The sequence below is a fragment of the Hasllibacter halocynthiae genome (assembly GCF_003003095.1).
GTDB lineage: Bacteria > Pseudomonadota > Alphaproteobacteria > Rhodobacterales > Rhodobacteraceae > Hasllibacter > Hasllibacter halocynthiae.
In genome coordinates this window covers 882,373-990,532 of the sequence record NZ_PVTT01000002.1, presented here as the reverse complement: position 1 = coordinate 990,532, position 108,160 = coordinate 882,373, and the positions used below count along the sequence as shown (strand labels likewise).

The 108,160-nt window shown below is 71.1% G+C and carries 123 protein-coding genes and 2 tRNA genes (2 of these 125 running past the window's edge); 39 read left to right on the top strand and 86 right to left on the bottom strand.

Features of this window, described 5'->3' with window-relative positions; all coding sequences use genetic code 11:
• From rplS to BCF33_RS11830, 3 genes are all read left to right on the top strand, one after another.
• Positions 1–306 carry the 3' portion of a 50S ribosomal protein L19 gene (rplS, locus tag BCF33_RS11840; protein WP_106161121.1) on the top strand. Its footprint begins 90 nt before the window's first position, so 306 of the gene's 396 nt are visible here — the last part of the coding sequence; the start codon falls outside the window, past its left edge; the stop codon is at positions 304–306.
• A 13-nt stretch (positions 307–319) separates the two neighbouring features.
• Positions 320–541, top strand: coding sequence for a 50S ribosomal protein L31 (rpmE, locus tag BCF33_RS11835; protein WP_106161120.1), 222 nt, complete (start codon positions 320–322; stop codon positions 539–541).
• Positions 542–781: 240 nt separating this feature from the next.
• The gene (locus BCF33_RS11830) at positions 782–1,570 is read left to right on the top strand and encodes a division plane positioning ATPase MipZ (RefSeq protein ID WP_106161119.1); all 789 of its coding nucleotides are present in this window, start codon (positions 782–784) and stop codon (positions 1,568–1,570) included.
• Here the strand turns inward: BCF33_RS11830 and BCF33_RS11825 are convergent.
• The 5 genes from BCF33_RS11825 to BCF33_RS11805 all read right to left on the bottom strand — a co-directional run bounded on the left by BCF33_RS11825 (position 1,567) and on the right by BCF33_RS11805 (position 5,751).
• The gene (locus BCF33_RS11825; RefSeq protein ID WP_106161118.1) at positions 1,567–1,761 is read right to left on the bottom strand and encodes a hypothetical protein; all 195 of its coding nucleotides are present in this window, start codon (positions 1,759–1,761) and stop codon (positions 1,567–1,569) included. The two genes, BCF33_RS11830 and BCF33_RS11825, sit on opposite strands and share 4 nt — an antisense overlap.
• 194 nt (positions 1,762–1,955) lie before the next feature.
• Positions 1,956–2,032, bottom strand: a tRNA-Arg gene (locus BCF33_RS11820).
• Between the two features lie 98 nt (positions 2,033–2,130).
• Positions 2,131–3,537, bottom strand: a complete 1,407-nt coding sequence (locus BCF33_RS11815; protein ID WP_106161117.1) for a sensor histidine kinase — start codon at positions 3,535–3,537, stop codon at positions 2,131–2,133.
• Between the two features lie 24 nt (positions 3,538–3,561).
• Positions 3,562–5,019: a dihydrolipoyl dehydrogenase family protein gene (locus tag BCF33_RS11810; protein ID WP_106161116.1), complete on the bottom strand. Its 1,458-nt coding sequence runs from the start codon at positions 5,017–5,019 to the stop codon at positions 3,562–3,564.
• A gap of 3 nt (positions 5,020–5,022) precedes the next feature.
• Entirely contained in the window at positions 5,023–5,751 is a 729-nt protein-coding gene (locus tag BCF33_RS11805) for a TVP38/TMEM64 family protein (RefSeq protein WP_106161115.1), read from the bottom strand.
• 277 nt (positions 5,752–6,028) lie between these two features.
• Between BCF33_RS11805 and rpmH the strand changes: the two genes are divergently transcribed.
• The 7 genes from rpmH to yihA all read left to right on the top strand — a co-directional run bounded on the left by rpmH (position 6,029) and on the right by yihA (position 11,725).
• A complete protein-coding gene (rpmH, locus tag BCF33_RS11800) occupies positions 6,029–6,163 on the top strand; it encodes a 50S ribosomal protein L34 (RefSeq protein WP_106161114.1) in 135 nt (44 codons plus the stop codon).
• An 83-nt stretch (positions 6,164–6,246) separates the two neighbouring features.
• A complete protein-coding gene (rnpA, locus tag BCF33_RS11795; RefSeq protein WP_211292387.1) occupies positions 6,247–6,594 on the top strand; it encodes a ribonuclease P protein component in 348 nt (115 codons plus the stop codon).
• Positions 6,591–6,824, top strand: coding sequence for a membrane protein insertion efficiency factor YidD (gene yidD, locus BCF33_RS11790; protein ID WP_106161113.1), 234 nt, complete (start codon positions 6,591–6,593; stop codon positions 6,822–6,824). The genes rnpA and yidD overlap by 4 nt, the downstream gene beginning before the upstream one ends.
• Before the next feature lie 50 nt (positions 6,825–6,874).
• Positions 6,875–8,353: a GGDEF domain-containing phosphodiesterase gene (locus tag BCF33_RS11785; protein ID WP_106161112.1), complete on the top strand. Its 1,479-nt coding sequence runs from the start codon at positions 6,875–6,877 to the stop codon at positions 8,351–8,353.
• 95 nt (positions 8,354–8,448) lie between these two features.
• Complete coding sequence (gene yidC, locus BCF33_RS11780) at positions 8,449–10,344, top strand: membrane protein insertase YidC (RefSeq protein ID WP_106161111.1); 1,896 nt, start codon at positions 8,449–8,451, stop codon at positions 10,342–10,344.
• On the top strand, positions 10,341–11,078 hold the full coding sequence (locus BCF33_RS11775; RefSeq protein WP_106161110.1) for an MOSC domain-containing protein: 738 nt from the start codon (positions 10,341–10,343) through the stop codon (positions 11,076–11,078). The genes yidC and BCF33_RS11775 overlap by 4 nt, the downstream gene beginning before the upstream one ends.
• Positions 11,075–11,725, top strand: a complete 651-nt coding sequence (gene yihA, locus BCF33_RS11770) for a ribosome biogenesis GTP-binding protein YihA/YsxC (RefSeq protein WP_106161109.1) — start codon at positions 11,075–11,077, stop codon at positions 11,723–11,725. The genes BCF33_RS11775 and yihA overlap by 4 nt, the downstream gene beginning before the upstream one ends.
• Here yihA and BCF33_RS11765 read toward each other — a convergent pair.
• Positions 11,722–13,482, bottom strand: a complete 1,761-nt coding sequence (locus tag BCF33_RS11765; protein ID WP_106161108.1) for an ABC transporter ATP-binding protein — start codon at positions 13,480–13,482, stop codon at positions 11,722–11,724. The genes yihA and BCF33_RS11765 overlap by 4 nt on opposite strands.
• Before the next feature lie 233 nt (positions 13,483–13,715).
• Entirely contained in the window at positions 13,716–14,441 is a 726-nt protein-coding gene (locus tag BCF33_RS11760) for an SDR family NAD(P)-dependent oxidoreductase (protein WP_106161107.1), read from the bottom strand.
• Positions 14,442–14,491: 50 nt separating this feature from the next.
• On the opposite strand from BCF33_RS11760, the gene argB reads away from it, so the two are divergent.
• The 3 genes from argB to BCF33_RS11745 are packed head-to-tail and all read left to right on the top strand — an operon-like array spanning position 14,492 to position 16,492.
• Positions 14,492–15,352 (top strand): acetylglutamate kinase, encoded by an 861-nt coding sequence (argB, locus tag BCF33_RS11755; protein WP_106161106.1) that lies wholly within the window; start codon positions 14,492–14,494, stop codon positions 15,350–15,352.
• Complete coding sequence (locus BCF33_RS11750) at positions 15,345–15,956, top strand: ferredoxin (protein WP_106161105.1); 612 nt, start codon at positions 15,345–15,347, stop codon at positions 15,954–15,956. The genes argB and BCF33_RS11750 overlap by 8 nt, the downstream gene beginning before the upstream one ends.
• Positions 15,953–16,492 (top strand): SixA phosphatase family protein, encoded by a 540-nt coding sequence (locus tag BCF33_RS11745; protein WP_106161104.1) that lies wholly within the window; start codon positions 15,953–15,955, stop codon positions 16,490–16,492. Before BCF33_RS11750 ends, BCF33_RS11745 begins: the two co-directional genes overlap by 4 nt.
• Here BCF33_RS11745 and BCF33_RS11740 read toward each other — a convergent pair.
• From BCF33_RS11740 to rplO, 16 genes are all read right to left on the bottom strand, one after another.
• Positions 16,486–17,286, bottom strand: a complete 801-nt coding sequence (locus BCF33_RS11740; RefSeq protein ID WP_425432773.1) for an amino acid ABC transporter ATP-binding protein — start codon at positions 17,284–17,286, stop codon at positions 16,486–16,488. The two genes, BCF33_RS11745 and BCF33_RS11740, sit on opposite strands and share 7 nt — an antisense overlap.
• 11 nt (positions 17,287–17,297) lie before the next feature.
• Positions 17,298–18,623, bottom strand: a complete 1,326-nt coding sequence (locus BCF33_RS11735; RefSeq protein WP_106161103.1) for an amino acid ABC transporter permease — start codon at positions 18,621–18,623, stop codon at positions 17,298–17,300.
• Positions 18,624–18,627: 4 nt separating this feature from the next.
• A complete protein-coding gene (locus tag BCF33_RS11730) occupies positions 18,628–19,869 on the bottom strand; it encodes an amino acid ABC transporter permease (protein WP_106161102.1) in 1,242 nt (413 codons plus the stop codon).
• A 124-nt stretch (positions 19,870–19,993) separates the two neighbouring features.
• On the bottom strand, positions 19,994–21,016 hold the full coding sequence (locus BCF33_RS11725; RefSeq protein ID WP_106161101.1) for an amino acid ABC transporter substrate-binding protein: 1,023 nt from the start codon (positions 21,014–21,016) through the stop codon (positions 19,994–19,996).
• A 159-nt stretch (positions 21,017–21,175) separates the two neighbouring features.
• Entirely contained in the window at positions 21,176–21,886 is a 711-nt protein-coding gene (locus BCF33_RS11720; RefSeq protein WP_106161100.1) for an ATP12 family chaperone protein, read from the bottom strand.
• Positions 21,883–22,524: an HAD hydrolase-like protein gene (locus BCF33_RS11715; protein WP_106161099.1), complete on the bottom strand. Its 642-nt coding sequence runs from the start codon at positions 22,522–22,524 to the stop codon at positions 21,883–21,885. The genes BCF33_RS11720 and BCF33_RS11715 overlap by 4 nt, the downstream gene beginning before the upstream one ends.
• Entirely contained in the window at positions 22,521–23,549 is a 1,029-nt protein-coding gene (locus tag BCF33_RS11710) for an RluA family pseudouridine synthase (RefSeq protein ID WP_106161098.1), read from the bottom strand. Before BCF33_RS11710 ends, BCF33_RS11715 begins: the two co-directional genes overlap by 4 nt.
• Complete coding sequence (crcB, locus tag BCF33_RS11705; RefSeq protein WP_106161618.1) at positions 23,546–23,920, bottom strand: fluoride efflux transporter CrcB; 375 nt, start codon at positions 23,918–23,920, stop codon at positions 23,546–23,548. The genes BCF33_RS11710 and crcB overlap by 4 nt, the downstream gene beginning before the upstream one ends.
• A 97-nt stretch (positions 23,921–24,017) precedes the next feature.
• Positions 24,018–25,331 (bottom strand): replication-associated recombination protein A, encoded by a 1,314-nt coding sequence (locus tag BCF33_RS11700; protein WP_106161097.1) that lies wholly within the window; start codon positions 25,329–25,331, stop codon positions 24,018–24,020.
• Positions 25,332–25,422: 91 nt separating this feature from the next.
• Positions 25,423–25,845, bottom strand: a complete 423-nt coding sequence (gene rplQ, locus BCF33_RS11695; RefSeq protein WP_106161096.1) for a 50S ribosomal protein L17 — start codon at positions 25,843–25,845, stop codon at positions 25,423–25,425.
• A gap of 113 nt (positions 25,846–25,958) precedes the next feature.
• Entirely contained in the window at positions 25,959–26,975 is a 1,017-nt protein-coding gene (locus BCF33_RS11690) for a DNA-directed RNA polymerase subunit alpha (protein ID WP_106161095.1), read from the bottom strand.
• Positions 26,976–27,092: 117 nt separating this feature from the next.
• Positions 27,093–27,485, bottom strand: a complete 393-nt coding sequence (gene rpsK, locus BCF33_RS11685) for a 30S ribosomal protein S11 (RefSeq protein ID WP_106161094.1) — start codon at positions 27,483–27,485, stop codon at positions 27,093–27,095.
• Positions 27,486–27,500: 15 nt separating this feature from the next.
• On the bottom strand, positions 27,501–27,869 hold the full coding sequence (gene rpsM, locus BCF33_RS11680) for a 30S ribosomal protein S13 (RefSeq protein WP_106161093.1): 369 nt from the start codon (positions 27,867–27,869) through the stop codon (positions 27,501–27,503).
• 211 nt (positions 27,870–28,080) lie between these two features.
• Positions 28,081–28,743 carry an adenylate kinase gene (locus tag BCF33_RS11675; protein WP_106161092.1) on the bottom strand — a complete coding sequence of 221 codons (663 nt, stop codon included), beginning with the start codon at positions 28,741–28,743 and terminating at the stop codon, positions 28,081–28,083.
• The gene (secY, locus tag BCF33_RS11670; protein ID WP_106161091.1) at positions 28,740–30,131 is read right to left on the bottom strand and encodes a preprotein translocase subunit SecY; all 1,392 of its coding nucleotides are present in this window, start codon (positions 30,129–30,131) and stop codon (positions 28,740–28,742) included. The genes BCF33_RS11675 and secY overlap by 4 nt, the downstream gene beginning before the upstream one ends.
• A 110-nt stretch (positions 30,132–30,241) precedes the next feature.
• Positions 30,242–30,730 carry a 50S ribosomal protein L15 gene (gene rplO / locus BCF33_RS11665; protein WP_106161090.1) on the bottom strand — a complete coding sequence of 163 codons (489 nt, stop codon included), beginning with the start codon at positions 30,728–30,730 and terminating at the stop codon, positions 30,242–30,244.
• 146 nt (positions 30,731–30,876) lie between these two features.
• On the opposite strand from rplO, the gene BCF33_RS11660 reads away from it, so the two are divergent.
• Positions 30,877–31,821: a 1-phosphofructokinase family hexose kinase gene (locus BCF33_RS11660; protein ID WP_158259416.1), complete on the top strand. Its 945-nt coding sequence runs from the start codon at positions 30,877–30,879 to the stop codon at positions 31,819–31,821.
• A gap of 42 nt (positions 31,822–31,863) precedes the next feature.
• Here the strand turns inward: BCF33_RS11660 and BCF33_RS11655 are convergent, their stop codons facing one another.
• The 33 genes from BCF33_RS11655 to rpoB form a co-directional block, all read right to left on the bottom strand.
• Positions 31,864–32,103: a hypothetical protein gene (locus BCF33_RS11655; RefSeq protein WP_106161088.1), complete on the bottom strand. Its 240-nt coding sequence runs from the start codon at positions 32,101–32,103 to the stop codon at positions 31,864–31,866.
• Positions 32,104–32,117: 14 nt separating this feature from the next.
• Entirely contained in the window at positions 32,118–32,306 is a 189-nt protein-coding gene (gene rpmD / locus BCF33_RS11650) for a 50S ribosomal protein L30 (RefSeq protein ID WP_106161087.1), read from the bottom strand.
• Positions 32,303–32,899, bottom strand: a complete 597-nt coding sequence (gene rpsE, locus BCF33_RS11645) for a 30S ribosomal protein S5 (RefSeq protein ID WP_106161086.1) — start codon at positions 32,897–32,899, stop codon at positions 32,303–32,305. Before rpsE ends, rpmD begins: the two co-directional genes overlap by 4 nt.
• A 160-nt stretch (positions 32,900–33,059) precedes the next feature.
• Positions 33,060–33,419 carry a 50S ribosomal protein L18 gene (rplR, locus tag BCF33_RS11640; protein ID WP_106161085.1) on the bottom strand — a complete coding sequence of 120 codons (360 nt, stop codon included), beginning with the start codon at positions 33,417–33,419 and terminating at the stop codon, positions 33,060–33,062.
• A 10-nt stretch (positions 33,420–33,429) separates the two neighbouring features.
• Positions 33,430–33,963: a 50S ribosomal protein L6 gene (gene rplF, locus BCF33_RS11635; RefSeq protein WP_106161084.1), complete on the bottom strand. Its 534-nt coding sequence runs from the start codon at positions 33,961–33,963 to the stop codon at positions 33,430–33,432.
• A gap of 11 nt (positions 33,964–33,974) precedes the next feature.
• Complete coding sequence (rpsH, locus tag BCF33_RS11630; protein ID WP_106161083.1) at positions 33,975–34,367, bottom strand: 30S ribosomal protein S8; 393 nt, start codon at positions 34,365–34,367, stop codon at positions 33,975–33,977.
• 13 nt (positions 34,368–34,380) lie between these two features.
• On the bottom strand, positions 34,381–34,686 hold the full coding sequence (gene rpsN, locus BCF33_RS11625) for a 30S ribosomal protein S14 (protein ID WP_106161082.1): 306 nt from the start codon (positions 34,684–34,686) through the stop codon (positions 34,381–34,383).
• Positions 34,686–35,264, bottom strand: a complete 579-nt coding sequence (rplE, locus tag BCF33_RS11620) for a 50S ribosomal protein L5 (protein WP_106161081.1) — start codon at positions 35,262–35,264, stop codon at positions 34,686–34,688. Before rplE ends, rpsN begins: the two co-directional genes overlap by 1 nt.
• On the bottom strand, positions 35,264–35,569 hold the full coding sequence (gene rplX / locus BCF33_RS11615) for a 50S ribosomal protein L24 (protein ID WP_106161080.1): 306 nt from the start codon (positions 35,567–35,569) through the stop codon (positions 35,264–35,266). Before rplX ends, rplE begins: the two co-directional genes overlap by 1 nt.
• Positions 35,569–35,937, bottom strand: a complete 369-nt coding sequence (gene rplN, locus BCF33_RS11610) for a 50S ribosomal protein L14 (RefSeq protein ID WP_106161079.1) — start codon at positions 35,935–35,937, stop codon at positions 35,569–35,571. Before rplN ends, rplX begins: the two co-directional genes overlap by 1 nt.
• A gap of 70 nt (positions 35,938–36,007) precedes the next feature.
• Positions 36,008–36,244 (bottom strand): 30S ribosomal protein S17, encoded by a 237-nt coding sequence (gene rpsQ, locus BCF33_RS11605; RefSeq protein WP_106161078.1) that lies wholly within the window; start codon positions 36,242–36,244, stop codon positions 36,008–36,010.
• 4 nt (positions 36,245–36,248) lie between these two features.
• Positions 36,249–36,458 carry a 50S ribosomal protein L29 gene (rpmC, locus tag BCF33_RS11600; protein ID WP_106161077.1) on the bottom strand — a complete coding sequence of 70 codons (210 nt, stop codon included), beginning with the start codon at positions 36,456–36,458 and terminating at the stop codon, positions 36,249–36,251.
• Between the two features lie 131 nt (positions 36,459–36,589).
• Positions 36,590–36,826 (bottom strand): type II toxin-antitoxin system death-on-curing family toxin, encoded by a 237-nt coding sequence (locus BCF33_RS11595; RefSeq protein ID WP_342747437.1) that lies wholly within the window; start codon positions 36,824–36,826, stop codon positions 36,590–36,592.
• A gap of 136 nt (positions 36,827–36,962) precedes the next feature.
• Positions 36,963–37,148 (bottom strand): hypothetical protein, encoded by a 186-nt coding sequence (locus tag BCF33_RS11590; RefSeq protein WP_106161075.1) that lies wholly within the window; start codon positions 37,146–37,148, stop codon positions 36,963–36,965.
• Positions 37,149–37,223: 75 nt separating this feature from the next.
• Complete coding sequence (locus tag BCF33_RS11585; RefSeq protein ID WP_106161074.1) at positions 37,224–37,835, bottom strand: TIGR02466 family protein; 612 nt, start codon at positions 37,833–37,835, stop codon at positions 37,224–37,226.
• Positions 37,836–37,857: 22 nt separating this feature from the next.
• On the bottom strand, positions 37,858–38,106 hold the full coding sequence (locus BCF33_RS11580; RefSeq protein ID WP_106161073.1) for a hypothetical protein: 249 nt from the start codon (positions 38,104–38,106) through the stop codon (positions 37,858–37,860).
• A 70-nt stretch (positions 38,107–38,176) separates the two neighbouring features.
• Positions 38,177–38,602, bottom strand: a complete 426-nt coding sequence (rplP, locus tag BCF33_RS11575; protein ID WP_106161072.1) for a 50S ribosomal protein L16 — start codon at positions 38,600–38,602, stop codon at positions 38,177–38,179.
• 3 nt (positions 38,603–38,605) lie between these two features.
• Positions 38,606–39,310: a 30S ribosomal protein S3 gene (gene rpsC / locus BCF33_RS11570; RefSeq protein ID WP_106161071.1), complete on the bottom strand. Its 705-nt coding sequence runs from the start codon at positions 39,308–39,310 to the stop codon at positions 38,606–38,608.
• A complete protein-coding gene (gene rplV, locus BCF33_RS11565; RefSeq protein ID WP_106161070.1) occupies positions 39,310–39,690 on the bottom strand; it encodes a 50S ribosomal protein L22 in 381 nt (126 codons plus the stop codon). Before rplV ends, rpsC begins: the two co-directional genes overlap by 1 nt.
• The gene (rpsS, locus tag BCF33_RS11560; protein ID WP_106161069.1) at positions 39,687–39,965 is read right to left on the bottom strand and encodes a 30S ribosomal protein S19; all 279 of its coding nucleotides are present in this window, start codon (positions 39,963–39,965) and stop codon (positions 39,687–39,689) included. Before rpsS ends, rplV begins: the two co-directional genes overlap by 4 nt.
• 1 nt (position 39,966) lies before the next feature.
• On the bottom strand, positions 39,967–40,809 hold the full coding sequence (rplB, locus tag BCF33_RS11555) for a 50S ribosomal protein L2 (protein WP_106161068.1): 843 nt from the start codon (positions 40,807–40,809) through the stop codon (positions 39,967–39,969).
• 80 nt (positions 40,810–40,889) lie between these two features.
• On the bottom strand, positions 40,890–41,186 hold the full coding sequence (locus tag BCF33_RS11550; RefSeq protein ID WP_106161067.1) for a 50S ribosomal protein L23: 297 nt from the start codon (positions 41,184–41,186) through the stop codon (positions 40,890–40,892).
• Positions 41,183–41,803, bottom strand: coding sequence for a 50S ribosomal protein L4 (gene rplD / locus BCF33_RS11545; RefSeq protein ID WP_106161066.1), 621 nt, complete (start codon positions 41,801–41,803; stop codon positions 41,183–41,185). The genes BCF33_RS11550 and rplD overlap by 4 nt, the downstream gene beginning before the upstream one ends.
• Positions 41,793–42,677: a 50S ribosomal protein L3 gene (rplC, locus tag BCF33_RS11540; protein ID WP_106161065.1), complete on the bottom strand. Its 885-nt coding sequence runs from the start codon at positions 42,675–42,677 to the stop codon at positions 41,793–41,795. The genes rplD and rplC overlap by 11 nt, the downstream gene beginning before the upstream one ends.
• Before the next feature lie 14 nt (positions 42,678–42,691).
• Positions 42,692–43,006 carry a 30S ribosomal protein S10 gene (rpsJ, locus tag BCF33_RS11535; RefSeq protein WP_106161064.1) on the bottom strand — a complete coding sequence of 105 codons (315 nt, stop codon included), beginning with the start codon at positions 43,004–43,006 and terminating at the stop codon, positions 42,692–42,694.
• Between the two features lie 104 nt (positions 43,007–43,110).
• Positions 43,111–44,286 (bottom strand): elongation factor Tu, encoded by a 1,176-nt coding sequence (tuf, locus tag BCF33_RS11530; RefSeq protein WP_106161045.1) that lies wholly within the window; start codon positions 44,284–44,286, stop codon positions 43,111–43,113.
• 79 nt (positions 44,287–44,365) lie between these two features.
• Complete coding sequence (gene fusA / locus BCF33_RS11525; RefSeq protein WP_106161063.1) at positions 44,366–46,489, bottom strand: elongation factor G; 2,124 nt, start codon at positions 46,487–46,489, stop codon at positions 44,366–44,368.
• A 21-nt stretch (positions 46,490–46,510) separates the two neighbouring features.
• Positions 46,511–46,981 carry a 30S ribosomal protein S7 gene (gene rpsG / locus BCF33_RS11520; protein WP_106161062.1) on the bottom strand — a complete coding sequence of 157 codons (471 nt, stop codon included), beginning with the start codon at positions 46,979–46,981 and terminating at the stop codon, positions 46,511–46,513.
• A gap of 12 nt (positions 46,982–46,993) precedes the next feature.
• Complete coding sequence (gene rpsL / locus BCF33_RS11515; RefSeq protein WP_085855220.1) at positions 46,994–47,365, bottom strand: 30S ribosomal protein S12; 372 nt, start codon at positions 47,363–47,365, stop codon at positions 46,994–46,996.
• A 267-nt stretch (positions 47,366–47,632) separates the two neighbouring features.
• Positions 47,633–48,550, bottom strand: a complete 918-nt coding sequence (locus BCF33_RS11510) for a DMT family transporter (protein ID WP_106161061.1) — start codon at positions 48,548–48,550, stop codon at positions 47,633–47,635.
• A 34-nt stretch (positions 48,551–48,584) separates the two neighbouring features.
• Entirely contained in the window at positions 48,585–49,367 is a 783-nt protein-coding gene (locus BCF33_RS11505; protein WP_158259414.1) for a glycosyltransferase, read from the bottom strand.
• 199 nt (positions 49,368–49,566) lie between these two features.
• Positions 49,567–53,787, bottom strand: coding sequence for a DNA-directed RNA polymerase subunit beta' (gene rpoC, locus BCF33_RS11500; protein WP_106161059.1), 4,221 nt, complete (start codon positions 53,785–53,787; stop codon positions 49,567–49,569).
• Positions 53,788–53,862: 75 nt separating this feature from the next.
• A complete protein-coding gene (gene rpoB / locus BCF33_RS11495) occupies positions 53,863–58,020 on the bottom strand; it encodes a DNA-directed RNA polymerase subunit beta (RefSeq protein ID WP_106161058.1) in 4,158 nt (1,385 codons plus the stop codon).
• 912 nt (positions 58,021–58,932) lie between these two features.
• On the opposite strand from rpoB, the gene BCF33_RS11490 reads away from it, so the two are divergent.
• Together BCF33_RS11490 and BCF33_RS11485 are read left to right on the top strand one after the other, a co-directional pair.
• Positions 58,933–60,111 carry a zinc-dependent alcohol dehydrogenase gene (locus tag BCF33_RS11490; protein ID WP_106161057.1) on the top strand — a complete coding sequence of 393 codons (1,179 nt, stop codon included), beginning with the start codon at positions 58,933–58,935 and terminating at the stop codon, positions 60,109–60,111.
• Between the two features lie 115 nt (positions 60,112–60,226).
• Positions 60,227–61,255 (top strand): SDR family oxidoreductase, encoded by a 1,029-nt coding sequence (locus tag BCF33_RS11485; protein ID WP_106161056.1) that lies wholly within the window; start codon positions 60,227–60,229, stop codon positions 61,253–61,255.
• Between the two features lie 159 nt (positions 61,256–61,414).
• Here the strand turns inward: BCF33_RS11485 and rplL are convergent, their stop codons facing one another.
• From rplL to BCF33_RS11445, 8 genes are all read right to left on the bottom strand, one after another.
• Entirely contained in the window at positions 61,415–61,795 is a 381-nt protein-coding gene (rplL, locus tag BCF33_RS11480; protein WP_106161055.1) for a 50S ribosomal protein L7/L12, read from the bottom strand.
• Positions 61,796–61,852: 57 nt separating this feature from the next.
• Positions 61,853–62,371, bottom strand: coding sequence for a 50S ribosomal protein L10 (gene rplJ / locus BCF33_RS11475; RefSeq protein ID WP_106161054.1), 519 nt, complete (start codon positions 62,369–62,371; stop codon positions 61,853–61,855).
• Between the two features lie 43 nt (positions 62,372–62,414).
• Entirely contained in the window at positions 62,415–63,536 is a 1,122-nt protein-coding gene (locus BCF33_RS11470; RefSeq protein WP_106161053.1) for a glycosyltransferase family 2 protein, read from the bottom strand.
• A gap of 148 nt (positions 63,537–63,684) precedes the next feature.
• Positions 63,685–64,386, bottom strand: coding sequence for a 50S ribosomal protein L1 (rplA, locus tag BCF33_RS11465; protein WP_106161052.1), 702 nt, complete (start codon positions 64,384–64,386; stop codon positions 63,685–63,687).
• Positions 64,386–64,838, bottom strand: coding sequence for a 50S ribosomal protein L11 (gene rplK / locus BCF33_RS11460; RefSeq protein WP_106161051.1), 453 nt, complete (start codon positions 64,836–64,838; stop codon positions 64,386–64,388). The genes rplA and rplK overlap by 1 nt, the downstream gene beginning before the upstream one ends.
• Before the next feature lie 125 nt (positions 64,839–64,963).
• Positions 64,964–65,497: a transcription termination/antitermination protein NusG gene (nusG, locus tag BCF33_RS11455; protein ID WP_106161050.1), complete on the bottom strand. Its 534-nt coding sequence runs from the start codon at positions 65,495–65,497 to the stop codon at positions 64,964–64,966.
• 102 nt (positions 65,498–65,599) lie between these two features.
• Complete coding sequence (gene secE / locus BCF33_RS11450) at positions 65,600–65,794, bottom strand: preprotein translocase subunit SecE (RefSeq protein ID WP_106161049.1); 195 nt, start codon at positions 65,792–65,794, stop codon at positions 65,600–65,602.
• A gap of 267 nt (positions 65,795–66,061) precedes the next feature.
• Positions 66,062–66,137 (bottom strand) — tRNA-Trp (locus tag BCF33_RS11445).
• A gap of 84 nt (positions 66,138–66,221) precedes the next feature.
• Here BCF33_RS11445 and BCF33_RS11440 point away from each other — a divergent pair.
• A complete protein-coding gene (locus tag BCF33_RS11440) occupies positions 66,222–66,923 on the top strand; it encodes a lysophospholipid acyltransferase family protein (RefSeq protein ID WP_106161048.1) in 702 nt (233 codons plus the stop codon).
• 99 nt (positions 66,924–67,022) lie between these two features.
• A complete protein-coding gene (locus BCF33_RS11435) occupies positions 67,023–67,595 on the top strand; it encodes an outer membrane protein (protein WP_106161047.1) in 573 nt (190 codons plus the stop codon).
• A gap of 46 nt (positions 67,596–67,641) precedes the next feature.
• On the opposite strand, the gene BCF33_RS11430 is transcribed toward BCF33_RS11435, so the two are convergent.
• The 4 genes from BCF33_RS11430 to parC all read right to left on the bottom strand — a co-directional run bounded on the left by BCF33_RS11430 (position 67,642) and on the right by parC (position 72,335).
• On the bottom strand, positions 67,642–67,902 hold the full coding sequence (locus BCF33_RS11430; protein WP_106161046.1) for a hypothetical protein: 261 nt from the start codon (positions 67,900–67,902) through the stop codon (positions 67,642–67,644).
• A gap of 139 nt (positions 67,903–68,041) precedes the next feature.
• Positions 68,042–69,217, bottom strand: a complete 1,176-nt coding sequence (gene tuf / locus BCF33_RS11425; protein ID WP_106161045.1) for an elongation factor Tu — start codon at positions 69,215–69,217, stop codon at positions 68,042–68,044.
• Between the two features lie 93 nt (positions 69,218–69,310).
• The gene (locus BCF33_RS11420) at positions 69,311–69,973 is read right to left on the bottom strand and encodes a hypothetical protein (RefSeq protein ID WP_211292386.1); all 663 of its coding nucleotides are present in this window, start codon (positions 69,971–69,973) and stop codon (positions 69,311–69,313) included.
• Between the two features lie 61 nt (positions 69,974–70,034).
• Positions 70,035–72,335, bottom strand: coding sequence for a DNA topoisomerase IV subunit A (parC, locus tag BCF33_RS11415; RefSeq protein ID WP_106161616.1), 2,301 nt, complete (start codon positions 72,333–72,335; stop codon positions 70,035–70,037).
• A 153-nt stretch (positions 72,336–72,488) separates the two neighbouring features.
• Here parC and BCF33_RS11410 point away from each other — a divergent pair, with 153 nt between their 5' ends.
• The 7 genes from BCF33_RS11410 (at position 72,489) to BCF33_RS11380 (ending at position 78,054) form a co-directional block, all read left to right on the top strand.
• Positions 72,489–73,013 carry an SH3 domain-containing protein gene (locus tag BCF33_RS11410; RefSeq protein ID WP_106161044.1) on the top strand — a complete coding sequence of 175 codons (525 nt, stop codon included), beginning with the start codon at positions 72,489–72,491 and terminating at the stop codon, positions 73,011–73,013.
• 39 nt (positions 73,014–73,052) lie between these two features.
• A complete protein-coding gene (locus tag BCF33_RS11405) occupies positions 73,053–73,883 on the top strand; it encodes an SDR family NAD(P)-dependent oxidoreductase (RefSeq protein WP_106161043.1) in 831 nt (276 codons plus the stop codon).
• A gap of 59 nt (positions 73,884–73,942) precedes the next feature.
• On the top strand, positions 73,943–74,143 hold the full coding sequence (locus BCF33_RS11400) for a twin transmembrane helix small protein (protein ID WP_106161042.1): 201 nt from the start codon (positions 73,943–73,945) through the stop codon (positions 74,141–74,143).
• Positions 74,143–74,712 (top strand): cob(I)yrinic acid a,c-diamide adenosyltransferase, encoded by a 570-nt coding sequence (locus BCF33_RS11395; RefSeq protein WP_106161041.1) that lies wholly within the window; start codon positions 74,143–74,145, stop codon positions 74,710–74,712. Before BCF33_RS11400 ends, BCF33_RS11395 begins: the two co-directional genes overlap by 1 nt.
• 672 nt (positions 74,713–75,384) lie before the next feature.
• Complete coding sequence (locus BCF33_RS11390) at positions 75,385–76,146, top strand: electron transfer flavoprotein subunit beta/FixA family protein (RefSeq protein ID WP_106161040.1); 762 nt, start codon at positions 75,385–75,387, stop codon at positions 76,144–76,146.
• A complete protein-coding gene (locus tag BCF33_RS11385) occupies positions 76,147–77,082 on the top strand; it encodes an electron transfer flavoprotein subunit alpha/FixB family protein (RefSeq protein ID WP_106161039.1) in 936 nt (311 codons plus the stop codon).
• A gap of 93 nt (positions 77,083–77,175) precedes the next feature.
• On the top strand, positions 77,176–78,054 hold the full coding sequence (locus tag BCF33_RS11380; RefSeq protein WP_106161038.1) for a 3-hydroxybutyryl-CoA dehydrogenase: 879 nt from the start codon (positions 77,176–77,178) through the stop codon (positions 78,052–78,054).
• 347 nt (positions 78,055–78,401) lie between these two features.
• Here BCF33_RS11380 and BCF33_RS11375 read toward each other — a convergent pair whose 3' ends face one another.
• From BCF33_RS11375 to BCF33_RS11350, 6 genes are all read right to left on the bottom strand, one after another.
• Complete coding sequence (locus tag BCF33_RS11375; protein WP_245883816.1) at positions 78,402–79,157, bottom strand: 1-acyl-sn-glycerol-3-phosphate acyltransferase; 756 nt, start codon at positions 79,155–79,157, stop codon at positions 78,402–78,404.
• Positions 79,158–79,276: 119 nt separating this feature from the next.
• On the bottom strand, positions 79,277–79,534 hold the full coding sequence (locus BCF33_RS11370) for an HPr family phosphocarrier protein (protein ID WP_106161614.1): 258 nt from the start codon (positions 79,532–79,534) through the stop codon (positions 79,277–79,279).
• A gap of 15 nt (positions 79,535–79,549) precedes the next feature.
• Positions 79,550–79,972 carry a PTS sugar transporter subunit IIA gene (locus BCF33_RS11365; protein ID WP_106161036.1) on the bottom strand — a complete coding sequence of 141 codons (423 nt, stop codon included), beginning with the start codon at positions 79,970–79,972 and terminating at the stop codon, positions 79,550–79,552.
• Between the two features lie 133 nt (positions 79,973–80,105).
• Positions 80,106–80,531: an HPr kinase/phosphorylase gene (locus BCF33_RS14400; protein WP_245883815.1), complete on the bottom strand. Its 426-nt coding sequence runs from the start codon at positions 80,529–80,531 to the stop codon at positions 80,106–80,108.
• A gap of 199 nt (positions 80,532–80,730) precedes the next feature.
• Complete coding sequence (locus tag BCF33_RS11355; RefSeq protein WP_245883845.1) at positions 80,731–82,395, bottom strand: sensor histidine kinase; 1,665 nt, start codon at positions 82,393–82,395, stop codon at positions 80,731–80,733.
• Between the two features lie 14 nt (positions 82,396–82,409).
• Positions 82,410–83,111 (bottom strand): response regulator transcription factor, encoded by a 702-nt coding sequence (locus tag BCF33_RS11350; protein WP_106161034.1) that lies wholly within the window; start codon positions 83,109–83,111, stop codon positions 82,410–82,412.
• A 288-nt stretch (positions 83,112–83,399) separates the two neighbouring features.
• On the opposite strand from BCF33_RS11350, the gene BCF33_RS11345 reads away from it, so the two are divergent.
• The 3 genes from BCF33_RS11345 (at position 83,400) to BCF33_RS11335 (ending at position 86,170) form a co-directional block, all read left to right on the top strand.
• Positions 83,400–85,007, top strand: coding sequence for a phosphoenolpyruvate carboxykinase (locus BCF33_RS11345; RefSeq protein WP_106161033.1), 1,608 nt, complete (start codon positions 83,400–83,402; stop codon positions 85,005–85,007).
• Between the two features lie 108 nt (positions 85,008–85,115).
• Entirely contained in the window at positions 85,116–85,646 is a 531-nt protein-coding gene (locus BCF33_RS11340; protein WP_158259413.1) for a DUF3859 domain-containing protein, read from the top strand.
• Positions 85,643–86,170 carry a DUF3859 domain-containing protein gene (locus BCF33_RS11335; RefSeq protein ID WP_158259412.1) on the top strand — a complete coding sequence of 176 codons (528 nt, stop codon included), beginning with the start codon at positions 85,643–85,645 and terminating at the stop codon, positions 86,168–86,170. Before BCF33_RS11340 ends, BCF33_RS11335 begins: the two co-directional genes overlap by 4 nt.
• 19 nt (positions 86,171–86,189) lie before the next feature.
• Here the strand turns inward: BCF33_RS11335 and BCF33_RS11330 are convergent, their stop codons facing one another.
• Entirely contained in the window at positions 86,190–86,948 is a 759-nt protein-coding gene (locus BCF33_RS11330) for a sulfite exporter TauE/SafE family protein (protein WP_106161030.1), read from the bottom strand.
• A 355-nt stretch (positions 86,949–87,303) separates the two neighbouring features.
• Between BCF33_RS11330 and BCF33_RS11325 the strand changes: the two genes are divergently transcribed.
• On the top strand, positions 87,304–88,347 hold the full coding sequence (locus BCF33_RS11325) for an NAD-dependent epimerase/dehydratase family protein (RefSeq protein WP_106161029.1): 1,044 nt from the start codon (positions 87,304–87,306) through the stop codon (positions 88,345–88,347).
• Positions 88,347–88,724 (top strand): META domain-containing protein, encoded by a 378-nt coding sequence (locus BCF33_RS11320; RefSeq protein ID WP_106161028.1) that lies wholly within the window; start codon positions 88,347–88,349, stop codon positions 88,722–88,724. The genes BCF33_RS11325 and BCF33_RS11320 overlap by 1 nt, the downstream gene beginning before the upstream one ends.
• Here the strand turns inward: BCF33_RS11320 and recO are convergent.
• The 3 genes from recO to era all read right to left on the bottom strand — a co-directional run bounded on the left by recO (position 88,721) and on the right by era (position 90,768).
• A complete protein-coding gene (gene recO / locus BCF33_RS11315) occupies positions 88,721–89,443 on the bottom strand; it encodes a DNA repair protein RecO (RefSeq protein WP_211292384.1) in 723 nt (240 codons plus the stop codon). The two genes, BCF33_RS11320 and recO, sit on opposite strands and share 4 nt — an antisense overlap.
• A gap of 73 nt (positions 89,444–89,516) precedes the next feature.
• Positions 89,517–89,849 (bottom strand): DUF1491 family protein, encoded by a 333-nt coding sequence (locus BCF33_RS11310; protein WP_106161027.1) that lies wholly within the window; start codon positions 89,847–89,849, stop codon positions 89,517–89,519.
• A 4-nt stretch (positions 89,850–89,853) separates the two neighbouring features.
• Positions 89,854–90,768: a GTPase Era gene (era, locus tag BCF33_RS11305; RefSeq protein ID WP_106161026.1), complete on the bottom strand. Its 915-nt coding sequence runs from the start codon at positions 90,766–90,768 to the stop codon at positions 89,854–89,856.
• A 103-nt stretch (positions 90,769–90,871) separates the two neighbouring features.
• Between era and BCF33_RS11300 the strand changes: the two genes are divergently transcribed.
• Complete coding sequence (locus BCF33_RS11300) at positions 90,872–91,468, top strand: thermonuclease family protein (protein ID WP_106161025.1); 597 nt, start codon at positions 90,872–90,874, stop codon at positions 91,466–91,468.
• Here the strand turns inward: BCF33_RS11300 and rnc are convergent.
• The 8 genes from rnc to folK all read right to left on the bottom strand — a co-directional run bounded on the left by rnc (position 91,465) and on the right by folK (position 98,182).
• Complete coding sequence (gene rnc / locus BCF33_RS11295; protein WP_106161024.1) at positions 91,465–92,139, bottom strand: ribonuclease III; 675 nt, start codon at positions 92,137–92,139, stop codon at positions 91,465–91,467. The two genes, BCF33_RS11300 and rnc, sit on opposite strands and share 4 nt — an antisense overlap.
• A complete protein-coding gene (gene lepB, locus BCF33_RS11290) occupies positions 92,136–92,933 on the bottom strand; it encodes a signal peptidase I (protein ID WP_106161023.1) in 798 nt (265 codons plus the stop codon). Before lepB ends, rnc begins: the two co-directional genes overlap by 4 nt.
• A gap of 56 nt (positions 92,934–92,989) precedes the next feature.
• Complete coding sequence (acpS, locus tag BCF33_RS11285) at positions 92,990–93,442, bottom strand: holo-ACP synthase (RefSeq protein ID WP_106161022.1); 453 nt, start codon at positions 93,440–93,442, stop codon at positions 92,990–92,992.
• Positions 93,443–93,497: 55 nt separating this feature from the next.
• Positions 93,498–94,253, bottom strand: a complete 756-nt coding sequence (locus tag BCF33_RS11280; RefSeq protein ID WP_106161021.1) for a pyridoxine 5'-phosphate synthase — start codon at positions 94,251–94,253, stop codon at positions 93,498–93,500.
• Complete coding sequence (locus BCF33_RS11275) at positions 94,250–94,879, bottom strand: DUF2062 domain-containing protein (protein WP_106161020.1); 630 nt, start codon at positions 94,877–94,879, stop codon at positions 94,250–94,252. Before BCF33_RS11275 ends, BCF33_RS11280 begins: the two co-directional genes overlap by 4 nt.
• Positions 94,863–97,061 carry a RelA/SpoT family protein gene (locus tag BCF33_RS11270; protein WP_106161607.1) on the bottom strand — a complete coding sequence of 733 codons (2,199 nt, stop codon included), beginning with the start codon at positions 97,059–97,061 and terminating at the stop codon, positions 94,863–94,865. Before BCF33_RS11270 ends, BCF33_RS11275 begins: the two co-directional genes overlap by 17 nt.
• A 151-nt stretch (positions 97,062–97,212) precedes the next feature.
• A complete protein-coding gene (rpoZ, locus tag BCF33_RS11265; protein WP_106161019.1) occupies positions 97,213–97,566 on the bottom strand; it encodes a DNA-directed RNA polymerase subunit omega in 354 nt (117 codons plus the stop codon).
• Between the two features lie 67 nt (positions 97,567–97,633).
• Positions 97,634–98,182 (bottom strand): 2-amino-4-hydroxy-6-hydroxymethyldihydropteridine diphosphokinase, encoded by a 549-nt coding sequence (gene folK / locus BCF33_RS11260; RefSeq protein WP_245883814.1) that lies wholly within the window; start codon positions 98,180–98,182, stop codon positions 97,634–97,636.
• 128 nt (positions 98,183–98,310) lie between these two features.
• On the opposite strand from folK, the gene BCF33_RS11255 reads away from it, so the two are divergent.
• The 8 genes from BCF33_RS11255 to BCF33_RS11220 all read left to right on the top strand — a co-directional run.
• Positions 98,311–98,898 carry a LabA-like NYN domain-containing protein gene (locus BCF33_RS11255; RefSeq protein ID WP_106161017.1) on the top strand — a complete coding sequence of 196 codons (588 nt, stop codon included), beginning with the start codon at positions 98,311–98,313 and terminating at the stop codon, positions 98,896–98,898.
• A 102-nt stretch (positions 98,899–99,000) separates the two neighbouring features.
• Positions 99,001–99,693 (top strand): helix-turn-helix transcriptional regulator, encoded by a 693-nt coding sequence (locus BCF33_RS11250; protein WP_106161016.1) that lies wholly within the window; start codon positions 99,001–99,003, stop codon positions 99,691–99,693.
• A gap of 211 nt (positions 99,694–99,904) precedes the next feature.
• Complete coding sequence (ispH, locus tag BCF33_RS11245) at positions 99,905–100,861, top strand: 4-hydroxy-3-methylbut-2-enyl diphosphate reductase (RefSeq protein WP_106161015.1); 957 nt, start codon at positions 99,905–99,907, stop codon at positions 100,859–100,861.
• A 130-nt stretch (positions 100,862–100,991) separates the two neighbouring features.
• Complete coding sequence (locus BCF33_RS11240; protein WP_106161014.1) at positions 100,992–101,600, top strand: LysE family translocator; 609 nt, start codon at positions 100,992–100,994, stop codon at positions 101,598–101,600.
• 32 nt (positions 101,601–101,632) lie between these two features.
• Entirely contained in the window at positions 101,633–102,088 is a 456-nt protein-coding gene (locus tag BCF33_RS11235) for a DUF3429 domain-containing protein (protein WP_106161013.1), read from the top strand.
• On the top strand, positions 102,085–102,672 hold the full coding sequence (locus tag BCF33_RS11230; protein ID WP_106161012.1) for a class I SAM-dependent methyltransferase: 588 nt from the start codon (positions 102,085–102,087) through the stop codon (positions 102,670–102,672). The genes BCF33_RS11235 and BCF33_RS11230 overlap by 4 nt, the downstream gene beginning before the upstream one ends.
• Positions 102,665–103,120: a ribonuclease HI gene (gene rnhA, locus BCF33_RS11225; RefSeq protein ID WP_106161011.1), complete on the top strand. Its 456-nt coding sequence runs from the start codon at positions 102,665–102,667 to the stop codon at positions 103,118–103,120. The genes BCF33_RS11230 and rnhA overlap by 8 nt, the downstream gene beginning before the upstream one ends.
• A gap of 239 nt (positions 103,121–103,359) precedes the next feature.
• On the top strand, positions 103,360–108,160 hold the beginning of the coding sequence (locus BCF33_RS11220; RefSeq protein WP_106161010.1) for a VCBS domain-containing protein. The gene runs 5,465 nt beyond the window's last position; the window shows 4,801 of its 10,266 coding nt (coding positions 1–4,801); the start codon lies at positions 103,360–103,362; its stop codon lies beyond the right edge, outside the window.

Below are 108,160 nucleotides of genomic sequence, written 5' to 3'. Positions count from 1 at the left end.
GGCTACAAGGTCACGGAAGGCACCCGCACGCGGGTGCAGAACTACGAGGGCGTGTGCATCGCCCGCAAGAACGGCGAGGGGATCGCCGGCAGCTTCACGGTGCGCAAGATATCCTTCGGCGAGGGCGTCGAGCGGGTGTTCCCCCTCTACTCCACCAACATCGACTCGATCGAGGTCGTCCGCCGGGGCCGCGTGCGCCGGGCCAAGCTCTACTACCTGCGCGAGCGTCGCGGGAAATCAGCGCGGATCGCCGAGAAGACCAACTACCGGCCCCGCCGGTCGAAGCCCGCAGAAGCGGCCGAGTGAGAGGGTTCAGATCATGAAAGCCGATACACATCCCGACTACCACTTCATCGACGTCAAGATGACGAACGGCGACGTGGTGACCATGCGCTCGACCTACGGCTCGGAAGGCGATCAACTGACGCTGGAGATCGATCCTTCGGTCCACCCAGCCTGGACCGGCGGCGGCACCCGCCTGATGGACGCGGGCGGGCGCGTGTCGAAGTTCAAGAAGAAGTACGAGGGCCTCGGATTCTGATCCGCAGGCAAACGCCGTGCTTCCATGGACGCCGCCCCCTCGGGGCGGCGTTCCTCGTTCCGGGGGGGCGGTCGCCCAGCCCTCCCGCACGATGCTCCGTCCGTCCGGCCCGGGTCTCGTTCATCGCCCAATCGCTGCGCCGCGGCACGACAGAGGCACGGCTCGGCCGCCGCGCCCGCTTCCGGGTTGCGGCGGCGTGTTCTAGAGCACGCCGCACAGACAGGGGATCGAGAAGAGAGAATGACGCACATCATCGTCGTCGGGAACGAGAAGGGCGGGTCCGGCAAGTCCACGACCGCCATGCACATCGCGACGGCGCTCGCGCGGATGGGGCAGGCGGTCGCTGCCCTCGATCTCGACCTGCGGCAGAAGAGCATGGCCCGCTACCTTGCGAACCGGGCCGAGGCGCAGAGCGCGGAGGGCGTCCCCCTCCCGTGCCCGACCTACGTCCCCCTTCCGGAGCCGCGCGAAGACGAGCCGGCCGACGACCGCCTCTCCCGCGCGTTGGAGGGGATTGCGCCGGGCACGGATTTCGTGGTGATCGACTGCCCGGGAAGCCATACCAGCCTGTCCCAGGTCGCGCACACGATGGCCGATACACTGGTCACGCCGCTGAACGATAGCTTCGTGGATTTCGACCTTCTGGCGAAGGTCGACAGGGACGGGAAGGTGCGGGGACCCTCCATCTACTCTGAGATGGTCTGGAACGCCCGTCAGGCCCGGTCGCGCGCCGGGCTGCCTCCGATCGACTGGATCGTCGTGCGCAATCGCCTCGGGGCCCAGAAGATGCTCAACAAGGCGAAGATGGAGCAGGCGGTCGGTGAGCTGGGGCGCCGCATCGGGTTCCGGGCGGCCAGCGGTTTCTCCGAAAGGGTGGTGTTCCGCGAACTGTTCCCGCGAGGCTTGACGCTGCTCGACTTGCGCGACGTGGGCGCGGCGCGGCTGAACGTCTCCAACATCTCCGCCCGTAACGAGCTGCGCGACCTGATGCGGACGCTGCAGCTGCCAGGCGTCGAGATCCGCGTCTAGGCAGGACCCACCGCCGCCTCCAGCTCGGCCTGCGCCTCGGCGCGGGCGGCGAGGAGCGCGGCGCGGCGGACGGCGCGGATCCGGTCGCGCTCGGCCTGCGCGTCAGCGGAGGCGCGCGCGGCGGCGAGGCGTTCGAACGGATCGTGCCGCGAGACGCGGGGGGCGAGGAACGCTTCGATCAGACGGTTCATGGAACGGCTCCGTTCTCGTTTGACGAGCCTCTCCTCACCCCCGTTCCGGGCACGGCTTGGAAGCCCGTGGGACATTCGAGAGGCGAAGCGGTGCGCGAATGGGGCGGTGGTTCACGCCGGGCGAACGACGCCGCTGGGACGCAGCGGAATTGAACCGAAAGCAGAAACGCAAACGCCGCCCCGGGAGGACGGCGTGGCGCACTGGGGAGGATTCGAACCCCCGACCCTCTGATTCGTAGTCAGATACTCTATCCAGCTGAGCTACCAGTGCGTAGAGGGCGACCTAGCCGCCCGTGCGGGCAGGCGCAAGGGGGCGTCGTGCCGTCCGGCGGCCGGAGGAGGCTTTCGGGCCCCCGGCGGGGCAGGGCGTCACGCGGCGACGATGGCGGCGCCCGCGGCCAGCCCCTTGGGCAGCCTGATGGTGAAGGTCGTGCCTTCCCCGCCCGTCCCAGTCAGCTCGAGCGTGCCGCCATGGCCGCGCACCAACTCGGCCGCGATCGCGAGGCCGAGGCCGGTGCCGCCCTTGCTGGCCTTGCCCTTGAAGGCGGAGAAGAGGTTCTCGCGCGCGCGGGCCGGAAGGCCGGGGCCGTCGTCGCGGACGGCGATCCACCAGGCCTCCTCGTCCTCGCCGGCGGCGATGGCGATCTCGCCCCGCTCCCCCGTCGCCTCCAGCGCCTGACGGGCATTGCGCACGAGGTTGGCGAGGACGCGGATCAGCTGCTCGCCATCCGCGCGCAGCGTCAGTCCGGCGGGGATGTCCTCTCGGAACGTGACCGGGGCATCCCCGGCGGCCAGCCGCTCGCCGTCGACCACCTCGCCCACGAGCGGGGCGAGGAGGACCGGCGCGAGCCGGGGGGCGGGCTCCTCCGCGCGGCCGAAGGCGAGGGTGCCCTCGCAGAGGTTGATCGCCCGCTCCAGCGCGCCGACGATGCGGGGCGCGGCGCGGCGGACCATCGGATCCTCGGAAGATTCGACGCGGTCGAGGAAGAGCTGCGCGGTCGTCAGGATGTTGCGAAGGTCGTGGCTGACCTTCGCCACCGCCCCGCCGAGCTGCGCCAACCGGTCCTTCTGGCGCAGGGCTTGGGTCACCTCCTCCTGCATGGCGCGCAGCGCCTCCTCGGCCTCGCGCAGCTCGCGCGTGGTGGAGGTCGGCTCCATCAGCGAGCGGGCGTCCTCCGGCGCGGCGGCGTAGCGGGCCATGGCCCCGGTGACGCGGCGGATGGGCTGCACCAGCACGCGGCGCACCGCGAGGAAGAGGAGCCCCGCCGACACGAGCGAGATGACGAGCGAAAGCAGGAGTATTCGGATCCCGTAGTCGATCATCGCCTCGCGCAACGGCCCCGAATCGAGGGTGACGTCGATCGCGATCCCGGCCTCCCCCAGGGGCGCGCCGACCACCCGGATCAATTCGTCCTCCGGGTCGAGGAGGCGGGCGAAGGCATCGCGGATCAGCGTAAGGGGCGTCGCCGTCCGTAGGTCGTACGACGCGGCGACCTGCCCCCTCAGGTCCGAGGACAGGATCAGCTGGCGCACCGCGTCGCGCTGCAGGACCACGTTGTAGACCCCCGCCGTCTCCAGCAGCTCGGCCTCGAGGGTGGCGGCGATCATGTCGTCGCCGGCGATCACCGAAAGGGCGGCGATCTGCGCGGCCTCGAGCCGGGCGGACAGCCACTCCTCCCGGTAGCGGGCGATGGAGGGCACGAAGATCAGCACCTCGGCCAGCATCACGAAGAGCGCCGAGAGGACCAGGAACCGGCCTGAGAGGGTCCGCAGCATGGGCGCCACCCTAGTGCGGCCCCGTCAGGGGCGGAACCTCTGCACCAGCCGCACCGCCCGCTTGACGGCGGCGTTCTCGAAGAGGCGGGGCGAGAAGTAGGCCCCCGCGGCCCGCTTGGACGCCTCGCCCAGCGTGGGATACGGCGCGACCATGCCAGCGACCTGGCTCATCTTCAGCCCGGCTGAGATGGCCAGCGCCCAGACCCCGATCAGGTTGCCCGCGTCGCGCCCGACGATGGACGCGCCGACCGGACGGCCCTTCACCACCATCACCTTCACGAGCCCGGCGGTCGCCCCTTCGGCGACGGCGCGGTCGTTCTCGTCGAAGGGGAAGCGGGCGACTTCGACGCGGCCTGGATGCTTCTGCCGGGCCTCGGCCTCCGTCAACCCGACCTGGGCCAGCTCGGGATCGGTGTAGGTGGCCCAGGGGATGTGGCCCTGCCGGGCCTTGGACGGCAGGCCGAATAGGATTGAGCGGATCACCACGCCCGAATGGTAGCCGGCGACATGCGTGAACTGCAGGCGCCCGGCGACGTCGCCTACCGCGTAGACGCGCCGGTTGGAGACGGAGCGCAGGTCGTCGCCGACCTCGATACCCCGGGGCGAGTATTCGACCCGCCCCTCCTCCAGCCCGAGGTCCTGCACGTTGGCGCTGCGGCCCACGGCGATCAGGAGGTGGGTGCCTTCGAAGGCGCGCCCGTCCTCGGCGGTCACGGTGATCGCACCCTCGGGGCCCGAGACCTCGGCGACCTTCGCCTCCTCCTCGATCCCCACCCCCTCGGCGCGCAGGCGCTCCAATACGACCGCGGCGAGTTCGGGGTCGTCCTTGCCCAGCGCCTTGCCACCTTCGATCACCGTGACCTCGGATCCCAGGCGCCGATGGGCCTGCGCCATCTCCATCCCGATGGGCCCGCCGCCGACGATCAGCAAGCGGCCGGGACGCTCGCGCAGCTTCCACAGCGTCTCGTTGGTGAGGAAGGGCACCGTGTCGAGGCCCGGGATCGGCGGCACGAGCGGCGACGATCCGGTCGCGATCACGATGCGGCGCGCGGTGATCGTGTGCGGGCCGGCCTGGACCGTGTCCGGGGCGGTGAAGCGACCCCGCTCGCGGATGACGGTGACGCCGAGGCCCCTGAACCGCTCCTCCGAGTCGACGGGGGCGATGGTGCGGATCGTCTCCTCGACATGGCCCATCGCACGGGCATAGTCGACCTCCGGCTCGACGGGTTCGACGCCGAAGGGCGCGCCCGCCGTCATGGCATGGGCGTGCTTCGCCGACGCGAGGAGGGCCTTGGACGGCACGCAGCCGTAGTTGAGGCAGTCGCCGCCCATGAGGCCGTCCTCGAGGAGGACGACGTCGGCCCCCATCTGAACGGCCCCCGCGGCGGTCGAGAGGCCGCCCGAGCCCGCGCCGATGACGAGGACGTCCGTGGCGATCCTCTGCGGGATGGCCGTTCGAGGCGTCGCGGCTTGCTGGTTCATGGCTCAGAGCCCTTTCCGGCCGCGCACGGCCTTGAGGAGGATGGGAAGCGCCGCGAGGAGGCAGAGCCCCAGGATCGGCAGGAGGACGTGCGGCTGGAAGACGATCCCGAGGTCGGGGGTCTCGCCCTTGGCGAAGACCTCGCCCAGCCCCGCGCCGACGGAGGTGAGGACCACCGTGCCCGGCACGATCCCGAGGAACGTCGTGACGACGTAGCGCCAGAGCGGCACCCCGAAGAGGGCCGGCAGGACGTTGGCGACGAAGAAGGGCACCGCCGGGACGAGGCGGACGAGGAAGAGCGTCTCCCACTGGTTCGCGTCGATCCCAGCCTTGATCCGCCCCGCGATCCCTTCGGAGGCGTTCATCCGCGCCGCTAGCCGGTCGCCGAGGCCGAGCCGCGCGGCGAGGAAGATGCCCGTGGCGCCGGTCGTGGCGGCGAGGACGTTGAAGAGGGCGCCCGGGAGAATCCCGAAGAGGAACCCCCCCGCAAGCGTCATCACCGTCGCCCCGGGCAGCGAGAAAGCCACGACGGCGACGTAGAGGCCGAGGAAGGCGAGCGCGGCGAAGGCGTAGTTCGCATCCCGGAAGGCCAGGAGGCGCTCGCGGTTCTCGGCGAGGGCGTCGAAGGAGAGATGGCCGCGCAGGAAGAACGCGCCCAGAACCGCCGCGAGGATCACCGCGAGGAGGGGAAGGCGCCGGGCCAGGCTGCCCTTCGCATCGGTTCGGGTCGTCATGATCGCCTCGCCTTCCTTGCGCCGCGCTAGCAGTTCCCGGTGAGATGCCCATCGCGCACGGCCTCCGATACCCCTTTCACGCCGCGTTGATGCCGCCAGGGAAGTGTTACGGCCGCGCCCGCACGGATCGGGCGGCGCGACACCGGCTTCGGCGCGCCCTGCCGGCGCTCGCGGCCGTTGACACGATGGCATGCGGGCTCTAGTGAGCGACTTTCGAAATGACGGGCGGGCGTGATCCCACGGGATATCCGCCGGCCCCCGGCCCCGGAGAGAGATCATGAAGCGCACATTCCAGCCGTCGAACCTCGTCCGCAAGCGCCGCCACGGCTTTCGCGCGCGCATGGCGACCAAGGCCGGCCGCAAGATCCTCAATGCCCGCCGGGCGCAGGGCCGCAAGCGCCTGAGCGCCTGAGCGCCCGCCCCGCCCGGGGCGCCGAACGACCCGAGGGCACCCCGGCAGAGGCCGCGGGCGCCCCCGGCACGTCGGAGGACGACTTGCCGGACCAGAAGACCCCCCTTCCCTCCATCTCGAAGCGCCGGGACTTCCTTCTCGCCGCGCGGGCCCGGCGGGCCGGGACGCCTTCCTTCACCCTCCAGGCCCGTGATCGCGGCGACGGCAACGGCGCGCGCGTCGGCTTCACCTGCTCGAGGAAGGTCGGGAATGCAGTCGCTCGCAACCGCGCCAAGCGACGCCTCCGCGAGGCGGCGAGGCTGGCGCTGAGGCCCCTCGCGCGCGAGGGTTTCGACTACGTGCTGATCGGCCGCCTCGGGGCTACGGCGGCGCGGCCGTTCGACGCGCTTCTGGCGGATGTCCGCGACGCCCTGGCGAAGGTGCACGGATGACCTGGGGCGCGCGTATCCTCGCCGCGCCGGTACATCTCTACCGCGCGACCTTCTCCCCGCTCGTGGGCTTCTCGTGCCGCTATCAGCCGACCTGCTCGGCCTATGCGCTGGAGGCGCTGGAGATGCACGGCGCGCTAAGGGGCGGGTGGCTGACCTTCCGGCGGCTGCTGCGCTGCCATCCGCTCGGGGGGCACGGCTGGGATCCGGTGCCGGAAAGACGGCCCCGTTAACGGAACCTCCACAGGTTCCGCGCTAGGGCCTCGCCGGAGGGAGGCCCGCCATGACAGTTCCAAGCCTGACGCCGCAGCGGATCCCGCCGCGGCGCCTACTGCTGGTCGCGCTTGCGCCGATCGCTGCGCTCGCGGCGCAGCATTTCGGCGGCGCAGCGGCCCTGGGCGGGGCGAGCCTGGCGGGTGCCGCGCTCCTGGCACGGCCTCGCCGGCCACACGTCCCGCCGCTGGAAGGACGCGCCCTGATCGAGGTCCGGCTTGAGGAGGCGCTCCGCGCCGGGGGCGAGGGACGGACCGCCTGCTTCGTCGTCGTGGTGGACGACCTGCCCCGCGCGTCGCATCGCGTCGGCCGGCGCGACGCTGGCGAGATCGCGCCCATGGTGGGCGAGCGGCTGCGCGCCACGTGCCGCTCGGACGACGTCGTCGCCCGGCTGGAGGACGGAAGTCACGCCGTCGCGCTGGCGTCTGCCCGCCATACGGACACGGAGGCCTTGCTGCGCCTCGCCGGCCGGATGCAATCGGCCGTCGCGCGCGGGCTGCCGATCGGGGGGCGGACCCTCCAGCTCAGCGCTTCCGTGGGGCTGTGCGGCGAGGATGCCGGCGCCCGCACGGGCGCGGCCATGATCGAGGCGGCCGAGATCGCCGCCGACGAGGCCGTGCTGGCCGGACCGGGCGCGACCCGCTCGTTCACCCCCCGGATGGGTTGCGAGCGTCGCGGCCGGGACGCACGAGCCGGCGCTGCCGCGCGCGCGCTCGAGCGGGGCGAGATCGTCCCGTGGTTCCAGCCGCAGATCGATACCGGCACGGGGATGCCCTCCGGCTTCGAGACGCTCGCGCGATGGCGGCACCCCGTCCGCGGCCCCCTCCCCCCATCCGAATTCCTCCCCGAGCTCGAGCGGGCGGGCCTTCTTCCCAGGCTCGGCGACAAGATGCTCGACCAAGCGCTCGAGGCGCTGGCGGGATGGGACCGCGCCGGGGTGCGCGTGCCGCAGGTCGGGATCAACGTCTCCGGGCCAGAGCTGGCCGACCCCACCCTGCCGGCACGGATCGCGCACGCGCTGGACGGGTGGGGCCTGACGCCCGGCCGCCTCGCGGTCGAGGTTCTCGAGACGGTGGTTGCGGGGACGGAGGACGACGTGATCTGCCGCAATCTCGCCGAGATCGCCGCGATGGGCTGCGGCGTCGACCTCGACGACTTCGGCACCGGGCAAGCGTCGATCGGGGTCATCCGCCGCTTCTCGATACGCCGCCTGAAGATCGACCGCAGCTTCGTCGCCCGGCTCGACAGCGACGACGGCCAGCGGCGGATGGTCGCCGCCATCGTCGAGATGGCAGCACGGCTCGACCTCGCCACCGTGGCCGAGGGCGCCGAGACGCCGGAAGAGCTGGCCGTCCTGTCGCAGCTCGGCTGTGACGCGGTGCAGGGCTTCGGCGTCGCCCGCCCCATGCCCGCGGACGCCGTTCCGGGCTGGATCGCCGCCCGCGCCGCCGCCCTGGCCAACCTGCCCCGCGTCGGCCATGCTACATAGGCGGGGCGGCGACCTCCGCGGCGGCCGTACCCTTGACCTTCCGGTCCCCGGTCGGTTGAAGGCGGCGATTCCCTGAAAGCACCGGCGTCCTCCCCATGGAAGAGAACAACAACCGCAACCTGATCGTGGCGACCGTGCTCTCGACGCTGGTCCTGCTGGTGTGGTTCGTCTTCTTCCCCCCCGCCACCCCCGAGGAGGAGCTTCCCCCCGAGGCGCCCGTCCCGGCTGCTCAGGTCGGCGTGGACGGGGTCGCCCCGACCCCCGGCCCGGTCGAGGGGCCGGGGGCTCCGGCTCAGGCGGGCGCAGGCGCGCCGCCCGCGCCCGGGGCGCCCCGCGTGCCCATCGCGACGCCCGAGCTGACCGGCTCGATCAACCTCGCGGGGGGGCGGATCGATGACCTCGAACTTACCCAGTACCGCGAGACGCTGGACGAGGACTCGCCGCTCGTGCGCCTCCTGTCGCCGGTGGAGGACGTCGGCAGCTACTACGCCCTCTTCGGCTGGGCCCCCACGGCCGCGCTCGGCACGGAGGCCGTTCCCGGGCCCGCGACGCCCTGGCGCCTCGTCTCGGGCGAAGCGCTGACGCCGGAGGCCCCCGTGGTCCTGGAATGGGACAACGGCGCCGGCCTGATCTTCCGGCGGACGATCGCGGTGGACGAGGACTTCATGTTCACCGTCCGGCAGGAGGTCGCCAACGCCACGGACGCCCCCGTCGCGCTCGCGCCCTACGGGCTCATCGCGCGCGAGGGGTTGCCCGCCGACCTGCGGGGCTTCTTCATCCTCCACGAGGGCGTCGTCCGCATGAGCGACGGCGAGCTCGAGGAGATCGACTACGACGACATGGAGGATTTCCCCTCCGACCCCCGCGAAGGCGGCGGCACCGAGCCCATCGAAGTCGGCGAGGCCGGCTGGATCGGCTTCACCGACCAGTACTGGATGACCACCCTCATCCCCGAGGACGGCCCCTTCCTCAGCGTCGCGAAATACGTCCCCAACGCCGACATCCGCACCGCCGAGGCCCGGCTGCCGACCCTCAGCGTGGCCCCGGGCGAGACGGGCGCGACGACGATGCGCCTCTTCGCCGGCGCGAAGGAATGGGAGACCATCCGGGAGTACGAGGCCGGCCGCGACCTCGAAGGCTTCGGCGAGAGCCTGCGCTACGGCCTCTTCGGGACGGAGGCGGGCATCTACGGCTTCCTCGACAGCATCGACTGGGGCTGGTTCTTCTTCCTCACCAAGCCGATCTTCTTCGTCCTGCACGAGTTGAACCTCGCCATCGGCAACATGGGCGTGGCGATCATCGTGCTGACCTTGATCATCAAGGCGATCCTGCTGCCGCTCGCCTACAAGTCCTATGTCTCCATGGCGAAGATGAAGGAGCTCCAGCCCGAGATGGAGAAGGTCAAGGAGCGGGCCGGTGACGACCGCCAGAAGCTCCAGCAGGAGATGATGAAGATGTACCGCGAGAAGAAGGTGAACCCCGCCGCGGGCTGCCTTCCCCTGTTGGTGCAGATCCCGATCTTCTTCTCGCTCTACAAGGTGATCTTCGTCACGCTCGAGTTGCGGCACGCGCCCTTCTTCGGGCCGTTCCAGGATCTCAGCGCGCCCGACCCGACCTCGATCTTCAACCTCTTCGGCCTGCTGCCCTACGGCGCGCCCGAGCCGGGGACGATCCTCGCCCTCGTCTTCATCGGCATCCTGCCGCTTCTGCTGGGCATCTCGATGTGGCTGCAGCAGAAGCTGAACCCGGCACCGACGGACCCCACGCAGGCGATGGTCTTCGCGTGGCTGCCTTGGGTGTTCATGTTCATGCTGGGCGGCTTCGCGTCGGGGCTGGTCGTGTACTGGATCGCGAACAACACGATCACCTTCACGCAGCAGTACCTCATCATGCGCAGCCAGGGGATGAGGCCGGACGTGTTCGGCAACATCCGCGAGGGGTTTCGCAAGCGGAAGGTCGCGAACGAGGCCGGGCCGCCTTCGGGAAAATGAGGGTCGCGGCACTCTGGCGGCACCCGATCAAGGGGCACGGGGCCGAGGCGCTGAACCGCGTCCGCCTGGAGGGCGGCCGAACCATGCCCTGGGATCGCCACTGGGCCGTGGCGGACGAGGGCGCCCGGATCAAGGGCGCGGGCTGGGCCGCCTGCCGCAACTTCGGGCGCGGGGCCAAGTCGCCGGCGCTGATGGCCATCGGCGCCGAATGGGACGAGGAGGCGCGCCGCATGACCCTTCGCCACCCGGACCGGCCGGACTTGCGGTTCGACCCGGACGCCGAAGGCGAGCGCCTGATCGAATGGGCGCGACCCCTCTATGCCGAGGGACGGCCCGGCCCGGCCGCGCTGATTCGGGCGGAGGGACAGGGCATGACGGACGCGTCCATGCCGACGGTGTCGGTCCACTCGACCGCCTCGCTGGCTGCGCTGTCCGAGGCCGCGGGCCGCGCGCTGGATCCGCGCCGGTTCCGCGGGAACCTGTGGGTGGACGGGGCGGCGGCGTTCGGCGAGGACGCTTGGATCGGCCGCCGATTCCGCGTGGGCGGGGCGGTGCTGGAAGGGGTCGAGCCGATCCTTCGCTGCCGCGCCACCGAGGCCGATCCGGCGACGGGACGTCGCGATGCCGATACGATGGGCGCGATGCGGCGCCTGCGGGGCGAGGCGGCGTTCGGCATCCACGCGCGGGTGATCCATGGGGGCGAGGTCGCCATGAACGACCCGGTGGCGGCGTGAGGCTGCCCTTCCCCCTTGCCGGGGAGCCCGCGCCCGCCCAGGCGGAGGAGGCGCGCGTCCTCCTCTCCAAGGCCGAGTTCCTGAAGGGCGTCGTCGCGATGGACGGCCTGCCGCCCCCGGACCGGGCGGAGGTATGCATGGCCGGCCGCTCGAACGTGGGGAAGTCGACGTTGATCAACGCGCTGACCGGCCGACGCGCACTGGCGCGGGCGTCGAACACGCCGGGCCGCACGCAAGAGATCAACTTCTTCACCGTCGCCGCCAGCCATTATCTGGTGGACCTGCCGGGCTATGGCTTCGCCGAGGCCCCCGTGGCGGTGAAGGAGAAGTGGCAGCGCCTCTTGAAGGCATACCTGACCGGGCGGCCCAACCTGAAAAGGGCCTTCGTGCTGATCGACGGGCGCCACGGGGCCAAGCCGGTCGACGAGGGGATCATGGGCCTGCTCGACAAGGCCGCCGTACCTTTCCAGGCGGTCGTGACCAAGGCGGACAAGGGTAAGGCCCGCGACCGGGACGCCGCACTGGAGCGGACGCGGGATGCCCTGAACCGGCACCCCGCGGCCTTTCCGGAGATCATCCTGACCTCGTCCGAGACCGGCGAGGGGGTGCCGGCCCTGCGCGCGGCGATCATGGGCCTCGCGGACTAGGCCGCGAGGGTCTGTCGGTCCCGCAGCGCGCGGTAGAGACCTCCGTCGCGCGCCATCAACTCGGCCGGGGGGCCGTCCTCGACGATGCGGCCCCGATCGAAGACCAGGATCCGGTCCATCCGCTCGACCGTGGCGAGGCGGTGGGCGATCACCAGGGTCGTGCGCCCCTCCATCAGACGCTCGGCGGCCTCGGCGACGCGGGCCTCGGCCTCCGAGTCGAGCGAGGAGGTCGCCTCGTCCATGACGAGGACCGGCGCGTCCGACAGGAAGGCGCGGGCGATGGCGACGCGCTGGCGCTCGCCCCCGGAGAGCTTCACGCCCCGCTCGCCGACCTCCGTGCCGTAGCCCTTGGGCAGCCGTTCGATGAACCCGTGCGCCCCGGCGCGGCGGGCGGCCTCGCGCACCGCGTCCATGCCGGCGTCCGGGCGGGCGTAGCCGATGTTTTCGGCGAGGCTCCGATGGAACAGGATCGGCTCCTGCGGGACGAGGGCGACGTGGCGGCGCAGGTCGTCGAGCCGGACCGAGGCGATGTCGACACCGCCCAGGGTGATCCGCCCTTCCGTCACCTCGTGGATGCGCTGGATCAGCTTGACGAAGGTCGTCTTGCCCGAGCCCGAGCGTCCGACGAGCCCGACCTTCTGCCCTGCCGGCACCCCGACGTGAAGGTTCGAGAAGAGAGGCGATGGCGCACCGTCGTAGCCGTAGCCGACATGCTCGAAGGCGAGGGCGGCGGCGCAGCGCGGCAGGGCGCGCGCGGGGGTGCGGGCGACCGGGGCCTCGGGGGCGACGTCCATGATATCGACCATCTCCTCGGCGTCGTTGACCGCCTTCTGCAGCATCCGCACCTGGCTGCCGATCTGGCGCAGGTAGCCGTGCAACATCCCTAGGGCGGAGACGGCGAAGGCCACCTCGCCCGGGCCGGCGAGGCCGCGCGACCAAGCCAGCAGCGCCGCGCCCAGCACCGCTGCGCGGAGCGCCCAGAGGACCGTGTCCTGCGCCAGTCCCGTGGCCGTGCCCCGTCGCCAGGTCCGCCGGCTGCGCGCGGACCACTTGTCCGTGATGCGCGCGAGGCGGACGTCCTCGCGCCCTTCGGATGCATGCGCCTTGACCACCGCGTTCGAGGTGACCGCATCCGCGATCGCGCCCGAGATGCGGCTGTCCTGCGCGTTCGCCAGCCGCGCGGCGGGCGCGACCCAGGCCAGCGTCATGGAAAGCGAGACGGCGATGAAGAGGGACGCGCCCAGAAGGGCCAGGAGCCCGGCCTCCGGCCGAAAGGCCGCCAGGGTGGCGACCGTGCCGATCAGAACGACCACCGCCGGACCCAGCTCCAGGAAGAGAAGGTCGGCGAGGTCGTCCAGCGCCCAGGCCCCCCGCGTGATCCGGCGCACCGTCGCGCCCGCGAAGGCGTTCGCGTGCCAGCCAGTGGGCAGGCGCTGCACCCGGGCGAAGACCTCGGCGATGGTCTCGCGCATGGTGGCGAGCGTGAAGTCGATGATGACGAAGTAGCTGCCGATGCGCGCCCCGATGGACAGCGCGCCCAGCGCCAGCAGCAGGGCGAGCGCCCTCCAGGGCGAGCCGGCCGGTTCGGCCACAGCCCCGACCAGCCAGCCCGTCGCGACGGGGATCGCGACGTCCGCCGCCGTGGCGAGGAGGACGAGGGCGACGGTCGCCGCCAGCCGGCCGGGCTGACGACGCCAGCGCGAGAACGCGAAGGAGAGGACGCGCGCGAACGCGTCGCGCTTGGTATGGATGGCCATTGCGGAGATCGCCTGCCCGGGCGGGCGGCGCCTTCGTGGAACGTTAGGATGCGGCCCTGAAGGGGGCCGGACGACGTCTAGCGGAAGCGGGTCCGCACGCCGGCGAAGGGGGCGGTGTCGAGGGTCATGGCGTCCATCGTCGTCCTCCTTCGCGTTCCGTGATGCGCGACCTCTAGCGTGTCCTGCGACATAGCGTCAAGCCGCGCCGGCGGCGGGCCGCCGAGTGGGCAGGGCTAAACGTGCTGGCCGCCGTTCACCTCGATCTCCGTGCCCGACACGTAGGAGGAGGCGTCCGAGCAGAGGAAGTGGATCACCTCCGCGACCTCGCGGGGCTGGCCGAGGCGGCGCAGGGGCAGGTCTTGGACGATGTCCTCCGTGCCGGGCGAGAGGATCGAGGTCTCGACCTCGCCGGGGGCGATGGCGTTCACGCGCACCCCGAGGGGGCCGAAATCGTGCGCCATCTCGCGCGTCAGCGCCTTCAGCGCCGCCTTGGATGTGGCGTAGGCCGCGCCCGCGAACGGGTGGACCTCGTTGCCGGCGATCGACGTGACGTTGACGATCGCCCCGCCCGCCCCGACCAGCTCGTCCTTCAGCCCGCGGGCGAGGACGACGGGGGCGAAGAAGTTGACGTGGAACACCTGCCCCCATGTCGAGAGGTCGGTGGTCAGGGTCGACAGCCGCTTGCCCCCCTCGCCCTTGGGCGAGATGCCGGCGTTGTTCACCAAGGCGTCGAGGCGGCCGCCGAGCTTCCCGCGGATCACGTCCAGGGCCGCGATGGTCTTCCCGGGGTCGGCGAGGTCGATCTCGACGTGGTTCTCGGCACCGCCGGGCCAGGGGCAGCGCGGATCGAAGGGCTGGCGCGAGCAGGTCAGCACCCGCCATCCCTGCGCCGAGAAGGTCTTGACCGTCGCGTGGCCGATCCCGCGGCTCGCGCCCGTCAGGAGGAGGGTCTTCTGCATCGCGGGCACCTGTTGGCAGGGGGGCGGCGCGCCTGTAGGGGCACCGGGCCATGAGGACACAGAGCATGAACCGCGATTGGATCGCCACCGCTGCCACCCTCAGCTCGGCCCTGCCCTATCTGCAACGCTATGACGGGGCGGTCGTGGTCATCAAGCTGGGCGGGCACGCCATGGGCTCGGACGAGGCGATGGAGGGATTCGCGCGCGACGTCGTGCTGATGCGGCAAGTGGGCGTCAACCCGGTCATCGTCCATGGCGGCGGGCCGATGATCAACGAGATGCTCGGCCGCCTGGGGGTCGGGACGACGTTCGCGAACGGCAAGCGCGTCACCGACGGGACCACCGCCGAGGTGGTCGAGATGGTGCTGGGGGGCCGGGTCAACGCCCGGATCGTGCAGGCCATCCAGGGCCAGGGCGGCCGCGCAGTGGGGCTGTCGGGCAAGGATGCCGGCCTCGTGAGCTGTAGGCCGGTCGCGGCGGACCTCGGCTATGTCGGCGCGCCGTCCGAGGTGGACGTCTCCGTTCTGCGGACCCTCTTCGCGGCGGACATGATCCCCGTGATCGCGCCCATCGGCGGCGGCGCGGGTGGCGAGACGTTCAACGTCAACGGCGACACCTTCGCCGGGGCGGTGGCGCAGGCCCTGGGCGCGGACCGGCTGCTCCTCCTGACGGACGTGGCGGGCGTGAAGGACCGGGCCGGCGACGTGGTGACCGAGCTGACGGCCGAGAAGGTACGCGCCATGACGGCGGACGGCACCATCCTCGGAGGCATGATCCCGAAGACCGAGACCGCGCTGGAGGCCCTGGAAGGCGGGGTGCGGGCCGTCGTGATCCTCGACGGGCGGGTGCCGAACGCCGTGCTGCTGGAGCTCTTCACCGATCACGGCGCGGGCAGCCTGATACGTGGCTGACGCGCCGGAGGGGCTCCGCGTCCTCGGCGGCTTCCGCAAGGGCGGACGGACGATCCTGATCCTCGCCCCTGCCGAGCCGCGCTTCTGGGCGGTGTTCACGGCCTCGCCGGAATACGCGGACGGCCGGCCCGATCCGATGAACCGCTGGAGCGAGCGCGTGATCGGCGCCTTCGCCGCGCGAGAGGGGGGCGAGGCGTCGTTCCCCTTCGGCGGCCCGCCCTGGCATCCGTTCCTGCGCTGGGCCGCGGCCACCGGCCGGGCCTTCGAGAGCCCCGTGGGCCTGCTGGTGGACGGCGAGGCGGGGCTCTGGACCTCCATGCGCGGGGCGGTGGCGCTACCCGGCGAGAGGCCGGTGCCCGAGGGCGTCGGATCGCCCTGCCCGCCCTGTCCCAAGCCTTGCCTGACTGCCTGCCCGGTGGATGCGCTGAACGCGGGCGGCTACGACGTGCCGCGCTGCCTGGACTACGTCCGCTCGCCCGAGGGGTCGGACTGCCGGACGCGCGGATGCGCCGTGCGTCACGCCTGCCCCGTCTCGCAGCAGTGGCACAGACCGGACGCGCAGGCCGCCTTCCACATGCGGGCCTTCGCCGGAGAGGCGTCGTGAGCCGCACGCTGATCCTGATCCGCCACGCCAAGTCCGACCGCGCCGCTACCGGGCCCGACCACAACCGCCCCCTGGCCCAACGCGGCCGGCGGCAGGCGCCCCTGATGGGGGCGTGGCTCGCCGGGAACGGCTGGGTGCCGGGGCGGGCGCTGGTCAGCACGGCCGCGCGCGCGGCCGAGACCTGGGGCCGCATCGCCCCGGCACTGGGAAAGCCGCCGCGCACGGACCTCGAGGCGCTCTATCACGCGCCGCCGCAGGCCATCCTGGACGCCCTGGCGGGATCCCCCGAGGAAGCGGTCGCCGTGGTGGCGCACAATCCCGGCCTGGCCGAACTGGCGGCCCGGCTAGTCCGCGCGGCGCCGGATCACCCGCGGTTCCAGGACTTCCCGACGGCTGCGACGCTGGCGGTCCGCTTCGACGCTCCGGCTTGGTCCGGCGCCCTCCGCGGCACGGGCGAGGTCTTGGGCTTCGCGGTGCCGGCCGACCTTGAACAGGGGATCGGGCCGGCGGGCGAAGCCCGCCGCGGCGATCAGTGACCCAGGATCTGGCTGAGGAACAGCTTCGTCCTGTCGTTCTGCGGATCGGTGAAGAACGCCTCGGGCTCGTTCTGCTCGACGATCTGGCCCTGGTCCATGAAGATGACCCGGTTGGCGACCTGACGGGCGAAGCCCATTTCGTGCGTGACGCAGATCATCGTCATGCCGTCCTGGGCAAGTTCGATCATCGTGTCGAGCACCTCCTTGATCATCTCGGGATCGAGGGCCGATGTCGGCTCGTCGAAGAGCATGATGCGCGGACGCATGCACAAGGACCGCGCGATGGCGACGCGCTGCTGCTGCCCGCCGGAGAGTTGGCCGGGATACTTGTCGGCCTGCTCGGGGATCTTGACCTTCTCGAGGAAGTGCATCGCCGTCTCCTCGGCCTCGCGGCGGGGGGTCTTGCGGACCCAGATCGGCGCGAGCGTGCAGTTCTCGAGGATGGTGAGGTGCGGGAAGAGGTTGAAGTGCTGGAAGCACATCCCGACCTCGGACCGGATCTTGTCGATGTTCTTGAGGTCCGAGGACAGGACCGTCCCGTCCACCTCGATCCGGCCCTGCTGGTGCTCCTCCAGGGCGTTGATGCAGCGGATCAGGGTGGACTTGCCCGAGCCGGAGGGCCCGCAGACGACGATCCGCTCGCCGCGCATGACCTTCAGGTCGATGTCGCGCAGGACGTGGAACTCGCCGTACCACTTGTTGAGGTTCTCGATCGAGATCGCGACCTCGTCCGAGACGCGCATGTTCGAGCGGTCGATCTCGGCGGCGGGCGCGGCGGTGTCGGTCATGGCCATGACGGGGTTCCTCAGCGGTGCTCGCGCGCCAGCTTGCGCTCGAGGTACATGGAGTAGCGGGACATCGCGAAGCAGCAGACGAAGAAGAGGAGCCCGATGAAGATGAAGAGCTCCCAGTAGATGCCGTTCCACGCGGTCGTGGCGCGGATCGCGTTCGACAGGCCGATCGGGTCGAGAAGCCCGATGAACACCACCAGCGTCGTGTCCTTGAAGAGGCCGATGAACGTGTTGACGATGCCCGGGATCGAGATCTTCAGCGCCTGCGGCAGGATCACGAGGCGCATCGACTGCCAGTAGTCCAGCCCGAGGGAGTCGGCCCCCTCGTACTGGCCCTTGGGCAGCGCTGCGAGGCCGCCGCGCACGACCTCGGCGATATAGGCCGAGGCGAAGAGCGTCACCATGATGATGACGCGCAGCATCAGGTCGAAGTTGGTCCCCGGCGGCATGAAGTAGTTCAGCAGCAGCGAGGCGGTGAAGAGCCAAACGATCAGCGGCACGCCGCGGATGGTCTCGATGAACGCGACCGAGACCTTCGAGATGATGAAGAGGTCCGACCGCCGCCCCAGCGCCAGGAGGATGCCGAGGGGCAGCGACAGGATGATCGCCGAGAAGCCGATGATCACCGCGAGGAGGAAGCCGCCGATATCGTCGGACGGCACGAACTCGATGGCGAGGGGGATCGCCGATTGCAGCGCGCCGATCAGCGGCCCAGCGGCGAAGAGCCAGAACAGCACGGGGACCACGATCGCGGCGAGGGTCGCCGCGATCTGGTTGACGTTCGACAGCGCCACGTAGGCCAGCGCCCCCAGGGCGAAGCCCCCGGCCACCACGACAGGCGCCCAGATCGTGCCGCCCCAGATCAGCCAGAAGGCGACGAAGGGCGCGGCCGCGCTGAACCAGAGCGTCCAGCGAGGCAGGCGCGAGAACAGGATCGGCATCAGGGCGGCGACGAAGAAGGCCACGCCCGCGACCGGCCGCCAATAGAGATCCTGCGGGTAGAAGCCGAACATCAGCTGGTTCCACCGCTCCGTCAGGACCGCCCAGCAGGCGGCGCCGACCCCCTCGCCGTAGCGCTCGTTCCGGATCTCGCGGCATTCGGACAGGGAATCGGCGACCCAGATGCCGCGCAGCATCCACGGGAAGACGTGCGAGGCGATCCACCAGATCGCCAGCAGTCCCAACACCGTCAGGATCACGTTCAGCCACGAGGAGAAGAGGTTCTCGCGCAGCCACTTGACCACCCCCCTGTCCCGCGCGGGCGGGGGCGAGGCCGCGACCATCTCCTCGCGGACAAAGGAGGCTTGGAAGGCGGCCGTCTGTGCGTGCGTGTCGGACATGGCCTCAGCGCTCCTTCAGCTTAACGCTGCCGTTGTAGACGTTCAGCAGGGCCGAGATCGTGAGCGAGGTCACGAGGTAGAAGAGTCCGAGGAGGAGCATTCCCTCGAGCTCGCGGCCCGTCTGGTTGATCGTGATCCCCCCGAGGGTCGAGCGCACGTCCATGTACCCGACCGCGAGCGCGAGGGATGAGTTCTTCGTCAGGTTCAGGTACTGCGAGATCAGCGGCGGGATGATGACCCGCAGCGCCTGCGGCAGGATGATGAGGCTCATCGTGCGGCCCGGCCTGAGCCCCAGCGCGAAGGCCGCCTCGGATTGGCCCTTCGAGACTGACAGGATGCCGGCGCGCACGTTCTCGGCGATGAAGGCGCCGGTGTAGAGGGTCAGCGCGAACCACAGCGCGATGAGCGAGTTCCGCATGTGGATCCCGCCCTGGAAGTTGAAGCCGGCCAGCTCCGGCTTGTTCAGCCCCGCCCCGAAGACGAAGAGCAGCGCGATCGCCGGCCCGAGGATCAGCGCCAGCCGCAGCGGCCATGTCACGGGGCGCTCGCCCGTCGCCTCCTGCCGGGCATCGGCGCGCTTCTTCACCACCCGCGCGGCGAGGACGCCGGCCAGGACCGCCCCGAGGATCAGGGCCCATGTCCACCCGGTCGAGCCCGCGAGGGGGGCCGCGAACTCGACCCCCGGGATGTAGATGCCCCGGTTGGTGATCGCGACGCTGTCGCCCAGCAGCATGGACGCGGCCGGATCGTCGCCCCGGAACGCGCGAGGCTGCGGCATCCCCTCCGACATGACCGCGAAGATCACGATGATCCACAGCAGCAGGGGCACGTTGCGGAACCCCTCCACGTAGACGGCCATCAGGCCGGAGATCAGCCAGTTCCTCGACAGGCGCGCGACCCCTGCGAGGACGCCGACGATCGTGGCGGCAATGCAGCCGAGGAAGGCGACGAGCAGCGTGTTCAGGATGCCGACCGCGGCGGCGCGCAGATGCGTGTCCTGGCTGGAATAGGGGATGAGCGTCTGGTTGATGTCGTAGCCGGCGACCGTGCCGAGGAAGCCGAAGTCGATGTCCTTGCCCTGTCGGGAAAGGTTCGTGACCGTGTTGTCCACCAGCCAGACGACGAGCAGCACGAGCAGGATCATGGCCACGGCCTGGATCGTCAGGCTGCGGTAGCGCCGGTCGTACAGAAGCTGCGAGAGGCGGAAGCCCCCCTCGCCCCGGCCGGCGTGGTCGATCGTCGTCATAAGGACCTGTCCCTTGCCGCCCCCTGGTCTTCGGCGCCGCCCGTGCGCGGGCGATCAGCTGGGGGTCGTCCTAGGTGGGGTGGAGAAGGGGGCGCGACGTGGCGCCCCCTCCCCCCCTGTCGCATCAGCGGAAGGGCGGCGCGTACTGCAGCCCGCCTTCGGTATAGAGGGCGTTCAGCCCCCGCGCGAGGCCGATCGGGGTCGATTCGCCGATGTTGCGCTCGAAGATCTCGCCGTAGTTGCCGACCGCCGCGATCGCGTTCGCGAAGGCGTCCGACTCGAGGCCAAGCATCTCGGGCAGCTCGCCCTCGGTGCCGAGCAGGCGGTTGACCTCCGGGTTGTCGCCGGCCTCGGCGGCGAGGTCCATCACGTTGGCGCTGGTGATGCCGAGCTCCTCGGCGGTGACGAGGGCGTTCAGCGTCCACCGGACGATGTCGCCCCAGACCGGATCGCCGTGGCGCACGGCGGGGCCGAGCGGCTCCTTGGAGATGATCTCCGGCAGGATGACGTGCTCGTCCGCGTTCTCGAAGGTCGCGCGCGTGGCGGCCAGGCCCGAGGCGTCGGTTGTGTACACGTCGCAGGCGCCCGCGAGGTACTGCTGCTGGGCTTCGGCGTTCGTCTCGATCGGCACCGGCTCGTAGGAGATGTTGTTCGCGCGGAAGAAGTCCGCAAGGTTCAGCTCGGTCGTGGTGCCGGTCTGGATGCAGACCGTCGCGCCGTCGAGGTCGAGCGCGGAGGTCACGCCCAGCTCGGCGGGGACCATGAAGCCCTGGCCGTCATAGTAGTTCACGCCGGCGAACTCGAAGTCGAGGTCGTTGTCGCGCGAGTAGGTCCAGGTCGTGTTCCGCGTCAGCACGTCGATCTCGCCCGAGGCGAGCGCCGAGAAGCGCGTCTGGCCGGTGGTGGTCACGAAGTCGGCCGCGTTGGGATCGCCCAGCGTCGCCGCGGCGATGGCGCGGCAGAGATCGACGTCGAAGCCCTGCCATTCGCCGTTGGCGTCGGGGGCCGAGAAACCGGTCAAGCCCGTGGTCACGCCGCAGATCAGGTTGCCGCGGTCGCGCACCTGCTCGAGCGTGCTCGAGTTCTGGGCGAGCGCGCCACCGGCGGCGAGACCGGCCACGGTGCCGAGAAGCACTGTTTTCTTCATCGAAGGAACCTCTTCCTGGTATATCGCCCCCTTGTGCCGGGGGCCTTAGGTATCGCGCCCCGCCGGTGGTCGGCGGGATACGGCCGGTCGATGGCCGTAATGCGCGAGAATAGGGCAGATGCCGCACCCGCGGTCAAGGCGGACGCCGGGTGACGCCGTTCATGACCGCGAGAGTGCATGGAAGCGCGCCGCCGCGGCGAAGGCCCTCCCCCTGCGCGCAGCGTCGGCCTCGGCTTCGTCGTCGGCGCCCCAGAGCTCGGCCTGCCAGCGCTCGTCCAGGCGCGAGACCTGCCAGAGCCCTTCCACGTCCGCGTCCCCCTCGGCCGCGCGCAGCCCGATCACGAGGCTGCCCGACAGTGCCACGAGATCGGACAGGGCCGTCAGCCCGAACGCGTCCGACGCCTCAAGCGGCGCGCGCAGCGCGGCCAGCGCCTCCGGGCGCTGGGGGGCGAACATCACCCCCGTGACCGGCCGGAGCCGCGCGCCGAACCGCGCCTCGGCCCAGTCGAGCAGCGGGTCCCATTCCGCCGCCTGCCGCGCGACCAGCCCCTCGGGATGCGCCGCCCGGTAGGAAAGAAGGTCGGTCTCGCCGAAGCCGGCCAGCTCGTCGATCAGCGCCTCGCGCTGGGGCGCGGCCTTGTCGATGGCGCTGTTGGCCGCCCGCGTCGCGAGCATCGCGCCGGGATCGATCGTCTCGCCCACCGCGTCCCATTCGCGCGCGACCTCCGCGGCCAGCGCCGGGGTCGGCAGCACCAGCGGCGCCTTCGCGGGCGTTCGCACCGGGCGTCCGTCCAGCCTGACCTCGTGCCCCCCATCCACGTCGGCCGTCTCCACGGCCTTCCAGAAACGCTTCGCCTTCCACTCGCTCACGCCGGCTCTCCCGCGATCTCGTCCCATCCGGCCAGGAGGCGATGCGCCCCGGCCCGCCTCAGCGCCTCCGGCGCGCCATAGCCCCAGAGAGCGCCCAGCGCCCGGATGCCGCCCAAGCGGGCCATCTCCATGTCGTAGGGACTACCGCCCAGCAGCGCGGCGTCGCCGCCCTCCACCCCCGTCTCCGCCAGAGCCGTCCACACCATGGAGGGGTGCGGCTTGGAAGGATGGTGGTCCGCGACCTGCTCCGTGTGGAAGCGGCCCCGCAGCCCGTGCGCCTCGAGAACGTGGTCCAGCCCGCGCCGCGACTTGCCCGTCGCGATCCCGAGGAGGAGGTCGTCCCGCGCGAGCAACGCCTCCACCGCCTCCCCAGCGCCGGGATAGAGCGGCGAGCGCGCGGCCGGATCGTCCCGCGTGGCATGGAAAGCCTCCCCGTAGGCCCGCGTCAGCGCCTCGGCGTCCGCACCGGGTGCGAGGCGCGCCATCGCCACGGGCAGCGACAGGCCGATGATCCCCCGCACCCCCTCCCGGTCCGGGGCGGGCAAGCCGCGCGCGGCGAAGGCAGCCTCCATCGCCGCCTGGATATGCCCCTGGCTGTCCACGAGCGTACCGTCCACGTCGAGAAGGAGGAGCTTCACGGCGCCTCCTCGAACGGATCGGCGGGCGCCTCGGCCGCGTCCCAGCCGAAGAGGTCCCAAGTCGCCGTCATGTGCGGCGGCAGCGGGGCGGTGACGGTGACGCGGCCCCCGGTGACGGGGTGGTCGAAGGCGATGGACCGGGCGTGGAGATGCAACCTGCGTCCGACCTCGGGGCCCATCTGGGCGCCCCAGCCGTCCCCCAGGTTCTCCTGCCCCGACCCGCCATACTTGCCGTCCCCGACCACGGGATGCCCGAGGGCGGCCATGTGGGCGCGAAGCTGGTGCGTGCGCCCCGTGACCGGCACGAGGGCGCACCACGCCGCCCGCTGGGCCAGCGCCTCGATCACCGCATAGTCCGTCGTCGCCCGCTGGGCCCCGGGCGTCGCGTCGATCTCGCGCGGGTGGACGACGTTCATCCGCTCGCCCTGCCGGCCGGGCGCCTTCACGAGGCCCCAGCGGACCGTCCCCATGCGCGGGCTGGGAACGCCCGCGACGGCGGCCCAGTAGATCTTGCGTGCCGAGCGCGCGCGGAACGCCTCCGTCAGCCCCTTGGCGACGGTTCGCGTGCGCGCCAGGAGGAGGACGCCGGACGTGTCCTTGTCCAGCCGGTGGACCAGCCGGGGCTTCTCGCCCCCCTCGGCCAGCGCCTCGGCCAGGGCGTCCACATGCCGCCCGCCCTGCCCGGTGCCGCCCTGGGTCGGCAGGCCCGGCGGCTTGTTCAGCGCGATCACGTGCGCATCCTGCCAGAGCACCGCGTCCCGCATCATCCGCGCGTCCGCCTCGGGCACCGAAGGGCGGGCGGGCGCGGGCGCGGCGGCCTCCGGCAGCGGGGGGACGCGCACCTGCTGCCCCTCCTCGACCCGGGCGGACGCCTTCGCCCGCGCGCCGTCGATCCGGATCTCGCCCTTGCGGCAGCCCTTCTCGATCCTTCCTTGCGTGATCTGCGGAAAGCGGCGCCTCAGCCAGCGGTCCAGCCGCTGGTCCCCCTCGCCGGGGGCGACGGTCACCGTGCGCACCCCGCTCACAGCGCGGCCCGCGCGGCCAGCGCGCCCAGCGCAAGCCCCCCGATCGAGAGGCCCACGGACAGCGCGACGTAGATGGCGGCGACCCCGACCTCGCCCCGCTCCAAGAGCGTCACCGCCTCGAGCGAGAAGGTCGAGAAGGTCGTGAAGCCCCCGAGGAAGCCCACCGCGACGAAGGGCAGCCACTCGGTATGCCCCGTCCGCGCCGCCCAGACGACGAAGGCGCCCATCAGGGCGGAGCCGACCACGTTCGCCACCAGCACGGCGAGCGGCAGCGCCCCCGTGACGTGCCGCGACACCCAGAGTCCCAGCCCCCAGCGGGCCGAGGCGCCCAGCGCGCCGCCGAGCGCGACGTGGATCAGCGTGGAGAGCATCGCCCGCACATGCGTCGCCACCGTCCGCGTGGCAAGGGCGCGGCCCGCCGAACCGTCCGCTTCGGGCACCGTCCTCGGGCGTGGGGGGGCGGGGCGATCACCCGTCCCGGCGGCGCCGGCGCTCCTCGCGCTTCTCGGCCAGCCAGCGGGCGCGGCGGGCCAGTTCGCGCTCGTGGCCGATCTCCTTCGGGACGTAGAGCACGGGCCGCTTCATGCCTTCGGGAAAGTAGTCCTGCCCCGAGAAGCCGTCCTCGGCGTCGTGGTCGTACTCGTAGCCCGCACCGTAGCCGAGATCCTTCATCATAGCCGTCGGCGCGTTCAGGATGTGGGCGGGCGGCGGCTCGGACCCCGTCGCCTTCGCGGCCTTCCGCGCGGCCTTCCAGGCGGCGTAGCCCGCGTTCGACTTCGGCGCGAGCGCGAGATAGGCGACCGCGTTGGCCAGCGCCTGCTCGCCCTCGGGGCTGCCGAGCCGCTCGTAGTGTTCCCACGCCTGAAGGCAGACTGCGTTCGCCTGCGGGTCGGCGAGGCCGACGTCCTCCACCGCCATGCGCGTGATCCGGCGCGCGAGATAGCGCGGATCCTCGCCCCCCTCGATCATCCGCGCCAGCCAATAGAGCGCCGCGTCCGGGTCCGAGCCCCGAACCGACTTGTGCAGCGCCGATATCAGGTTGAAATGCGCCTCGCCGGACTTGTCGTACTGCGCGGCGCGCCGGGTCAGGCGGCGCGTCAGCTCCGACCGGCCGACCTTCCCCTCCCAGCCGGCGGCCTGCTCGGCCAGGTTCAGCAGGGCGCGGCCGTCGCCGTCGGCCATCTCGACCAGCGTCTCGCGCGCCTCGCCCGTCAGGGGAAGCGGGGCGCCCAGCGCGGCCTCGGCCCGCTGGAGGAGCCGCTCGAGGTCCTTCGGCTGCAGGCGCTTCAGGACCAGCACCTGCGCGCGGGAGAGGATCGCGGCGTTCAGCTCGAAGGACGGGTTCTCGGTCGTCGCCCCGACGAGGGTGATCGTCCCGTCCTCCATGTGCGGCAGGAAGCCGTCCTGCTGCGCCTTGTTGAAGCGGTGTATCTCGTCCACGAAGAGGAGCGTGCCCTGACCGTTGGTCCGGCGCAGGCGCGCGGCCTCGAAGGTCTTCTTCAGCTCGGCGACGCCCGAGAAGATCGCGCTGATCTGCACGAAGTGAAGGTCCGTCGCGTCCGCCAGGAGGCACGCGATGGTGGTCTTGCCCACGCCCGGCGGCCCCCAGAGGATCAGCGACGACAGCTGCCGCTGAGCCAGCATGGACCCCAGCGGCCCGTCCCCAAGGAGGTGGTCCTGACCGATCACCTCGCCGATGGCCTTCGGGCGCAAGCGGTTAGCCAGGGGGCGCGGCGCGTCCTCGGCGAAGCCTTCGGAAGGAGAGGAGAAGAGGTCGGCCATGCCCCTTCAGATAAGAGGTCGGGGGCGGAAATGCGAACGCCCCGGCGCGGGGGCCGGGGCGTTCGGGATCGGTGGGATCGAAGGGCGGCGCCTATTCGAGGTCCATCGCGTCCTCGGCGGCGAGGCGCTCGCGGTCCGCGGCGCCCTTGGCGTCCACGTCGCGGTCCACGAACTCGATGATCGCCATCGGGGCCATGTCGCCATAGCGGAAGCCCGCCTTCAGGACGCGGACGGTCCCGCCGTTCCGGTCCGCGTAGCGCGGCCCGATCACGTCGAAGAGCTTGGCGACGTGCTTGTCCTGCTTGAGCTGGGCGGCGGCTTGGCGGCGGGCGTGCAGGTCGCCCCGCTTGCCCAGGGTGACGAGCTTCTCGATCACGCGCTTGAGCTCCTTGGCCTTGGGCAGCGTGGTCTTGATCTGCTCGTGCTCGATCAGCGAGCCGGCCATGTTCGCGAAGAGCGCCTTGCGGTGCTCGTGCGTGCGGTTGAGGCGGCGGTATCCGCGGGCATGACGCATGATGGGTCTCCGTTTCGTTTTATGATGGAGCGCCCGGTGCGTGCCGGCGCCTCCGTTGGTGGGGCGGGATTGCCCTGGGGTTCGAGGGCGGCGCCAGAAGCGCCGCCGTCAGGTCAGAACGAGTCGTCGAACTTCTTCGACATCTCCTCGATGTTCTCCGGCGGCCAGTCCTCGACGTCCATGCCGAGGTGCAGGCCCATGCCCGACAGGACCTCCTTGATCTCGTTCAGCGACTTGCGCCCGAAGTTGGGCGTGCGCAGCATCTCGGCCTCGGTCTTCTGGATCAGGTCGCCGATGTAGACGATGTTGTCGTTCTTCAGGCAGTTGGCCGAGCGGACCGACAGCTCCAGCTCGTCGACCTTCTTCAGGAGGAGCGGGTTGAACTCCAGCCCGTCGTCGGCCGCGCCGGCCCGGTCGCTCTCCGGCTCCTCGAAGTTGACGAAGACCTGCAGCTGGTCCTGAAGGATGCGCGCGGCGTAGGCCACCGCGTCGTCGGGCGTGACGGACCCGTCCGTCTCGACCTTCAGGGTCAGCTTGTCGTAGTCGAGGACCTGCCCCTCGCGCGTCGGCGTCACGTCGTAGGAGACGCGGCGCACGGGGCTGTAGATCGCGTCGATCGCGATCATGCCGATGGGCGCGTCCTCGGGCTTGTTGCGGTCCGAGGCGACATAGCCCTTCCCGGTCTCGACGGTCATCTCCATGAAGAGGTCCGCGCCGTCGTCGAGATGGCAGATCACCTGCTCGCGGTTCAGCACCTCGATCCCTTGGGTGACCTCGATGTCGCCGGCGGTGACGACGCCCGGCCCCTTGGCCGAGACGGTGACGCGCTTGGGCCCGTCGACTTCCATCTTCAGGGCGACGGCCTTGAGGTTCAGGACGATGTCGGTCACGTCCTCGCGCACGCCCGCCACGGACGAGAACTCGTGCAGGACGTTGTCGATCTGAACGGACGTGATCGCCGCGCCCTGCAGGGACGACATCAGCACCCGGCGCAGGGCGTTGCCGAGCGTCAGGCCGAAGCCCCGCTCGAGCGGCTCGGCGACCAGGGTGGCCTGGCGCGCCGGGTCGTTGCCGGGCTTCACGTCGAGCTGCGTGGGCTTGATCAGCTCGGCCCAGTTCTTGTGGATCATGGTCGTCCCTCCATTCCCGCTCGCCGGGCCATGCTTCACCGGCGGCACTCGAGGTTTCGTGAAACGGCGAAAGGGGGCGTGGCCCGCGGCCACGCCCCCCGGATCTTCAGATCCGGATCACACCCGGCGGCGCTTGGGGGGGCGGACGCCGTTATGCGCGATCGGGGTCACGTCGCGGATCGCGGTGATGTTGAAGCCCACGGCGGCCAGCGCGCGCAGCGCGGACTCTCGGCCCGAGCCGGGGCCTTGGACCTCGACCTCGAGGGTCCGCATCCCGTGCTCCTGCGCCTTCCGGCCGGCATCCTCGGCGGCCATCTGCGCGGCGTAGGGCGTCGATTTGCGCGAGCCCTTGAAGCCCATCGTGCCGGCCGAGGACCAAGCGATCGCGTTGCCCTGGACGTCCGAGATCAGGATCTTGGTGTTGTTGAAGCTCGAGTTCACGTGCGCGACGCCCGTCGCGATGTTCTTCGAGACCTTGCGCTTGCCGCCGCGGCGGGGGGCCTGTGCCATTGCGTCGTCCCTCCCCTATTTCTTCTTGCCGGCGATGGCCTTCGCGGGGCCCTTGCGCGTGCGTGCGTTGGTGTGGGTGCGCTGGCCGCGGACCGGAAGGTTCCGGCGGTGGCGCAGGCCGCGATAGGCGCCGAGGTCCATCAGGCGCTTGATGTTCATCTGCACCTCGCGGCGCAGGTCGCCCTCGACGGTGTAGTTCGCGTCTATCTGCTCGCGGATCTGGACGAGCTCGGCATCCGACAGCTCGTTCATGCGGCGGGACGGGTCGATCCCCGCCGCCTCCGCGATCTGGCGGGCGGCCGCGGGGCCGATGCCGTGGATGTAGGTGAGGGCGATCGGAACCCTCTTCCCGTCGGGGATGTTCACGCCGGCGATACGGGCCAAGGCGATGTCCTCTCTCGTTGCGGGTCCGTAGTGCCGGACCCTTTTTTCACAACAGGCGGCCGGGGCGCCCTCCTGGCGTCCGGCCGGATGTCTCTCACGTCGGTCTTGCGGGGCCGGGCCGGGCCCGGCCATGGACCGAATCCCTCTCGGGATGGCGCGACCTAGGAAAGGCTTCCCGACGCGTCAACCCCGCCGGCGCCTGTCCACCGCGTCAGGCGGGAACGGGCGCCTTCGCGCCGATGACGGCCTCGATCGCGGCGGCCACCTCGTCGATAGAGCGCAGCCCGTCCACGACTCGCAACTCGCCCCCGCGATAGTAGTAGCCGATCAGCGTGGAGGTCTTCTTGTAGTACTCCATCAGCCGCGTCTTCAAGCTCTCGGCGTTGTCGTCGGCACGGCGCAGGAATTCCGTCCCGCCGCAGACCGCGCACCGCCCGTCGCCCGGGACGGGCTTGGTCACGTCGTTCCAGGGCTCGCCGCAGGTCGCGCAGGTCGACCGGGCGACGATGCGCTCCACAAGGGCTTCGTCGTCGACCCGCATCTCGATCACCGCGTCCAGCGCCTCGCCGCGCCGGGCGAGCAGGGCGCCCAGGGCGTCGGCCTGCTTCAGCGTCCGGGGGAAGCCGTCGAAGATGAACCCGCCATCGGAGCCCGCGGCGAGCCGCTCCTCGATGAGGCCGATGACGATCTCGTCGGTGACCAGCTCGCCCGCGTCCATGACAGCGGCGACGCGCCGCCCCATCTCCGTGCCGGAGCTGCGCGCCGCGCGCAGCATGTCCCCGGTCGAGAGCTGCACCATCCCCCGGGACGCCTCCAGGCGCTTGGCCTGCGTGCCCTTGCCCGCACCCGGCGGCCCGAGAAGGATGATGTTCATCGGCGCGTGCTCCCCTTCTTGCGCATGGCCCCGGCGCCCTTCCGGGTCGTTCCGGCGCCCCGCCGCTTGCCGCGCAGCTGGGACCGCTCGATCAGCCCCTCGTACTGGTGCGCCAGCATGTGCGACTGGATCTGCTGGATCGTGTCCATCGTGACCGAGACCACGATCAGAAGCGAGGTGCCCCCGAAGTAGAAGGGGATCGCCAGCTCCGCCCGCAGGATCTCGGGCAGGAGGCACACCGCCGCCAGATAGGCCGAGCCGAGGACCAGAAGGCGCGAGACGACGTAGTCGAGATATTCGGCCGTGCGCTTGCCGGGCCGGATGCCGGGCACGAAGCCGCCCTGGTTCTTCAGGTTGTCGGCCACGTCCTCGGACTTGAAGGCGACGTTGGCGGTGTAGAAGTAGGTGAAGAAGACGATCATCACCGTGAAGAACAGAAGGTAGAGCGGCTGCCCCGGCCCGAAATAGGCGAGCATGGTCGACGCGAAACCCCCCGCCTCCTGGCCCGAGAAGGTCGAGATGGTCGTCGGCAGCAGCAGGAGGGAGGAGGCGAAGATCGCCGGGATGACGCCCGCCGGGTTCACCTTGATCGGCAGGTGCGAGGAGCCCCCGTCATAGACCTTCATGCCGACTTGGCGGCGTGGATACTGGATGTGGATCTTGCGCAGCGCCCGCTCCATGAAGACGACGAAGGCCATCACCGCGACGACCATCACGATCACGCCCACGATCACCGCCGGCCCGATCGCGCCCGAGCGGCCGGAGACGAAGAACTGCGCCAGCGCGGCGGGAAGCTCGGCGACGATGCCGACGAAGATGATCAGCGAGATGCCGTTGCCGATCCCCCGCTGGGTGATCTGCTCGCCCACCCACATCAGGAACATCGTGCCGCCCACCAACGTGATGACGCAGGAGGCGATGAAGAACACCCCCGGATCCGTCACCAGCCCGCCGGACTGGAGGCTGACGGCCAGGCCGTAGGCCTGGAAGGTCGCCAGCACCACGGTGAAGTAGCGGGTGTACTGGTTGATCTTCTTGCGCCCCTGCTCGCCTTCCTTCTTCAGCTGCTCGAGCTGGGGGATCATGGCCGTCATCAGCTGCACGATGATCGACGCGCTGATGTAGGGCATGATCCCGAGGGCGAAGATGCCCATCCGCCCGAGCGCCCCGCCGGTGAACATCGACAGGATGCCCCCGATCCCGGTGGCCGCCTCCTCCATGAAGCGCTGAAGCTCGATCCCGTCGATGCCGGGCACCGGGATGTAGGTCCCGAGGCGGTAGACGCACAGAAGGCCGAGTGTGAAGAGGATCCGGGCGCGAAGCTCGGTGGCCTTGCCGAAGGCCCCCCAGCTCATGTTCGCGGCCATCTGTTCCGCAGCGGATGCCATGTGGTGGTGCCCCTCGCGTGGCAGCGCCGCAGGGCCGGTTGGGCCGGCCCGGCGGTGCTGGAAAACCCGTCACCCGGACCTAAGGGCCGGTCCGGGCACTCGCAAGCCGCCTAGTCGGCGGCGGCTTCGGCGGTCGCGGGCTGTTGCGGAAGCGTGATGCTGCCGCCGGCCTTCTCGACGGCTTCGCGCGCGGACCTAGACGCGCCCGTCACCGTCAGGTCCAGCTTCGCGGTCACCTCGCCCTTCGCCAGCACCCGGATGCCGTCGCGCTTGTGGCCCGTGACGCCGGCCGCGACCAGCGCGTCCTCGTCGATCGCCGCCGACGCGTCGAGCTTGCCGGCGTCCACGAACTTCTGGATCAGGCCGAGGTTCACCACTGCGAAGCGCTTGCGGTTCGGCTTGTTGAAGCCCCGCTTGGGCAGCCGCTGGTAGAGCGGCATCTGACCGCCCTCGTAGCCGTTGATCGCCACGCCCGAGCGGGACTTCTGGCCCTTGATGCCCCGTCCGCCCATCTTGCCGAGGCCCGAGCCCGGCCCCCGGCCTACGCGCTTGGGCTTGTGGGTGGCGCCGGGGTTGTCCCGCAGCTCGTTCAGCTTCATGTCGCTTCTCCTAGTCTCGCCGGACGCGCGCCCCGGAAGCGTTCAGGGGCGGCCACGGCATGTTCGGACCGGCGGCGGATAGCGCCGGGCCGGGCTCCATGCAAGCCCCCTCCCCTTCCCCGGGCCGCTGCGCTATCGGAGCCGGCATGGCCGAGATCGTGACCATCACCGCCAACCCCGCGCTCGACCTGTCGACCGAGGCGCCCGCGCTCCTGCCCGACCACAAGCTGCGGTGCACCGCGCCGCGGGTTCAGCCCGGCGGCGGCGGGGTGAACGTCTCGCGTGCCATCGCCGCCCTTGGGGGCGCGTCGCGAGCCCTCGTCGCCTATGGCGGGCACACGGGCGAGCATCTGATGCAGCTCCTCGCGGGCGAAGGGCTCGGCGTCGAGAGCCTCGGCGTGGGCCATACCACCCGCCAGTCCATGTCGGTGCGCGACGCGGCCTCGGGGCTGCAGTACCGGTTCATGATCCCCGGCGCCCCCTGGAGCGAGCGGGACTGCGACACCGCGCGCGACGCGATCCGCGCAGCCGTGACCCCCGGCGCGCTCTTGATCCCCTCGGGCTCGCTGCCGCCGGGGATGCCGTTCGACTTCTTCCTGACGCTGAACGACGAGGTCGCGGCCCAGGGCGGGCGGATGATCATCGACACCTCCGGCCCCGCGCTCGAGCGGGCGGCGAAGGGCGGCGCGGGCCTCTGGTGCTTGCGCATGGACACCGTCGAGGCCGAGGAGCTGGCCGGCCGGCGCCTCCACTCGCTCGACGACATGGCGCGGATGGCCTCCGGGCTGCGGGCGGCCGGGGCGGGCGAGATCGTGATGATCGCCGCCGGCGCGCAGGGCACCGTCGTCGCCTGCGAGGGCTGGCTAGGCCTGACCCGGCCGCCGGTCGTGGTCCCCCATTCGCTGATCGGCGCGGGCGACAGCTTCATCGGCGCCTTCGCCCTGGCCATCTCGCGCGGCGAGGACCCGGTCGACGCCTGCGCGCGCGGCACCGCCGCGGCCGCGTCCGCCGTCACGATGCCGGGCACGGACCTCTGCGCGAGGGATGACGTCGACCGCTTCTACCGCCAGGTGACGCGGCATGCGCTCTGATCGGTTAGCCGTTCCTTAAGTGTTTCACGTGGAACAATCTTTCTAGCAGACGCCGTCGAATTCGATGCCGCCCGGGATCGCCGTCACCTGCAGCGAAGCGGGGCGCGCGCCGCCGCACTGGCTGCCCGCCGTCAGATCGAGGAGTTCGGGACGGGTCCAGGCGCCGGTCGCCCGGCCGTAGAAGCCCTCGCCCGCCTGGGGACCCGGCGCGGGGGGCGTTCGCGACGGGCCCACGAAGCGGTCCGCCGGCTGGCAGGCGGCGAGCAGGACGCCCGCCGCCAAGGGAAGGAAGGCCCTCAGGCCTTCTCCTCCACGATCTCCACCAGATGGGGGATCTTCGCGACCATCCCGCGCACGGAGGGGGTGTCCTCCAGCTCGCGGGTGCGATGCATCTTGTTCAGGCCGAGGCCGATCAGGATCCGCCGCTGCACGGCGGGGCGGCGGATCGGCGAGCCGACCTGCTTCACGACGATGGTGGCCATCAGTTGCCCTCCGGAACGAGTTCGGCGACCTCGGGCGTGTCCGGCTTCTCGTCCGGCGCGCGGAGGATGTCCGCCACCTTCTTCCCCCGGCGCGAGGCGACCATGCGGGGCGAGCTCTCGTTGCGAAGGCCGTCCAACGTGGCGCGGATCATGTTGTAGGGGTTCTGCGAGCCCAGCGACTTGGCGACCACGTCCTGCACGCCCAGCATCTCGAACACGGCGCGCATCGGGCCGCCGGCGATGATGCCGGTGCCGGTGGGCGCGGTGCGCATCACGACGCGGCCCGCGCCGTGGCGACCCTCCATGTCGTGGTGCAGGGTCCGGCCCTCGCGCAGGGGGACGCGGATCATCTGGCGCTTGGCCTGTTCGGTCGCCTTGCGGATGGCCTCCGGGACTTCCTTGGCCTTGCCCTTGCCGAAGCCGACGCGGCCCTTCTGGTCGCCCACGACGACGAGCGCGGCGAAGCCGAAGCGCTTGCCGCCCTTCACGGTCTTCGAGACGCGGTTGATCGCGACGAGGCGGTCGGCGAATTCCGGGTTCTCGTCCCGGTCACGCCGTCCGCGGCCACCGCCGCGCTGGTTGGGGTCACGTGCCATGTGACTGCCTTTCTGCTCTCCGCACCCGAAGGGGCGCCATGGGTTCGATCCCGGTGCGTCGCCCCGCTGCCGGGGCGGGCGCCCTGATCATCGGGGCCGCCCGCCGAAGGGGGTACGGCCCGCATGGGGACGGGGCGCCGAAGCGCCCCGCCACGTTCGCCTAGATCTTCAGGCCGCCCTCGCGCGCGGCGTCGGCCAGGGCCTTCACCTTGCCGTGGTAGAGGAAGCCGCCGCGGTCGAAATAGGCCTCCTCGACGCCGGCGGCCTTCGCGCGCTCCGCGATGGCCGAGCCGACCTTCGCGGCCGCCTCGACATTGTTGCGGCCCACCACTCCCAGGTCCTTCTCGAGCGAGGAGGCCGAGGCGAGGGTCCGGCCCTCGACGTCGTCGATCAGCTGGACGCTGATGTTCTTCGACGAGCGGTGGACGGAGAGGCGCGGCCGTCCCGCCGCCACCTTCCGCAGCTTGTTCCGAACGCGCAGGCGGCGCTTCAGGAACAGATCCCGTTTGCTGTTGGCCATCTGGCGCTCCTTACTTCTTCTTGCCTTCCTTGCGGAAGACGAACTCGTTCGCATAGCGGATGCCCTTGCCCTTGTAGGGCTCGGGCTCGCGCCAGCGGCGAATCTCCGCGGCGACCTGGCCGACCTTCTGCTCGTCCGATCCCTCGACCACGATCTGCGTGGGCTTGGGGGCGGTGACGGTGATGCCGGCCGGCACGTCGTAGTTGACGTCGTGCGACAGGCCCAGGTTCAGCTTCAGGGTGTTGCCCTGCATCTGGGCGCGGTAGCCGACGCCCTGGATCTCCAGCTCCTTCTTGAAGCCGTCCGTCACCCCGGTGACGAGGTTCGCCACCATCGTGCGGGACATGCCCCATTGCTGGCGCGCGCGCTTGGATCTGCCGCGGGGCGTCACCGTGACGGCGCCGTCCTCGACCGCCAGGGCCACGTCGTCCGTGGCGGTGAAGCTGCGGGTTCCCTTCGGCCCCTTCACCTCGACCGTCTGGCCGCTGACGCTGGCCTCGACGCCGGAGGGCAGGTCGACGGGGCGTTTTCCGATACGAGACATCTCGACCCTCCCTAGAAGACGGTGCAGAGCACTTCGCCGCCGACATTCGCCGAGCGGGCGTTGGCGTCCGACATCACGCCCTTGGACGTCGAGACGATCGACACGCCCAGCCCCTGGCGCACCTGCGGCAGGTCGTCGCTGGCCATGTAGACGCGGCGGCCGGGCTTGGAGACGCGCTTGAGCTCGCGGATGACGGGGACGCCCTCGTAATACTTGAGCTCGACCTCGAGGGTGGGGTGGCCCTTCGCGTCCGTCCCCTTCTCGTAGCCGCGGATGTAGCCCTCGTCCTTCAGCACGTCGAGCACCCAGGCCCGCAGCTTCGACGCGGGGGTGGAGACGGTGCCCTTGCCGCGCATCTGCGCGTTGCGGATGCGGGTCAGCAGATCGCCGATGGGATCGTTCATCTGTGCTTCCCCCTCACCAGCTCGACTTGACCATGCCCGGGATCTGCCCGGCCGAGCCGAGGTCCCGAAGCGCGATCCGGTTGATCTTGAGCTTGCGGTAGTAGGCGCGCGGGCGCCCGGTCAGCTTGCAGCGGTTGTGCAGGCGCGTCGCGGACGAGTTGCGCGGCAGCTTGGCCAGCTTGAGCCGGGCCTTGAACCGCTCCTCCATGGGGAGGTTCTCGTCGTTGGCGGTCTCCTTCAACGCCGCGCGCTTCGCAGCGTACTGGGCGACCAGCTTCTCGCGCTTCTTCTCGCGCTCGATCATGGCTTTCTTCGCCATCAGTTCTCTCCTCCGGTCTCGCCGGCGAACGGCATGTTGAACGCGCGCAGAAGCTCCTTGGCCTCCGCGTCCGTCTCGGCCGTCGTGACCATGATGATGTCCATGCCCCGGATGTCGTCGACCTTGTCGTAGTCGATCTCGGGGAAGACGATGTGCTCCTTCAGGCCCATGGCGTAGTTGCCCCGGCCATCGAACGCGTCGCCCTTCACGCCGCGGAAGTCCCGGACCCGGGGCAGCGCGATGGTGATCAGCCGGTCGAGGAACTCGTACATGCGGGCGCCGCGCAGCGTGACCTTGGTGCCGAGCGGCATGTCCTCGCGCACCCGGAAGCCGGCGATCGACTTCTTCGCGCGGGTGACGACGGCCTTCTGGCCGGCGATCCGCGTCAGCTCGGCCTGGGCGTTGCGGACCTTCTTGGTATCCGAGACCGCCTCGCCGACCCCCATGTTCAGCACGATCTTCTCGAGCCGGGGGATCTGCATGTCGTTCTTGTAGCCGAACTTCTCCTTCAGGAGGCCGCGGATGCGGTCCTGGTAGTCGGCCTTGAGGCGCGGGGTGTAGTTGGCGGAATCCAGCATCAGATGACGTCCCCCGTGGTCTTGGCGAAGCGGACCTTGCGGCCGTCCTCGACGCGGAAGCCGACGCGCGTGGCCTTGCCGTTGCCGTCGAGCAGCGCGAGGTTGCTCAGGTCGATGGGCATCGCCTTGGGCGTGCGCCCGCCCTGGGCCTGCTGGGACTGACGGACGTGGCGGATCGCCATGTTCACCCCGTCGACCACGGCGCGGCCGGCCTTGGGATCGACGGAGGTGATCTCGCCCTCCTTGCCCTTGTCCTTGCCGGCGAGCACGACGACCCGGTCGCCCTTCTTGAGTTTCGCGGCCATCAGAGCACCTCCGGCGCGAGCGAGATGATCTTCATGAAGTTCTTCGCGCGCAGCTCGCGGACGACCGGCCCGAAGATCCGGGTGCCCACGGGCTCGTTGTTGTTGTTCAGGATGACGGCGGCATTGCCGTCGAAGCGGATGGCGGTGCCGTCCTCGCGGCGCACCTCCTTGGCGGTCCGCACGACGACGGCCTTGCGCACGTCGCCCTTCTTCACGCGGCCGCGCGGGATGGCCTCCTTCACCGACACCACGATGATGTCGCCGACGGAGGCGTACTTGCGCTTCGAGCCGCCCAGGACCTTGATGCACTGAACCCGGCGGGCACCGGAATTGTCAGCGACATCCAGATTGGTCTGCATCTGGATCATTGGCGTTCTCCGACCTTCGGGGACCTCCGTTCGAGTCCGGGCCCCGGGGTTTCCTTGAACCGGAAGGGAATCAGGCCTCCGCCTGGACCACCTTCCAGCGCTTCGACTTCGAGACCGGCGCGCATTCCTCGATGCGGACGCTGTCGCCGGTCTTGAAGCTGTTCTCGGGATCGTGCGCGCGGTACTTCTTCGATGTCCGCACGGTCTTCTTCAGAAGCGGGTGCGCGTAGCGCCGCTCGACCAGGACGGTGACGGTCTGGTCGTTCTTGTCGCTGGTGACGCGACCCTGGAGGATGCGCTTGGGCATGGTCTCAGGCCTCCGCTTGGGCCGCGCCGGCGGCCTTCTCGTTCAGAATGGTCTTCACGCGCGCCACGTCGCGGCGCACGGCGCGCATGCGCGCGGTGTTCTCGAGCTGGCTCGTGGCCTGCTGGAAGCGGAGGTTGAACGCTTCCTTCTTCAGGTCGACCAGCTTCGCGCGAAGCTGGTCGGGGGTCTGCTCGCGCAGTTCCTTGGCGTCCATCGCCTGGATCCTTTCAACATCACCGGAAGGCCCGCGCGCGCCGCTGGTGCGCCGGTCACCCTGATCCCGGTGGAGTCACGATGAGGGCGCGCACATAGCGGCGGGATTCGGAGGGCGCAACCCCTTGCGGGCTAGTCCGTGGGGACCAGCCGAACGTCGAACCACGCGACGGATTCGTCGTAGGATACGGAGCCTTCGGCAACCCCGACGACGAGATCGTCGACACGCTCCTCACCCGCCGGTTCAAGGCCGAACCCCGATCGGTCGAGGAACGTCGCGGTCAGCAGCCAAGCCGTCCGCTTGTTGCCGTCGGTGAAACCGTGGTTCTTGACCATGCTCTCCAACAGCGCTGCGGCCATCTCGGCGATCGTATCCTAGTAGCTGTGATACGGACGACCGATCGCGGACTCGATCAGGGCGAGGTTGGCCACGCCAGGACGTCCGCCATAGGAGATCGCCTCCTCATGGGCTTCCAGCGCGTCCGACAGTGTGACTTGGTAGGCCTCAGCGGTCGACAAGACGCCTCAACGCATCTTGGTGCCGGACCGACTGGCGCTTGACCGCCTTGCGGGTCGCCGCGTCTACGTAGCTGTCGGTCTTTTCGGTATGGACGGACAGGAGTTCCCCCGTGGTGGCGTCGCGCACGAGCGTGCCGCCCTTCACCGCTTCCTTCTCGATCCGAACGTCCATGGCTGCCTCCTATGACCAAGACGGTCACAGGATGCATGTAGTGGATACCGCCACCGCCGCCAACGGCGGGATGCTTCAATTCCAACCGTAGTTGAAGCTGACCGACACCCTGTCCTCCTCGGCGATGTTCATCGGCACCTCGTGGCGGAGCCAGGATTCCCAGAGGAGGACGTCGCCGACCTCTGGGCGGGCCGTGTGGAAGGTCTGGAGGTCCGCGGGGGCGTCCTGCTTGCGGGGGGGCGCGGCCATCATCATGGGCAGGCGCGGGTCCTCGAAGCGGATGGGGGACGTGCCGGAGGGCAGCGCGACGTAGAGCGTGCCCGAGATCGCCGAGTGCGGATGGATGTGGCCGGTGTGGATGCCGCCCTCGGGCAGGACGTTGATCCAGATGTCCTCTAGCGCGAGCGCCTTGCCCCCGAGGTCGAAGGCCAGATCCTCGGCGAAGGCGGCGACGTGCGCGTCGAGCGAGCGCACGAGGTCCGCGAAGATCGGGAACCGCCACGGCAGGTCCGTCAGCGAGGCGTAGGAGGTGTAGCCGGGATAGCCGTTCGCCTCGCACCAGTCCTGCCCCGCCTCGTCGTCCTCGGCGACGGAGAGGCAGGTCGCGAGCAGCTCGGTGGTATCCACGGCGGGAGCGTGGGCCGACAGGGCAGCGCGGTAGAGGCGGGTGGCGAAGAGGGTGGTCATGAGCGGTTCGTTCCCGGGTTCGTCATGGCAGGACACGAACGGTATCCATGCGCAGGCTATGAGCGAGCTCGCGCACCAGGGCGCCCCAGTCGCCCCCCCGCGGGCCGTTCGGATACTCCTGGGCCAGATATTCGATCAAGGCAGCTTCGCTGAAGCCTCCCAGGCTCGTCTTGTAGGCCAGGAAGTCATCCTGGACCGCGCGCCATCCGGCATACGCGCGGGTCGTCAGGTAGAGCGCGTCCTCAGTATGGATGATCGTCAGGGTCGCCATGACGGTAGGCCCTTCGACATGAGAAGGGGCGCCGCTCGGGACGCCCCTTACCCGCTTTCGGAATGACGGCCTACGCCGTCTGGTGCCAGTCCTCGCGCTGGACGGTGCGGGTTTTCACCGGCAGTTTCATGGCGGCGAGGCGCAGCGCCTCGCGCGCGACGCCGTCGGAGACGCCGTCGATCTCGAACATGATCCGGCCGGGCTTGACCTTGCAGGCCCAGAAATCGACCGAGCCCTTGCCCTTGCCCATGCGGACCTCGACGGGCTTCGAGGTGACGGGCGTGTCGGGGAAGATGCGGATCCACACTCGGCCCTGACGCTTCATGTGACGCGTCATGGCGCGGCGCGCGGCCTCGATCTGGCGGGCGGTCACCCGCTCGGGCTCGGCCGCCTTCAGGCCGTAGGTGCCGAAGGTCAGCGTCTCGCCGCCCTTGGCCTCGCCCCGGATGCGGCCCTTGTGCTGCTTACGGAACTTGGTGCGTTTCGGCTGAAGCATGGTCTAGTTCCTCCGCGGGCCGCGCGGCACCGGCCCCTGCTGGAGCTCCTCCCGGCGGCGGTCGTGCGCCTGGGGGTCGTGCTCCATAATCTCGCCTTTGAAGATCCAGACCTTGATGCCGATGATCCCGTAAGGCGTCTGCGCGTCGATGCCGGCGTAGTCGATGTCGGCCCGCAGCGTGTGCAGCGGCACGCGCCCCTCGCGGTACCACTCGGTCCGGGCGATCTCGGCGCCGCCGAGACGGCCGGCGAGGTTCACGCGGATCCCGAGGGCGCCCATCCGCATCGCGTTCTGCACCGCGCGCTTCATCGCGCGGCGGAACGAGACCCGCCGCTCGAGCTGCTGGGCGATGCTCTCGGCCACGAGGCGGGCGTCGAGCTCGGGCTTGCGGACCTCGACGATGTTGAGGTGCAGCTCGCTGTCGGTCATCTGGCTGAGCTTGCGGCGCAGCGTCTCGATGTCCGCGCCCTTCTTGCCGATGATCACGCCCGGGCGTGCGGCATGGACCGTCACCCGGCACTTCTTGTGCGGGCGCTCGATGATGACCTTCGAGATGCCGGCCTGCTTGGCCTCGCGGTGGATGAAGTCCCGGATCGCGACGTCCTCGAGCAGGAGGTCGCCGTAGTCCTTCGTGTCGGCGTACCAGCGCGAATCCCAGGTGCGGTTCACCTGGAGGCGCATGCCGATCGGGTTGACCTTGTGGCCCATTACGCTTGCTCCTCGACCTGGCGGACCTTGATCGTCAATTCGGCGAACGGCTTGGTGATGCGCCCGAACCGGCCGCGGGCGCGGGGACGCCCGCGCTTCATGGTCAGGTTCTTGCCCACCCAGGCTTCCGCGACGATCAGCTCGTCGACGTCCAGGTTGTGGTTGTTCTCGGCGTTGGCGATGGCCGACTGAAGGCACTTCTTCACGTCGTCCGCGATCCGCTTCTTCGAGAAGGTCAGGTCCGAGAGGGCCTTGTCGACCTTCTTGCCACGGATCAGCGCCGCCACCAGGTTCAGCTTCTGCGGGCTGGTTCGCAGCATCCGCAGCTTCGCCATCGCTTCGTTGTCAGCGACGCGGCGAGGGTTCTTTTCCTTGCTCATCTGCGCTTCGCCTTCTTGTCGGCGGCGTGGCCGTAATAGGTCCGCGTGGGCGAGTACTCGCCGAACTTCTGGCCGATCATGTCCTCGGTCACGTTGACCGGGATGTGCTTGCGGCCGTTGTGGACGCCGAAGGTGAGGCCCACGAACTGGGGCAGGATGGTCGAGCGACGCGACCAGATCTTGATGACCTCGTTGCGGCCCGACTCGCGGGTCTTCTCGGCCTTCTTCAGGACGTAGCTGTCCACGAAGGGGCCTTTCCAGACGGATCGGCTCATATCAGCGGCCCTTCTTGCGGGCGTGGCGCGAGCGGATGATCAGCTTCTGCGACGCCTTGTTCTTGTTCCGGGTGCGCGCACCCTTCGTCGGCTTGCCCCAGGGGCTGACCGGGTGGCGGCCGCCCGATGTGCGGCCCTCGCCGCCGCCATGGGGGTGGTCGACCGGGTTCATCACCACGCCGCGGACGCTGGGCCGCTTGCCCATGTGCCGCGACCGGCCGGCCTTGCCGAAGTTCTGGTTCGAGTTGTCGGGGTTCGACACCGCGCCCACGGTCGCCATGCACTCCTGCCGCACGAGCCGGAGCTCGCCCGAGGAGAGGCGGATCTGCGCGTAGCCGCCGTCGCGGCCCACGAACTGGGCGTAGGTGCCGGCGGCCCGCGCGATCTGGCCGCCCTTGCCGGGCTTGAGCTCGATGTTGTGGACGATCGTGCCGATGGGCATGCCCTGGAACGGCATCGCGTTGCCGGGCTTCACGTCGACCCGCTCGCCCGCGACGATCTTGTCGCCGACCTGCAGGCGCTGGGGGGCCAGGATGTAGCCCTGCTCGCCGTCGTGGTACTGGACGAGCGCGATGAAGGCGGTCCGGTTGGGATCGTACTCGATCCGCGTGACGGTCGCCTCGACGTCGCGCTTGGTGCGCTTGAAATCGACGATCCGGTAGAGGCGCTTGGCCCCCCCGCCGCGGCGGCGCATCGTGATCCGTCCGGTGTTGTTCCGGCCCGCCTTCTTGGTCAGTCCCTCGGTGAGGGACTTGACCGGACGGCCCTTGTACAGCTCCGAACGGTCGATCAGCACCAGCCCGCGCTGGCCCGGCGTCGTCGGCTTGTACGACTTGAGTGCCATGCTTGCTGTCTTCCGTTGGCTTCAGGGTTGAACGAAGCCGGCCCCCGAAGGGGCCGGCCGTGTGGATTCGCGGGCGCCTATCAGAGCCCGGTGGTGACGTCGATGGCGCTGCCGTCCTCGAGCGTGACGTAAGCCTTCTTCACGTCGGCCCGCTTGCCGGGGCGACCCCGGAAGCGCTTGGTCTTGCCCTTGGCGACGGCGGTGTTCACCGCCTTCACCTTGACGCCGAACAGCTCCTCGACGGCCGCCTTGATCTGCGGCTTGGTGCTGTCCATCGCGACCTCGAAGACCACGGCGCCGCTCTCGGACGCCATGGTGGCCTTCTCGGTGATCACGGGACGCCGGATGACGTCGTACTGATCGGGGGTGGCGGTCATTTCAGCCTCGCTTCCAGCGCCTCGACCCCCGCCTTCGTGATGACGAGCGTGTCGCGCTTCAGGATGTCGTAGACGTTCGCGCCGATGGAGGGCAGCACGTCCACGTCCGCGATGTTCGCCGCGGCGCGGGCGAAGCCCTCGGGCGCGCGCTCCGCGTCGATGACGAGCGTGCGCTTCCAGCCGAGGCCCTTCAGGGCCTTCGCCAGCACGGCGGTCTTGGCCTCCGCGAGGTTCAGGTCCTCGACCACCACCAAGTCGCCCGACCGCGCCTTGTCCGACAGCGCGTGCATCAGCCCGAGCTTGCGGAACTTCTTCGGCAGGTCGTGCGCGTGCGAACGCGGGGTCGGCCCCTTGTAGATGCCGCCCTTGCGGAAGATCGGCGCGTTGCGGTCGCCGTGACGCGCGCCGCCCGTGCCCTTCTGACGATAGATTTTCTTCGTCGAGTAGGACGTCTCGGAGCGGGTCTTGACCTTGTGGGTGCCCTGCTGCGCCTTGTTGCGCTGCCAGCGCACCACGCGGTGCAGGACGTCGGCGCGCGGCTCGTGGCCGAACACCTCGTCGGAGAGCTCGACCGAGCCGGCCTCGCCGCCGTCGAGGGTGATGACATCAGCTCTCATCGGTCTTGTCCTCCGGCTTGAGGTCGTCGTTGGGCGCGTCGTCGCCCGCGGATTCCTCCGCGATCTGCGCCTCGGCCTCGGCCAGCGCGGCCTCCTGCTGCGCGGCCTCCTCCGCGAGACGGGCCTCCTCGGCGGCGCGCGCCTCCTCCTCGGCCTGGGCGGCCGCTTCCTCGGCGAGGCGCTTGGCCTCCTCGGCGGCGGACTTCAGCGCGGCGGGGTAGATTACGTTCTCGGGCGTCGGCTTCTTCACAGCGTCCTTGATCGTGACCCATCCGCCCTTGTGGCCCGGCACCGCGCCCTTGACCATGATCAGGCCGCGGTCGGCGTCCGTCTGCACGACCTGCAGGTTCTGCGTGGTCACGCGGGCGGCGCCCATGTGGCCGGCCATCTTCTTGCCTTTGAACACCTTGCCGGGGTCCTGGCACTGGCCGGTCGATCCGTGCGAGCGGTGCGAGATCGACACCCCGTGCGAGGCCCGGAGGCCCCCGAAGTTGTGCCGCTTCATGGCGCCGGCGAAGCCCTTGCCGATCGACGTGCCGCTGACGTCGACGAACTGGCCGGCGAAGTAGTGGTCGGCGGTGATCTCCTCGCCGACCTCGATGAGGTTCTCCGGCGCGACGCGGAACTCGGCGATCTTGCGCTTGGGCTCGACCTTGGCGGCGGCGAAAACCCCGCGCATCGCTTTCGACGTGCGCTTGGCCTTGGCGCTGCCCGCGCCGAGCTGGACGGCCGAGTAGCCGTGCCGATCGGCCGTGCGCTGCCCAAGGACCTGGAGCCCGTCAAGCTGAAGCACGGTGACGGGCACCTGGCGGCCGTCCTCCTGGAAGACGCGGGTCATGCCCACCTTCTTCGCGATGACTCCCGAACGAAGCATTGCGACTGCCCCCCTCAGACCTTGATCTCGACGTCCACGCCGGCCGCGAGGTCGAGCTTCATCAGCGCGTCCACGGTCTGCGGGGTCGGGTCCACGATGTCGAGAAGCCGCTTGTGCGTGCGGATCTCGAACTGGTCGCGGGATTTCTTGTCCACGTGCGGGCCACGCAGGACGGTGAACTTCTCGATCTTGTTCGGCAGCGGGATCGGGCCCCTGACCTGCGCGCCGGTCCGCTTCGCGGTGTTCACGATCTCCTGCGTGCTGGCGTCCAGCACGCGGTAGTCGAACGCCTTGAGGCGGATCCGGATGTTCTGGCTCTGAAGCGCCATCGTCTCATCCTTCCGAGAGGTGGAGCGGAGCGATCCCGCCCCACGTCGATCCGTTGTTCTTGTTCGGGTGGCGGGGCGCCTTTCGGCCCCCCGCCGGGTTCACGTCATTCGATGATCTTGGAGACCACGCCGGCGCCGACGGTGCGGCCGCCCTCGCGGATGGCGAAGCGCAGGCCGTCCTCCATCGCGATGGGGGCGATCAGCTCGACCTTGAACGACACGTTGTCGCCCGGCATCACCATCTCGGTGCCCTCGGCCAGCTCCACCGTGCCCGTCACGTCCGTCGTCCGGAAGTAGAACTGCGGCCGGTAGTTCGCGAAGAACGGCGTGTGGCGCCCGCCCTCCTCCTTGGTCAGGATGTAGGCCTCGGCCTCGAACTTCGTGTGCGGCTTCACGCTGCCGGGCTTGCACAGCACCTGGCCCCGCTCCACCCCCTCGCGGTCCACGCCCCGAAGAAGCGCCCCGATGTTGTCGCCCGCCTCGCCCCGGTCGAGAAGCTTGCGGAACATCTCCACGCCCGTGCAGGTCGTCTTCTTCGTGTCGCGGATGCCCACGATCTCGATCTCGTCGCCCACGTTGATCACGCCGCGCTCCACCCGGCCCGTCACCACCGTGCCCCGGCCCGAGATCGAGAACACGTCCTCGATCGGCATCAGGAACGGCTGGTCCACCGCGCGCTCGGGCGTCGGGATCCACTCGTCCACCGCCGCCATCAGCTCGCGGATCTTCTCCTCGCCGATCTCGGGGCTCGTGCCCTCCATCGCCGCCAGCGCCGAGCCCGCCACGATCGGGATGTCGTCGCCCGGGAACTCGTAGGAGGACAGAAGCTCGCGGACCTCCATCTCGACCAGCTCCAGAAGCTCCTCGTCGTCGACCTGGTCCACCTTGTTCAGGAACACCACCAAGGCCGGAACGCCCACCTGCCGCGCCAGGAGGATGTGCTCGCGCGTCTGCGGCATCGGGCCGTCCGCCGCGTTCACCACAAGGATCGCGCCGTCCATCTGCGCAGCCCCCGTGATCATGTTCTTCACGTAGTCGGCGTGGCCGGGGCAGTCCACGTGCGCGTAGTGCCGCGCATCCGTCTCGTACTCCACGTGAGCCGTCGAGATCGTGATCCCCCGCGCCTTCTCCTCCGGCGCCCCGTCAATCTGGTCATACGCCCGGAAGTCGCCGAAGTACTTCGTGATCGCAGCCGTCAACGTCGTCTTGCCATGATCCACGTGACCAATCGTCCCGATGTTCACATGCGGCTTGTTACGCTCGAACTTTTCCTTGGCCATGAGGCCCTCCTTCAGTAGCGGGGCGGGGCTCGATGCCCCGCAATGTTGGGTCGGGGGCGACCGAGGTCGCCCCGTCGGATCAGGCGTACTTAGCCTGGATCTCTTCCGAGATGTTCTGCGGGACCGGGTCGTAGTGGTCGAACTGCATCGTGAACTGCGCGCGGCCCGAGGACATCGAGCGCAGGTTGTTGATGTAGCCGAACATGTTGGCCAGCGGCACGAAGGCGTCGATCGCGATCGCGTTGCCGCGCGGCTCCTGCCCGGTGACCTGGCCACGGCGCGAGGTCAGGTCGCCGATGATGCCGCCCGTGTACTCTTCGGGGGTGATCACCTCGACCTTCATGATCGGCTCGAGGAGCTTGGCGCCGGCCTTGCGCATCCCCTCGCGCATGCACATCCGCGCCGCGATCTCGAAGGCGAGGACCGAGGAGTCGACGTCGTGGAACTTGCCGTCCACGAGCGCGACCTTGAAGTCGATCACCGGGAACCCGGCGAGCGGGCCGGAGTCCATCACCGACTGGATGCCCTTCTCGACCCCCGGGATGTACTCCTTCGGTACCGCGCCGCCGACGATGCGGCTCTCGAACGAGTAGCCCTCACCCGGCTCGGTCGGCGAGATGATCAGCTTCACCTCGGCGAACTGGCCCGAGCCGCCCGACTGCTTCTTGTGCGTGTAGGTATGCTCGACCTCGTGACCGATGGTCTCGCGGTAGGCCACCTGCGGCGCGCCGATGTTGGCCTCGACCTTGAACTCCCTCTTGAGGCGGTCGACCAGGATGTCGAGGTGCAGCTCGCCCATGCCCTTCATGATCGTCTGGCCCGACTCGATGTCGGTCTCGACGCGGAAGGACGGGTCCTCGGCCGCGAGGCGCTGGAGGCCGGCGGACATCTTCTCCTGGTCGGCCTTGGTCTTGGGCTCGACCGCGATCTCGATGACCGGATCGGGGAAGGTCATCGTCTCGAGCACGACGGGGTCGTTCTGCGCCGACAGGGTGTCGCCGGTCGTCGTGTCCTTCAGCCCGGCGAGCGCGATGATGTCGCCCGCGAAGGCCTCCGTGATCTCCTCGCGGTTGTTCGAGTGCATCATCATCATGCGCCCGACCCGCTCCTTCCTGCCCTTCGTGGTGTTCAGGAGGGTGTCGCCCTTCGACAGGGTGCCCGAGTAGATGCGCGTGAAGGTCAGGCTGCCCACGAACGGGTCGTTCATGATCTTGAACGCCAAGGCCGAGAACGGCATGTCATCGTCCGCCCGGCGGGCGATGTTGCGCTCCTCGGTCTCGTCGTCGGGGCGGAAGCCCATGTAGTCGACCACGTCGAGCGGGCTCGGCAGGTAGTCGATGACCGCGTTCAGGAGGGGCTGGACGCCCTTGTTCTTGAACGCCGAGCCGCCGAGCACCGGCACGAAGGAAAGCGACAGCGTGCCCTTGCGCAGCAGCGCGCGGACCGTGTCGATGTCCGGCTCCTCGCCTTCGAGGTAGGACTCCATGGCGTCGTCGTCCATCTCGACGGCGGCCTCGATCATCTTGCCGCGCCACTCGTCGGCCTGATCCTTCAGCTCGGGACGGATGTCCTGCAGCACCCAGGACGCGCCGAGATCCTCGCCCTTCCAGACCCACTCCTTCATGAGGACGAGGTCGACGAGGCCCTCGAGGTCGTTCTCCGCACCGATCGGGAAGGCCACGGGCACGGCGCGCGCGCCGGTCCGGTCCTCGATCATGCGGACGCAGTTGAAGTAGTCCGCGCCGATCTTGTCCATCTTGTTGACGAACACGATGCGCGGGACCTTGTAGCGGTCCGCCTGGCGCCAGACGGTCTCGGTCTGGGGCTCGACGCCGGCGTTGGCGTCGAGCACGCACACCGCGCCGTCGAGCACGGCGAGCGAACGCTCGACCTCGATGGTGAAGTCGACGTGGCCGGGCGTGTCGATGATGTTGAAGCGGAACTTGGTGTCCGACGTCCCCTCGCTCGACGGCTCCTCCTGGCGCTGCCAGAAGGTCGTGGTCGCGGCGGACGTGATGGTGATCCCGCGCTCCTGCTCCTGCTCCATCCAGTCCATCGTCGCGGCGCCGTCATGCACCTCGCCGATGTTGTGGGACTTGCCGGTGTAGAACAGGATGCGCTCGGACGTGGTGGTCTTGCCGGCGTCGATGTGGGCCATGATGCCGAAGTTGCGGTATCGTTCCAGCGGGTAGTCGCGGGCCATCTGCCGGCTCCTTTCCGTATGTTACCAGCGGTAGTGGCTGAACGCCTTGTTGGCGTCGGCCATCTTGTGCGTGTCCTCGCGCTTCTTCACGGCCGAGCCGCGGCCGTTCACGGCATCGACCAGCTCGCCGGCGAGGCGCTCTTCCATGGTGTTCTCGTTGCGGGCGCGGCTGGCGTTGATCAGCCAGCGGATCGCCAGCGCCTCGCGGCGCTCGGGGCGGACCTCGACGGGGACCTGGTAGGTCGCGCCGCCGACCCGGCGGGAGCGGACCTCGACCGAGGGCTTGATCGCGTCGAGCGCCTCGGTGAACACCTCGACGGGCGAGCGCTTCAGCTTGTCCTCGACGCGGTCCATCGCGTTGTAGACGATCTTCTCGGCGACGGACTTCTTGCCGTCGACCATCAGGTTGTTCATGAACTTCGTCAGCACCTTGTCGCCGTACTTGGCGTCAGGGAGGACTTCGCGCTTCTCGGCGGCATGGCGGCGGGACATCTCGTATACCTCTTACTTCGGACGCTTCGCGCCGTACTTCGAGCGGCGCTGCTTGCGGTCCTTGACGCCCTGGGTGTCGAGGACGCCGCGCAGGATGTGGTAGCGAACGCCCGGAAGGTCCTTCACCCGGCCCCCGCGGATCAGCACGACGCTGTGCTCCTGCAGGTTGTGGCTCTCGCCCGGGATGTAGGAGATCACCTCGTAGCCGTTCGTCAGGCGCACCTTCGCGACCTTCCGCATGGCCGAGTTCGGCTTCTTCGGCGTCGTGGTGTACACCCGGGTGCAGACGCCGCGCTTCTGCGGGCACTGCTCGAGGTGGAGCGACTTGGAGCGCTTCACCTTCGGCTGCCGGGGCTTCCGGATCAGTTGCTGGATCGTGGGCATGTGGGCTTTGGTCCCCGTGTTTCGCTAGCGATGGGGCGGCCGCCCCGTTTCCATGTTTCTCGTCAGCCTTGCAGCGCGCGTCCGCGACACGCAAAGCACGCCGGCGCTTCCCGAATGGGTCGCGCGGCGGGTTCTCCAGAGGACGGGGGCGCATGATGGCCCGCGTCTTGACCGTCTCGTAATGTGATGCCCGCCCGCAGACCCGAGTGGCCCCCGAGGCGAAGTGGGCGCGATATAGGGGGGCGACTCGGGGCTGTCAACAGACCCCTAGCGGGGCCGGAGCCCCCGCAGATCGGGGCCCGCGCGGGGCATGCGCCGCCCCGTCCGCGCCTCGCGCACGAGGGTGTAGAGGCCCGAGGCGACCACGATCCCCGCGCCGAGGAGGGTCCGGCCGTCCGGCCATTCGCCGAAGAGGAGGAGGCCGAGGAGAAGCGCCCAGACGAGGCCGGTGTAGCGGAAGGGCGCGACGAACGAGACGTCGCCCGCCCGCATCGTCGCCACCGAGAGGAGGTAGGCCGCCATGATCGCCGCCACCGCCCCGGCGAGCTGCCACGCCGCCGGCCCGCCCACCGGCGACCAGTCCCGCCCCGCCAGCGTCATGATCCCCGCCCAGGCCGTCACCCCGACGGCGGCGGCCGTGGCGACCGTCAGGCTGGGCACGCCCGCGCCGATCCGCCGGGTCGCGACGTCGCGCAGGGTGACGCAGGCGACGGCGCCGAGCGCGTAGAGCGACCAGCGGTCGAACCCTTCCGTCCCCGGACGGATCATGACGAGGACCCCGAGGAAGCCGACCCCGATCGCCGTCCAGCGCCGCCAGCCGACCCGCTCCCCTAGGAAGAGCGCCCCGGCCAGCGTGATCGTCAGCGGCAGCGCCTGCAGGATCGCCGTCGCGTTCGCCAGGGGCATCCGGAAGAGCGCCGAGATGAAGAGGAAGGCGGCCCCGATCTCGGCCGCCGTCCGAAGGAGGACGAAGAGGGCGTCCCCACCCCCCGGCAGCCGAAGCGCGCCCCGCCACCAAGCGACGGGAACGAGGACGGCGCAGACCGCGACGCCCCGGATCAGGATCGCCTGGAAGAGCGGCACCTCGCCCGCGAGGCCCTTCATGAACGCGTCGTTCAGGGTGAAGGCGGCCATCGACGCGCTCATCAGCGCGGCGCCGCGCAGGTTGGGAGAGGGCGAGGCCATCCGGGCCCTTCCTAGGGCCGCGCGCCATGCGGCGCTAGAGCGCCTCCAGATCGCGCAGGGTCAGATGGAAACGCGCCGCCATCGCGGCCTCGATCCCGTCCCTGCCGGCGGTGTCGCGGCGGCCGTGCAAGGTGGGTTCGGCGTCGTTGTCGCCGTGGATCGTCCGGATCCACATCGGCGTGCCCGCCTCGGACCAGTGGTTGAAGAACTGCGGCATGAAGCGATGGTTTCGCGCGAAGGCGTTGTCCGGATGGCCGGCCGGGGCCACCAGTCCCATCCCGATCCCCAGGGGCAGGCGCTCGACCACCTCGTAGACCCGCCCCTCGCCGAGATGGGCGTAGTAGCCCCTGTTGAAGCTGATCGAGACCGGCGCGTCCGGCTCGACCGCCGCGGCGCGGGGGGCGAGGGCCCGCATGCGCGCCACGCAGTCCGTGGCCAGCGCGTCGTCGTCGTCGAGGCGGAGGGTGACGCGGTGCGTCTCGCCCCGAGGCTCGAGCGAGGCGAAGGCCGCCCTGACGGCGGCGTAGTGGAACCGGACGTCCATCGCGACGACGCGCCCGCCCGGAAGCGTGTCGACCAGCCGCTCGAGCCGATCGCGCGCCCAGGCCGGCAGGCTCCGGGCGGTCAGCACGATCGTCTCGAACGCGCCGTCCGCCTGCGCGCGGAGCGACGGCAGGCAGAGCGCCTCGAACAGGCGGAAGCGCCTCTCGAGGCGCGCCCGGTCGAAGAGGAGCGTGGCCGGATCGCCCCCGCCCTTCGAAAAGCCGCCCCTGGCGACGTAGCTGAACCGTACGAGGGCGACGATGCGCGGGCGCACCCGGGTCAGGTGCCTGCGGCGGCCGCGGAGGACCGGGCCGCGCGCCCCGCCCCGCGCAGGGGAGGCCCTTCGCGCGATGCGCCGGCGGCGCGGGAAGGGCGTTCCCTCTTCATGCCGCACCGCTAGCAAGGGGCCGCAGAAACGGAAAGGCCCCCGACCTTGCGGCGGGGGCCTTCCGGCTTTCGGCGAGATGATCGCGTCAGTCGTGATCTTGCGAGGCGTCGGCGAAGACCGCCTCGTCCCCCTCGGGCGCCGCGAGGGCCGCGGCGGCCTCGGCCTCGGCCTTGCGGGCCTCGATCACGACGTTGTCGCGATCGGTGGCGATCCGCCGGACCTGCTGCGTGGCCCCGCCCGTGCCCGCCGGGATCAGGCGCCCGACGATCACGTTCTCCTTCAGGCCGACGAGCTTGTCGCGCTTGCCCTGGACGCTCGCCTCCGTGAGCACCCTCGTCGTCTCCTGGAAGGAAGCGGCCGAGATGAAGGAGCGGGTCTGCAGCGACGCCTTGGTGATCCCGAGGAGGATCGGCCCGCCTTCCGCCGGACGCCCCCCCTTCTTGATCGCCTTCTCGTTCGCGGCGTCGAACTCGGCCTTGTCGACGTGCTCGCCCTTCAGCAGCGTGGTCTCGCCCGAATCGGAGATCTCCCACTTCTGGAGCATCTGGCGGACGATGACCTCTATGTGCTTGTCGTTGATGCGCACGCCCTGCAGGCGGTACACGTCCTGCACCTCGTCGATCATGTAGTCGGCCAGCGCCTCGACACCCATCACCGACAGGATGTCGTGCGGCGCGGGGTTGCCGTCCATGATGTAGTCGCCCTTCTTGACGAAGTCGCCCTCGGCCACCGGGATGTGCTTGCCCTTCGGGACCATGTACTGGACCGTCTCGGCACCCTCCTCGGTCGGCACGATCTCGATCCGGCGCTTGTTCTTGAAGTCGCGCCCGAACTTCACGTGGCCGTCGATCTCGGCGATGATGGCATGGTCCTTCGGACGCCGCGCCTCGAAGAGCTCGGCCACCCGCGGCAGGCCGCCGGTGATGTCCTTGGTCCGGGCCCCCTCGCGCGGGATGCGGGCGATGGTGTCGCCGGCCTTCACGTCCTGCCGGTCCTCGACCGAGAGGACGGCGTCGACGGACATGGGATAGGTCAGCGGGTTTTCGTTGGCGCCGCGAAGCGCCTCGCCGTCCTCGCCCAGAAGGATGATCTCGGGCTTGAGGTCCGACCCCTTCGGGGCCGAGCGCCAGTCCGAGACGATCTTCTGCGTCATGCCGGTCGCGTCGTCCGTCTCGTCGCGCACCGAGATGCCCGAGATCAGGTCGACGAACTTCGCCTGGCCGTCCGCCTCGGCAACGATGGGCAGCGTGTAGGGGTCCCACTCGAAGAGCTTCGTCCCGCGCGCCACCGTCTCGCCGTCCTGCGCGAAGACCTTCGTGCCGTAGCCGATCTTGTGGCTGGCACGCTCGGCCCCGTCCTCGCCCATGATCTTGAGGATCATGTTGCGACCGATGACGATGCTCTCGCCCGCCTCGTTCTTGATGACGTTCGCATTCTCCCAGGACACGGTGCCGTCCTGCGAGGCCTCGAGGAAGGACTGCTGCCCACCCTGCGCGACGCCGCCGATGTGGAAGGTCCGCATGGTCAGCTGGGTGCCCGGCTCGCCGATGGACTGGGCGGCGATGATGCCGACCGCCTCGCCCTGGTTGACCAGGGTGCCGCGGGCGAGGTCGCGCCCGTAGCACATGGCGCACACGCCCTCCTCCGCCTCGCAGGTCAGGGGCGAGCGGATGCGCATGGACTGGACGTTCGCCTCCTCGATGTGGTCGGCGAGGCGCTCGTCGATCAGCTCGCCCGCGCGGACGATCACCTCGTCCGAGCCCGGCGCCGTCACGTCGTCCGCCGTCACCCGCCCGAGGACCCTCTCGGAGAGCGGGGCGACCACCTCGCCGTCGTTCACGGCCGCGGTGGCCGTGATCGCCCGATCGGTGCCGCAATCCTTCATCCGCACGATGCAGTCCTGCGCCACGTCGACGAGGCGCCGGGTCAGGTAGCCCGAGTTCGCCGTCTTCAGCGCGGTGTCGGACAGGCCCTTCCGCGCGCCGTGGGTGGAGTTAAAATACTCCAGCACGGTGAGGCCTTCCTTGAAGTTCGAGATGATCGGCGTCTCGATGATCTCGCCGTTCGGCTTGGCCATCAGGCCGCGCATCCCGCCGAGCTGCTTCATCTGCGTGACCGAGCCCCGCGCGCCCGAATGGGCCATCATGTAGACGGAGTTCGGCTCGGCCTCGGCGCCCGCGTCGTCCTTCCGGGGGGTCGAGATCGCGCCCATCATGGCTTCGGTCACGCGGTCGTTGGCCTTGGACCAGGCGTCGACGACCTTGTTGTACTTCTCGCCCTGGGTGATCAGGCCGTCCATGTACTGGCGCTCGAAGTCCTTCACCTGATCGCGGGTCTCGTCGACCAGGGTCCACTTCTCGTCCGGCACGACCATGTCGTCCTTGCCGAAGGAGATGCCGGCCTTGAAGGCCTCCTTGAAGCCCATGGACATGATCTGGTCGCAGAAGATCACGGACTCCTTCTGGCCGCAGTAGCGGTAGACGGTGTCGATGACGTTCTGCACCTCCTTCTTGCGGAGGAGCTTGTTCACCAGGTCGAACGGGGCCTTCGCGTTCAGCGGCAGCAGGTCGCCCAGAAGGACGCGGCCGGGCGTGGTGTCGAACCGCTTGGCGGTCTCGTTGCCCTCCTCGTCGATTTGGATCATCCGCGCGGCGATCTTCGTGTGCAGGTGCACCTCGCCGGCGTCCAGCGCGTGCCGCACCTCGTCCACCGAGCCGAAGACCGACCCCTCGCCCTTCATGCCGTCGCGCGCGATCGTCACGTAGTAGAGGCCGAGGATCATGTCCTGCGAGGGCACGATGATCGGCGCGCCGTTCGCCGGGGACAGCACGTTGTTCGTCGACATCATCAGGACGCGCGCCTCGAGCTGCGCCTCCAGCGACAGGGGCACGTGGACGGCCATCTGGTCGCCGTCGAAGTCCGCGTTGAAGGCCGAGCAGACCAAGGGGTGCAGCTGGATCGCCTTGCCCTCGATCAGCACGGGCTCGAAGGCCTGGATGCCCAGGCGGTGCAGCGTCGGCGCGCGGTTCAGCAGGACCGGATGCTCGCGGATCACCTCGTCGAGGATGTCCCAGACCTCCGGGCGCTCCTTCTCGACCAGCTTCTTGGCCTGCTTGACCGTGGAGGAATAGCCCTTCGCCTCGAGCCGCGAGTAGATGAACGGCTTGAACAGCTCGAGCGCCATCTTCTTCGGCAGCCCGCACTGATGAAGCTTCAGCTCTGGCCCCGTCACGATGACCGAGCGGCCCGAGAAGTCCACCCGCTTGCCCAGCAGGTTCTGGCGGAACCGGCCCTGCTTGCCCTTCAGCATGTCGCTGAGCGACTTCAGGGGCCGCTTGTTGGCGCCCGTGATGACGCGGCCGCGGCGGCCGTTGTCGAAGAGGGCGTCGACGGATTCCTGCAGCATCCGCTTCTCGTTGCGCACGATGATGTCGGGCGCGCGCAGCTCGATCAGCCGCTTGAGGCGGTTGTTGCGGTTGATGACCCGGCGATAGAGGTCGTTGAGGTCGGAGGTCGCGAACCGGCCGCCGTCCAGCGGCACCAGCGGGCGCAGCTCGGGCGGGATCACGGGCACGACCGTCAGGACCATCCACTCGGGCCGGTTGCCGGACTCGAGGAAGGACTCGACGATCTTCAGCCGCTTGATGATCTTCTTGGGCTTCAGCTCGCCCGTGGCCTCCTTGAGGTCCTCGCGCAGCTGGGTGGCCTCGGCCTCGAGGTCGATCTGGGACAGCATCTCGCGGATGGCCTCCGCGCCGATGCCGGCGGTGAAGGCGTCCGCGCCGTAGGTGTCCTGCGCGTCGAGATACTCCTCCTCCGAGAGGAGGGCGCCGTATTCCAGCTCGGTCAGGCCGGGCTCGATGACGACGTAGTTCTCGAAGTAGAGGATCCGCTCGAGGTCGCGCAGCGTCATGTCCAGCATCAGGCCGATGCGGGAGGGGAGCGACTTCAGAAACCAGATGTGCGCGACGGGCGCGGCCAGCTCGATATGGCCCATCCGCTCGCGCCGGACCTTCTGCAGCGTCACCTCGACGCCGCACTTCTCGCAGACGACGCCGCGGTACTTCATGCGCTTGTACTTGCCGCACAGGCATTCGTAGTCCTTGATCGGACCGAAGATGCGCGCGCAGAACAGGCCGTCACGCTCGGGCTTGAACGTGCGGTAGTTGATCGTCTCGGGCTTCTTGATCTCGCCGAAGGACCACGAGAGGATCCGTTCGGGCGAGGCGAGGCTGACCTTGATCTCGTCGAAGATCTTCTGCGGGGCCAGCGGGTTGAACGGGTTGGTGGTAAGTTCCTGGTTCATCTGAGCACCTCGTGAAATGGGCGGCGGGAAGGGACGGGGCGGACCGGCGGGCCCGCCCCCGAGGGATCGGCGGCCCTACTCGGCCGGCTCGACCGCCTCGTCCTCCTCCGCGTCCAGGAGTTCCATGTTGAGGCCGAGGCCCCGCACTTCCTTGACGAGGACGTTGAACGATTCCGGCACGCCGGCCTCGAAGTTGTCCTCGCCCTTGACGATCGACTCGTAGACCTTGGTCCGGCCGGCCACGTCGTCGGACTTCACCGTCAGCATCTCCTGCAGGGTGTAGGCCGCGCCGTACGCCTCCAGGGCCCAGACCTCCATCTCGCCGAAGCGCTGGCCGCCGAACTGCGCCTTGCCGCCCAGGGGCTGCTGCGTGACGAGGCTGTAGGGCCCGGTCGAGCGCGCGTGGATCTTGTCGTCCACGAGGTGGTGCAGCTTCAGCAGGTACTTGATGCCGACCGTGACGGGGCGCGCGAACTTCTCGCCCGTGCGGCCGTCGAAGAGGTCGGACTGGCCCGACTTGTCGAAGCCCGCCCGCACCAGCGCGTCGTCCACGTCGCCCTCCTTGGCGCCGTCGAAGACCGGCGTGGCGATGGGCACGCCGCGCACGACGTTGCCCGCCGCCTCGGTCACCTCGTCCTCGGTCATGCCGTCGAAGGCCTCGCCGTAGGTGTCGTCGCCATAGGCGATCCTCAGCGCGTCGCGCACCGGATTCATGTCGCCCGTGCGGCGATACTCCTCCAGCGCCTCGTCGACCTTCAGGCCGAGGCCGCGCGCGGCCCAGCCCATGTGCGTCTCGAGGATCTGCCCGACGTTCATGCGCGAGGGCACGCCCAGGGGGTTCAGCACGAAGTCCACAGGGGTGCCGTCCGCGAGGAAGGGCATGTCCTCCATCGGCACGACCTTCGAGATGACGCCCTTGTTGCCGTGGCGGCCGGCCATCTTGTCGCCCGGCTGCAGCTTGCGCTTCACGGCGACGAAGACCTTGACCATCTTCATCACGCCCGGCGGCAGGTCGTCGCCGCGGCGGACCTTCTCGACCTTGTCCTCGAAGCGGGCCTCGAGGGTGCGCTTCTGGATCTCGTACTGCTCGTTCAGGGCCTCGACCTGGCCGGCCGTCTCCTCGTCCTCGATGGCGAGCTGCCACCACTGCCCGCGCGAGAGCTGGCCGTCGAGCAGCGCGGCGTCAATCTTTGTGCCAGCGCTCACGCCCTTCGGCCCCTTGGCGGCGACCTGCCCCTCGATCATCCCGCGCAGGCGCGCGTAGATGTTGCGGTCCAGGATCTCCTGCTCGTCGTCGCGGTCGCGGGCGAGGCGCTCGACCTCCTCGCGCTCGATCTGGAGCGCGCGCTCGTCCTTCTCGACGCCGTGCCGGTTGAAGACGCGCACCTCGACCACCGTGCCGAAATCCCCCGGCGGCAGGCGCAAGCTCGTGTCGCGCACGTCCGACGCCTTCTCGCCGAAGATCGCGCGCAGCAGCTTCTCCTCGGGGGTCATGGGGGACTCGCCCTTGGGGGTGATCTTGCCCACCAGGATGTCCGCCGGACCCACCTCCGCGCCGATGTAGACGATGCCCGCCTCGTCGAGGTTGCGAAGCGCCTCCTCGCCGACGTTGGGGATGTCGCGCGTGATCTCCTCGGGGCCGAGCTTGGTGTCCCGCGCGGCGACCTCGAACTCCTCGATGTGGATCGAGGTGAACACGTCGTCCCGCGTGATCCGCTCGGAGATGAGGATCGAGTCCTCGTAGTTGTAGCCGTTCCAGGGCATGAACGCGACGACCACGTTCTTGCCCAGCGCCAGCTCGCCCAGGTCGGTGGACGGGCCGTCGGCCAGCACCTCGCCCTTGCGGACGGTGTCGCCCACCTTCACCAGCGGGCGCTGGTTGATGCAGGTGTTCTGGTTCGAGCGCTGGAACTTCCGCATCCGGTAGATGTCGACGCCCGCGTCCCCCAGCTCGAGGTCCTCTGACGCGCGGACCACGATCCGCTGCGCGTCCACCTGGTCCACCACGCCGCCGCGCGCCGCCATGATCGACGCGCCCGAATCGCGCGCGACCACCTCCTCGATGCCGGTGCCCACATAGGGCGCCTCGGCCTGAAGGAGCGGCACCGCCTGGCGCTGCATGTTCGAGCCCATGAGCGCGCGGTTCGCGTCGTCGTTCTCGAGGAACGGGATCAGCGAGGCCGCGACCGACACCAGCTGCTTGGGGGACACGTCGATGAGGTCCACCGCCTCGGGCGTCATCATGGTGTAGTCGCCCGACTGGCGGACGGAGACGAGGTCGTTCTCGAACCTGCCGTCATCCGACAGCTTCGCGTTCGCCTGGGCGACCGTGTGGCGCATCTCCTCGGTCGCGGACATGTACTGCACGTCGTCCGTGACCTGCCCGTCCTCGACGCGGCGGTAGGGCGTCTCGATGAAGCCGTACTTGTTCACCCGCGCGAAGGTCGCGAGGGAGTTGATGAGGCCGATGTTCGGCCCCTCCGGCGTCTCGATCGGGCACATGCGGCCGTAGTGGGTCGGATGGACGTCGCGCACCTCGAAGCCCGCGCGCTCGCGCGTCAGGCCGCCGGGGCCCAGGGCCGACAGGCGCCGCTTGTGCGTCACCTCCGAGAGCGGGTTCGTCTGGTCCATGAACTGCGAGAGCTGCGAGGAGCCGAAGAACTCGCGCACCGCCGCGGCGGCGGGCTTGGCGTTGATCAGGTCCTGCGGCATGACGTTGTCGATCTCGACCGACGACATCCGCTCCTTGATCGCGCGCTCCATCCGCAGGAGGCCGACGCGGTACTGGTTCTCCATCAGCTCGCCGACGGACCGCACCCGGCGGTTGCCGAGATGGTCGATGTCGTCGATCTCGCCATGGCCGTCGCGCAGCTCGACGAGGGCCTTCACGCAGGCGACGATGTCCTCCTTGCGGAGGGTGCGCACCGTGTCCTCGGCATCGAGGTTGAGACGCATGTTCATCTTCACCCGGCCCACGGCCGAGAGGTCATAGCGCTCGCTGTCGAAGAAGAGGGTGTTGAACAGGTTCGAGGCGGCGTCGACGGTCGGCGGCTCGCCCGGGCGCATCACCCGGTAGATGTCCATCAGGGCCGTCTCGCGGTTCCAGTTCTTGTCCGCGGCCAGCGTGGTGCGGATGTACGGGCCGACGTTCACGTTGTCGATGTCGAGCACGGGGATCGTCGTCACGCCCGCGTCGAGCAGGGCCTTCAGGCTGCCGCCCGTGACCTCGCCGTCCTTGTCGACCTCCCAGGTCAGCTCGTCGCCGGCCTCGACGTAGATGTGGCCGGTCTTCTCGTCGACGATGTCCTTGGCCACGAAGCGGCCGAGGATGGCGTCGAACGGCACGAGGAGGTCCGTGACCTCGCCCTCGTCCTTCCACTTCTTGACCTGGCGCGGGGTCACCTTCTCGCCGGCCTTGGCGATCACCTCGCCGGTCCCGGCGTCCACGAGGTCCTGCGCCGGGCGGGTGCCGCGCACGCGGTCGGGGAAGAACTTCGTCTCCCAGCCCTCGCCCTTGCGCTGCCGGAACTCGACGTTGTCGTAGTAGGCGTCCATGATGCCTTCCTGGTCCATGCCGAGGGCATAGAGCAGGGTCGTCACCGGCAGCTTCCGGCGCCGGTCGATGCGCGCGTAGACGATGTCCTTGGCGTCGAACTCGAAGTCCAGCCAGGACCCGCGATAGGGGATGATCCGGCACGCGAAGAGCAGCTTGCCCGAGGAATGGGTCTTGCCCTTGTCGTGGTCGAAGAACACGCCCGGGCTGCGGTGCATCTGGCTGACGATGACCCGCTCGGTGCCGTTCACGATGAAGGTGCCGTTGGGCGTCATCAGGGGCATGTCGCCCATGAAGACGTCCTGCTCCTTGATGTCCTTGACCGACTTGGCGCCCGTGTCCTCGTCCACCTCGAACACGATGAGGCGCAGGGTGACCTTCAGCGGCGCGGCATAGGTCATGTCGCGCTGCTGGCACTCCTCCACGTCGTATTTGGGCTTCTCCAGCTCGTAGCGAACGAACTCGAGGATCGCGGTCTCGTTGAAGTCCTTGATCGGGAAGACCGACTGGAAGACGCCCTTGATCCCCTCGCCGTCGAGCGGCTCGCCCGAGTGGCCCGACCGCAGGAAGAGGTCGTAGGATGTCTTCTGGACGGAGATGAGGTTCGGCATCTCCAGCACTTCGCGGATCTTGCCGTAGTACTTGCGGATACGCTTCTGGCCGAGGAAGGTCTGCGCCATAGGGTCTGATCGCCTCTCATGTCTCTTCGCCGGAACCGCCGCCGGGCAATGGCGGTTCGGGCAAGCGAGAAGGGGGGCCCGGCCGATCCATTCGTGACCCCCCGTCCCACGGGGGGGCCTCCCGATCGGCCGTCCCGCACCTGGGGAAGGGCCCTTGGGCCCTTGCCGAGATGCGTGTGCGGCGCGCTACGTCAGAACGTGATCGAACCGGCCCAAGGGGACCGGCTTTCATTCGGCGATGATGATGTCAGGTCAGGTCCATGGGCGCAGGAGGCGCATATGGCGAGATGGGACCGGGGCGTCAAGTGGGCACGGCGAAGAACCTGGGCGTGCCTGCGGGCGCGGAGATCCTGCCCCGCCCGGGCCCTCCTCGCCGGGTCCGCCCTGAGCGGGTCTCGGGCGCCTCGGGGCGGGCCGCTTCGCTTCGGGAAGGGCGCCGCTCCGGGAGGGCTCGCCCCGAGGCGCCGGAACGAATGAGGGCGCCACGCCCGCCGCGTGAGCCGTGCGGCACGGCCATGCGCCCGGCCCGCCCCCCGCGACGCCCCGATCGGCCCCGCCTCCGCCCGCGAGGCCCGGCGGTTCCGCGCCTGCCCGGCCGGAGGGACGCACGGCGCGGCGGAACCCTTCCCTCGGGTTCGGCCCTTAAACCCCTGCCACACACGACGCACGACATGCGGGGCAGCGAGCGATGTTCCACCTTTGCGGCAAGCCGCGACGTGAAACGGCGGGCGATCCTCCCGCCCTCGCCCCATGCCGCCGTCATGTCGGCGGCGCCCCGGCCGATGCCGCGGATGGCCCCGCCGGACGCCGCGGGCGGCCTCGCGCGGCCGGACGCGGCCGCCGCCCACGACCGATCCCCGCCACCGGACCGGGGCGCCCGCGCCTCCGTCCCCCCTTCCCCAGGAGGAACCCATGCGCGCCGTAACCTATCATGGGACCGGAGACTTCCGCGTCGACACCCATCCCGACCCCGGCATCGAGCATCCGCGCGACGCGGTGATCCGCGTCACGTCCACGGCCATCTGCGGGTCCGACCTTCACATGTACGACGGCTTCATCCCCGAGATGCGCAAGGGCGATATCATCGGGCACGAGTTCATGGGCGTGGTCGAGGAGGTCGGCCCCGAGGCCGCGCAGGCGGGCGACCTGAAGAAGGGCGACCGCATCCTGATCCCCTTCACCATCGCCTGCGGCTCGTGCGCGTGGTGCCGCAAGCAGGAGTTCTCGCTCTGCGACGAGAGCAACAGGGACGCGGAGAAGCTCGCCAAGCTGAACGGGCAGGCCTCCGGCGGGCTGTTCGGCTACTCGCACCTCTACGGCGGCTACGACGGGGGGCAGGCGGAATACGTGCGCGTCCCCTTCGCCGACACCACCCACATGAAGGTGCCCGAGGGCATGGCCGACGAGCAGGTCCTCTTCCTGACGGACATCTTCCCCACGGGCTGGCAGGCGGCCGTCAACGCGCAGGTCGGCCCGGGCGACACGGTGGCCATCTGGGGCGCGGGGCCCGTCGGGCTCTTCTGCCTCGAATCGTGCAAGCTCCTGGGGGCGGAGCGGATCTTCGTCGTCGACGACGTGCCCGAGCGGCTCGAGATGGCCCGCGCGAGGGGGGCCGAGCCCGTGGATCGCAGCGAGGTGAAGCCCTACGACTTCCTGAGGGAGGCCACGGGCGGCCGCATGCCCGCCAAGTGCATCGACGCCGTCGGGCTCGAGTCGCACGGCTCGGGGGTGATGGACGCGGTCTACGACCGGATCAAGACCGCCACCTTCCAGGAGACGGGCCGCCCCCACGTGCTGCGCGAGGCGATCCTGTGCTGCTCGAAGGGGGGCATCGTCTCGATCCCCGGGGTCTATGCCGCCATCGTGGACAAGTTCCCCATCGGGGCGGCCTTCGCCAAAGGGCTGACCTTCCGCATGGGCCAGACCCACGTGCTGCAGCACACGGACGTCCTGCTGGACCACATCCGTGAGGGGCGCGTCGATCCGACCTTCCTCATCACCCATCGCGGCAAGCTCGGCGACGCGCCGGACCTCTACGAGACGTTCAGGGACAAGAAGGACGACTGCATCAAGGTGGTCCTCACCCCCTGAACCCCCTCCTGGACCCCCTGACGCGCGGCCGCCCGGAGAAGCGCGCCGCGTCCCCCTCCCCGCCGGCCCGCGGCCGGCGGGGGGCGCCCGAAGATCCCCACCCGACGGAGTTCCCATGCCCGACCTCAAACCCCTTTCCGAGCAGACGATCCTCCTGACCGGCGCCACCTCCGGCATCGGCCTCGCCTCCGCCCGCCGCCTCGCCGCCGAGGGCGCGCGGCTGATCCTCGTGGCGCGCGGGGCCGAGGACCTCGAGGCCCTCGCGGAGGAACTCGGCCGCGACCGGGCGCTGCCCCATCCCTGCGACGTGGCCGACCGAGACGCGCTGCGGGCGGCCGCCCGCGCCGGGCTCGACCGCTGGGGCCGGATCGACACGTGGATCAACGACGCGGGCGTCGCCATCTACGGTACCGTCGAGGAGGTGCCGCTGGACGAGCAGCGCAGCCTCTTCGAGACCAACTACTGGGGCGCGCTCCACGGCATGCTCGAGGCCGTGCGCCTGCACCGCGAGGGGCTGTGCGCCAAGATCGTCACGGTGGGCTCGCAGCTCAGCGACCGCGCGATGATCCTGCAGGGGCCCTACTCGGCCTCCAAGCACGCGCTGAAGGCGATCACGGACGCGCTGCGGATGGAATGCGCCGAGGCGGGGCTGGACCTGTCGATCACGCTGATCAAGCCCGGCTCGGTCGACACCCCCTACATGGAGCACGCGCGCAGCCACGTGGACGCGGCCGGCACCACGAACCCGCCCCGCGTCTACGCCCCCGAGGTGGTGGCCGACGCCATCGCCCATGCCTGCACCCACGACGCGCGCGACCTCGACGTGGGTGGGGCGGGATGGCTGACCGCCAAGGCGGGCCGACTGGCGCCGCGCCTCGCGGACCTGGGGATGGAGCTCATGGGGCGCGCCGCGCAGACCACCGACCGGCCGCCCCGCGCGGGAATGCGCGACAACCTCCGGGGCACCGCGCGCGGGATGGAGGAGCGGTCCAACCAGCCCGGCCCGCCCCCGCGCGAGGTCTCGACCCTCCTCATGGCGCAGAAGCATCCCGCCGCCGCCTTCGCCGTTCTCGGCATGGGCGCGCTGGCCCTGGCCGCGCTGGCAGGGCGGCGAAGGGGCCGCCCGAACCGCCGAGACGCGTGAGAGGCTCGCCGGGCCGGGCGGAGATCCGCCTCGAGGCGCCGGGACGCGGGCCGCGCGCCTTTCCGGCCGGCCCGGAACGAGGAAGGGCGCCCCCATTTCGGGGACGCCCTTCGTGCGACCCCCGGGGCCCTCGGGCCCCGGGGGATCACATCGGGGGGATCACTTCAGCTCGACCTCGGCGCCGGCCGCCTCGAGCTTGCCCTTGATGTCCTCGGCCTCGTCCTTCGAGACCTGCTCCTTCACGGCCTTGCCGCCGGCCTCGACCAGCTCCTTGGCCTCCTTGAGGCCAAGGCCCGTGATGCCGCGGACTTCCTTGATCACATTGATCTTGGACGCGCCGGCCGACTTCAGGATGACGTCGAACTCGGTCTGCTCCTCCTCGGCCGCGCCGCCGGCGTCGCCGCCGGGGCCCGCCATCATCACCGCGCCGCCGGCGGCGGGCTCGATGCCGTACTCGTCCTTGAGGATGGTCTTCAGCTCCTGGGCCTCCAGGAGGGTGAGGCCGACGATGTCCTCGGCCAGTTTCTTGAGATCAGCCATTTCGCTTCTCTTTCCCTTTGCGTTCCGTCATCGGGGCGCGCCCCGAAGGCATTTCGGTCAGGCGGCCTCGGCCCGCTCCTCGATCGTCGACAGGATCGACGCGATGTCGGAGGCGGGCGCGCCGATCGCCCCGGCGACGTTCGATCCGGGCGCGCCGATGCAAGACGCGATCTGAGCGACGAGCTCCTCGCGGCTGGGTAGCTTGGCGACCCGGCTGACGCCGGCGGTGTCCAGGGCCTCGCCCGCCATCGTGCCGCCCAGGACCACCAGCTTCTGGTTGTCCTTGGCGTACTCGTCCACGACCTTCGCGGCGGCGACCGGATCCTCGCTGTAGGCGAGGACGGTCATGCCGGTCAGGTACTCGGCGACGGATTCGGCGGGCTTGCCCTGGAGGGCGATCTTGGCGAGCCTGTTCTTGGCGACGCGCACGGAGCCGCCGGCGGCGCGCATGCGCCCCCGAAGGTCCTGCATCTCGGCGACCGTCATGCCTTCGTAGCGGGACACCACCACGACGCCAGAGCTTTCGAAGATCTGGCCGAGTTCCTCGACCACGTTCTCTTTCTGGGCTCTATCCACGGTTCTCTCCAATCATGAGGGACCGCCTTCGCGCCCCCCCGGCTCAGTCTCCCCCCTGAGGGGGCTCGAAGTCCGAAGGGATCGCGGCATCGCCCCGGGACGCATCCCGGCGCGGATCATACCCTGTCTCCCGTCTCGGGCAGGAATTACCGGCTCTCGCCGACCCGCCGTCTCGGACGTGGTGCCCGGACGGGTCCGGGCTGGATGCCCCTACCGGCTCGGGCGGCGGCGCGCAAGCCCTGGGGGCATCCTCGGGGAAGTGCCGTGCGAGGATGCCGTCCCAGTCGATCCCCGGACGGACCAGGGCGCCGATCTCGTCCATCAGCGCCACCTGATCGGCATCCAAGGTATGCAGCGCCTCATGCGCCGCCCGCAGCCCGGCTTCGTCGCCCGCCTCGACGAGCGGCCGAAGCACGCCGCGCAGCGTCGGTCGGAAGCCGTGCCCGGCCAAGCGCCATTCGAGCTTGGCGCGCCATGCCTCCCAGCCCCGGCCGACCCAATGCAGCAAGCAGCCCTCGGCGCCCGGCATCCTGTGAACGGGGGCGTGCTGGCCGTTCGCCCAGTGCTGGCGTAGGACGAGCCCGCCCTGCCCGGTCCGGTACACGCTCTTTCCGGCGGAGTGGCCCACCAGCCCATGGTTCCGCCCGAAGAGCGCGGCAGCCTCGCCGTGCACGCGCCGCGCCGCGCCGCTGCGGACCGCGCGCCGGAAGGTCTCCTCCGGGCCGGGAACGGCGACCGCCTCGGCGGGCGCGAGGCGGACCGAACCCACCGACGGGTCGAGCGTACCGAGCGCGGCGCCGAGCCCGCCGGGCACGTGCACCCCCTCGTCCGCGTCGACCACCGCGAGCCAGGGCTCTCGCGCCCGGTGGTAGGCCCAGGTCAGCGCGGCGTTCTGCCGTTTGGTGAACCGGATGGCGGGGTCCAGGCCCAGCTCGGCCCAGAAGCGCGGGGCCGCGCGCGTCGCCTCGACGCGGCCCATGCCGGCGACGACGTCCAAAGCGGGATCGAACGGGTCGTCGAATATCAGGTGAACCCGGCTCGCCCCCGCCTCGAGATGGTACGCGACGAAGCGCCTGACCTGACCCGGCGGCTCGCGCAGGACGCAGACGACCGCCCAGTCCTCCGGCGCCGCGTCGCGCCGCTTCTCTCGCCTTCCCCGCCCCATGACATCTGCGCTGCGGACGAGATGTGTCCGGATCGGGGCACCCGGCGCGCGGCGCCTCCCGATCCCGGGGGCCCGTGACCGATCGGCAACAACGTAAAGGGGGCGGCCCGTCGCCGGACCGCCCCCGATGCGTTCTCGACGCGCCGCCCTACTGCGAGGGGACCGCGTCCTCGACCGAGACGGTCACGCCCGGGCCCATGGTCGAGGTCAGCGAGACCTTCTTCATGTAGGTGCCCTTCGCGCCGGACGGCTTGGCTTTGGCGACCGCGTCCACGAAGGTGCGCAGGTTCTCGGCCAGGGCCTTCTCGTCGAAGGAGGCCTTGCCGATCCCGGCGTGGATCACGCCCTTCTTCTCGGCGCGGAACTGCACCTCGCCGCCCTTGGCGCCCTCCACGGCCTCGGCGACGTCCATCGTCACCGTGCCCACGCGGGGGTTGGGCATCAGGTTCCGGGGGCCCAGCACCTTCCCGAGGCGGCCGACGATCGGCATCATGTCGGGCGTGGCGATGACCCGGCCGTAGTCCAGGTCGCCCCCCTGCATGGCCTCCATCAGGTCCTCGGCGCCCACGACGTCGGCGCCGGCGGCCTTGGCCTCGTCGGCCTTGGCGCCGCGCGCGAAGACGGCGACGCGGACGGTCTTGCCCGTGCCGTTGGGCAGCGTGACCTTGCCGCGGACCATCTGGTCGGCGTGCCGCGGGTCCACCCCGAGGTTCATCGCCACCTCGACGGTCTCGTCGAACTTGGCGTTGGCGTTGGCCTTCACGAGCGAGACCGCCTCCTCGACGGTGACGTTCTCCTTGCCCTCGAAGGCCTGCAGTGCGGCCTTCCTGCGCTTTCCGATCCCGGCCATCAGCCCCTCACCTCGATGCCCATGGACTTCGCCGAGCCCAGGATGATCTGCATGGCCGCGTCCACGTCCGACGCGTTGAGGTCCTTCATCTTGGCCTCGGCGATCTCGCGCAGCTGCTTGGTGGACACGGTGGCGACCGTCTCGTGGCCCGGCTTCTCGGCGCCGCGGGGACGGTTGCGCTTGCCCTGGCTCTTCAGGCCCGCCGCCTTCTTCAGGTAGTAGGACGCCGGCGGCGTCTTGATGTCCATCGTGAAGGACTTGTCCTGATAGTAGGTGATGACGGTCGGGCAGGGGGCGCCCTGCTCCATGTCCTGCGTCTTGGCGTTGAACGCCTTGCAGAACTCCATGATGTTGATGCCGCGCTGCCCCAGCGCCGGCCCCACGGGCGGCGAGGGGTTCGCCTGCCCGGCAGGGACCTGCAGCTTCATGCTGCCGACCTTCTTCTTGGCCATCGTCGGCCTCCTCTCTCAACGGGCCGCCGGCGCGCCGGGGGCCCTTCGGGTTGACGTGGTCCGGCTCGGGGGACGCGACCCCCTCCCCTCCCACGGATCGCGGGGCCCTCGGGCCCCCGCGCGGGTCACGACTGCTTCGCGACCTGCGTGTACTCCAGCTCGACGGGGGTCTCGCGGCCGAAGATCGACACCATGACCTTCAGGCGCTGGGCCTCCTCGTCGACCTGCTCGACCTCGCCGTCGAAATCCTCGAACGGGCCGTCGGTGACCTTCACCTTCTCGCCGATCTCGAACGAGATCAGCGTGCGCGGCGCCTCCTTCTGCTCGTCCACGCGGCCCAGGATCGCCTCGACCTCGGCGTCGCGCATCGGCATCGGCTTGCCCTGGGGGCCGAGGAAGCCGGTCACGCGCGGGATCGCGTTGATGATCTGGAACCCCTCGTCCGACATCTCCATGTGCACGAGGACGTAGCCCGGCATGAAGCGCCGCTCGGTCGGGACCTTCTTGCCGCGCCGGATCTCGATCACCTCCTCCGTGGGGACGAGGACCTCGTCGATCTCGTCCTCCAGGGACCGCTCGGCGACCTTCTGGCGGATCTGCTCGGCGATCTTCTTCTCGAAGTTCGAGAGGACGCTCACCGAGTACCAACGCTTCGCCATGACGGGGCTCCGACAAACAAAAAGGGCGCGCCAAGCGCGCGCCGTTCCAACGGCGGGCCGTGTGGCACGGGGCGCGGCCGGGCGCAAGGCCCGCGCGCGGCCCTAGCCGAAGATGCCCAGGATCCCGTTCAGCCCGAACCGGATCAGCAAGTCCACGAGCGCGAAGAACGACGCCAGCAGCGCGGTCATCACGAAGACCATGACGGTGGTCAGCAGCACCTCGCGCCGCGTCGGCCAGGTGACCTTCGAGACCTCCGACCGGACCTCGTTCACGAACTTCAGCGGATTGGTGGCCATGGGCTGCCCTCCTGCGGCGCGTGGCAGATACGGAGCGCGGCGGCCCGGCGCAAGGGCGCGCCGGCGCGTCTCGCTGCCGCCGGCGACGGTCGAAGGCCGGGCCGGTGCCGATGGCGGCCGGGACCCGCGGGGCCCGCGAAGGATGGGATGACGAGGTGCGCCGGACGGTCCCCTCCCCGCCGGCACCGGGCGTCGTCGAGACGCTCCGTCGAGGGGCTTCCCGGGCGGCCCGGCGGCGCCCGCGCCGAAGGCCGGCGCCCGTGGGCCTGGCAGGGGCGGAGGGGCTCGAACCCCCGACCCTCGGTTTTGGAGACCGATGCTCTACCAACTGAGCTACACCCCTAGGCCGGCCCGTCCCCTAGCGCGGCGCGCGGGACGCCGCAAGCGGGGCCTTGCGCCGCAGCGCCGGGGGCCGCATCCCGCTGCCATGCGCGCGCCCCTGCCCCGCCCGGCCCGCCGGTGGCTGAAGGCCCGGTTCCCCGGCCTGCGGGAGGGGGCGATCGAGGCCAACGCCCGGCTCCTCTCCGCGGCCTCGGCCCGCGCCGCCCGCCGGATGCGCTGGACCGTGCGGGGCGCGGACGCGCTGGGCGAGGCGCTGGCGGACGGCCCCGTCGTGATCGCCCTCTGGCACGAGGGGCTGCTCCTCGCGCCGCCCGTCCTCGTCCGCCTTCCCGCGCCCGTGGCCTCGGTGCATTCGCCACGGCCCATCGGGCGGGTCGGATCGGCGCACGTGGCGCGCCTCGGCCTCGCGCCCATCGACATGCGGCCCCGCCAGGCCCTCGCCGGCCAGCGCGAGGCTCTGCGCTGGATGCGGGCGGGGGGCGCGCTCGCCATGGCGGCGGACGGCCCCTCGGGACCGGCGCGGATCGCCAAGGCCGCCGTGGTCGAGATGGCCGCCGCCGCCCGCGCGCCGATCTGGCTCGCCGCGTTCGCGCAGCGCGGCGCCCGGCGCCTACCGGGCTGGGACGGCACGCTCTGGCCCCGGCGGGGGCCCGCCCTCGCGCTCTATGCGCCGGGGCCGCCGGTCCCGGACCGCAGGGCCGGACCGGAGGCGGCGCGCGACGCGGCCGGGGCCCTGACCCGCGCGCTCGAAGCGCTGCGCGAGGAGGCCGCCGCCGACGCGCCGTGACCCCGCCGCAACAGCCCTGCGGCCCTTCCGCCCCGACCGGCCGAAATCCGCCGCCGAGCCGCTAGGGGAGGGGATGGAAGGAAAGAAGGGGACATCTTCATGAAGACCATCATCGCCGCGGTCGCGGTCGCGGCAGCCACGGCGGCAGCCGGGGCCGCTTCGGCGCAGAACGCCCTCGGGGGCTCCTATGTCGGCATCTTCGCCGCCACGAGCGAGTTCGACTCTCCCGGCGCGCCCGATGTCGACGGCCAGCGCCTGGGCTTCGCCATCGGGCGCAACGCGGTCACGCCGGCCGGCTTCTACGCGGGCTTCGAGTTCAGCGCCGCCTTCTCGAACGCCGAAGGAAGCGCCGAGATCGCGGGCACGGGCGTCGCACTCACGATCGAGGAGGAATACGAGGTCGCCGCGTCGGTGCGCCTGGGCTACGCGGTCAACAAGCGCGCGGCCGTCTATGGCAAGCTCAGCGTGCGGAGCGCCTATTTCAACCTCTCCGCCGGCCCCTTCTCGGAGGACGATTCCGGCAGCACCCTCGGCGTCGGCTTCGGGGGCGAGTACGCCCTGGGCGGCGGCTTCGGCATCGCGCTGGAATACGACCGCTACGACTACGAGCTCAACAATGGCAACGACCGGGAAGGCTCCACGATCTCGCTCGGCATCCGCCGCGGGTTCTGATCCGGCGGGCGGGGGAGGTGGCCCGGCCGTCGCCCCCGCGGCCCGCCTAGCCGCAGCGCCCGCCGAAACGGGCCGAGCCGTCCGGCGCCCGCTCGACGGACAGCTCGGTCACCGGGCGCCCGGCGGGGCACAGGACGCCGAACGCGTTCTCGCGCAGCTCCTCGTCGGTCCAGCCCGAGCCGGCGACGCCGGAGAAGGTGCCGCCCCCGCTCTGCGTGACGTTCATCTCGTTCGGCGCCGGCCCGCCGCCGCCCCCGGCGCAGGCCGCGAGCGAGAGGAGGGCGGGGGCGAGGATGGCGGCGCGCATGGTGGGGTGGTCTCCGACAGGGGATCGGTGCCGGCTCGTTCGCCCATTCCCCTGCCGGGCGGAACCCCCGCGGGCGCGAAAAAGGGCCCGCGAGGGGCCCTTTCACGAAGGAAGCCTTGGCTTCCTGCCGGTTCTGGGTTCATTCGATGATCTTGGAGACCACGCCGGCGCCGACGGTGCGGCCGCCCTCGCGGATGGCGAAGCGCAGGCCGTCCTCCATCGCGATGGGGGCGATCAGCTCGACCTTGAACGACACGTTGTCGCCCGGCATCACCATCTCGGTGCCCTCGGCCAGCTCCACCGTGCCCGTCACGTCCGTCGTCCGGAAGTAGAACTGCGGCCGGTAGTTCGCGAAGAACGGCGTGTGGCGCCCGCCCTCCTCCTTGGTCAGGATGTAGGCCTCGGCCTCGAACTTCGTGTGCGGCTTCACGCTGCCGGGCTTGCACAGCACCTGGCCCCGCTCCACCCCCTCGCGGTCCACGCCCCGAAGAAGCGCCCCGATGTTGTCGCCCGCCTCGCCCCGGTCGAGAAGCTTGCGGAACATCTCCACGCCCGTGCAGGTCGTCTTCTTCGTGTCGCGGATGCCCACGATCTCGATCTCGTCGCCCACGTTGATCACGCCGCGCTCCACCCGGCCCGTCACCACCGTGCCCCGGCCCGAGATCGAGAACACGTCCTCGATCGGCATCAGGAACGGCTGGTCCACCGCGCGCTCGGGCGTCGGGATCCACTCGTCCACCGCCGCCATCAGCTCGCGGATCTTCTCCTCGCCGATCTCGGGGCTCGTGCCCTCCATCGCCGCCAGCGCCGAGCCCGCCACGATCGGGATGTCGTCGCCCGGGAACTCGTAGGAGGACAGAAGCTCGCGGACCTCCATCTCGACCAGCTCCAGAAGCTCCTCGTCGTCGACCTGGTCCACCTTGTTCAGGAACACCACCAAGGCCGGAACGCCCACCTGCCGCGCCAGGAGGATGTGCTCGCGCGTCTGCGGCATCGGGCCGTCCGCCGCGTTCACCACAAGGATCGCGCCGTCCATCTGCGCAGCCCCCGTGATCATGTTCTTCACGTAGTCGGCGTGGCCGGGGCAGTCCACGTGCGCGTAGTGCCGCGCATCCGTCTCGTACTCCACGTGAGCCGTCGAGATCGTGATCCCCCGCGCCTTCTCCTCCGGCGCCCCGTCAATCTGGTCATACGCCCGGAAGTCGCCGAAGTACTTCGTGATCGCAGCCGTCAACGTCGTCTTGCCATGATCCACGTGACCAATCGTCCCGATGTTCACATGCGGCTTGTTACGCTCGAACTTTTCCTTGGCCATGCCGTGGCGCGCCTCTTTCCAGGGGGCCGGAAGGGCCCGGATTGCGATCGCGCGGGCACCTAATGGGGCCATTTGGGGAAATCAAGCGGGCCGTCAGCCCGCCCCGGCGGCGGCCTCCGCCACCCCCTCTGGCGCCCGTGCCCGCGCCTCGGCCTGGGCGGCGGCGACCTCGCCGGGGGTCAGGCGGCGCGGCAGGGCGCTGCGGGCGGCGCGCGCGGCCTCGGGATCCATGCCCAGCCAGCCGGGATGCTCCAGCAGCCAGCGCTGGATCGCCGCCGCCGCGTTCTCCGAGAGGTTCTGCATCTGCTCCTCCGCCGAGGAGGTGTAGCCCGAGCCGATCAGGAAGCCGGCGCCCAGGCTCTCGAAGACGTAGATCTGCTCGGGCTCGGGGTTCAGCTTCACGCCCCTCGCGTCGTCCCAGGCGGTGACGTTCAGGATCAGGATCGACTTCGGCGACAGCACCAGCGGGATGCCCGGCGCCGCCACGACGTAGCCCTCGATCGAGACGCCCAGATGGACCAGCCGCCCGCCCTCGTAGCGGCCGAAGCGCTGGGCCATCTCCTCCCGCAGGATGGCGGCGAAGCGCTCCTCGTCCACCGCCCGGCTGAACGGCCCCCGCTGCGGGCCCGGCGCGACCACGACGTTGTGCCCCAGCTGGAAGAGGCCCATCTCGCGCGGGACCGTCAGGTCGGGGTCGTTCGACCCGGCGCAGGCGGCGAGGAAGGGCAGCGCGAGAAGCGCGAGGATGCGGGCCATGGGCGGGATTCTCCGTCGTTCCGCCCCACGCTAGCTTCGGAACGCCGGCAGTTGAACCGCCCTAGTTGAACCTGTTGTCCCGCGGGAAGCCCCGCGGCGCCATCCGGCCCGCGGCGCCCCGGCGGCCGACCCACTCGCCCAGGTCGGCGACCGTGCGGGTGCGCCCGCCCCCGTCGAGCCAGCGCAGCCCGTCGGCCAGCGCGAAGCCCCGTGCGTCCGACAGCCCGCCGTCCTTGTAGCGCTGCAGCCGCACGCCCTTGCCGCGCCCCATCTCGGGCAGCTCGGCGGCCGCGAAGACCAGCATCTTGCGGTTGTCGCCCACCACGGCGACGTGGTCGCCCTCCATCGGGCGGACCACGGCGGCCCGCGCGCCCTTCAGGTTCAGCACCTGCTTGCCCGCGCGCGTCTGCGCCACGATCCCGTCCTCGGGCGCGAGGAACCCGTCGCCCGCGTCCGACGCCACCAGAAGCCGCCGCCCCGGCACGTGGGGCAGGAGGGCGACGATCCCCGCGTCGTTGGGCAGGTCCACCATCAGGCGCACCGGCTCGCCCATGCCGCGCCCGCCGGGCAGGTCCGAGACGCGGATCGTGTAGGCCCGCCCGTTCCCCCCGAAGAGGATCAGCCGGTCGGTCGTCTCGGCGTGGAAGGCGAAGCGGGGGCCGTCGCCGTCCTTGAACTTGACGGGGGCATCGGGGGGCTGATGCCCCTTCATCGCCCGGATCCACCCCATCCTCGAGCAGATCACCGTCACCGGCTCGCGCTCGATCATGTCCTCCAGGGCGACCTCGGCCACCTCGCCCGCCTCGGCCAGCTCGGTCATGCGGGCGCCCCGCGGCATGGCCCGGAAGGTCTTGCGGACCTCGCGCAGCTGGCCGGCCACCGCGTCCCACTGCCGCCCCTCGTCCTCGAGCAGGTCCTCGATCCCCGCCCGCTCGGCCATGAGGGCGTCGCGCTCGGTCACGAGGGCGATCTCCTCGAGGCGGCGCAGGGCGCGCAGGCGCATGTTCAGGATCGCCTCGACCTGCGCCTCCGACAGCTCCCCCTCGCCGGGTGGCGGGGTGCGGTAGTCCTTCTCGGACGTCGCCCGGACGTGGTCGCGCGACCAGTCCTCGCGCATCAGGGCGTCCTTCGGGGCCTCGTCGTAGCGGATGACGTCGATCACCCGGTCGAGGTTCAGGAACGCGACCAGAAGCCCCTCCAGGACCTCCAACCGGCGGTCGATCCTGCCCAGCCGGTTGCGCGAGCGGCGGATCAGAACGTCCCGCCGGTGGTCGAGGAAGGCGCGCAGGACCTCCTTCAGGCTGCAGACCCTCGGCGTGCGCCCGTCGATCAGCACGTTCATGTTCAGCGGCACCCGCACCTCCAGGTCCGAGAGGCGGAAGAGCGTGCCCATCAAGACCTCCGCGTCCACGGACCGCGCCCGCGGCTCCAGGACGACGCGCACGTCGTCCGCGCTCTCGTCGCGCACGTCCACGAGGATGGGCACCTTCTTCGCGCCGATCAGCTCGGCCAGCTTCTCGATCAGCTTGGCCTTGGGCACGCCGTAGGGAATCTCCGTCACCACGACCTGCCACTGGCCGCGGCCCAGGTCCTCGACCTGCCAGCGGGCGCGCAGGCGGAAGCCGCCCCGCCCCGTCCGGTAGGCCTGCGCGATGCTCTCGGGGCCCTCGACGCAGACGCCGCCCGTGGGGAAGTCCGGGCCGGGAACGTGCTTCAGCAGCGTCTCGTCCCGCGCGTCCGGCGTCCTGATCAGGTGCAGGCACGCGCCGATCAGCTCGCCCACGTTGTGGGGCGGGATGCTCGTCGCCATGCCGACCGCGATCCCCGACGCCCCGTTCGCCAGGAGGTTCGGGAACGCCGCGGGCAGGACCTCCGGCTCCTCCAGGGTGCCGTCGTAGTTCGGGCGGAAGTCGACCGCGTCCTCGCCCAGCCCCTCCATCAGCATCTCGGCGGCGGCCGTCAGCCGGGCCTCGGTGTAGCGCGCGGCGGCCGGGTTGTCCCCGTCGATGTTGCCGAAGTTGCCCTGCCCGTCCACGAGCGGCCAGCGGATCGTGAAGTCCTGCGCCAGCCGCGCCATCGCGTCGTAGATCGCGCCGTCCCCGTGCGGATGGTAGTTGCCCATCACGTCGCCCGAGATCTTGGCCGACTTGCGAAAGCCCCCTTCGGGCGACAGCCGCAGCTGGCGCATCGCGAAGAGGATGCGGCGGTGCACGGGCTTCAGCCCGTCGCGCGCGTCCGGCAGCGCCCGGTGCATGATCGTGGAGAGCGCGTACTGAAGGTAGCGCTGCCCGATCGCCTCGCGCAGCGGCTCGGTGATCAGCGTCTCCTGGGGCGCGGCGGGCTTGGGTTCACGGGGGGCCATGTTCACCATCTACCCCCCGGCCGGGGCGGCATCAATGCACGCTGGGCGGGAACTTCGTCCCGTCTCGCACATTCTACACATGCCCGCCGCGGCGGGCGCAAACCGAACCGGAACAACAAGGAGGAAGCCGCCCCTCGGGCGGCCGGACCGACCATGTCCAAGATCCTGACCCTCACGCTCCTCTTCTCGCTCTGGGCCGTCTACGAGGTGTCGGGCGGCGGCGACGGCATGGCGACGGCCGAGGGGGCCCCCGCCCCCCGCCTCCTGCCCGACGAGGTCGCCCTGGCCCGTGCCGAGGCCTTCGGCGCCGAGCGGCTGATCCCCGCGCTGCGCGCCCCCGCCGCCCCCGCCGCCCCGGCCACCCCGGCCACCCCCGACGCGGCGCCCGCCTCCTTCCCCGTCCTCGTCGCCACCCTCTCGGAGGAGGAGTTCGCCGCCCGCACGGGCCTCGGCGCCCCGGCCCCCGCCCTCACGGACGTGGTGCAGCTGGCCGGCGAGACGCGCACCGTCGCGGGCAGCCGCGTCAACATGCGCGCGGGCCCCGGGACGGATTACGGCGTCATCACCTCCTGGCCCGGCGGCACGGAGGTCGTGCTCCTCGAGACGGACGGGAACTGGGGCCGCATCTCCGTCGGCGGCCGCGAGGGCTGGATGTCCACCCGCCTCCTGAACGGCTGAGGCTTGCCTTCCCGGCCCCCGTCCGGTCAGGCCGGGCGGATGCGGACCATCCTCGTCACCGGCTGCTCCTCCGGCATCGGCCACCACGCCGCCCACGCCCTCGCCGCGCGCGGCTGGCGCGTGCTCGCCACCTGCCGCCAGCCCCGCGACTGCGGGCGCCTGCGCGCCGAGGGCCTGGAGAGCTTCCCCCTCGACCAGGGCGACGAGACCTCCGTCGCCCGGGCCTGCGAGCAGGCCCTCGACCTCACCGGGGGCAGGCTCGACGCGCTCTTCGCGAACGGTGCCCACGCCACCCCCGGCTTCGCCGAGGACCTGCCTCGCGATGCCCTGCGCGCCATATTCGAGGCCAACCTCTTCGGCGTGCACGACCTGACCCGCCGCCTGATCCCCGCGCTGCGGGCGGCGCCGGACGGGCGCGCGGTCTGGTGCTCGTCGGTGCTGGGCTTCGCGGCGATGCCCTGGCGGGGGGCCTACAACAGCACCAAGCACGCGATGGAGGGGCTGGCCGACACGCTGCGCCTCGAGTGCCGCGAGACGGGGCCGCGGGTCATCCTGATCCAGCCCGGGCCCATCGCGACGCGCATCCGCACCAACTCCGTCCCTCATTTCGAGCGGTGGATCGACCCCGGCGCCTCCGCCCGCGCGGCGGAGTACGCGCGCCTGCAGGCCCGCCTGCGCGCGCCCGAGCCGGAGGTTCCCGAAGGCCACCGCGCCCATCCCGGGCGCGTGACCCGGGCCCTGCTGCGCGCGCTCGACGCGCCGCGCCCGCGCGCCCGCTACCGCGTCACCCGCGAGACGCGCCTGGCCGAGGGGATGCGCCGCCTCCTGCCGACGGCGCTGCGGGACGCGCTGCTGTCGCGGGCGGGCTGACCTCCCTTCCCTTCGGACGGGGCCCGCCCTAGGTCGCCCCGGCAACCGAAGGGGGCCCCATGGCAGACGATCCGTTCATGCTGATCGCGATCCTCGCGGCGCTGGGCGTGCTGGTCATCCTGATGATCGGCATCGGCGGCTTCGCCAAGGGCGGCGAGTTCAACCGCCGCAACGCCAACAAGATCATGCGCCTTCGCATCATCGCGCAGTTCGGCGCGGTGGTGCTGCTCCTCTTCGCCCTCTGGATGCGGAGCGCCTGATGGTCGTCCTGAACAAGATCTACACCAAGACCGGCGACGCGGGCGAGACGGCGCTTGGCGACGGCGCGCGCGTCGCCAAGCACGCGCTGCGCGTGCAGGCCTACGGCACGGTGGACGAGGTGAACGCCACGCTCGGCCTCGCGCGCCTCCATGGCGGCGAGATGGACCCGAAGCTGTCCTCGGTCTCGAACGACCTCTTCGACCTCGGCGCGGATCTCTGCCGTCCCGACCACGAGAAGGACGCCGAGGCCGAATATCCGCCCCTTCGGATCACCGCCGCCCAGGTCGCCCGCCTGGAGGGCGAGATCGACGTCATGAACGCCGATCTCGAGCCCCTGCGCTCCTTCATCCTGCCCGGCGGCACGCCGCTCGCCGCGCACCTCCACCTCTGCCGCACCGTCTGCCGGCGCGCCGAGCGCCTGGTGGTCGAGCTGGCGACGATGGAATCCATCAACCACGAGGCCGTGCGCTACCTCAACCGCCTCTCCGACTGGTTCTTCGTCGCCGGCCGCGTCGCCAACGACGGCGGCCAGGCCGACGTCCTGTGGGTTCCGGGCGCGAACCGCTGAAAGCGGCGATCGGTCCGGTGGACCGATCGGCCCCCCGGAAGGGCGAACCGCTGACGAATGTCAGCGGCGGCGGCCCCAGTGGGGCCGTCGGCGACGGGAAGGGCGAAGCCCCGGCCCGAAAGGCGGGGGCGAACCGCCGAAGCGGCCCGCCAAGGCGGGCTGAAGCCCGCCCTGTGCCAGTCCCGCCGTAGGTCGGGCTTCAGCCCGACACGCCTGCCGAAGCAGCGCGGAATCCACTCCGTCACCGGCGGAACGAGTTCCGCCCCAACAGTGACTACCGTGCGGTGCCGGCCTTGCTGGGCCAGCGTTTCGCCGTGGCGGCGGTGACGAACTTGCCGGTGATCGCGCTCCTCGCACTCCCGGCCGGCCTTCCTCCGCGCCGCTCACCGAGCGTCGTCTCCGGATCTGCCGCCGCTTGCCTCTTCGTCACGAACCGTCCGGTCCGCGCGCTTCTACGGTCCTTGGCCATCTCCTACTCCATCATGTGCCCTGCCTCGTTCGTAGTGCGATATGATGATTCCCGAACGGAACGAACAGAGATTTTCGCCGGGGTCGTTGATTGCGTTGACGCGCGCGTAACGCGGCGTCCCCGGTGCCCCACGCGACGTTTTCGCCCTGCAATCCCGGACCCGCCCGCGCTACATCGCACCCAAAGCCGATAGGGAGAGCGCGATGAAGATCCTCGTGCCCGTCAAGCGGGTCATCGACTACAACGTGAAGGTCCGGGTGAAGGCCGACGGCAGCGGGGTCGACCTCGCCAACGTGAAGATGAGCATGAACCCCTTCGACGAGATCGCCGTCGAGGAGGCCATCCGCCTGAAGGAGAAGGGCGTCGCCGACGAGGTGGTCGCCGTCTCCATCGGCACGAAGAAGAACCAGGAGACGCTGCGGACCGCCCTCGCCATGGGCGCCGACCGCGCGATCCTGATCGTCGCCGCCGAGGACGTGCACGACGACATCGAGCCGCTCGCCGTCGCCAAGCTCCTCAAGGCCGTCGTGGACGAGGAGCGGCCCGACCTCGTCCTCGCCGGCAAGCAGGCCATCGACAACGACATGAACGCGACGGGCCAGATGCTCGCCGCGCTCCTCGGCTGGCCGCAGGCGACCTTCGCCTCCGAGGTCGCGATCGAGGGCGGGCGGGCGACCGTCACGCGCGAGGTCGACGGCGGCCTGCAGACGATCCGGGTCGGGCTTCCGGCCATCGTCACCGTGGACCTGCGCCTCAACGAGCCGCGCTACGCCTCGCTGCCCAACATCATGAAGGCCAAGAAGAAGCCGCTGGAGGAGAAGACGCCCCAGGACTACGGCGTCGACGTCTCGCCCCGCCTCGCGGTGACCGCCACGGCCGAGCCCGACGTGCGCAAGGCCGGCGTCATGGTCGCCAGCGTGGACGAGTTGATAAGCAAGCTGAAGAACGAAGCGGGGGTGCTGTAGATGACCGTTCTGCTGATCGCCGAAGTGTCCCGCATCGACGGCGGGTCGGACGTGAACATGGACGCCACCGCCAAGGCGATGACGGCCGCGGCGCAACTGGGCGAGGTGCACGTCCTCGTCGCGGGCGAGGGGGTGACCGGCGACGGGGCCGCCACGCTGGAGGGCGCGGCGAAGGTCCTCGTCGCGGACGACGCCCTCTACGCCAACGGCCTGGCCGAGCCGGTCGCCGACCTCGTCGTCGGCCTCGCGGGGGGCTACTCGCACATCGTGGCCCCCTCCACGGCGGCCGCGAAGAACGTCCTGCCGCGCATCGCCGCGCTCCTCGACGTGATGATCCTCCCGGACGTCTCCGGCATCGTGGACGCGGACACGTTCCAGCGCCCGATCTACGCCGGCAACGCCATCCAGACGGTGCGGTCCTCGGACGCCGTGAAGGTCCTCACGATCCGCACGGCGGGCTTCGAGGCCGCCGCGACCACCGGCTCGGCCCCGATCGAGGCGGTATCCGCCGCGGGCGATCCGGGCCTCTCCTCCTTCGTCGAGGACAAGGTCGCCGAATCCGACCGCCCCGAGCTGACCTCCGCCGGGCGCGTCGTCTCCGGCGGCCGCGGCATCGGCTCGGAGGAGGACTTCGCCATGGTCGAGAAGCTGGCCGACGCGCTCGGCGCGGCGGTGGGCGCCTCGCGCGCGGCGGTCGATTCGGGCTACGCGCCCAACGACTGGCAGGTCGGCCAGACCGGCAAGGTCGTCGCGCCGGAGCTCTACGTCGCGGTCGGCATCTCGGGCGCGATCCAGCACCTCGCGGGGATGAAGGACTCGAAGGTCATCGTCGCGATCAACAAGGACGAGGACGCGCCGATCTTCCAGATCGCGGACTACGGCCTCGTCGCCGACCTCTTCGAGGCGGTGCCCGAGCTGACGCAGAAGGCCTCCTGAGGTCCCGGCCCGGCCGCCGCCCCTCGCGTGCAGGGCGGCCGGGCCTCGCCGCCGCGCCGCGGCGCCAACCCCCCCCGGCAGAGGAGGCACGCCATGGACATCGCGCGGATCGGCGTCGTGGGCGCAGGGCAGATGGGCGGCGGCATCGCCCATGTCTGCGCGCTCGCGGGCTACGAGGTGCTGCTCACGGACGTCTCGCGGGATGCCCTCGCCGCCGCGCCCGGCGCGATCGGGCGCGACATCGGCCGGCAGGTCGCGAAGGGCGCCGTCACCGAGGCGCGGAAGGCCGAGGCCCTCGCCCGGGTGACGACCACCCCCGAGCTTCGCGACCTCGGCGCCTGCGACCTCGTGATCGAGGCCGCGACCGAGCGCGAGGACGTCAAGGCCGCCATCTTCGAGGGGCTGGTCCCGCACCTCGCCCCCGGCGCGATCCTCGCCTCGAACACCTCGTCCATCTCGATCACGCGGCTCGCCAGCCGCACGGACCGGCCCGGGCGGTTCATGGGCTTCCACTTCATGAACCCCGTCCCCGTCATGCAGCTGGTCGAGCTGATCCGCGGCATCGCCACCACGCAGGAGACCTTCGACGCCTGCGCCGGCGTGGTCGAGCGTCTCGGCAAGACCCATTCGGCGGCCGAGGACTTTCCCGGCTTCATCGTCAACCGCGTGCTCGTGCCCATGATCAACGAGGCGGCCTACGTCCTTCACGAAGGGGTCGGCACCGTGCGCTCGATCGACGCCTCGATGAAGCTTGGCGCGAACCATCCCATGGGGCCGCTTGAGCTTGCGGACCTCATCGGCCTCGACACCTGCCTCGCCATCATGGAGGTCCTGCACGAGGGCCTCGGCGACACGAAGTACCGGCCCTGCCCCTTGCTGCGCAAATACGTCGAGGCCGGGTGGCTGGGCCGCAAGGCCGGCCGCGGCTTCTACGACCACCGCGGCGAGGGCGGCCCCGTCCCGACGCGCTGAGCGGCCGGGCCCCGCCCGCCGGCCCGCCAGGGGCGCCGCGCCCGTCCGGCCGCCTCCCCCCCGGCGGGACTCCGGACCTGCGGCGCGGCGCATCCCGGCGGGCCGGGCCGGGGCGGGCGGCGCCCGTTCCGGCGCCGGCGGCCCTTCGGCCGGACGCACCCCTCCCGTCGCCCCGCTCCGGGCCGGGAAGGCGGGTCCGGCGATGTGTCCGCCTCGTCGCCTGGGTGTTGGGATCCGCTCCGCCATGGGGCCATCCTGCCGCGAAGACCTTGCCAAGCCGTTACCGCAGCGCGCGCTGCCCCGGCATCGCGCGCAACCTACTGAGATGACGGGAAGGAAACGCCCGGTCAGCTCGGCTCCAGCGCCAGGGTCCGCGCCCTCAACGCGGCCATCATCCTCCTCGGCGGGCCCATGGCGGCCAGCGCTTCGGGGCCGATCGCCTCGCCGATCACCGGGCGGATGGGCCGGTCGAGGCTGCGCCGGACCTCGTGGATCAGCAGCCCCTGCCGCAGCACCGGCGAGAGGCGCCCCGCGATCTGATAGGCGCGCGAGTTCCGCCCCCCGAACCGGACGGGGACCACGCCCGCCCCCGAGCGGCGGATCAGCTTGGCGGTGAAGGCCGACCATTCCCCCTCGACCGCCGGCCCGAGGGCCCGCTCCGCGGCGGCCACCCCGCCCGCCGGGAAGAGCGCCACGCACCCGCCCCGCGCCAACCGCGCCGTGGCCTCGGCGCGCATCGCCAGCATGCCGCACCGGGCGTCCGGGTCGTGGGGGAAGGGCACGGGAATCGTGTGCTCCTCGACCTCCCGCACGCCCGTCAGAAGGGCGCGGGCCAGGATCGCATGGTCCGGACGCCGCCGCGCGACCAGCGCCGCCAGCGCCAGGCCGTCCACCAGGCCGTGCGGGTGGTTCGCCACCACCACCAGGGGCCCGGTCCGGGGCAGGCGCGCGATCTCGGCCTCGGGGGTGCGCAGGTCGATCCCCAACGCCTCCAGGGCCCGCGGCCAGAAGGCGGGCCCATGCGGCACGCCCGCGGCCTCGAGGCGGCGGACGCGGCGCAGGAGGGCCCGCTTGCCCGTCGCCCACTCCATCGTCCGGATCACCCGGGCCGCGCGACGGTCCCGGAACGTGCCCGCATAGGAGAGGCGGGACCTCTCGAACGGGGCGTGCGCCCCCCCGCCCCCGGCCCCCCGCCCGGGCGGGGCCGGGACGGGCGGGGCGTTCACATGCCTTCCCCGAACCGATCCGCGACGAGGGCGTCCAGCGCGTCCATCAGCGCCTCGGCCTCGGGGCCGGAGGTCTCAACCTCGATCTGCGTCCCGCGGGAGGCGGCCAGCATGAGAAGGCCCATGATCGAATCGCCCGCCGCCGCCTCGTCGCCCCGGCGCACCTCGCAGGAGGCGCCGAACCCCTCGCAGAGCTCGGCGAACTTCGCCGACGCGCGGGCGTGCAGCCCCTTCTCGTTCACGATCGTCAGCATGCGGATCACGTGGGCTCAGGCCGCCGTGCCGGCCGCGGGGGCCGGCGGAGCGGCCGGTGCGTCGAACGCGTCGATGTACTTGCGCCCCGCCGAGAGCGCGGCCTCCACCGCCGCCTCCAGCGGCTTGCGGCGCGACTTGGCCAGCTTGACGAGAAGCGGCAGGTTCGCCCCGTAGACGATCTTGCGCCCGCGCGCGGCGCAGGCCGGCAGGCTGAGGTTCGAGGGGCTTCCCCCGAACATGTCGGTCACGATCACCACGCCGCCTCCGCTGTCGACTTCGTCGGCCGCGCGGCATATCTCGTCGCGCTTGGCGCTGCGGTCGCATTCGGCCTGTATCGGGATCGCGCGCGTGCCCGGCAGGGGGCCGACCACATGCTCGACGGCGGCGAGGTACTCCGCGGCCAATCCGCCATGCGCGACGATTACGATGCCGATCATCGGGCCTCCTCGACCCTTTCATGCGAGCCGGGCGGCCTGCGCGGCCCGGTTCCGTCCCTTCCCCTATAGATACCCGTGCGGCGCGGCCTTCAAGGGCGCGAAACTCTGCATGACGGGCGTGTGACGCAGGGACCTATGGCGGCCCTAGCGCCTTCAGGAGCACGAGAAGGCCCTCCGCGAACCCCGGCTCCGGGCCGGCATGGAGGACCGGGACGGCATGGCCCAGCAGACGCAGGCGGCGCGCGGGCGGCAGGCGCCGGTCCTCGCGGCGGTCCGTCCGCACGGCGAGGACGACGCGCGCGCCCTCTCCCGGCGGCACCGGCACGAGGCCGATCCCCCGCCGCGCCACCGCCGCGGGGGCGCCGGGCCGCCCCCGCGCGTGCAGCGCCCCGCCCCCGCCCGAGAGGCGAACCCGGTCGTCCGCCACGAACCCGGCGCCGAGGGCGATCAGCCGCAGGGCGAGCGAGGACTTCCCCGACCCCGACGCGCCGAGGATCAGAAGTCCGGCGCCGCGCCACGAAACGGCACCCCCATGAAGGTCGAGCGGGCGCGCCGTCACGCGCCCCTCGTCCCGCCTGGGCGGGCGCGGGGACGCGGTTTCGGGCCGCGAAGGGCGCGCGGCGGGGGCGGCGCAGGGTCCGGGAAGGCGGGGGCGGAGATAGGGGGCGCCGCGCCGGACGGCTTCGGGCGGGCGGGGCACGGCGCCGGCGGCGGCCGCCGCATGCCGGGTGCGGGGCGCGGCACGGTCGGCGCCGCGCTCAGACCGGCAGGCCCACGACGAAGCGGGCGCCGAGGGGCCTGCCGCCCGGATCGGCGTCCGGCGCTCGGATGTTCTCCGCCCAGACGACGCCGCCATGCGCCTCGACGATCTGCTTCGATATGGCGAGGCCGAGGCCCGAGTTGTTGCCGAACTGCCCTTGCGGCCGCTCTGAGTAGAAGCGGTTGAAGATCTTGGAGAGCGCCACCTCGGGGATGCCCGGGCCGGTGTCCTCGACCACCACGAGGACGCGGTCCTCGCGGCGGCGGCACCAGACGCGGATGGCGTCCCCTTCCTCGCAGAAGGAGGTGGCGTTGGTGACTAGGTTCACGAAGACCTGCGCCAGGCGCGCCTCCAGCCCTTCGATGCGGATGGGCTCGGACGGCAGGTCGGTGATGAACTCGATCCCCTTCTCGCGCGCCTCCTCGCCGAGATGCTCCGCGAGGTTCGCCACGAGCCTGACGAGGTCGAACGCCTCCTGCTCCTCCTTCACCAGCTCGCTGTCGAGGCGCGAGGCGTTCGAGATGTCGCTGACGAGGCGGTCGAGGCGGCGCACGTCGTGCTCGATGACCTCGAGGAGGCGCGCGCGCTGGTGGTCCCGCTTGGCGACGCGCAGCGTGCCCACGGCCGAGCGCAGCGAGGCGAGCGGGTTCTTGATCTCGTGCGCGACGTCGGCGGCGAACTGCTCGTTCGAGTCGATCCGGTCGTAGAGCGCGGCGACCATGCCGCGAAGCGCCCCCGAGAGGTTCCCGATCTCGTCCGGGCGGCCCGTCAGGTCGGGGATGCGCACGCGCGCCGGGTCCTGCCCGCGGCGGCCTTCCTGCCGGATCGCCGCGGCCTCGGCGAGGTCGGAGAGCGGGGTCGCGATGGTCGAGGCCAGCACGAGCGACAGGCCGATCGACACGAGGATGGCGATGGCGAACATCTGCAGCACCTCCTCGCGGCCGGCCCGGACGAGCTGGTCGATCTCGCCGGCGACGGTGGCGGTCACGAGGACGCCGACGACCGCTCCGCCCCGCTCGATCGGGGTGCCGGTCCAGAACGCGGGCTCGCCCCCCTTCACGCCGACCGTGTGCACGACCGTAGCCCCCGATCCTGCGACTGTCCTGGAGAGGGCGAGCACGCGCGCCTCCGGAGGGGCCGGAGCGGCCTCGGGCGGTCCGCTGCCGGTGACCTCCTCGAACCAGGACCAGACGTCGTTGAGCCGGTCGGTGATGTAGGTGGGCGGCATCTCGGGCGCGGCGATCCCGGGGATGCGGGCCGCGTCCCGGATGTCGGACCTCGCCAGGATGGCGCCGGATGGGTCGGCGACCCAGACCTCGATCCCGCGGGGCAGCCGCAGCGCGTCCAGCGCCCGGGCCGCGTCCACCCCGTCGCCGGCCGCCAGGTCGACGGGCGCACCCTCGGGAAGCGCGGCCTCGAACACCGCGGCGATCAGCTCGGCCTCGACGATGTGGGCCTGCTCGCGCTGAGTGACGAGATGGTCGCGCGAGGAGTTCATGTAGAGCACCCCCGACACCAGGACGACCAGCGCCAAGAGGTTGAAGGTGATGATCTTGCGCGCCAACGGCGAGCGGTTCAGCGAAGGCAGGCGGGGCCGCGCGATCCGCGGCCCCGCCTTGGTCCCCGCCCCGTCCCCCGCGTCTTCCGCCGGTCCGGCGTCCAGGAGCGCCACCGTGCTCAGTCCTCGTTGTAGCGGTACCCGATGCCGTAGAGCGTCTCGATCGCGGCGAAGTCCGGATCGACCGAGCGCATCTTCTTGCGCAACCGCTTGATATGGCTGTCGATGGTGCGGTCGTCGACGTAGACCTGGTCGTCGTAGGCGACGTCCATCAGCTGGTCGCGCGACTTCACGAAGCCCGGGCGCTGGGCCAGCGCCTGGATGAGGAGGAACTCGGTCACGGTGAGGGTGACGTCCATGTCCTTCCAAGACACCGCGTGGCGCATCGGATCCATCGTCAGCTCGCCGCGGGTCATGACCTGCGCGACCTCCTCGGCGGAGGGGGTCTCCCCGGCGACCACCTCCTGGCGGCGGAGGATGGCGCGGATGCGCTCGATCAGGAGGCGCTGGGAGAAGGGCTTGCGGACATAGTCGTCGGCCCCCATCCGCAGCCCGAGCACCTCGTCGATCTCGTCGTCCTTCGAGGTCAGGAAGATCACGGGCATCGTGGTCTTCTGGCGAACCCGCTGCAGCAGGTCCATGCCGTCCATGCGGGGCATCTTGATGTCGAAGACCGCCATGTCGGGCAGCCTGCGGTTGAACGCCTCGAGGGCCGCCTGGCCGTCGTTGTATGTGTCGACCTCGAACCCCTCGGCCTCGAGGGTCATGGAAACGGACGTCAGGATGTTCCTGTCGTCGTCGACGAGCGCGATGCGCGACATGGTCTCTATCCTTCGTTCTGCTCTGTCCAATGCCCTTTCGGTGACATGATCCGGCGGAGGGCCGCCGATCAACGGCGCCGCGAATCGCACCCGGGCTTGCGCGCCCAATCGGCCACAGAAAGTCCTAAGACCGCCCTAAGGACTGGCCGATTTCCGCGCCGTTGGCGCTAACCCCCCGGCTGTTGGCGTAAACATCGCCCGGCACGGTTGTGCGGCGCGCGGCCTCCGATACGTAGCGTCCCGAAGGGCCCGGGTCCGTTCCGGGCGACCCGCATCGGAGAGGACGCCGTGCTCGATCATACCCACCAAGGCCGCGTGAACCCCCGGGCCACGCTCGGGGCGGCCGGCATCGAGGCGGCGGCCGTCCACTACAACCTCTCCGCGCCCGCTCTGGTCGAGCGCGCGCTCCTGCGGGGCGAGGGGAGGCTGGGGCGCGGCGGCGCCCTTCTGGTGACGACCGGCGCGCACACGGGCCGCTCGCCCAAGGACAAGTTCGTCGTCCGCACCCCTTCGACCGAGGGCGCCATCTGGTGGGAGAACAATCCCCCCCTGGATCCCGAGGCGTGGGACGCGCTTCGGGCGGACATGCGCCTTCATGCCCGCGGCCTCGACCTCGACGTCCAGGACCTCCACGCGGGCGCGGACCCCGAGCACCGCCTCCGCGTGCGCGTCGTGACCGAGTTGGCCTGGCACGCCCTCTTCATCCGCTACCTCCTGCGTCGTCCCGCGCGGGACGAGCTGGAGGGGTTCGTGCCCGACTGGACGATCCTGAACCTGCCCTCCTTCCGCGCCGACCCCCGGCGGCACGGCTGCCGCTCCGAGACGGTGATCGCGCTGAACTTCGACGCCCGCGAGATCCTGATCGCGGGCACCAGCTACGCCGGCGAGAACAAGAAGTCCGTCTTCACCGTCCTGAACCACCTCCTGCCCGAGAAGGGGGTGATGCCCATGCACTGCTCGGCGAACCACGCGAAGGGCAACCCGGTCGATACGGCCGTGTTCTTCGGCCTGTCGGGCACCGGCAAGACGACCCTCTCAGCCGATCCGGACCGCGTGCTCATCGGCGACGACGAGCATGGCTGGTCCGCCAGGGGCACCTTCAACTTCGAGGGCGGGTGCTACGCCAAGACCATCGGCCTCACCCGCGAGGCCGAGCCCGAGATCTTCGACACCTGCACCGCCTTCGGCACCGTGGTCGAGAACATGGTCTGGGACGGGGACACGCGCGAGCTGGACTTCGAAGACGACAGCCTCACCGCCAACATGCGCTGCGCCTACCCGCTGGAGGCGATCCCCAACGCCAGCCCGACCGGGCTGGGCGGGCATCCCAAGAACGTGGTGATGCTGACCTGCGACGCGTTCGGCGTGCTCCCGCCGATCGCCCGCCTCTCGCCGGCGCAGGCGATGTACCACTTCCTGTCGGGCTTCACCTCGAAGGTCGCGGGCACCGAGCGCGGCGTGACCGAGCCTCAGCCCACCTTCTCGACCTGCTTCGGCGCGCCCTTCATGCCCCGCCGGCCGGAGGTCTACGGCGACCTGCTGCGCGAGAAGATCGCGCGCCACGGCGCGACCTGCTGGCTCGTGAACACCGGCTGGACCGGCGGGGCCCATGGGACCGGGTCGCGGATGCCGATCCGCGCGACGCGGGCGCTGCTCTCCGCGGCGCTGGGGGGCGGCCTCTCGGACGCGGCCTTCCGCAAGGACCCCGTGTTCGGCTTCGACGTGCCCGTCGCCGTGCCGGGGGTGGAGGACGCCCTGCTCGATCCCCGTTCGACCTGGGCGGACGGAGGCGCCTACGACGCGCAGGCCGCCAAGCTCGCCGGGATGTTCGCCGAGAACTTCCGCCAGTACGAAGGCCATGTCGACGAGGACGTGCGCGCCGTCGCGATCGGCTGAGCCATGCCGCGCCGGGGCCGAGGCCGGGACCGGGGAGGCGGGCGCCGGGGGCCAGGACGGGAACGCCCCTCCTTGACCCGGCAGCGGCCCGGCGCGACGGTCTGGCGCATGCGCACGCTCGCCCTCGCCCTCGCGCTTCTCGCGGGCCCCGCCCTCGGGGCGGGCATCGTCGCGGACAAGGACCGGGTCGAACTGGTGTCCCATGGCCTCTACTGCATGACGGACGGCGAGTTGGTCGAGGCGCCCGAGACCGCCTCGGGCACCGTATGGCAGGGACGGATCCCGGACTTCCGCCACCGGACGCTGGAGGTGCCTGCGCGGACCGGCCTGACCTTCGGCATCGAGTATCGCGGGACCGGCCCGATCGAGACGGTGGTGACCGGCCGGACCGCCCATCCGCCCTTCGACGTCAGCCCGATCACCGAATACGTCCGCCCCGTGCCCCTGCCTCCCGCGGGGGCCGCGCCGTCCTTCCTGCTCTACACCTTCGACTTCCCCTACGAGGAGGTTCCGGGCGAATGGACGTTCGAGGTTCTGGACGCCCTTTCGGGAACGTCCATCCTGTCAGTCACCTTCGCCGTCGTGCCGGACGAGGGCCAGCCTCCGTTCCTGCGCTGCCAGGGGCCCCCCGTCGCATGAGGGCCGCGCGGGCCCTCGCCCTCCTCGCGGCGCTCGCCGGACCGGCGGCCGCGGAGATCCGCTTCGATCCGGCGGTCGTCACCGGCCTGCGCGCGGGGCTCTGGTGCGCCTCCGACACCGGCGAGCGCCAGGAAGCGCCGGGCACGGTCTCGGGCTATATCGACCTCGTCGCGGATCCGGTGCTCCGGCGGGCGACGGAGATGGTCCCGCTCTCGAGCGGCACCACCTTCGGGATCGAGGCGACCTTCGCCTCCGGCGTGTCGGGCACCGCGCAGGTGATCGTCACCCACCCGCCCTTCGGAGGCTCGGGCGAGACGCGGCAGGCGATGAACCCCCATCCCGCCGCCGGCCGGGCCATCGCCTTCTACACGTTCGACTATCCCCACGAGGAAGTGGCCGGCGCCTGGGGCTTCACTCTCCTCCTCGACGGGCGCGAGGTCGCGCGCGCCGCCTTCGAGGCCGTCGAGCCCCGCCCGGGGGCTATGCCCCTCGTCGGCTGCGGCGCGCCCGAGCTGCTTTCCTGAAGGCCCTGCGGCGCGCGCCTCACCATCCCGCCCCCCGGCGGATCAGGTTCAGCCCCGCCAGCACCAGCACGCCCAGCGTGAGGCGGCGGAACAGGTCCTGGTCCAGCCGGTCCTGGACCCGGAAGCCCAGCCAGATGCCCGCGAGGCTGGGCACGAGCAGCAGGGCCGAGAGGGGCACGGTGCCGCGGTTCAGGATGCCGGAGACGCTGTGCGTCGCCAGGAGGGCGAAGCTGCCGGCCCCGTAGATCACCCCCTGCACCAGCACCGACCGCGCCTTGGGCACGTCGAGCGCCAGGAGGTAGAGGACCGTGGTCGGCCCCCAGGTCCCCGCGAACCCGCCAAGAGAGCCCGAGATCAGCCCCCCGACGATCTCCGCGATCCTGCGCCGCTCCGGCGCGATCCGCGGCCGCCATCCGACGAGCTGGAGCGCCGCAAGGGTCGTCACCGGCACCCCGAGGACGAAGTACATCGTCCGGGCGTCGATCGCCGGGAGGAGCTGGCCTACCAGGAGGATGGAGAGGCAGACGAGCAGGATGTACACCCGATGCTCCCGCGCGGCGTCCCATGCCGGGCCGATGCCGCTTCGGAAGGTCTGGGCGAGGTTGGTCGCGACGACGGGCAGGATGATCGCCGCCACGGCGAGCTTCGGGTCGAGGATCGAGGAGATGCCCGACACCATGATGAGGGGCATGGCGAAGCCCACCGCCCCCTTCACGAACCCGGCGAGGAGGGTGATCGCCACGCAGAGGGCGAGGGCGCTGAGGGTGATCTCGTCCACGGGCCCTGACCTGCCCGCCCGCGCATGGGGCCGCAACTCCTGCCGGCGCGTGGATGGGGGCGGCGGGGCGGGCCGTGCTCTCCTCCGGGCCTCGCCTCTCGCGGTGGCCTTCGTTGCGCCCCGCAGGGCGGCGTGCGATCCTTTCCCTCCGGCGCACCGCAGGAAGGAGCCCCCCCATGCCTCTCTATCCCGCGGCGTCTCGGCCGGGCGCGCTCGCGGCGGCCGGGGCCGCGCCGCGCCGCCCGAGGGGGATGGCGGGCGACGGGGGCCGCCCGCGCCCGGCGCCGGGCCGACGGAGGGACGTCGGGGCGCCTCCCCTGGGCCTCGTCCTGCCGGGTAGGCCGCGCGGCCGCGCATGGCTCGTACGGACGCTGCGTGGCTGCCGGATTTGATACTCCTGACCGGCATCACGGGCTTTCTCGCCCATCGCATCGCGCTCGACCTCCTGAACGCGGGCCATGCCGTGCGCGGCTCGCTCCGCTCCATGGACCGCGCCGGAACGGTGCGGGACGCGCTGCGGCCGCACCTAGACGACCCCGACTGCCTAGAGAGGCTCGAGTTCGTCCTGCTGGACCTCTCCCGCGACGACGGCTGGACGGAGGCCGCGAAAGGGTGCGAGGCGATCCTTCACACCGCATCGCCCTTTCCGCTCGAGCAGCGGCCCAAGGACCCGCAGGCCGTGATCGGGCCGGCGGTGGGCGGCACGGTGCGCGCGCTGCGCGCGGCGAAGGCGGCCGGCGCGCGGCGGGTGGTCCTGACCTCCTCCACGGCGGCCGTGGCGAACGGTCCCGACCCCGGCGGAGGGCGCCCCCGGGATGAACGGGACTGGTCCACCGAAGGCCACCCCGGCGCCAACGCCTACGTCCTGTCCAAGACCCGGGCCGAGCGGGCGGCATGGAACGAGGCCCGGCGGGCCGACCTCGACCTCACGGTGATCAACCCGGGCTTCGTCCTCGGCCCCCTCCTCGCGGACGAGGGCGGAACCTCCGTCGCCGTGGCCGAGCGCCTGCTGAAGGGCCGCGACCCCATGCTTCCCGACCTCACCTTCGAGGCGGTCGACGTGCGCGACGTCTCGCGCGCTCACCTCGCCGCGCTCGCGGGCCCGTCGACGGTCGGCCGGCGCTACGTCTGCCAGTCGGGGCCCCTCTCCTTCGTCGAGATGGCCCGCATCGCCAGGGAGGAGGCGCCGGGCCGCAGGATCCCCAGCCGGCAGGCCCCGAACTGGCTGGTCCGCCTTCTCGCGCGCTTCGATCCCGCCCTGAAGGGGATCGTCCCGACGCTCGGCCGCCGCCAGGCGGTCTCAAGCGACCGCGCGCGGGCCGAGTTGGGGATCGACTTCATCCCCCCGCAGGAGGCCGCGCGCGCGACCTTCCGCGCCCTTCTGGCCCTGGGGCGCTGATGGTGGCCGGGCTTCTCTGCACCGCGCTCGGCCTCCTCTGCCCGGACGAGACGCTCGCCGGCCATGGCGGAGGGGGCGAGTGGCGGCTGGAGACGCTGGACGGCGCGCCCCTGGGCGCACAGGCGACGCTCTCGCTCGGGCCGGGCGGCGCGCTCTCCGGGCGGGCGCCGTGCAACGCCTTCTCCGGTCGGCAGACCGCGCCCTATCCGTGGTTCGAGGCATCCGCCCTCGCCGCCACCCGCCGCGCCTGTCCCGCCCTCGACGCCGAGGCCCGCTTCCTCGCCGCGCTGGAGGCGATGACGGAGGCGGAGGTGCTCGGCGGCGTCCTCGTCCTGCGGAACCGCGATGGGGGCGAGATGCTCTTCCGGCGCCCCTAGGGGCGCCCGTCCCGCTCCAGCGCGTCGAGGAGGCGGGCGCGCGCCTCCGGCAGCTGGCGCCCCAGCGCGGCGCCGAGGGAACGGGCCAGGAAATGCCCCGTCACGCGCAGCCCCTCGGCTACCTCCGCCGGGCCGCCGTCCCCGCCCCGCAGCACCGGCGGCAGGGGAAGGAGGCGGCCCGCGTACCCCCCCGCGCCGGCCTCCGTCACCGCCCGCCCGGTCTTGGGGGACACGAAGGCCAGCCCGTCCGTCGCCCCCGTCACCGCGCAGCGCGAGAGGTCGAGCGCAAAGCCCGCCTCCTCCAGGAGGAGCACCTCCCATTCGAGGTATCCCAGTTCCCACCCGGCGTCGCCCAAGCCATCGAGAAGACGCATCGTCGCGCGGTAGAGGCGGGGATGCGCCTCGCCCTCCGGCAGAGCGAAGCGCAGGAGCGCGGTCGCGGCGTTCAGCGCCGCGAGCGGCCGCCGCTCCCCCATCAGATGCGCGCGCGAACGCATCGGCTCGGCCGACAGGGTGCCGAGCGCGTCCTCGCTGCGGGCGCGGAACGACAGGTCCAACTGCGTGCCGGGCTGCATCATGGCGGCCTTCTTCCGCGACTGCCCCCCATGGACGAGGCCCGCGACCCGCCCGTGGCCCACGGTCAGCGCCTCGGCGATGCTGTGCGCCTCGCCGTGCGGGCGGGCGGAGAGCAGCACCCCCTCCTCGCGCCACTCGATCATGGGACGCGCTTCGCCCTGCCGAGACGCCCTGGCAAGCCACCTGCACCGCCGCCCCGGCCGCCCCGGCCGCCGCTCAACGCACCAGCCCCGGATCGTCCAGGAGGTGCCGGCCCTTCGGGTCCTCGACCTCGACAACCCAGAGATCCCGGTCGAAGCCCCGTTGGCGGGCGAGGGAGGCGTCGACCTCCCCTTCCGGGCCTTCGGTCGTCACCTCCCAGGACCGGCGGTCGGCCATCATGTCGTAGCGACACTCGAAGAGCTTGGCCGCCCCGTCCATCGTCGCGACCTTCACCAGGACATTGCCCGCCGTCGCGTCGCCCTTCGCCGCGAGGAAGGCCGGGATAGCCTCGCCCCGAAGTCGCGCAAGATAGGCCGCGACCCACATCTCCGAGGTCAGCCGCGCCATCCCTTCAGCCCCCGTCCCGGAAGTCGAGGCCCATCGCCTCGAAGCGCGCCCTCTCGTCCAACCACTTCTCGCGGACCTTGACCTGCAGGAAGAGGTGCACCTTCCGGTCCAGGAACTCCGACAAGTCCTCCCGCGCGGCCTTGCCGACGGCCTTGATCGTCTCGCCGCCGCGGCCCAGCACGATTCCCCGGTGCCCCTCGCGCGCGACGTAGACGACCTGGTCGATCCGCACGCTCCCGTCCGCCCGCTCCTCCCAACCCTCGGTCTCGACGGTCAGCTGATAGGGCAGCTCCTGGTGCAGGCGCAGGGTCAGCTTCTCGCGCGTGGTCTCGGCGGCGAGCATCCGCAGGGGCAGGTCGGCGATCTGGTCCTCGGGGTAGAGCCAGGGCCCTTCGGGCATCCGCCCGGCGAGCCACGCCTTCAGGTCGTCCGTGCCGTATCCCTTCTCGGCCGAGATCATGAACACTTCGGCGAAATCGAAGGCCTCCGCCATCTCCTGCGTCAGGCCGAGGAGGCGGTCGCGCGGCGCGCGGTCGATCTTGTTGATGGCGAGGACCACGGGGGCCTTCGGCGGCTCGTCCCGCAGGCGGTCCAGGATGGCGCGCACCCCGTCCGTCAGGCCGCGCTGCGCCTCGATCAGGAGGACCACGACGTCCGCGTCCGACGCGCCCCCCCAGGCGGCCGCGACCATCGCGCGGTCGAGGCGCCGGCGCGGGCGGAAGAGGCCGGGCGTGTCCACGAACACGATCTGCGAAGCGCCTTCGATCGCCACGCCGCGGATGCGCGCGCGCGTGGTCTGCACCTTGTGCGTGACGATCGAGACCTTGGCCCCGACCATCCGGTTCAGGAGCGTGGACTTCCCGGCGTTCGGCTCCCCGATCAGGGCGACGAACCCGGCGCGGGCGGGGGTCTGGGTCATGGAGCGGAGATAGGACGGGGGACGATCCAGGTCACTACGGAAAACACAGTCCCGCGCCACCTTCGTCTTGATGCCCCTGCAAACCATCTGCCAAAGTCCTGGTATGGAAGGGTCAATTGTCATCGCGGTCGTCGCGGTCCTTGTCTGGCTGCTCGTCCGGGACGCCTCGCCCGGGACGCCGCCCGACCGAGGAAGCGAGCGTGAAGCCCTTGGCGAGCGTCAGGGTGAGTACGAACCGCCGGCGCGACCGCCGAAGACGGCGAAATCGCGCACCTCGGCAGCCGGGCAGCGTCCGGCCACGAAGCGTCACCTTTCGCAGCAGGTCAGCGGCAGGGCCTGGGTGATCGACGGCGACACGATCGACGTGGACGGCGCGCGAATCCGGCTGTTCGGGATCGACGCCCCGGAGATGGAGCATCCCTACGGACGCAACGCCAAGTGGGCGATGGTCCGGCTCTGCAAGGGGCGCAGGATCACGGTCGACCTTCTCGACAACGACGTCCACGACCGTCTGGTGGGCGTATGCCGTCGGGACGACGGCATGGACCTATCGGCAGAGATGGTGCGCACGGGGCATGCCATCGACTGGCCCAAGTACTCGGGCGGCGCCTACTCCCACCTCGAGCAGCCCGGCATCCGCAAACGCCTCTGGCGGTGCGACGCGCGCCAGAAGGGCCGGATGCCGCCCACTCGGACCTAGCCCCCCACCTCGCCCAGCAGCGCCCTCGCCGCCTCCTGCTCGGCGTCGCGCTTCGCCTTCGCCTCGGCGCGGGCCGTGCGACCGTCCTTCAGCCGGGCCTCCACGGTGAAGACGGGGGCGTGGTCGGGGCCCGTGCGGGCGACCTCGCGGTAGAGGGGCGGCGGCCAGCCCCGCGCCTGCGCCCACTCCTGGAGCGTCGTCTTCGCGTCGCGTGCGTCCTCGCCCACCGCTTCGATCCGGGTCGCCCACAGGCGCAGCACGAGGGCGCGCGCGACCTCGAACCCTGCATCGCGATGCACGGCGGCGATCACCGCCTCCATCGCGTCGCCCAGCAGCGCCTCCTTCCGGCGCCCGCCGGTCTTCATCTCGGACCGCCCGAGGCGCAGCACCTCGCCGAGGCCGACCTCCCTGGCGACGGCGGCGCAGGTCCCCTTGCGGACGAGGGCGTTGAATCGGGGGGCGATCTTGCCCTCCTCCGCCGTGCGGTCCCCCGCGAGCAGCGCCTCGGCCACTGCGAGGCCCAGCACCCGGTCGCCCAGGAACTCCAGCCGCTCGTTGGAGGGGCGCCCTTCGATGGAGGAATGGGTCAGCGCCGTGCGCAGCAGCCCGGGGTCCGCGAAGCGATGGCCGAGCCGTTCCTCGAAGGCCCGCAGCTCGGCCGAGAGGGTCAAGGGATGTCCTCGAAGAACCGGTCCAGCCGCCAGGTCCAGAGGAACAGGAGCGACTGCCCCGCCGAGGAGAAGATCACCCGGTCGGCCCGGCCGATCAGGTTCTCGTAGGGCACGAAGCCCACGCCGTTGGGCTGCGCGATTCGGCTGTCGGTCGAGTTGTCGCGGTTGTCCCCCATGAAGAAGTAGTGGCCTTCAGGCACGGTGAAGACGGCCGTGTCGTCGAAGTTGATCTGCCCGTCGCGGATGTTGAGGACGACGTGCGGCTCGTCGTCGCCGGGCAGCGTCTCGAGGAAGGCTTCCTTGATGCAGGGCGCGCCTTCGGCCACCGGCCCGTTGTGGCATCGCTGCGGACCGCCGCGGGCGCCGGGATCGTAGGTCTCGACGAAGTCGCCGATGGGCTCGTGCGGCACAGCCTCGCCGTTGATCAAAAGGCGTCCCTGGCGCATCTGCACCCGGTCGCCGGGCAGGCCGATCAGCCGCTTGATGAAGTCCTGCCCGTTCACGGGATGGCGGAAGACGATCACGTCGCCCCGGTCCGGCTCGGACCCCAGCCAGCGCCCGTCGATGAAGAAGCACATGGAGAACGGGCAGGAATGGCGCGAGTAGCCGTAGGCCATCTTGTTGACGAAGAGGAAGTCGCCGATCAGCAAGGTCGGCTTCATCGAGGCCGAAGGAATGTAGAAGGGCTGGAAGAGGAGGGTGCGGAAGAGGCCCGCGATCACCAGCGCCCAGAACACGGTCTTCACCGTCTCCCAGACGCCGCCCTTCTTCTCCGCGCTCGCCTCGTGGGCCATGCCTCGCCGCTCCTGTGCCTGGGGCCCAGGCTATGTGCGGGCCGGCCGGCGGGAGGTCAACGGGCGCGCGAGGCCCCCGGCGGCATGGCGGGCGGGACCGGCGGCGCGCCCGCGGGGACGGCCTCGATCAGCACCACGGCCTGCGCCCAGGGGTGGTCGTCGGTCAGGGTGACGTGGACGCGCGCCTCGTGCCCCTCCGGCGTCATGGCGGCCAGCCGGTCCGCCGCCCAGCCGGTCAGGCGCATGGTCGGCTGCCCGGTGCGAAGGTTCGCGACGCCCATGTCCCGCCATGCGATCCCCATCCGCAGCCCCGTCCCCAGCGCCTTGGAGCATGCCTCCTTCGCCGCCCACCGCTTGGCCAGAGTGGCGGCCTCCTGGCCCTCGCGCCAGGCCGCGCGCCGCAGTTCGGCATCCGTGAAGACCCGGGCGCGGAAGCGGTCGCCGAAGCGCGCCAGCACCCCCTCGACCCGCTCGATGCTGGCCAGGTCGGTCCCGATCCCGAGGATCACCGCCGCCCCTCCGACCGCGCGGGCGCGGCCAGGGGCCCGAAGGTCCGGGGCGGGGTCAGGCCCGCGCCTCGTCCATGACGCGGCGCATCTCGGCGATGGCGGCGGGAAGCCCGCGGAAGATCGCCTCGCCTATGAGGAAGTGGCCGATGTTCAGCTCGCGCACCTCCGGCAGGGCGGCGATGGGGGGTACGCTCTCGTAGGTCAGGCCATGCCCGGCATGAACCTCCAGCCCCAGCGCGTGGGCATGGGCGGCCATGGCGCGCAGACGCTCCAGCTCGGCATCGCGATCGCCCCAGCGGCCCTCTGACCAGGCGTCGCAATAGGCGCCGGTGTGCAGCTCGACGACCTCCGCGCCGATCCGGGCGGACGCCTCGACCTGCCGCTCGTCGGCGGCTACGAAGATCGACACCCGGCAGCCGGCCTCGCGCAGGGGGGCGATGAAATGGGCCAGCCGGTTCTCCTCCCGCGCGACCTCGAGACCGCCTTCGGTGGTACGCTCCTCGCGCCGCTCCGGGACGATGCAGACCGCGTGGGGCCGGTGGCGGAGGGCGAGGGCCTGCATCTCCTCGGTGGCGGCCATCTCGAAGTTCAGCGGCACGGTCAGGGCCGCCGCCAGCGCCTCGATGTCCGCGTCGCCGATATGGCGCCGATCCTCGCGCAGATGGGCGGTGATGCCGTCGGCGCCAGCCTCCTCGGCCACCTTCGCGGCACGCACCGGGTCGGGCACGGCCCCGCCGCGCGCGTTCCGCACGGTCGCCACGTGGTCGATGTTCACCCCCAGCCTCAACGTCACGGTCTCGTCTCCAATCACTCGGGCATCCGCTTGGCCGCCAGCTTGGCGACCTTCCGGCTCAACCTCGCGCGGCGCGCCTTCTGATAGGCGGCGACCGTTGGCAAGGTCACGTAGTAGCAGGCGATGCCGCACGCGATACCCGGCGCCATGCCCCCGACGAGCCACGGGAAGAACACGTCGCCCCAGAACTGCACGAGGCCGTCCCACTGCGCGTGCCCCCCGGCGAACACCGACCTCACGTTCGTCCAGAGGTCGCTGCCGGCCGCCTCGAACGCCTCGCGCAGGGCGCCGTGCGGCTCCGCGCCCGGACGGCTGCGAAGGATCAGGTGCCCGGTCTCCAGCGCGACGTAGGCGATGGGCACGTAGGTCAGGGGGTTGCCGAAGAACGTGCCCAGGATGGCGGCCGGGATGTTGCCGCGAAGGAGCTTTGCCAGCAGCGCGGCCAGCACGAAGTGCAGCCCGAAGAGCGGCGTGAAGCACACGATCACGCCGGCCATCACGCCCCGCGCGATCCGCTCCGGCGGATCGGGCAGGCGGCGCAGACGGTGCTTCATGTAGGTGATCGCCCGCGCCCAGCCACCGCGCGGCCAGACCGCCTCCGCGGCGGTGCGCGCGTAGGATCGCGGGTTACGGCGCCGGAACATGGTCGCCGCGACCCTCGTCCGAGCGCACGAAGGCCGCGCCCGCGCCCTTGGCGGCCCCATGCGCCGGCCCGCCCCTGTGCCGGCGCAGCTCGGCGAGGTCGGTCTCCGCCTCCAGGGCGGTCTGCACGGCGTGCCAGTGCTCCTGATCGGAAAGCTCGATCACCATCCTGAGGCGGAAGTAGTCCGGCTTGCGGTCGAGGAACGTCATGTCCGCGATGTTCGCGCCCTGCTCGCCGACGAGGGTGCAGATGCGCCCCAGAACCCCCACCCCGTTCGAGATCGTCAGCTCGACGGTGACGGGATGCTCGACCGGGTGGCGACCCGGCGACCAGCGCACGTCGATCCAGCGCTGCGGCTCGTCCTCGTGGTCGGCCAGCCGCGCGCAGTCGATCGCGTGCAGGACCACACCGTCGCCGCGGTAGGTGATGCCGACGATGCGCTGGCCGGGCAGCGGCTCGCAGCAGGCGCCCCGCACGGGGGTCTGGCCGGGGGGCAGGCCGATCACCGCCTCGCCGGGCGCGGCGGGGGCCTTCGGCGCCTGGCCGGGCCAGACGATGTCCACCACCCGCCGCGCCGACAGCTCGGCCGAGCCGACCCGCGCCAGCAACTCGTCCGTGCCTGTCAGCGCCAGCGCCTTGGCCGCGACCCCGAGCGCCTTGTCCGTCGCCCGCCGCCCGATCTGGGCGAAGGCCACGCGGACCAGCTCCGCGCCGAGGCGGATCATCCGCTCGCGGTCCTCGACGCGCAGGCTGCGGCGGATGGCCGAGCGCGCGCGGCCCGTGACCGCCATCTCCAGCCACGAGGCCTGGGGCCGCTGGCCCTGCGCGGTGATGATCTCGACCGATTGGCCGTTCCTCAGCCGGGTGAAGAGGGGCGCGCGGTGCCCGTCGATCTTCGCGCCCTGGGTGTGGTCGCCGACCTTCGTGTGGACCGCGTAGGCGAAGTCCACGGGGGTCGCGCCGCGGGGCAGCTTCACCACCTCCCCCTTGGGCGTGAAGCAGAACACCTGGTCGGAGTACATCTCCAGCTTCACGTGCTCGAGGAAGTCCTGGTCGTCGCCTCCCTCGCCCGCGAAGCGCTCGGCCATGGCCTCGATCCAGCGGGCGGGATCGACGGCGAAGCGGTTCTGCGCGGGCGCGCCGTCGCGATAGGACCAGTGCGCGGCGATTCCGGCCTCGGCGACCTCGTGCATCTCGCGGGTGCGGATCTGCACCTCGACGCGCTTGGCGTTCCGGCCAGAGACGGTCGTGTGGATCGAGCGGTAGCCGTTCGACTTGGGCTGCGAGATGTAGTCCTTGAATCGCCCCGGCACGGCCGCCCAGCGCTGATGGATCGCGCCGAGCGCGCGATAGCAGTCGGCCTCCGGCGCGACGTCCGCCTCGCAGATCACCCGAAAGCCGTAGATGTCCGAGAGGCGCTGGAAGGCGAGGTCCTTCTCCTGCATCTTGCGCCATATGCTGTAGGGCTTCTTGGCGCGCCCGTGCACCTCGGCGGCGATCCCATCGCGGGCGAGGACCGACTGGATGTCGGCGATCACGCCATCCACGATGCCCGGATTCGCGCGCTGCAGCGCCGCGAAGCGCCGCATCACCGACCGGCGCGCGACCGGCTGCAGCACCTCGAAGGCCAGATCCTCCAGCTCCTCGCGCAAGGACTGCATGCCCATCCGGCCCGCAAGGGGGGCGAAGATCTCCATCGTCTCGCGGGCTTTCTGGGCCTGCTTCTCAGGGGGCATCGCGGCGATGGTCCGCATGTTGTGCAGCCGGTCGGCGAGCTTCACGAGGAGCACCCGCACGTCCTTGGACATGGCGAGGAACAGCTTGCGGAAGTTCTCGGCCTGCTTGGTCTCGGCGCGCGTCAGCTCGAGATTGGTCAGCTTCGTGACGCCGTCCACCATCTCGGCGACATGCGTGCCGAACAGGGCCGTCAGCTCGTCCGTGGTGGCCGCGGTGTCCTCGACCGTGTCGTGCAGGAGCGCCGTTATGAGCGTGTCGTCGTCCATCCGCTGCGCGGCGAGGATGCTGGCGACGGCGATCGGGTGGATCACGTAAGGCTCGCCCGAACGCCGGGCCTGGCCCTCGTGCGCGCGCACGGCATAGGCATGGGCGGCGGCGATGCGGTCCGCGTCGGCGTCGGGGTTGTAGGCGCGGGCCTGCGCGATCAGCGTGTCCGCGGGCGGAATCACGGCTGCCTGCGGAACAGGCTTGTCGGCGGTTCGGTTCATGCGGCGCGCCTCGGGCTCGGGCGACCTTCAGCCTGCTGGGCCGATGCGGCGGTGTCGTGGCGCGGGCCCGGCACGGGCCCGGCGCCGAAAAGGGGTGCGGCCGGGTGCCCTATTGCGGGCCCTGCGCCTCCATCAGCGCCCGAAGAAGCTTCTCCTCGTCCATGTCGTCGCGCTGGGGCTTGTCCTGCTCGACCCCCATGAGGAGGGCCATCTGGTCCTCCTCGGGCTCGTCGACCTCGATCTGGGTCTGAAGCGCCTCGATCTGACGCTCGCGCAGCTCCTCGGCGCTCTGCGTCTCCTCGGCGATCTCGCGGAGGGCGACGACGGGGTTCTTGTCGCGGTCGCGGTCCACGGTCAGCGGCGCGCCGGTCGCGATCTCGCGCGCGCGGTGGGCGGCCAGCATGACCAGCTCGAAGCGGTTCGGAACCTTGTCGACGCAGTCCTCGACGGTGACGCGGGCCATGCGCTGCACTCCTGGCTCGGGTAGGAAGCCCGCGACATAGGCGCCGCGGCCCCGGAACGCAAGCCGCTCAGGCCGTCCGCCGGAGGCCGGGAGCGGCCGGCAGGTCCGCCAGCATCTCGGCCGCGGTCCGACCCAGGACCGGATGACGCCAGCCGGGGGCGACCTCCGCCAACGGGGCAAGGACGAAGGACCGGTCCTGCATCCGCGGGTGCGGCAGGATGAGGCGCTCCGGCGCGGGCGGGGGCCGGTCCGCGGGCCGCCCGGCCTCCTCGCGCCATCGGTCCTCGTCCGGCGCGACGCGGTCGCCCCAGGCCACCAGGTCGAGGTCCAGCGCACGCGCGCCCCAGCGCGCGCCCCGCACCCGGCCGAGCGCGTCCTCGATCCCGTGGAGGACGTCCAGCACGCGCCGGGGCGGAAGGGCGGTCCGCAACGCGAGGGCGGCGTTGGCATAGTCCGGCCCCGCGCCGGCCGGAACCGCCTCGCTGCGCCAGATCGAGGACAGCCGCACGGGGCCCAGGCGCCGCGCCACCTCGCCCGCGGCGGCGCGCAAGGTCTCGCGCGGCGCGATGCCGCCGCTCGGCAGGTTCGCGCCCAAGGCGACCAGCGTCAGTTCCACGTTACCCTTCGTCACCGCTTGCGCGTCTAGCTAACCCTACTACACCCATGCAAGAATTTCCGGGGGTGAGGGGACCGCGCCCGGAGCGGGCCGCATCGGCGGGCCGATCGGGGCGAGGGGGAAGCCACATGTTCTACCGCGACGAGCGTCTCGCGCTCTTCATCGATGGCGCCAACCTGCACGGGGCGTCCAAGGGCCTCGGCTTCGACATCGACTACAAGCTTCTCCGGCAGGAGTTCGCGCGCCGTGGGCGCCTGGTGCGGGCGTCCTACTACACGGCGATCCTCGAGGGGGAGGAATATTCCCCCATCCGCCCCCTCGTGGACTGGCTGCAGTACAACGGCTTCACCCTCGTGACGAAGGCCGCGCGAGAGTTCATCGACGGCCAGGGCCGGCGCCGCGTGAAGGGCAACATGGACATCGAGCTGGCCGTGGACGCCTTGACGCTGGCCGACCGGATCGACCATGCGGTGATCTTCTCGGGCGACGGCGACTTCCGGGCGCTCGTCGAGGGGCTGCAGCGCAAGGGGGTGCGGGTCTCGGTCTGCTCGTCGATCCGGTCCTCGCCGCCGATGATCGCCGACGACCTGCGCCGGCAGGCGGACAACTTCATCGAACTCGACGAGCTGCGCGACGTCATCGGGCGCGAGCCGCGAGAGCCCAGGGATACCGGCGACACGCGCGCCGGCCTCGGCACCCAGATCGAGGAGGCCTGACGCCGAAGGCGATCGGGCCGCCTTCCCGCTCGCTGGCGCGGCGCTTGCCATCGCGCTCCGATCGGCCGATCCTGCCGTAACGGCAAGGTCGGGAGGGCGCGCATGGGCGGGAACGACTTGGCGCGGGCCGCGGCGACCCTCGAGCGGGTCGAGGACCTCACGGAACTCTGGGGGGCGATCCTCGCCGCGCTCCGTCCCCACGGGATCGAGCACGCGATCTACCTCACCACCGCGCCGGACGGCTCCGACGCCTTCCTCCTGACGACGCTGCCCGCGCTCTACGACAGGCTTCCCCCGCCCGAGGATCCGTTCCTGCGCCACTGCTGCGACTCCTACGAGGTCAACCTCACGGGGTCGGCCTTCTCCGCCGAGCACGACATGCTGACGCCCGAGGCCGCGGCTTTCGTCGAGGAGGCCGCCCGGGGCGGGTTCAGGTCCGGGCTCGGCATCCCGGTCAGGCTCGTGGGGTCACGGCGCCATGGGGGGTTCAACCTGGGCACGTCGCTCGACCGCGCGAGGTTCGAGGAACGCGTCTTGCCGCATGCCGACGCCATGCGGGCCTTCTGCCTCATCGCGCACCGCTGCATCGAGAAGGCCGCCGCCGCCGCCGCGCTCGGCGTGCTGACCACGCGCGAGCGCGAGGTCGCGCTCCTTCTCGCGGAGGGACGCTCACGTAAGGAATGCGCCCGAATCTGCGACCTCTCGCCCCACACGATAGCGGAATACGTCAAGTCCGCCTATCGCAAGCTCGGCGTGCGCGACCGCATGGCGCTCGCCCGCCGCCTCGGCGGATGATGGGAAAGGCGGGCCGGGACGTTCCCCGACCCGCCGGAAGCTGCTGAAAACGGCGTCTCGCAACGTACGCTTCTCATAATCCTCCGGAGCATCCCCGACCGGGCCCCACCCGCCAATCCCCCCAGCCGAGGGGTCGGGTGGACCGGCCGCCCTTTGCGTGGACGGCCCGGCCCTCTAGGTGAGGGGCAGGGACCCGGAACGAGGCGAGCGGATGACCAGACCCCCCCTGACGATCCTCCTGGCCGCGCCCCGCGGCTTCTGCGCCGGCGTCGACCGCGCGATCAAGATCGTCGAGATGGCGCTCGAGAAGTGGGGCGCGCCCGTCTACGTCCGCCACGAGATCGTGCACAACCGCTACGTCGTCGACGGGCTGCGCGCGAAGGGCGCCGTCTTCGTCGAGGAACTCGACGAGTGCCCGGCCGACCGGCCCGTCATCTTCTCGGCCCACGGCGTCCCCAAGGCCGTCCCGGCCGAGGCCGCCCGGCGCGAGATGCTCTTCGTCGACGCGACCTGCCCCCTCGTCTCCAAGGTCCATATCGAGGCCCAGCGCCACCACGAGCGGGGTCTTCAGATCGTGATGATCGGCCATGCCGGCCATCCCGAGACCGTCGGCACGATGGGCCAACTGCCCCCGGGCGAGGTCCTCCTCGTGGAGAGCCCAGAGGACGTCGCACGCTTGGAGGTGCGCGATCCGGACGCCCTCGCCTTCGTCACGCAGACGACCCTCTCGGTGGACGACACCGCCGACATCGCCGCCGCCCTCCAGACCCGTTTCCCGGCCATCCAGGGACCGCACAAGGAGGACATCTGCTATGCCACCACCAATCGCCAGGAGTCCGTGAAGGCCATCGCGCCGCGCTGCGACGCCCTTCTCGTCGTGGGCGCCCCGAACTCGTCCAACTCCCGCCGCCTCGTCGAGGTGGCGGCCCGCGCGGGCTGCCCTTACGCCCAGCTGGTCCAGCGGGCCGAGGACATCGACTGGCGCGCCCTCGAGGGGATCGGCACGCTCGGGGTGACGGCTGGCGCCAGCGCGCCCGACGTCCTCATCGAGGAGGTGGTCGACGCCTTCCGCGCCCGCCACGACGTGTCGGTCGAGGTCGTCGAGACCACCCGCGAGAACGTCGAGTTCAAGGTCCCCCGCGTCCTGCGGGAGCCGGCCTCCGCGTGATCCGTTCCGCCGCGCCGCCGGCGGCGCCCGCCCTTGCCGCATCATGGGCCGAGGGCGCCGGCGCCTCGTAGGCGTCCCTCCGGCCCGGAGGGAGCTAGCCGGGTCGCCCCGGGCGTGACATGATCCCCGCATGGACCCGGCGTTCCTGCTCACCGCCCTCGTTGTCTGCCTCGTGCCGGGGACGGGCGTCGTCTACACCGTCGCCGTCACGCTGGGACGCGGCCGTCGCGCGGGCCTCGCCGCCGCCGCCGGGTGCACGCTGGGGCCGCTGCCGCACCTCGCGGCGGCGATCCTGGGGCTGGCGGCGGCGATGCACGCCTCCGCCCTCATGTTCCAGGCGCTGAAATGGGCCGGCGTGCTCTACCTCCTCTGGCTCGGCTGGGGCGCGCTGCGGGGCGGCGGCGCGCTGGCCGTCGCGCCCGAGCGGCGGCCCGACCCCCTCTGGCGCATCGCGGGGCGCGGGACGCTCCTCAATGTCCTCAACCCCAAGCTCTCGATCTTCTTCCTAGCGCTCCTGCCGCCCTTCGTGGACCCCTCGGGGCCCATGGCGGCGCAGATGGCGGGGCTCGGCGCGCTCTTCATGGGGATCACCTTCGCGACCTTCGTCCTCTACGTCCTCCTGGCCGGCTGGGCGCGCGAGGCGGTCCTCGCCTCGGACCGGGTAATGGCCTGGACGGGCCGTGCCGTCGCGGGCGCCATGACCGTGCTCGCGGGGCGCTTGGCGCTCGAGCGGGCCTAGACGCGCGCGCCGCTCCGGGCCATGTCCGGCCCATGCGTCCCTTCGGCATCCCCCCCGCGCCGCTCCTCCTCGGGCTCGCCGGGCTGATCCCCTTCCTCTGGGGGGCGGCCACGGCCCTTTCTCCGGGTCTCTGGCGGTGGGGGGCGGACCTCCTCGGGCAGCGCTTCGTCGCGCCCTTCGTCGGCCTCTCCTACGGGACGGTGATCCTGTCCTTCATGTCCGGCGTGACCTGGGGCTTCGCCACCCGGGCGGACGCGCGCGCGGCGCCCGCGCTCTACGGCCTCTCCGTGTTGCCGGCGCTCTGGGCGTTCTTCTTCGTGGGCGGCGGGCCGACATCGGCGGCGACCTTCCTCGTCGCCGGGTTCATCGGCCTGCTCGGCATTGACTGGACCGCGCAACGCCTGGGCCTCGCGCCGTCCTGGTGGATGGCGCTGCGGCTGATCCTCACGGCGGGCGTGGTCCTCTCGCTCCTGCCCCTCATCCTGTGAGCGACGCCCGCACCCTCGCGGCCTACGCCGCGCACGCCTCGGACTACGCCTCGCGCTTCAGGGGGCCGCCCGATGCCGACCTGCTCGCCTTCGTCTCCCTCCTGCCGGACGGGGCACGCGTTCTCGACCTCGGCTGCGGGCCGGGGGGCGCGGCGCGGCATCTGGCGGACATGGGCCACACCGTCGACGCGGTGGACGCCTCGCCGGCCATGGTCCGCCTCGCCAGGGCGCGCGGCGTGCGCGCCCGCGTGGCCGATTTCGACGCGCTGGACGCTGAGGATGCCTATCACGGCGTCTGGGCGAACTTCTCGCTCCTCCATGCGCCGCGCAGGGCGCTGCCCGGCCATCTCGCGGCCATCGCCCGCGCCCTGCGGCCCGGCGGCGCCCTCCATATCGGCCTCAAGCTCGGCAGGGGCGAGCGGCGCGACCGGCTGGGCCGCCTCTATGCCTACTGGACCGAAGGGGAGGTGGCCGCCCTGCTCCGGGAAGCCGACCTCGTCCCCGTCGCCGGCCGCACGGGCGAGGACGCCGGCCTCGCCGGCGCCACCGAACCCTATCTCATCCTGAGGGCCCGCCTTGCCTGACCTCTTCGCCTATACCGACGGCGCCTGCTCGCGGAATCCCGGCCCCGGCGGCTGGGGCGTGCTCCTGCTCGCGAAGGAGGGCGGCGCCGTCGTGAAGGAGCGTGCCCTGAAAGGCGGCGAGCCGCAGACCACCAACAACCGGATGGAGCTGCTCGCCGCGATCTCCGCGCTCGAATCGCTCGCCCGGCCCTCGCGGATCACGGTCGTCACCGACAGCGCCTACGTGAAGGGCGGCATCACCGACTGGATCGACGGCTGGAAGCGCCGGGGTTGGCGGACGGCCACGAAGAGGCCCGTGAAGAACGAGGATCTCTGGCGCCGCCTCGACGCCGCCCGCGCGCCCCACGACGTGCGCTGGGAATGGGTGAAGGGCCATGCCGGCCACCCGGAGAACGAACGCGCGGACGAGCTGGCCCGGGCCGGCATGGCACCCTTCAAGAAGCGCTAGGAGCTCGGCCCGTCGGCGCCGCGCGTCCGCGGCCTTCGGGCCGGCGCCTCCGGTCTTAACCAAGCGTTAAGTCTTTCCCCAGAACCGGTCATCGGAACGCCTTCCGAGCGCCCAGAACGGTGGCGAAACGCCGGTTGAGCCGACGCTTTCGACCGATGGACGGCGCCGGAAAGGGGACAGGCAGCCGATGACGGCCCGCGAGGCGGGGTTCTTAGTGCTGCGAGCAACAGGGTTCGACCATGACGGTTTCTATCACGAGCAAGGCCGGCGGCGGCGCCGCGGAATGGACGTCCGCTGGCCCCGTCGTCCTTCGGGGCGCGAGCGTCGTCGAGATGCCGTTCGGCCCCGAGGAGGTCACGGACTTCGCGAAGGTGGGGCTCGACCTCGTTCTGACCCTCCGGGACGGCTCGCGGATCGTGATCGAGGGATTCTTCCAGACCCATGACGGCGCCCGCAGCGACCTCGTGTTCGTGGACGACGCCGAGGTCGCCTGGTGGGCCCAGTACGACGAGCCTTGGACGTGCTTCGAGATCGCCGAGATCGAGCGCGAGGGCGCGACGCTCGCGGCGATCCCCGGAGGCGGCCCGGGCGCCATGGGCGCGCTCGGCGCCCTTCTCGCCGCGGGGGCCGCGGTGGCCGGCGGCGGCTCCGACCCCGATCCGGTCCCGCGGGCGACGGACGATGCCGCGGACGTGACCGAGGCTGGCGGCGACGCGCCGGGCGCGGCGCGCGCGGCGGGCCGCCTGCTGGTCAACGACGGCTCGAGCGATCCGCGGGCCTTCCGCGTGGTCGAGCTTCTCGTCGAGGACGCCGAGGCCCCCGTCGGCGAACCGGTCGAGACCCGCTACGGCGTGCTGAAGGTGGGTGCGGACGGCGACTACGAATACGTGCTCGACGACGCGCGGCCGGCTACGCAGGCGCTCGCCCAGGGCGAGGTCGTGACCGAGACCTTCACCTACACGATCGCGAACCGGTCGGGCGAGACGTCGACCGCCGACCTCGTGCTGAGCGTGATCGGGACGAACGACGCGCCCGTCCTCGCGGGCGAGGATGCGGGCAACGTGTCCGAGGACGGCCCCCGGGCGCGGAGCGGGCAACTCGAGGTCGACGATCCGGACGCGGGCGAGGCCCATTCCTGGTCGCTGGCGCCGGGCGAGGCGGGGCGCTACGGAACCTTCACGGTCGATGGGTCCGGGCGGTGGTCCTACGTGCTGGACGACGAGCGGCCCGAGGTTCAGGCCCTGGGCGCGGGCGACGCCCTCGCCGACACGGTTCTGGTGCAGGTGACGGACCGCGAGGGCGCGGTGGACACCCGGCGCGTGACCGTGACGATCGACGGCGCCAACGACGCCCCGAGGGCTGCGGACGACGCCTCCTTCGTGCGGGCGGACGAGGATGCCGTCCTCGACGTTCGCGGGAACGACGCCGACGTCGACGCCGGCGAGGCCTCGGCCCTCGCCGTGCGCACGATCGACGGCAGGCCGGTCGCGCCCGGATCACCCGTTGCCGTGGCAGGCGGCGCCGTATCCATCGACGAGCAAGGCGTCCTGACCTTCACCCCGGAACCCGGCTTCGTGGGGGTCGCGCGCGTTCCCTACACCGTCGACGACGGCAGCGGCGCCGCGAACTCCTCGGACGGGGCGACCTGGACGGTCACCGTCGACGCGCGACCCTCCGTCGAGATCCTCGACGACGCGGGGCCCGAGGACGCCCAGGCCGGCGATGGCGTCCTCTCGACGCTGGACGATCTCTCCGCCGTTCGAGTCGAGGGCCAGGTCCCGACTGGCGGCACGCTCGTGTCCCTGACGATCACGGACGGCACGCGGACCCTCACCATCCCGGTAGAGGACGTCGCGATCGACGAAGGCGGCGCGTTCACCACCCTCGCCGATCTCTCCGACATGGCAGACGGCCCCCTCGCAGCCCGCCTTAACGTGCAGGACCGCAGCGGCGCGCCGGAGACGGCAACCGGTGAGATCGTCAAGGACACCACGATCGCCGTCACCATGGACCCGGTGATCGTGCGCGACGGCGAGCCCCCGACACTGACCGGAACCGGCGAAGCCAGCGACACCGTATTGCTGAGCATCGGCGACGAGGACCCCGTGGTTCTGCAGGTCGGGCCGGACGGAACCTGGAGCCATACACCCGCCGCCGCCCTTCCCGATGCGGAGGTGACGATCACCGCGACCGCCCGGGACGCGGCCGGGAACGGCGCCAGCGCCACGCGCGAGGTCATCCCCGCCATCGTCGAGGATCGGGTCCCCGACGCTCCGGAGCACATCGTCCTGAACGAAGCGGGCCTTGCCGGCGGAACGACGCCTTCCCCGGCCGAACGGGCGACGGCTTCGACCATCGCCTTCGGCCCGGGCGACGCGGCCGTCTCGGAGTTGCTTCTCGGGGACGTGACCTTCACGCGCGCCGAGTTGCTCGCGGCCAGCGAAGGGGCTCCGGCCGCCCCGGTCGGCACGGCCTACGGCACCCTCTCCGTCACGGGGTTCGATCCGGGCACCGGACGGCTGACGTTCCAGTACGCGCTGGACGGGGCGACGTCGGACCACGACGCCGCCGGGGCCGACACCGTCCGGGAGGTGATCCCGGTCCGGGTCGTCGACGAGGACGGCGACGTCCGCGAGACCTCGCTGACGGTCGCGGTGACGGACGACGCACCCGTGGCGCGGGAGGAGGCGCCGCTGAGTGTGCAGGAGGGCGGCCGCACGCTCGGCACGGCAGCCGGCGATCCCGGACTGCTCGACAACGACGATGCGGGCGCGGACGGCGCGCGCGTCGGCCTGGTGCGCTACGTCGACCGCAGCGGCGTCGAGCGGACGGTCGAGATCGCGCACGGCGCGGCCGGGACGGGTCCGCTCGACGCACGGTTCGGCACGTTGGAGGTGAACGCCGACGGCACCTGGAGCTTCGCGCCCGCCCCCTCGGTGCCGCATTCGGGCGGCGCGGACGCCGACGGTGGCTTCGCCTATGCACTGCTCGACGGCGACGGCGACGCGACGTCCTTCGTCGCCCAGCCGATCGCGATCACGGACACCGGACCGGTCGCGGCGGACGACGTGGAGCGCACCGTTCCCGAAGGCGGCGGGACGTTGACCGGGAACGTGACGGACAACGACACCGCCTCCGCCGACGGTCCGGCGAATCTCGGCTCCTTCACCTACACCGACGCCGGCGGTGCCGCGCAGACGGTTGAGTTCGACGGCGGGGTCGCTTCGGCTACCGTGGACACGCCGACCGGCACGCTGACGGTTGGCGTGGACGGCGCGTGGAGCTTCACGCCCGTCCCCGCCTTCGACCACGACGCCGCGGGCCCGGGCGCCGACGCGGGCTCGTTCTCCTACGTGCTGGTGGATGCGGACGGCACCGCGTCAGCCCCGGCCCGCCAGACCCTGACGGTGACGGACACCGGCCCCGGGGCCGGCGGCGCGACGCTCTCGCTGGACGAGGCCGACCTGCCGGATGCCGGCTCGGCCGGCGCGGCGGGGGACGACCCCAGCACGAGGCAGCCCTTGGGGCTGACCGCCGGCGAGGACGGCATCGTCGACGTCGTGTTCACGCAGGCGACGATCGACGCGCTGCCGGCGCTCAGCTCCGGCGGCACGCCGGTGGGCTACGCGCTCTCCGCGGATGGTCACCGGCTGACCGCCTCGGCGGACGGCGCCACGGTGTTCACGCTCGTCATCGACGCTCCGAACGACGCGAGCGGGGCTTCGCAGGCGGTGACGGCGACGCTGTCGGCACCGCTCGACCAAGCGGACGGGGAGACGGTTCTCTCGGCTCGCTACGAGGTGCGCGACGCGGACTCCGCGGTGTCTGGCGCCGTGACCCTGACGATCGCCGATGACGCGGCCGAGGCGCCGAGGGACGGCGCCCCGGCGACGGTGCAGGAAGGGGACGGCGCCGTGGGCGGCGACCTCCTGGCGGACGCGGTGCTGGGCGCCGACGGCGGAAGGGTCTCCGGCATAGACTATGCAGACCGTTCGGGCACCGGGCGCACCGCCACGATCTCCGAAGGCGGGTCGCTGACGGTGGACACGCAGCACGGAACGCTCACCGTCGCGTCCGGCGGGGCGTGGAGCTACACGCCCCTCGCCTCGGCCGGGCACGCGCGGCCCGGCAGCGACACGGCGCTGCGCGACGACTTCGGATACCGGGTCGTGGACGGAGACGGCGACGCCGCCCTGGGCACCGCGACCCAGAAGATCACGGTCACCGACACGGCGCCCGAGGCGGGCACGCCGACGGACGCGGCCGTGGACGAGGCCGACCTGCCGGGCGCGAGCGATCCCGACGCGTCCGCGCTGACGGTCACGGGCACGCTCGACGTGACGCCCGGCGCGGACGCGTTCGAGGCGACGCTGACGGAACTGCCCTCGGGCATCACCTCGCGTGGCGAGGCGCTGCAATACGTCACCTCCACGGACGGGCGCAGCGTCGAGGCCTTCGCCGGCGACCCCGGCGCGGCGGACCGGGTGTTCACCCTCGTGCTGACCGACCCGGCGGACGCCTCCGCCGGCTACGCGTTCACCCTTGAGGGTCCGCTCGACCACGGGACGGCGGAGGCGCTCGACCTCGAGTTCGCGGCGCTCGTGACCGACGGCGACGGCGACACGGCCGCAGCGCCTTTCACCGTAACGGTGGCGGACGACGTCGCGCCCGCGACGATCGACCGGACGATCCCCGAGGACGGGTCGTTCACCTTCAACACGTCCGCGGACGCGGACCAGTTGAACACCGTGATCCGCCAGGACGACGCGGAGGTGGCCGGCACGTCCGGCGCGAACGGGAACGTGGTCTACGCGCTCGCCAACGGGACGGTCACGATGGCCCCGGACGGCGCGATGACCTATGCGCCCGCGCCGGACTTCGCCGGCGACGAGAGCTTCGTCGTGCGATCGGATGACGGCACGCTGTCGGACACGGTCGTGACGGCGACCGTCGCGCCGGTCAGCGACGCCCCCGCCTTGGGTGCGGGCGGCGACGTCGCCACCGACGAGGACACGGCCGTGGCGCTGGGCCTGACCGCGC

Bases quoted from the DNA above. Each gene is read 5' to 3' on its own strand.
- rpmE (WP_106161120.1), top strand. From the start codon at position 320: ATGAAAGCCGATACACATCCCGACTACCACTTCATCGACGTCAAGATG.
- BCF33_RS11830 (WP_106161119.1), top strand. From the start codon at position 782: ATGACGCACATCATCGTCGTCGGGAACGAGAAGGGCGGGTCCGGCAAG.
- BCF33_RS11825 (WP_106161118.1), bottom strand. From the start codon at position 1,761: ATGAACCGTCTGATCGAAGCGTTCCTCGCCCCCCGCGTCTCGCGGCAC.
- BCF33_RS11815 (WP_106161117.1), bottom strand. From the start codon at position 3,537: ATGCTGCGGACCCTCTCAGGCCGGTTCCTGGTCCTCTCGGCGCTCTTC.
- BCF33_RS11810 (WP_106161116.1), bottom strand. From the start codon at position 5,019: ATGAACCAGCAAGCCGCGACGCCTCGAACGGCCATCCCGCAGAGGATC.
- BCF33_RS11805 (WP_106161115.1), bottom strand. From the start codon at position 5,751: ATGACGACCCGAACCGATGCGAAGGGCAGCCTGGCCCGGCGCCTTCCC.
- rpmH (WP_106161114.1), top strand. From the start codon at position 6,029: ATGAAGCGCACATTCCAGCCGTCGAACCTCGTCCGCAAGCGCCGCCAC.
- yidD (WP_106161113.1), top strand. From the start codon at position 6,591: ATGACCTGGGGCGCGCGTATCCTCGCCGCGCCGGTACATCTCTACCGC.
- BCF33_RS11785 (WP_106161112.1), top strand. From the start codon at position 6,875: ATGACAGTTCCAAGCCTGACGCCGCAGCGGATCCCGCCGCGGCGCCTA.
- yidC (WP_106161111.1), top strand. From the start codon at position 8,449: ATGGAAGAGAACAACAACCGCAACCTGATCGTGGCGACCGTGCTCTCG.
- BCF33_RS11775 (WP_106161110.1), top strand. From the start codon at position 10,341: ATGAGGGTCGCGGCACTCTGGCGGCACCCGATCAAGGGGCACGGGGCC.
- BCF33_RS11765 (WP_106161108.1), bottom strand. From the start codon at position 13,482: ATGGCCATCCATACCAAGCGCGACGCGTTCGCGCGCGTCCTCTCCTTC.
- BCF33_RS11760 (WP_106161107.1), bottom strand. From the start codon at position 14,441: ATGCAGAAGACCCTCCTCCTGACGGGCGCGAGCCGCGGGATCGGCCAC.
- argB (WP_106161106.1), top strand. From the start codon at position 14,492: ATGAGGACACAGAGCATGAACCGCGATTGGATCGCCACCGCTGCCACC.
- BCF33_RS11740 (WP_425432773.1), bottom strand. From the start codon at position 17,286: ATGGCCATGACCGACACCGCCGCGCCCGCCGCCGAGATCGACCGCTCG.
- BCF33_RS11735 (WP_106161103.1), bottom strand. From the start codon at position 18,623: ATGTCCGACACGCACGCACAGACGGCCGCCTTCCAAGCCTCCTTTGTC.
- BCF33_RS11730 (WP_106161102.1), bottom strand. From the start codon at position 19,869: ATGACGACGATCGACCACGCCGGCCGGGGCGAGGGGGGCTTCCGCCTC.
- BCF33_RS11725 (WP_106161101.1), bottom strand. From the start codon at position 21,016: ATGAAGAAAACAGTGCTTCTCGGCACCGTGGCCGGTCTCGCCGCCGGT.
- crcB (WP_106161618.1), bottom strand. From the start codon at position 23,920: ATGCTCTCCACGCTGATCCACGTCGCGCTCGGCGGCGCGCTGGGCGCC.
- BCF33_RS11700 (WP_106161097.1), bottom strand. From the start codon at position 25,331: ATGGCCGACCTCTTCTCCTCTCCTTCCGAAGGCTTCGCCGAGGACGCG.
- rplQ (WP_106161096.1), bottom strand. From the start codon at position 25,845: ATGCGTCATGCCCGCGGATACCGCCGCCTCAACCGCACGCACGAGCAC.
- BCF33_RS11690 (WP_106161095.1), bottom strand. From the start codon at position 26,975: ATGATCCACAAGAACTGGGCCGAGCTGATCAAGCCCACGCAGCTCGAC.
- rpsK (WP_106161094.1), bottom strand. From the start codon at position 27,485: ATGGCACAGGCCCCCCGCCGCGGCGGCAAGCGCAAGGTCTCGAAGAAC.
- BCF33_RS11675 (WP_106161092.1), bottom strand. From the start codon at position 28,743: ATGAACATCATCCTTCTCGGGCCGCCGGGTGCGGGCAAGGGCACGCAG.
- secY (WP_106161091.1), bottom strand. From the start codon at position 30,131: ATGGCATCCGCTGCGGAACAGATGGCCGCGAACATGAGCTGGGGGGCC.
- rplO (WP_106161090.1), bottom strand. From the start codon at position 30,730: ATGAAGCTGAACGAGCTGCGGGACAACCCCGGCGCCACCCACAAGCCC.
- BCF33_RS11660 (WP_158259416.1), top strand. From the start codon at position 30,877: ATGGCCGAGATCGTGACCATCACCGCCAACCCCGCGCTCGACCTGTCG.
- rpsE (WP_106161086.1), bottom strand. From the start codon at position 32,899: ATGGCACGTGACCCCAACCAGCGCGGCGGTGGCCGCGGACGGCGTGAC.
- rplR (WP_106161085.1), bottom strand. From the start codon at position 33,419: ATGGCCAACAGCAAACGGGATCTGTTCCTGAAGCGCCGCCTGCGCGTT.
- rplF (WP_106161084.1), bottom strand. From the start codon at position 33,963: ATGTCTCGTATCGGAAAACGCCCCGTCGACCTGCCCTCCGGCGTCGAG.
- rpsH (WP_106161083.1), bottom strand. From the start codon at position 34,367: ATGAACGATCCCATCGGCGATCTGCTGACCCGCATCCGCAACGCGCAG.
- rpsN (WP_106161082.1), bottom strand. From the start codon at position 34,686: ATGGCGAAGAAAGCCATGATCGAGCGCGAGAAGAAGCGCGAGAAGCTG.
- rplE (WP_106161081.1), bottom strand. From the start codon at position 35,264: ATGCTGGATTCCGCCAACTACACCCCGCGCCTCAAGGCCGACTACCAG.
- rplX (WP_106161080.1), bottom strand. From the start codon at position 35,569: ATGGCCGCGAAACTCAAGAAGGGCGACCGGGTCGTCGTGCTCGCCGGC.
- rplN (WP_106161079.1), bottom strand. From the start codon at position 35,937: ATGATCCAGATGCAGACCAATCTGGATGTCGCTGACAATTCCGGTGCC.
- rpsQ (WP_106161078.1), bottom strand. From the start codon at position 36,244: ATGCCCAAGCGCATCCTCCAGGGTCGCGTCACCAGCGACAAGAACGAC.
- rpmC (WP_106161077.1), bottom strand. From the start codon at position 36,458: ATGGACGCCAAGGAACTGCGCGAGCAGACCCCCGACCAGCTTCGCGCG.
- BCF33_RS11590 (WP_106161075.1), bottom strand. From the start codon at position 37,148: ATGGACGTTCGGATCGAGAAGGAAGCGGTGAAGGGCGGCACGCTCGTG.
- BCF33_RS11585 (WP_106161074.1), bottom strand. From the start codon at position 37,835: ATGACCACCCTCTTCGCCACCCGCCTCTACCGCGCTGCCCTGTCGGCC.
- BCF33_RS11580 (WP_106161073.1), bottom strand. From the start codon at position 38,106: ATGGCGACCCTGACGATCATCCATACTGAGGACGCGCTCTACCTGACG.
- rplP (WP_106161072.1), bottom strand. From the start codon at position 38,602: ATGCTTCAGCCGAAACGCACCAAGTTCCGTAAGCAGCACAAGGGCCGC.
- rpsC (WP_106161071.1), bottom strand. From the start codon at position 39,310: ATGGGCCACAAGGTCAACCCGATCGGCATGCGCCTCCAGGTGAACCGC.
- rplV (WP_106161070.1), bottom strand. From the start codon at position 39,690: ATGAGCAAGGAAAAGAACCCTCGCCGCGTCGCTGACAACGAAGCGATG.
- rpsS (WP_106161069.1), bottom strand. From the start codon at position 39,965: ATGAGCCGATCCGTCTGGAAAGGCCCCTTCGTGGACAGCTACGTCCTG.
- rplB (WP_106161068.1), bottom strand. From the start codon at position 40,809: ATGGCACTCAAGTCGTACAAGCCGACGACGCCGGGCCAGCGCGGGCTG.
- BCF33_RS11550 (WP_106161067.1), bottom strand. From the start codon at position 41,186: ATGACCGCCACCCCCGATCAGTACGACGTCATCCGGCGTCCCGTGATC.
- rplD (WP_106161066.1), bottom strand. From the start codon at position 41,803: ATGAGAGCTGATGTCATCACCCTCGACGGCGGCGAGGCCGGCTCGGTC.
- rplC (WP_106161065.1), bottom strand. From the start codon at position 42,677: ATGCTTCGTTCGGGAGTCATCGCGAAGAAGGTGGGCATGACCCGCGTC.
- rpsJ (WP_106161064.1), bottom strand. From the start codon at position 43,006: ATGGCGCTTCAGAGCCAGAACATCCGGATCCGCCTCAAGGCGTTCGAC.
- tuf (WP_106161045.1), bottom strand. From the start codon at position 44,286: ATGGCCAAGGAAAAGTTCGAGCGTAACAAGCCGCATGTGAACATCGGG.
- fusA (WP_106161063.1), bottom strand. From the start codon at position 46,489: ATGGCCCGCGACTACCCGCTGGAACGATACCGCAACTTCGGCATCATG.
- rpsG (WP_106161062.1), bottom strand. From the start codon at position 46,981: ATGTCCCGCCGCCATGCCGCCGAGAAGCGCGAAGTCCTCCCTGACGCC.
- rpsL (WP_085855220.1), bottom strand. From the start codon at position 47,365: ATGCCCACGATCCAGCAACTGATCCGGAAGCCCCGGCAGCCGAAGGTG.
- BCF33_RS11510 (WP_106161061.1), bottom strand. From the start codon at position 48,550: ATGGCCTCGCCCTCTCCCAACCTGCGCGGCGCCGCGCTGATGAGCGCG.
- rpoC (WP_106161059.1), bottom strand. From the start codon at position 53,787: ATGAACCAGGAACTTACCACCAACCCGTTCAACCCGCTGGCCCCGCAG.
- rpoB (WP_106161058.1), bottom strand. From the start codon at position 58,020: ATGGCGCAGACCTTCCTCGGCCAGAAGCGTATCCGCAAGTACTACGGC.
- BCF33_RS11490 (WP_106161057.1), top strand. From the start codon at position 58,933: ATGCGCGCCGTAACCTATCATGGGACCGGAGACTTCCGCGTCGACACC.
- BCF33_RS11485 (WP_106161056.1), top strand. From the start codon at position 60,227: ATGCCCGACCTCAAACCCCTTTCCGAGCAGACGATCCTCCTGACCGGC.
- rplL (WP_106161055.1), bottom strand. From the start codon at position 61,795: ATGGCTGATCTCAAGAAACTGGCCGAGGACATCGTCGGCCTCACCCTC.
- BCF33_RS11470 (WP_106161053.1), bottom strand. From the start codon at position 63,536: ATGGGGCGGGGAAGGCGAGAGAAGCGGCGCGACGCGGCGCCGGAGGAC.
- rplA (WP_106161052.1), bottom strand. From the start codon at position 64,386: ATGGCCGGGATCGGAAAGCGCAGGAAGGCCGCACTGCAGGCCTTCGAG.
- rplK (WP_106161051.1), bottom strand. From the start codon at position 64,838: ATGGCCAAGAAGAAGGTCGGCAGCATGAAGCTGCAGGTCCCTGCCGGG.
- nusG (WP_106161050.1), bottom strand. From the start codon at position 65,497: ATGGCGAAGCGTTGGTACTCGGTGAGCGTCCTCTCGAACTTCGAGAAG.
- secE (WP_106161049.1), bottom strand. From the start codon at position 65,794: ATGGCCACCAATCCGCTGAAGTTCGTGAACGAGGTCCGGTCGGAGGTC.
- BCF33_RS11440 (WP_106161048.1), top strand. From the start codon at position 66,222: ATGCGCGCGCCCCTGCCCCGCCCGGCCCGCCGGTGGCTGAAGGCCCGG.
- BCF33_RS11435 (WP_106161047.1), top strand. From the start codon at position 67,023: ATGAAGACCATCATCGCCGCGGTCGCGGTCGCGGCAGCCACGGCGGCA.
- BCF33_RS11430 (WP_106161046.1), bottom strand. From the start codon at position 67,902: ATGCGCGCCGCCATCCTCGCCCCCGCCCTCCTCTCGCTCGCGGCCTGC.
- tuf (WP_106161045.1), bottom strand. From the start codon at position 69,217: ATGGCCAAGGAAAAGTTCGAGCGTAACAAGCCGCATGTGAACATCGGG.
- BCF33_RS11420 (WP_211292386.1), bottom strand. From the start codon at position 69,973: ATGGCCCGCATCCTCGCGCTTCTCGCGCTGCCCTTCCTCGCCGCCTGC.
- parC (WP_106161616.1), bottom strand. From the start codon at position 72,335: ATGGCCCCCCGTGAACCCAAGCCCGCCGCGCCCCAGGAGACGCTGATC.
- BCF33_RS11410 (WP_106161044.1), top strand. From the start codon at position 72,489: ATGTCCAAGATCCTGACCCTCACGCTCCTCTTCTCGCTCTGGGCCGTC.
- BCF33_RS11405 (WP_106161043.1), top strand. From the start codon at position 73,053: ATGCGGACCATCCTCGTCACCGGCTGCTCCTCCGGCATCGGCCACCAC.
- BCF33_RS11400 (WP_106161042.1), top strand. From the start codon at position 73,943: ATGGCAGACGATCCGTTCATGCTGATCGCGATCCTCGCGGCGCTGGGC.
- BCF33_RS11395 (WP_106161041.1), top strand. From the start codon at position 74,143: ATGGTCGTCCTGAACAAGATCTACACCAAGACCGGCGACGCGGGCGAG.
- BCF33_RS11390 (WP_106161040.1), top strand. From the start codon at position 75,385: ATGAAGATCCTCGTGCCCGTCAAGCGGGTCATCGACTACAACGTGAAG.
- BCF33_RS11385 (WP_106161039.1), top strand. From the start codon at position 76,147: ATGACCGTTCTGCTGATCGCCGAAGTGTCCCGCATCGACGGCGGGTCG.
- BCF33_RS11380 (WP_106161038.1), top strand. From the start codon at position 77,176: ATGGACATCGCGCGGATCGGCGTCGTGGGCGCAGGGCAGATGGGCGGC.
- BCF33_RS11370 (WP_106161614.1), bottom strand. From the start codon at position 79,534: ATGCTGACGATCGTGAACGAGAAGGGGCTGCACGCCCGCGCGTCGGCG.
- BCF33_RS11365 (WP_106161036.1), bottom strand. From the start codon at position 79,972: ATGATCGGCATCGTAATCGTCGCGCATGGCGGATTGGCCGCGGAGTAC.
- BCF33_RS11350 (WP_106161034.1), bottom strand. From the start codon at position 83,111: ATGTCGCGCATCGCGCTCGTCGACGACGACAGGAACATCCTGACGTCC.
- BCF33_RS11340 (WP_158259413.1), top strand. From the start codon at position 85,116: ATGCGCACGCTCGCCCTCGCCCTCGCGCTTCTCGCGGGCCCCGCCCTC.
- BCF33_RS11335 (WP_158259412.1), top strand. From the start codon at position 85,643: ATGAGGGCCGCGCGGGCCCTCGCCCTCCTCGCGGCGCTCGCCGGACCG.
- BCF33_RS11325 (WP_106161029.1), top strand. From the start codon at position 87,304: ATGGCTCGTACGGACGCTGCGTGGCTGCCGGATTTGATACTCCTGACC.
- BCF33_RS11320 (WP_106161028.1), top strand. From the start codon at position 88,347: ATGGTGGCCGGGCTTCTCTGCACCGCGCTCGGCCTCCTCTGCCCGGAC.
- recO (WP_211292384.1), bottom strand. From the start codon at position 89,443: ATGATCGAGTGGCGCGAGGAGGGGGTGCTGCTCTCCGCCCGCCCGCAC.
- BCF33_RS11310 (WP_106161027.1), bottom strand. From the start codon at position 89,849: ATGGCGCGGCTGACCTCGGAGATGTGGGTCGCGGCCTATCTTGCGCGA.
- era (WP_106161026.1), bottom strand. From the start codon at position 90,768: ATGACCCAGACCCCCGCCCGCGCCGGGTTCGTCGCCCTGATCGGGGAG.
- BCF33_RS11300 (WP_106161025.1), top strand. From the start codon at position 90,872: ATGGAAGGGTCAATTGTCATCGCGGTCGTCGCGGTCCTTGTCTGGCTG.
- lepB (WP_106161023.1), bottom strand. From the start codon at position 92,933: ATGGCCCACGAGGCGAGCGCGGAGAAGAAGGGCGGCGTCTGGGAGACG.
- BCF33_RS11275 (WP_106161020.1), bottom strand. From the start codon at position 94,879: ATGTTCCGGCGCCGTAACCCGCGATCCTACGCGCGCACCGCCGCGGAG.
- rpoZ (WP_106161019.1), bottom strand. From the start codon at position 97,566: ATGGCCCGCGTCACCGTCGAGGACTGCGTCGACAAGGTTCCGAACCGC.
- BCF33_RS11255 (WP_106161017.1), top strand. From the start codon at position 98,311: ATGTTCTACCGCGACGAGCGTCTCGCGCTCTTCATCGATGGCGCCAAC.
- BCF33_RS11250 (WP_106161016.1), top strand. From the start codon at position 99,001: ATGGGCGGGAACGACTTGGCGCGGGCCGCGGCGACCCTCGAGCGGGTC.
- ispH (WP_106161015.1), top strand. From the start codon at position 99,905: ATGACCAGACCCCCCCTGACGATCCTCCTGGCCGCGCCCCGCGGCTTC.
- BCF33_RS11240 (WP_106161014.1), top strand. From the start codon at position 100,992: ATGGACCCGGCGTTCCTGCTCACCGCCCTCGTTGTCTGCCTCGTGCCG.
- BCF33_RS11235 (WP_106161013.1), top strand. From the start codon at position 101,633: ATGCGTCCCTTCGGCATCCCCCCCGCGCCGCTCCTCCTCGGGCTCGCC.